Genomic DNA, 115343 nt, shown 5'->3' with positions numbered 1-115343 from the left:
CACCGCCGCCGACCTGCCCGGCTGCGCCATCGCCGACGACTTTACCCACCTGCTCGGCGACGAGTACGAGGCTCGCTTTGCCACGGCGCTCAACTATATCGAGACGGGCAGTTGCGGCGACGTGCCCGCCAGCGGCTACACCTACTCGCAGGTGGGCGCGCGCCTGTCGGCGGCCAACGGCAGTGTGCCCAAGGCGCCCTGGCGGAGTAACCGGATCATGGTGAGGTGAACATGCGGCCAACAGTCTTGATGCAACTGCTCGCTCTGCTGTCGGCCGTGACGGCCTGTGGCTCGCAGCCGGCGATGGGGGAGCCACAGCCGGCGCTGCTCACTGAAAGCGGACCCGAGGTGCGCGAGGAGTTGCGGCGCGTGGTCTCCGCGGCCATGTACGGGGTCGAGGTCACTCTGGCCGAGGATGCGCTCACCCGGGAGAGCCTGCTGGTCGTCGAGCGGCAGCGACAGCAGCCGCGGCTCAGCGGCCGCGAGATGGTGCCACCGACGAAATTTCAGCTGGTTGTCGGTGGCGGTGCCTGCTGGTTGATGCGGCTGGCGGACGGAGAGCGCTGGGAATTGCGCAAGGCGAGCTGCCGGCCGGAAGTGGCGGATCAGTAGCGGCGCGCTGGAGGACAGGGATTTTCCACGCGGGGGCGGCGGAGCCGCGCCACTGTCCCTTTAACGCAGCAGGTTGGAAAGCCTGGGGTCGGGCTTCTGTGCCACGCGGTAAATCAGCGCTATCTTGCCGATCTCCTGCACCAGTTCGGCACCGGACTTCTCGCACAGCTCACCGATCATTTGGTGGCGCAGTTCGCGGTCGGCCACCATCAGCTTGACCTTGATCAGCTCGTGATCCTCCAGCGCCCGGTTCAGCTCCTCCATCACCCCTTCGGTCAGGCCCTTGCCGGCAACGGTCACCACCGGCTTGAGATTGTGGCCCAGGGTGCGCAGGGCTTTTTTGCGGTCGGCGGTTAAAGGCATACAATACTCCATTACCACTTTGTGGAATCTATATAGTAGGAGCGGCCCATGGCCGCGATCTTGCCAATAGTTGACACAGATCGCGGCCATGGGCCGCTCCTACAGGAAATTTAGGAAGTATTGTACCCGATGGGCCGATCCAAGAGCAGCCACCGCTGGCTGCGTGAACATTTCAATGACCATTACGTCAAACAGTCCCAGAAGGAGGGCTACCGTTCCCGCGCCAGCTACAAGCTGCAGGAGCTGCAAGAGAAAGACCGGCTGATCAAGCCGGGCATGACCGTAGTCGATCTGGGCGCGGCGCCGGGCGGCTGGTCGCAGGTGGCCGCGGAACTGGTGGGTCACAAGGGCCGCGTGCTGGCTTCCGACATACTGCCGATGGACCCGCTCGCCGGCGTCGAGTTCGTGCAGGGGGACTTCACCGAGGAATCGGTGCTCAAAGAGTTGCTGGATCGCCTCGGCGAGGACAAGGCGGACCTTGTGATTTCCGATATGGCCCCCAATATGAGTGGTATCCGCGACGTGGACCAGCCCGCCTCTATGTACCTGGTGGAGCTGGCGGTGGACATGGCGCGCCAGGTGTTGAAGCCAGGCGGGGCCTTCGTCGCCAAGGTATTCCAGGGTGAGGGCTTTGACGAGCTGATCCGCGACCTGCGCGGCAGCTACAACAGCGTGGTGACCCGCAAGCCCGGTGCATCCAGGCCCCGCTCCCGCGAGGTCTACGTGGTGGCACGGGGCTATAAAGGTTAAAGAAGCGCTGAAAGAGGTTGACCGGGCCATTTCTGGCCACAGTCCCTAATATGGTATAAGCGTTACCTGCGGGGCGCGGACACCGCCGGCGCAAGGGTATGCGCGCCTATACTGGTGTGAACGCTTACTGGTGTGAACGCCTGGTGTGAACGAGTTTTGAAAGTGAGTGCGAAAGCGAGAGGGCTATCCCTTTGAACGATATGGCAAAAAACCTTGTACTGTGGCTGATCATCGCGGCGGTGCTGCTGATGGTGTTCCAGAATTTCAAGCCGCAGTCTCGGGATGAGGCTCTCAGCTACTCCGACTTCGTGCAGGATGTGCAGTCGGGCCAGGTCAAGAGCGTGGTGGTCAACGGCCTGGTGATTACCGGTGAAAAGGCCGACGGCAGCCGTTTCAAGACCATCCAGCCACAGATCATTGACGACGAGCTCACCAATGAGCTGGTGCGCAGCAACGTCCAGTTTGTCGGCCGCGAGCCGGAGTCTCCCAGCATCTGGCAGCAGCTGCTGGTGGCCAGCTTCCCGATCCTGATCATCATCGCTGTGTTCATGTTCTTTATGCGCCAGATGCAGGGCGGTGCCGGCGGTCGCTCCGGCCCCATGGCCTTCGGCAAGAGCAAGGCGCGCCTCCTGGGTGAGGACCAGATCAAGACCACCTTCGCCGATGTGGCGGGCGTGGATGAGGCCAAGGAGGAAGTACAGGAACTGGTGGAATTCCTGCGCGATCCGTCCAAGTTCCAGCGCCTCGGCGGCAATATCCCCCGCGGCGTGCTGATGTGCGGCCCGCCCGGCACCGGTAAGACGCTGCTGGCCAAGGCCATCGCCGGCGAGGCCAAGGTGCCCTTCTTCTCCATCTCCGGCTCCGATTTCGTCGAGATGTTCGTCGGCGTGGGCGCCTCCCGCGTGCGCGACATGTTCGATCAGGCCAAGAAGCAGGCGCCGTGCATCATCTTTATCGACGAGATCGACGCCGTCGGCCGCCACCGCGGCGCCGGCGTCGGCGGCGGTCACGACGAGCGCGAGCAGACCCTGAACCAGCTGCTGGTGGAGATGGACGGTTTCGAGGGCAATGAGGGCGTGATCGTCATCGCCGCCACCAACCGCCCCGACGTGCTCGACCACGCGCTGCTGCGCCCCGGTCGCTTCGACCGCCAGGTGTTCGTGGGTCTGCCGGATATCCGCGGCCGCGAGCAGATTCTCAAGGTGCATATGCGCAAAGTACCGCTGGACGAGCGGGTCTCCGCGCAGACCATTGCCCGCGGCACCCCGGGCTTCTCCGGCGCCGACCTGGCCAACCTGGTCAATGAGGCCGCCCTGTTTGCCGCCCGCGCCAACAAGCGCACGGTGACCATGGAGGATTTCGAGCGCGCCCGCGACAAGATCATGATGGGCGCCGAGCGCAAGTCCATGGTCATGAACGAAAAGGAAAAGGTGAACACCGCCTACCACGAGGCCGGCCACGCGATCGTCGGCCGGCTGGTGCCGGAGCACGATCCGGTGCACAAGGTCACCATCATTCCCCGCGGCCGCGCATTGGGTGTCACCCAGTTCCTGCCGGAGGAGGACAAGTACAGCCTGTCCAAGCGCGCCATCGAGTCGCAGCTGTGCTCCCTGTTCGGCGGCCGCATCGCCGAGGAGATGACCCTCGGCTTCGAGGGCGTGACCACCGGTGCCTCCAACGATATCGAGCGGGCTACCCAGCTGGCCCGCAACATGGTGACCAAGTGGGGTCTGTCGGAAAAGCTCGGCCCGCTGCACTACGGCGAGGACGACAGCGGCCAGCCCGGGCAGGGCAACCCGGTGTCCGGCAATACCTCCAACGAGATCGATACGGAAGTGCGCCGCATCATCGACAGCTGCTATGTGCGCGCGCGCCAGCTGCTGGAGGAGAACCGCGATGTTCTGGAGGCGATGAAAGACGCGCTGATGGAATACGAAACGCTGGACGCGGAACAGGTCGATGATCTGATGGCGCGCCGCAAGGTGCGCCCACCGCGGGACTGGCACGACAGCAACTTCGACTCCGGTGGCGGCAAGCCCAGCGGCGAGGCGGGCACCGACGAAGCGGAGAAGCCCATCGGCGGGCCGGTAAGCGGTCACTAATCAATAAAAGATGAATGCGGAATGCTGAATGCGGAATGGGGTGATCCCCTCCGCGTTCAGCGTTCCGTTTTTTGTATCGGCTTATGAAACTTATCTGCGGCAAGCGCACACTCGACCTGTCCCGCCCAGTCGTCATGGGCATCCTCAACACCACGCCGGACTCCTTCTCCGACGGCGGCAGCTACTACGCCGGCGGCGCGCTGGATCTGGATCTGGCGCTCAGGCGCGCGGAGCAGATGCTGCGCGAGGGGGCGGAGATCATCGATGTCGGCGGCGAGTCCACCCGTCCGGGTGCCTCACCGGTGTCGGAGCAGCAGGAACTGGACCGGGTTCTGCCGGTGGTGGAGGCCATCAGTGCGAATCTCGACGCGATCGTTTCCGTCGACACCAGCACGCCTGCGGTGATCAGCGAGTCCGCAGCCGCCGGTGCCGGTATGATCAACGACGTGCGCGCGCTGGAGCGCCCGGGCGCGCTGGCCGCCGCCGCGGGCACCGATCTGCCCGTCTGCCTGATGCATATGCAGGGTCAGCCCGGCAGCATGCAGCGGGCCCCGCACTACGACGACGTGGTGGCGGAAGTGGGCGCTTACCTGCTGGCGCGTATGCGGGCCTGCGAAGATGCGGGCATTGCGCGCGAGCGGATCATCTTCGATCCGGGATTCGGCTTCGGCAAGAACGATGACCACCACCTGGCGCTGATGAGAAACCTGGCCCGCTTTAGCAAACTGGGGAATGGGGCGCCGGCAGATATACCGCTGCTGGTCGGCGTTTCCCGCAAGTCGATGATCGGCCGGTTGCTGGACCGCGAGGTCCACGAGCGCCTCCCGGGCAGCCTGGCCCTGGCTATGCTGGCCGCCCAGCGCGGCGCGAAGATACTACGCGTACACGATGTCGCCGCGACCGTGGACGTGCTCAAGCTGCAGCAGCTGGTAGACGCCCCGGCAAAATGAACGATAGGGTGCGCCGTGCGCACTACCGAGGCTTGCGGTGCGCGCGGCGCACCCTGCGAAGCCCCCTTTAGGCGCCTGCTTGCAGGCGAATGGAACTGGCAGAGAAGTAGAAGATATGGCGAGACAGTATTTCGGCACTGACGGCATCCGCGGTCGCGTGGGTGAGGGGGTAATCACTCCGGACTTTATGCTGCGGCTCGGCTACGCCGCCGGCAAGGTGCTCGGCGAGATGGCCGGCGGCAAGCGCTCCGGGCGCCGCAGCATCCTGATCGGCAAGGATACCCGGGTGTCCGGCTATATGTTCGAGGCGGCCCTGGAAGCGGGCCTGATCAACGCCGGCGTCGACGTCGGCCTGCTCGGACCGATGCCGACTCCGGCCATCGCCTATCTGACACGCACCTTCCACGCCCAGGCGGGCATAGTGATCAGTGCCTCGCACAATCCCTACCAGGATAACGGCATCAAGTTTTTCAGCGCCGGGGGCAGCAAGCTGCCGGACCAGGTGGAGCTGGAGATAGAGGCGGCGCTGGCGCTGCCGATGACCACCTCGTCCAACCTGGGCAAGGCCTGGCGTATCGACGACGCCGCGGCGCGCTATATCGAGTTCTGCAAGGCCTCCACGCCCTGGGGCTTCTCCCTCGAGGGGCTGAAGATAGTGCTGGATTGCGCCAACGGCGCCACCTATCACATAGCGCCCAAGGTGTTCCGCGAGCTGGGCGCCGAGGTCACCGCCATCGGCGTCAGCCCGGACGGCCTCAATATCAATCTGGAGTGCGGTTCCACCAAGCCCCAGCAGCTGCAAAAGGCGGTGCTGGAGCAGCAGGCCGACCTGGGCATCGCCTTTGACGGCGATGGCGACCGGGTGCTGTTCGTCGACCGGCACGGCGAGCTGGTCGACGGCGACCAGCTGTTGTTCATGATCGCCATGCACCGCCAGCAGTTTCTCGGTGGCTGCAACGGCGTCGTGGGCACCCTGATGAGCAACTTCGGTTTCGAGCTGGCCCTGCGCGAGCGCAAGATCCCGTTCGAGCGCGCCAATGTCGGCGACCGCTATGTGCTGGAGAAGATGCATGCCAACGGCTGGACCCTGGGCGGCGAGTCCTCCGGCCATATTATCTGCGCCGACGCCACCACCACCGGCGACGGCATAGTGTCTGCACTGCAGGTTCTGCGCGCGGTGTGCGACTTCGGCGAGCCCTTGCACCAGTTGAAGGCGCGCATGAAAATGCTGCCCCAGCACATGATCAATGTGCGCCTGGCGCACCGCGAGGGAGTACTGGACCACGCGGAGGTGAAGGCTGCCGTCAGCGAGGCGGAGGCCCAGCTGGCGGACAGCGGCCGGGTGCTGCTGCGCCCGTCTGGTACCGAGCCATTGATTCGGGTCATGGTCGAAGGCCGCGACGGCGTCCAGGTGGAACAGCTGGCGAAGCAGATATCGATGGTCGTGGAGAGAGTCGGAAACAGCTGATCTGCGCGGCCCTTACAGCGACCGCCTGCCCGCCAACTGACGGTGCATGGGAGTGCAGATTTCTGGTTGTATGTTGGCGGCATTATCGCTAAGATTTGCGCCCCTTGAAGGAGCACACATGCGCACACCGCTGGTAGCAGCCAACTGGAAAATGAACGGCAGCCGCGAGTTTGCCGAGCAGTTTTTCGCAGCGCTCGATCTCGAGGGCTTGAGTTGCGCGGTGGTGATCTGCCCCCCTTACCCCTATCTGCCGCTGGTTGCGGAGAAGGCGGGGGAGGGCTTCTCGATCGGGGCGCAGAATCTCAGTGATGAGACTTCCGGGGCCTTTACCGGCGAGGTGTCCGCGGCGATGCTGCTGGACTGGGGCGTGCGCTACGCGATTGTGGGTCACTCGGAGCGCCGCAGCCTGTACGGCGAGAGCAGTGAGCTGGTAGCGCGCAAGTTTCACGCCGCCCAGGCCGCCGGGCTGGTTCCGATCCTGTGTGTCGGGGAGAGCCTGCAGGAGCGCGAGGAAGAGCGCACTCTGGAGGTGATCGCCAGCCAGTTGCAGGCGGTCACAGAAGCTGCCGGGGAGAGCGCCGGGGGCGATGTCTGGAGTCGCGCGGTGATAGCCTACGAGCCGGTTTGGGCCATTGGCACCGGCAAGACGGCGACACCGGAGCAGGCACAAGAGGTGCACAGATTTATCCGCGAGCGCCTGGGGAATGCCGGTGCGGCGGTGCAGATTTTGTACGGTGGCAGCGTAAAGGCGGGAAATGCCGAGGCGCTGTTTGCCCAGGCGGACATTGACGGCGCCCTGGTGGGTGGTGCGTCGCTGGACGCGGAAGAATTCAGTAAAATATGCCGCGCAGCCGGTTAGTGTGCCGGTCGCCGAATCAGAAAATACGAAATAACGGGTTCTCCGAACCCCGATAGAGAGTTTCCTGAAAATGGAAAAGTTGGTTTTAATCTTTCATGTCCTGACTGCGCTCAGCATCATCGGCCTGATCCTGCTGCAGCAGGGCAAGGGCGCGGAAGCAGGTGCCTCATTTGGTGCCGGTGCCTCCCAGACCGTATTCGGCAGCCAGGGCAGCGGTAACTTCTTTTCGCGCTTGACAGCGATCATGGCAACCGTATTCTTCGTGACCAGCCTCGGACTGGCACTGTTGTCAAAGCAGGGCGCCGAAGCGGATATCGATGCGGATCTGCCGCAGGTGCCCGCCGCCGTCGAACAGCCGGGTCCGAGCGAACTGCCGGAAATCGAAAGCGACGTCCCTAGCGAAATACCGCAGCTGGACGCGCAGCCCGAAGCCGGTGAAGTCCCGGAAGCCCCGCAGGCGGATGCTCCCGCAGCGGAAACAGAGACAGAGACAGAAGCACCCGCTGACGACAGCGGAGAAGAAGAACAGCAGTAACGGTTTGTAGAAGTTTTTGCCCAGGTGGTGGAATTGGTAGACACGCTATCTTGAGGGGGTAGTGAGCATAGCTCGTGCGGGTTCAAGTCCCGCCCTGGGCACCACATCAAAGTTCGGGGAAGTCCGGACTCATCCAGAAAGCCCCGCTAGTCGGGGCTTTCTGCTGTCTGGAGGGTGCAAAGCCGTCCGCCCTCGTTCGTTGTCATCCGGTGCTATCTGGTGCTACATTTGGTGCTACTCAGTTCAATTTAAAACTTGGTAGCACCACGTGCCTCTCACAGACACTCAAATCAAGCAGGCAAAGCCAGGCGACAAGGACCAGTGGCTCACCGATGGCCAGGGCCTACGCCTGCTGATCAAGCCCAACGGCGCCAAGTACTGGCGGCTCAAATACCGGTACCTCGGTAAGCAGAAGACGCTGGCGGTGGGGGTGTATCCCTCGGTCAGCCTCAAGCAGGCCCGGCAGAAAGTGGCCGAGGCAAAGCAGCTGCTGGAGGAGGGCAAGGATCCCTCACAGCAAAAGCGGGTGGAGAAGCACCAGGCGCGCGCCAATGTGGAGCGCAGCTTTGCCGCGGTTGCGGAGGAATGGTGGAACCACCAGAAGGGCACTTGGACAGAGGATCACGCCGGACGGGTGTGGACGAGGCTCCGAGACAACACCTTCCAGCGCATAGGGCAGCGCCCTATTGCCGATCTCCACCCCCAAGACGTGATAGCCATAGTCCGCGATATCGAAGGGCGGGAAGCGATGGACGTAGCGCAGCGGGTACTGCAGGACATTCGCCGTGTTTGTCGCTACGCGGTGCAGGTCGGCAAGCTCACCCATAACCCAGCCATTGAGCTGAGTGACATCCTCAAGGGGCGCAAAACCAGTCACAGGGCCTCGCTTCCGCGCGAAGAGCTGCCCGCCTTCCTGCGGGAATTGGACCTGTACCAGGAGCGGGGCCGCCAGCTCACCAAGCTGGCTATTCAGCTTTTGATACTCACCTTTGTCCGCCCTGGGGAGCTGCGCGGTGCTCGCTGGGATGAGTTCGATTTAGAGGCCGCTGCCTGGCGGATCCCGGGTGAGCGGATGAAGATGGGCACCGATCACATAGTGCCGCTGTCCCGGCAGGCGCTGACGGTCCTCGAGCATATCCGTGCTATCAGCGGCCAGTATGAGCTGCTGTTCCCCTCTGAGCGGGAGCGAGCGCGCCCTATGTCCGACAACACTATGCGCCGGGCCATTTTCAAAATGGGCTGGGACGGTACGCAGGAGGCCAAGAGCAAGGCGAATCCGCACGGCTTCCGCGCCACCGCCTCCTCCATCCTGAATGAAACAGGCTTTAACCCCGATGCCATTGAGCGGCAGCTCTCCCACATGGAGCGCAACGGGGTGCGCGCCGCCTATACCCATCATGCCCGCTATCTCGATGAGCGCACGCAGATGATGCAGTGGTGGGCGGACTATCTCGATGAGATGCGCGGTACCGGCAAGGTCATTCCAATATTCGCGCAGCAGCGCTGATCTGGTGGGATCACCCCCACTGGTAAAGGTTACCCAGGCCTAGCCCGACGGGGCGAAAGGAGCGGCTACCCACCGCTCTTGGCTTGGGTTCTATTTTGGGTTCCGTAGGGGTGCGGATTATGCGGTCATCTTTGCAGAAGGCTGGGGATTGGTTCGATCTTGAGAACTATAAGCGGCTGAACAAATGCCCTGACTTTACATTGCTCAAGTTCCTGCTTGAGCGCGCGGAGCTGTATTGGAACCTGAGTGCATTCGTTGCGGAGAATTCAGAGGACAGCGCCTTCCTCAAAGTGGAAATGGAATATATCTGCGAGAAAGAGCCGGCATATCGAAAAATAAAAGCTTTTGATGTAAATGACTATTTGGCATGTGGTCACGGCACAGATGAAGCAATGGACGCGTTCGGCTGGACGCCGGGGTGGCTTAAAGACCAGGGTTATAGCTGCTCTGCAGTAAGACCGCTGAGTGTCAGTGGTGTCATTTGCTTAGCTGAGGATGTGGCTGACGGTACTCCCGAAGGGTACTCCGAAGAGGAGTTTGTGGAGGCCGTGGCTGAGGCTAGGGAGCGCTATCGTCATGATGAGTTCCAATCTCCCGAACTGGAGTCGATCTCCATCGATCAATATTTACGTGAGGCTTACGAATATCACTCTGGGCTAGCTGCTTTGAATATTGATCTGACAGCAAGGGACGATCAGATCATTTCAGAATTGAAAGAATTGCTGCCCAGGCTAAGAAAACTATTACAGGTCGATCCTGAGCGCTCCCGTAATCCAACTCATAAAGAGCAGCTGTTTTTGGGGCCATCACCTCAGAAGCGCGATACTCGCCGGATCGATCTGACCAAGGTGAGGGACTATCGCGTGCCAGCGCTGATAGATTTGTATATCTGGTCGGCCGTAGAAGAGGTGAACCTATCTAGTGCCGATTACTTGAGGCTTGTATTCCCTGGCGATACAGGGTCAGACGCGCGAGTGAGTGAGGAAAATATCAAAAAGACGTACTTACCCTATGCTTTCCGCTGCATGGATTTCAAATTGCTCGCCGCCCTTGACCGGTCATTGGAAAGGGACCGGAAGTCAGGCGGGAAAAATAGCAATTCTTAAATTTCCGAACTTTGGAGCGGCCTAAAGTTCCGGTAATACCTCTTTTCGGTTGATTCAATCCCCACACCGCCACAGTAGTTCACCGTGGTGCACAGATGGAGATTGAATATGACCCTTCCAAACACTCACCCCCATGGCCGGGATGCTGCACCTGGTCTCCTCGATGACCCTATCCTTCGTCTGCCCGAAGTCGAGCGGCAAACCGGCCTCAAGAAAACTTACATCTACGCCCTGGTGAAAAAGGGCGAATTCCCGGCGCCGATCAAGTTGGGCGAGCGCGCCAGCGGCTGGCTCTCGTCTGAAGTCCGCCAGTGGGTGCAGGACCGCATTGCCGCTTCCCGCAATGGAGGCAAGCAATGACCCTGCGCACCTATTCCCCATACACGCCGCAGCAGGTAGCGGAGTTCGCTCGGAGCTACCGCAAGGCGGAATTCCTAGAGCTGCAACAGGAGGTACTGGCCTCGGCTTCGGCCATTCGCCCTGAGGATCGCGCCCGCTTTCTGACCGCCCTGGTGGATACCTTTGACCTGGGTTGCTCTGGGCCTGGCTGTGAATTGCTGCTCTTCCTGTGGCCTACCGGAGAAGCCGCATTCCTGGCGGTGGAGACTGACTCCCTGAGACCAGACGTTGAGCGGCAGCACGGCCTGGCTCACCGGTTCCTTTCTTGTCCGTGCACTACGGTGCTGGGGCTCCCTGATGCTGAAGTGGTGAAGCTCTACCGCCTCAGGGCCGGTGTCTCTCTCGGTGGGTGGCTTCACTGGGATGGCTGGCAGCTGAAGTACCAGCAATACGACGAGGCTCAAGCGCTGCACCTGTATGACGGGAGGTGCGCCGATGCTCTCTAGTGTGCGCGCCCTCTGCCTGCCGTACTGCCTTGATCTGCAGCCGTGCGGCCGATATGCGGTAGTGAACCGGAACTACAAGCCGCTGGGTTTCTCTTGCGGGGGATATGTCCACTACGGCGAATTTCCGGTGCTCCTGAATATCCGGGTAACGCAGCGGACGGCGAGCAAGCTCTCTGTTGCCGAGTGTTGCGACCCTCGCCGGATTTACCTCTATGACGATGGTTGCATTCCCACCGCTAACTCAAAGACCTGGCTCAGATATCAGGCCCGTCTGCTGCACCTGGCGAAACTCCGCCACTACAGCGACGACGAGCACCACGAGCGGGCAGAAGCCGAGATCGTGCGGGCCGGTAACCTCAAAGAGGTGAAGCGATTTGAAAGTATGCAGGCGATGGTCCGAGAGCATCTCGCCAAGCGGGGGCTGGCGTGAGCGGTCCCCTCACCCTCACGAGGGCCGCGAAGGCGCTGGGAGTGCCACGGAAGGAGTTGATTGCGTGGATGCTCCGGGAGCGCTGGTTGGTGCGGGAGATGCAGGGTTACGGCAAAAGCAAAGGGCCTCTCAGCCCGACGCTGGCGGCACTGGCAAACGATTACTTGATCGAGCGTTACCACGCGGTGATCGGATCCAGTAGTTACCGTCCCGGCTTCTACCAGAAGACGCATACCGGTGCCCTGGTTACCGAGCAGGGGTTGGCCAGGCTGGCGGCGGAATTCGGTCCGGCTAAAGCGGTGTAGATGAGGTTGCTCCGGCTTCCGGGAAGCTACCCCTCTCAAATAGAGGTGTTACAGGTGTGCAGGTGTAACAGCTCGGCTGTAGGCCCCGTGGTTGCTGGGTTTGCGCTGTAACACTTTGCTGTAACCCCTTAAGTGTTACAGCGAAAAGGTGTTACAGCAGCGAGGGCCCCGCAACTCTGCCGGAAGCCTTGCGGGGCGGGGGTTCAGAACAATTTAAGGAATTTTTTATGGCGCGTTTCGATATCAAGCGGGTTGCCGATCTAGCCCTAGACCGGGTTGAGGATGTGTTGGCCCACTGGGCGCCGGATGGCAGTTACCAGGGGGCGGAATATGTGGCCCTTAATCCGGCCCGCTCCGACAGTAGCAAGGGCTCATTTTCCGTGAACCGGAATACCGGTGCGTGGGCCGATTTCGCGGCAGACGAGAAAGGCGGTGATCTGGTGTCGCTGGTGGCGTATCTCGAGGGCGTGAATAACGGCGAGGCGGCGCAGCGCCTGGCGGCGTTTCTGGGGCTCTCCGAAAGTGAGGCTATGCCAGCGCATCAGAAGCCAGCGCGCAAGCCGGGGAAGGCCGCCCGGGGCGGCTGGGAAGTGGTTTTGCCCGTGCCCGCGGAGGCGGAAAAGGCCTGCCCTGCTCGCCACCCCCACAATGGCGCGCCCTCGGCGGTATGGGAATACCGGGACCAGGCCGGGGCGCTGCTAATGAAAGTGCTGCGCTTCGATGTGCAAAAGGCCGGGAAGCGGGCGAAGGATTACCGCCCGCTCACCTACTGCCGGGACAGCAACGGCAAGCATTCATGGCGGTGGAAGCAGCCGGAAAAGGACCGGCCGCTCTACGGGCTGGATCGTCTCGGCGCGCGCATTGATGCGCCGGTATTGCTGAGCGAGGGGGAGAAGGCGGCGGACGCTGCTGCAGCGCTGTTGCCGGACTATGTATGCATGAGCTGGCCGGGCGGTAGCAAGGCGCTGGGCAAGGCGGATTTCAAGCCGCTGCGCGGGCGTCAGGTGGCGCTTTGGCCGGATAACGATGAGGCGGGCACCGGCTGTATGCAAAAGCTGGCCGCCATGCTGCACGGTCTTGGCTGTGCGGTGTCTCTGGTGCGCCTGCAGGCGCTGGGTGATAGCTGGCCGGTAAAAGGCGATGCGGCAGATGCAGAGGCCCACGGGCTGACGGCGGAGCGCCTGGCGGCGCTGCTGGTAGCGGGTGAGTTGCTGGAGCCCTACGCGCCGGGAGCCGCTGAGAGCAGCAACGGCAGCGGTCAGCAGTGCGCTGCTGGGGGTGAACCTGGCGAACAGAACCGGTTTATCGTCAATGACCGGGGCGTGTTCTTCCCGGTGCAGGGCGGCGATGGGGAGCCCTCGCTCATGCGGATCTGTGATCGCCTCGATGTGCTGGCGCTCACTCGGGATCCGCAGGGCCGCAACTGGGGCACACTGGTTCGCTTCGTGGATCCGGACGGGATTGTGAAAGAGTGGAACATTCCCAGCGAGTACCTGGCCACGGAGGGCGGCGCTGAAGTGTTGAAGCAGCTATTCAGCATGGGGCTCCGCGCGGAGGCCGGGCAGCAGCCGCGGCGGCGGCTGATTCAGTACCTGCAAACGGCAAAGACGCGAGACCGCTATGTGCTGGTCAATAAACTTGGCTGGCATGGGCGGGCCTATCTCCTGCCGAATGGGACGCTGGGCACCCCCACTGAGCCGCTGTACTTCTACTCGGCGAGTCCGGACCTCAACAAGATCAAGATTCGCGGCGAGCTGGAGCAGTGGCGGGAGAATGTGGCGGCCTGCTGCGCCCACAATACGCGGCTGCTATTTGCGGTGTCGGCGGCCTTCGCCGGTCCGCTGCTGCATCTAATCGGCATGGAGACTACCGGCTTCCATTTCTTCGGGGACAGCTCACAGGGGAAAACCACGCTGCTCAAGGTGGCCGCTTCCGTCTACGGCGGGCCGGATTTTGTGCGCACCTGGCGCAGTACGGACAACGCGCTCGAGAGTATCGCCGCGGCGCACTCGGACGGCCTGTTGATCCTCGATGAGATCAGCCAGTGTGATCCGCGTATCGTCGGTGATATCGCCTACATGCTTGGCAACGGTGCCGGCAAGGCGCGCGCGAATGACCGGGGCGGTGTGCGCGGCAATGCGTTTGAGTGGCGCTTGGTGTTCCTGTCCACCGGGGAGCGGACATTAGATCAGCAGATGGCGGAGGCCGGGAAAAAGGCGAAGGCGGGGCAGGAGGTGCGCTTACTGGCGGTGCCCTCGGATGCGGGCAGCGGTATCGGCATTTTCAATGAGCTGCATACCTATGCTGGGGGTGCTGCCTTGTCCCGTCACCTGGTGGAGCAGGCCTCCAGTTACCACGGTGCACCGCTCAATGCGTTTATTGAAAAGCTGTGCGCGAGCAATCAGGAGAAGCTGGCGGGGCGGATCCGGCTTGAGCTGGTGAACTTCGCTGTGGATCTCACCGACGACGCCAGCGGGCAGGTTCGGCGGGCGGCTGAGAAATTCGCCCTGGTGGGCTTTGCCGGAGAGATGGCCTCAAAGGCCGGGATTACCGGCTGGCCTAAGGGCATGGCTATGAACGCGGCGCGCGCTTGCTTCAAGGCGTGGGTGTCGGCCCGGGGCGGTGTTGGCAATCTCGAGGACCAGCAGACCCTGACCGCGCTGCGGCTGTTCTTCGACCTGTACGGGGAGTCGCAATTCACGCGCTGGGATCGGGAGGACGCTACCGCAGATGACCACACTGTCCGCACGCTGAAGCGCTGCGGCTACCGCAAGACACTGCAGGACAGTAACGCCCTCGAGGGCTCGCCATGCTCGGAGACCATTTACTACGTCTATCCAGCGGCGTTTAAGGCGGAGATATGCAAGGGCCTCAACGATCGCAAGGCAAAGCAGCTGCTGGCGGACTGCGGCGCGCTGGAGCGCGATAACAACGGGAAATTCTCGATTCCGACGCGCCTGCCGAATAGTGGGCGCAATCCGGAGCGGGTATTGATTATCCGTCCCCACATGATCCCGGTTGACGGCGACGGGGAGCAGCTGGAGGAGAAGCAGGTGGCGTAGGGGGCCCTGGTTCAGGGCTCCCCTGCAGTGGGTGCGTAGCTGTCTCCAATCTTGAGCCAGCGGTAAGGCGGTTGATTGGCTATCCCGCCGAAACGACGGGTTAGGAAGTGCTCGCGGTGGATTGTGACGCGCCGGGAGCGGCGAAGGGGTCGGCATTTCACCGACCCTTAAAAGGATCGGCGGCGGGCTCAAAGTTTGAGTTCGCTTCGTTTGTCAGTCTCAAAACCGACAAATTATCGGTTTTAAAAAAATGCGGCTCCATCAGCCTTGGAGAGTGGACTGGCAGAGCCGCAAGGAAATCAATTCCTAATTTTGCCGGGTTGACCGGTGCCCGCTGCTTTAGATCTGGCGGCCGTGCTCGGCGGCGTAGATAACTCCGGCTAGGGCTGCGTTCACCTCCTCCCCGATCAATTCGATTAGCGCCTGTTTGGCCTCCTGGTCGGGGCACATAGCCACCCATTCCAGGCCTGCGTTTAGGCTTTTGACTCGGTGCAACTGCTTCATGTAAGGGCTGGTTAAAGTGGGCTGTTCGTGATCGTGGTTAGTCATAGGCTGGGACCTCGGTTAGTGAAGGCGGTAATAGGGGGAAGTCTTGATAAAGGGGCGGTCGAAGGCACCGCGCAGCACCGCCAGTGCGGCCTCTGCCTGCTGGCGGTCGGTGAATACTTCGTCAATCAGCGAGAGATTGACTGCGCGGGTGTTGAAACCGGTTTTCTCGTCAATGCAGATAAAAAAGAGGGTCTTGGCGTCTCCGGTGCCTGTGTTCAGCGCCTTGGCTTTGGCCTTGGCCCATGCCTGGCGCATGGCCTCGGCGATGAACGAGTGAGCGGAGAAGCCGAAGCGGCGGGAGGCCTGCCGGGCGATTCTCCACGCGTCCCACAGGATGGCGCGATGGTCGTAAGTCCGGGTGGCTCTTTGCGCTATCTGTTTCATTTTCCCTCTCCGCTTTATTTCCTTACCGATTGACCGTAATATTATTACGGTTGAGCGTAACTATCAATAAAATTTTACGCCAGAGAGTAAAAAAATTACGGTTTGCTTATGAACGGAATGCAGTGCCGCATGGCGCGGGCCGGCCTCAATTGGTCTGGCAAGGATCTGTCCGACAGGACAGGAGTGAGGCCGGCGACAATTAGCGCCTTTGAAAAGGGCGGAGCCGCCTTAACCACTACGGTGGAGAAATTGAGAGAGGCCTTCTTGGCTACTGGCCGCGTGCGGTTCGAGGGTGAGACCGGCGTATTTGTGACCCCTGCTTAGAAATTGACCATCTGTTGCTATTGATAGACAGGTATTGAGACCATGCGTACAATCCGGGGCCGTTTCAGAGGGGGCATAGTGATTCATCGAGTATTCGCGTGGCTTAGCGCCATCCTCTGGATCGTCGTTATTGGCGCCGGTGTTTACCTCTTTTTCGGGGATTTCTTAAACTCCTACCCTGTGGAAGTGGTCTATAAGGAAGTCTGCGACGAAAATGCGGAGCTATGCTCCAAGCGTCCCGATGTGATAAACATAGCGGTCCAGCTAGGGCGCCTAGATTTTATCGGCATGGCCCTAACGGTCCTCGGGGTCGGAGTTGGCCTGTCGGCGGTATTTAGTTTCCTTTACATCAAGGAAAAGTCGGTCATCGAAGCGAGAGAGGCCGCAAAGGTAGCCGCCGAATCGGAAATGGCTTCCCTGTCTGACCAGGCAAAAGAGAAAATCGATGCCGCGATTGAGAATCTCGCGGCGCAAGCTTGGGAAAAGGTAGAGGAACACTTGGAGGCCCATAAGGAATTAATGGGTTTAACTGGGGAGGTAACTGGTGATATCGGTGACGACATCGCCAGTAGCGTTGAGGATAGTGGCAATGGCAATTAGTCAAAATCAGTTGGCCGTTATCAACGATTACAGATCGCGCCTGCCTGTTGATGTTGTGGGCATGATCGAAGCGTTGGGCGTCGATTATGAAGGCTCTTTCGACCTGGATTCAGATATCTCCGGCGAAATTGAGCGCCTGAACGAAAGCAAGTTCGTTATTCGGGTGAATGCGACCCATGCTGATACGCGGCAGCGCTTCACCGCAGCGCACGAGCTCGGCCATTACATGCTGCACCGTTCGCTAATCGGTGAAGGCCTGGACGACAATAAGGCGTATCGCAGCCAGGCGGTGGGTAAGTTTCACAACACTAATATCACTGCTCGACACGAGACTGAGGCGAATCAGTTTGCTGCGGCGGTGCTGATGCCTACCGGGCTGGTCGTTTTAGAGCACGCAAAAAACTCGGATATCGGGCACTTGGCTAGTCGCTTTGGGGTATCTCATGAGGCGATGCGGATTCGTACTAAGTCGCTGAATTTGTAATTCTGTATACGGCTCTGCTTCGGCAGCCGTCTCTGAGACTATGTCTAGGTACGTCCGGCATAGCCAGCCCAGCAAAGGCGATAGCAAGCCTGTTGGCGCTGCGAGTAGGGCCCCTTTGGGGGCCTTTGCTTTTTCTGGGGGTGATGTTCTTTGCCCTGTTCCGTCACTTTGCTGTTCTATTCCCTCTCCCCTGTCGATTGTTGCGCCTTATATGTGTTCGCGGAATCTGGTAAAAATCGATAGAAAGGAAATTTCTGGACTGGTTGAATAATGAACAAAAATATAAATGTGCAATTCAAGGATGTTACAGGGAAGCAATTTAAGTTTGAGGGACTTAGGGAGCTGCGTGAGTTTCTTTCTGGTGAAGTCAGTTATTGGCGTGAGCAACATGACGAAATAGCTAAGAGCCAGAAGCAGTTTCACGGCCATGTGACTTTCTATTCCACACTAGAGAGCGCGGTACGCTCGATAGATGGCTGGTTGAAGAAAGCCGAAGAGTCGGAGCAAGAGGATCTCCAGGGGGAGATGGCTGAGTTACAGCGACAGCTCTTGCGGTATACCGCTAATAGCTTCTTGTGGAGTGGCCATCCATTAACGGCCCAGTATGTGGAAATTCATAAACAGCATAATCATGCTGTAGCGAGCAAGTTCCTGGATTACGTCGTTAAGGGTGTACCGTCCAGCCTGGAAAGCAAGGATGGCTTTCTCGGTGCGATGTACGGCTATGAGTTTGTCCACCAGGACTCTGATTTGGTCAAGCGGCGAAATGCTGAACGGATATCTCTAGGCCACCTCCGCAACCAGATGGAGGAGGCAACCACAAAGCTGATCGGAGAGGCTGAGAATTTCAAGTCTGAGTTTAAGGAGTGGGACGAAAGCGCAAGGGACGATTGGACCGAGTGGACAGGTGAGGCGCAGGGCCAGCATAGCGGAGCTCAAGACGAGCGACGTGACGAGTTTATGCGGTTCATGGATGGCTGCAATACACGGATCGACGGGCTTGAAAAGACATACGAGGAGAAGCTCCGGCTAGCCGGGCCTGCAGAGTATTGGAGAAAGGCAGGGAACAGGTACGGGATTCAGGGCGGTCTATGGATGCTTGCGCTTATCGCATCTGTGGTGCTGGGACTCGTTTATTTTTCCAGTTACTTCAATAGCTGGTTGGCCGGGAAACAGATCGGAATCCAGTTGAACACCCTGCAGGGAGTGCTGATGTTCGGAACGGTGGTTGCTGTATATGCGTTCCTGGTGAAGACTCTCTCAAGATTGACCTTCAGTGCATTTCACCTAATGAGAGATGCACAGGAGCGGGAGCAGCTTACTTATCTCTACCTGGCATTGGTGAATGATAAGAAAATCGATGAAGCATCTCGGGATCTGGTGTTGCAATCTCTTTTCAGTCGGAGTGAGAGCGGTTTGCTTGCCGGTGAGTCCGGGCCGACTATGCCAACGGTGGGTGACATGATCAGATCGGTGTCGGCTGGTAAGTGACCCTTGAGCTGAGCGTATAGCGCTAATAAGGCCCCCTAGGGGCCTTTGCTTTTTCTGGGGGTGACAATCTGCGCCGCTCGGGATCTTCTGGCCGTTCTGCTTCTCGTCAGCTCTTTCCCTCATCCTGTCGGACCTCAACCCTCTCGCGCTGCCCGGCATATCACCAGGCAGAATGACGCAGGGATCGTGCGATATGGAAAAGCCATACCGTATCGAATGCACCCGTCAATTCCGCCAATGGGCCGATCCCGACAGCGTTGTCATGTATAGCTATGCGCCGTTTGGGGTATCTCTAGTGGCGGCTTCTTTCTGCTCTCTGCAGCTCACTCGCGTGGGAAAAGGCACTGCAGCCAGTAGGCTAGGGGTGAGATTTCAAATCGCACCCTTTATGCGGGTCTGAAATCCAGAAGGTGGCGGCCTGCGGTTGCCTGTCCCGTCTGCCATGGCGAGGGGGCGTGTTTGAAACGCGACCCTTAGGGCTCAACATTTCTGGATTTGAACCGGTCTTAGATGGCGCTACCAAGGGAGTCGCGAATCACGACTCCCTTTTATCCTGCCGCCGTCTCGGCTTGCAGCCCGGGAATCCGCCGGCCTGCTCGTGATTGCTGGGCCATGCTGCTGTTACACCTTTTCGCTGTAACACTTAAGGAGTTACACCAACGTGTAACAGCGCAAACCCAGTAACCACGGGGCCTGTAGCCAAGCTGTAACACCTGTACACTTGTAACACCTCTATTTGAGAGGGGGTAGGTATTGGCCGTCCCCTCACCCCTTTGGTTGGGGTGGAGACTGCGGGGCAGGTATGACCTCCACTGTGGCAGAGGTGGGGGTGGTATGCCCTCGGCAGGATATAGGGAGAGGCATTGCTTTATTTGGTCATGGGCTACATGTGCATCGAAAGGGTCGGCAGATTGTGCCGACCCTTGATGAGAGTGGGTGTCTCTATTTCCTCTGCTGAAGGGTGGGCCGTTTGTGCTCGCTCTTCTGGTGTGGCGTTGCTATTTCCCACGTAGGGTACGCAGATTGTGCGTACCCTCGGTGGCTGGGGTGTGAGCTCTATGCATACCCATGAAGGGTACTCATATTGTGAGTACCCTGGCGCCGTGGTGCGAGTCCTTGCCAAGGTTTCGCCTGTGCGGGTAATTCGGACCGCGTTTGCGCTGCAGCTGGGAAGGCATCATGAGTTAGTTAGTCATCTGGTGAGCTGATGACGAGCAGGTTTAACTCTAAGCCTGGCTGGGGGTTGAGCATGCGTGCTCCGGCTGACTGCGTAAGTCAGACTTACGGGTTGAACGGGTCCTCCTGAGGGGGTGGTGCACACGGGTAATTCGGACCCCGGTTTCTTAACAGATATATGATTTTTCCTAGGGGGGTTATACCCCGGGCTCAGCCAGGACCAGCAGGGAGGGGCGGATCTGATACCTGGTAGCGCTATGCAGATACACCGCCGCCCCCGGTTCATTTTTATGCGTAGCGAATTGAATACAAAAAGCCCTCCGGGCTGCTGGCACGGGATGGTTATAAAGTAGTCAGTTGATCAGGGGCGGGCGCGCCGATTTAGTGGGGGTTGGACAGCTCACGTTAGAAACGCGAGTTGTCAGCACGCGCGGCGACTGAATTTTTAAGGGTGGGATTACCTAGCGGGGAGGGGGCTGATTCCTGAGGCCTCATGGCGCAGCACCGCCGCACTGGTGAAAATCTCACAATGGCCAAATTCAAGTAGGGGGGGTGGCAGCGCCGGCGCTTTCCTATCGGTTGAATATCGGTATACTCGCGACCCTCAAGCGGGAGGCTGCAAAGCAAAGTGGTGCTATTTTTGGTGCTACATTTTGCTGATAGTGTTTTGCGGGCCTTGGAATTGCTGGCTTTCCGGCAGGTTTTCAAGTCCCGCCCTGGCACCATTTTTCAGGCACTCGTGAAAGCGGGTGCCTTTTTTTATGCCCGCGTTTCGCATCGACCTGCCATAGGAATTGGGTAGCCCGGCGTTCCCCCGGCACCGGCCGCTCGGCGGCAATGATTTCCTGCTGGCTTTCACTGGCCCTCTGTTGGGGTCACCAAATCATTTCACAGTGGGCATGCAGCAGTACCTCACAATTCCGGTGTTGCTTCAGTGCGAAATGCGCACGCGTTCACTTTTTCGGGGCGCAGCGGATGCCATTGAGCGCGGTACTGTGCGGCTGATTTCTTTCACGCATTAAAAACCTTACTGGCTTTTTCTCTTCGACCGGTCGCACCGGGATGCGTGAGATTTGACTTGTCTCACATTTGGCCATGCCCCGATTGCAATACAATCCCGCTGTCTAATAGCCCCTCGTTTACAGGCATTTCCTTGCGGCCGGTCCGGGTCGTGGCGTCGCTGGCGTTCATTGTTAGAGGTAGGGTCAGAGGTAAATAGCATGGTCAGAATTCTACAAATAACAATCCTGCTGCTGCTGGCGACCGCCGGGTACGCACAGAGTGTAAGTCGGGATGAAATCCGCGGACTGGATGAGCAGATCCAGGATGTCAAAAAAGACGTGATCAATCTGACCGGCGAGCTCGCGCAGCTGGAGGAAAAATTACTCTTTCCATCCAATACGCAGGTGTCTTTTTTTGTTTCGCTCGCCGATAAGCAGCCTTTTGATCTAGAGGCGGTCGAGCTCAAGCTTAACAACGAGATCGTCGCCCACCACTTGTACACCTTTCGCGAGATAGAGGCCCTGCAAAAGGGCGGTGTGCAGCGAATTTACACCGGTAATGTGCAGACCGGCAGTCATCCTCTCGAGGTCACCTTTATCGGCAAGTCGACGTCCGGCAAAGCGTATCGGGCCAATGCCAGCTACAAGGTTGAAAAGGCCGTCGGTCCCAAGTTTGTCGAAATAAAAATTGCCGGAACCGAGTCCGCGATTAACTTCAAGGACTGGTAACAATGTATTCCCGTCTGGTACCCGCACTGCGCGGCGCTGCTCCCGCAACGCTGCGGACGGTCGGCGCCGCACTGTCGGCGCTGCCCCTGGCGCTGTGCACAAATTTCGCTGTTGCCAAGGCTGCGCAGGAGAAGCTCGAGGACCTGTTCTTCGGCGCCGCCATGTTCGAGGCCTACCAGGAAAATTACTTCGATGCGATCGTTGGTCTGGACACCGAGCTGAATCAGTATCGCAGTCTGGATGAGCCGGGACTGGATCCTTTCACTGCACACCTGGGGCAGGCGGAGTTTTCCGTGGGTGACCTGGAGCTCTCTTACCGCATGCACCGGGAGGCGGGGCGCGCTATCGAAGCGGTACTGAAAGGCAATGTGTCGCAGTCAGTGCGCAATGAGGCGGCCTATCGCCTGGCAAAAATTCATTACCACAAGCAACAGCCGCGCAATGCTTTGCATGCCCTGGAAATGATTGAAGGGCGTGTGCCCGAGCGCGTGCGCGCCGATGAACAATTCCTGCGCGCGCGGGTTTATATGGAGCTTGGCCGTTTCGAGGAAGCGGTAGCGCTGCTGCGTGACCTGAAGGGTGACGAGTCACTGGACGGCTTCGTGGAGTACAACCTGGGTATCGCCCAGCTCAAAGCCGGCCAGGAAGAGCGCGGTGTGCTGGAGCTGACGGCGCTGGGCAAAAGACGCAGCTCCGATGCGGCCAAACAGGCGCTGTATGACAAGACCAACCTGCTGCTCGGCTCCTACCTGATGGAAGCTGAGCAGCTGGAGCTGGCCAGACCCTATTTCGATCGGGTCAATCTCGAGGGTCCCTTCTCCAATCGCGCTCTGCTCGGCGCCGGCTGGGTGGAGGCGAAGGCCGGGCGCTACGATCGCGCACTGGTGCCCTGGAAGCTGCTGCAGCAGCGCAAGGGCACCAATGAGTCTGTACAGGAAGCCATGCTGGCGGTGCCCTACGCCTACGGCAAGCTGGACGTGCACAGCACCGCCGCAATCAACTACGGCCGCGCGCTGGATTCCTTTGGCAACGAAGTTGACACCCTGACCGCGTCCATCAAAAGCATCCGCGAGGGGAAATTCCTCGAGGCGTTGCGGCGCAAGGAGGCTACGCAGGTGAAAAACTGGGTCGTGGCCCTGCGCAACCTTCCCGATGCGCCCGAGACCCACTACCTGCTCGATTTGATGGCATCCAACGACTACCAGGAATTCCTGCGCAACTACCGCGACCTCAACGACCTGTTCGAGCGCAATGAAGAGTGGCTGGCAAGTCTGACGGCCTACGAAGATATCATCGAGCTGCGCCGCGCCTACTACGAACCACTGCTGCCGGGTCTGGATAAGAAATTCCGCGAACTGGACGCGCGAATCAAGCTCCGTATCGAGCAGCGGGACAAGTTCGCAGGCCGCATCGAGCAGATGCTGGTCACCCGCCGCCCCGAATACCTTGCCAGGGCGGAGGAGCAGCACGCACGGCTGCAACTGCGACGGCTCCGCAAAGTGATGTCTCAGCACCCGGGCGGGTTTACCGATGCAACCCTGCAGCGGGTAGCGCGCCTGGAGGGCGTGCTCAACTGGCGTCTGTCCACGGAATACGATCAGCGACTGACCGAGGCCTACAAGCATCTGCAGGAACTGAACATAGAAATCGAGCAGCTGCAAACCGTGTATCACTCATATGTGCGCAGCCGCCAGGCCGCCACCCATAGCTACACCGGCTACCACGACACCATTCGCCGACTGCGAGCGCAGATCGAGCAAAAGCAGGATCGCCTGGACACGCTGATGGCGCGCCAGGGCAGTATGCTGGAAACCCTGGCGATCGACGAGTTGGATCGCCGTCGCGCGCAGCTGGAGAGCTATCAGATCAAGGCCCGTTTTGCCCTCGCCGACAGTTATGACCGGGCCAACGAGCTGCAGGAGCAGCGCGCCGACCAGATGAAGGTCGAACAGCACCGCGCCAATCAACCCGAACCCCTGCCCCAGGATAATCCACCGGAACTGGATGCGCCGTCGAGCGAAGGAGGTGAGGAGTGAAGCCCTTCGCCGAGCGCACACTGGTGAGTGCCATCGTTATGCGTCGTTGCGCCACTGCCGCCTCCATGGCGTTGCTGCTCAATGCCTGCGCCGTCAACGGCGGCAAGACCATTGGCAGCCTGCAGAGTGTCGATATCGAGATCAAAGAGGAGCATATCGACGGCAGTCTGGAAAAGGCCCTGGCCAGTTACCAGAAGTATTTGCAGGAAACACCGGAATCCAGCCTCACCCCTGAGGCGATGCGGCGTATCGCCGACCTGAAAATCAAACAGGCACACCGCGCTGAGGACGCCGCGATTGACAGCGCGGTCGGCGCTGCCGCGACTAGCGGTGCGGTGGTCGCCATTGATGCCGATGCGGCCGCGCCGTCGACGCGGCTGGACGCGCCGACGCGTGCAAGCGCGCCCATTGCCGCCAGCCAGCCATCGGCAGCGGACCCTGGCGATAATGGCGCACAGGAATCCGACCGCGATTTCGAAGCGCGTGCCAGTGCGAGCATAGCAATCGAGACTGATAATACGCCGCTGCAGGTGCCCGGCGGTGATCCCGATGCGATGCTGTCCGCCAATGCGCGTGAGGCCATCAAGCTGTATCGGGATCTCCTGGCCAAATACCCGCTGTACGACCGCAATGATCAGGTGATGTACCAGCTTTCCCGCGCTTACGAGGAAACCGGGCAGATTGAAGCGGCCGTGGATGTGTTGCGGGACATGGTGGCGAAATTCCCCAATTCTCGCCATATCGATGAGTCCTGGTTCCGCCTGGGTGAGTACTACTTTACCCGCAAGAAATACCTGGATGCCGAGGAGGCCTACGGCAGGGTTATCGGCATCGGTGTGGCGTCCAGCTTTTATGAGCTGGCGCTGTACAAGCGCGGTTGGTCGCTGTTCAAGCAGGACATGTACGAGATGGCCCTGGACGACTACATCGCCATGCTCGACTACAAGGTCTCCCGCGGCTATGACTTCGAACAGCAGAGCAACGAAGTCGAGCGCAAGCATGTCGAGGATACCTTCCGTGTCATCAGCCTGAGCTTCTCCTACCTGGGCGGCGCCGAGTCGATCGTTGATTACTTTTCCCGCAAGGGTGAACGCCAGTACGAATCCCTGGTGTACAGCCACCTCGGCGAGTACTACCTCGACAAGCGTCGCTACCAGGATGCGGCCAAGTCCTATAACGCTTTCGTTGAGCGGAATCCGCTACACAAGGTATCGGCGGACTTTTCCATTCGCGTTATCGAGATCTACAAGAAGGGTGGCTTCCCCAAACTCGTACTGGACGCGAAGAAAGAGTTCGCAACCACCTACGCACTCAATGCGCAGTACTGGACCGTATTCGAAATCAACGAATACGGCGAAGTGGTTGAGTTCCTGCAGAGCAACCTGATCGACCTGGCGAGCCACTACCACGCCGCTTACCAGAACAAGAAGCTGAAGGACAATAAGGCAGAGCACTACCGGGAGGCGATTCACTGGTATCGCAGTTACCTGCAGTCCTTCAGCGACAAGCCCCGCGCGCCGGAGATCAACTACCAGCTCGCCGGCCTGATGCTGGAGAACCGCGATTATCATGGCGCCGCGCTGGAGTATGAGCGCACCGCTTACCAGTACCCCGTGCACAAGGATTCCAGCGAAGCGGGCTACGCCGCGGTCTACGCCTATCGGGAACACCTGGACAACAATCTGAAAAATGCCGCGGCGTCCCAGCGCGCGCCGCTGCTGCGGGAAATTATCCGCTCGTCCCTCAAGTTTGCCGACAGCTTCCCGCAACATGCCAAAGCGCCGCAGGTTATGGTGGGCGCGGTAGAGGAGCTATACGGCCTGAAAGACTATCCGCAGACGGTACACAACGGCAGGCTGTTGCTGGAGAAGTTCCCTGCGGCAGAGCAGGAAATTCGCCGCTCCGCCTGGATATTGGTGGCCCATGCGTCTTTCGATACCGAGGCCTTTGTCGATGCCGAAGCGGCCTACGGCCAGGCGCTCAGTCTGACCGCCGCGGATGCCAAGGACCGGGCCGGTCTGGTGGACAACCTGGCAGCGTCGATCTATCAGCAGGGCGATCTGGCGCGCAAACAGGAAGATCACGCGACCGCGGCCAGTCACTTCCTGCGCATTCGCAATGTGGCTCCGGGTGCGACCCTGCTGGCCACCGCCGAATACGATGCGGCGGCCTCCCTAATTGTCTTGCAAGACTGGACACAGGCGGCAACCGTGCTGAACGGCTTCCGCCGCAATTTCCCGCAGCACAAACTGGCCAAAGACGTCACCAAGAAACTGGCGGTGGTGTACCAAGAGAGCGGCGAACTGCTGCTGGCCGCGGCGGAGTTCGAGCGCATTGAACGCGAATCGGAAGATGACGATGTGCGTCGCGAAGCGCTCACCCAGGCTGCAGATCTCTACAGCGCGGCCAAGGACAGCGAAAAAGCACTGACCGTGTTGCGCCGCTACGTGAAGCTCTTCCCCAGTCCGATGGAGCCCGCGTTGGAAACGCGTCAGAAGATTGCCGACCTGTACAGGGCCGCCGGTGAGCAGCAGCGCTATCTGGATGAGCTGCGCGAAATGGTGCGTATCGAGCTGCGCGGCGGACAGCAGCGCAACGACCGCACGCGCTACCTGGCAGGCAATGCGGCGCTGCTCCTCGCCGAGCCCAGCTTCGATGCATTTGCCGAAGTTCAACTGGTCGAACCGATCAAGCGGAATCTGGACAAGAAGCGCCTGCGTATGAAAGCCGCCATCAGCGCCTACTCGGATCTGATCGATTACCAGGTGGCCGACGTCACCGCCGCCGCCACCTATTACCTGGCAGAAATCTACCTGCATTTCAGCCGGGCACTGAAAGACTCTGAGCGGCCCAGCAACCTCAGTGCGCTGGAACTCGAGGAGTACGAACTGGCGCTCGAGGAGCAGATCTATCCGTTCGAAGAAAGGTCGATTTCGGTGCACGAGAAGAATGTCGAGTTACTGGGTATGGGTATCTACAACGCCTGGATCGAGAAGAGCATCGGCAAGCTCGCCAGTCTGGTGCCGGCGCGCTATGCGAGAGCCGAGGACGCCGGCGAATACCTGCCGAGCATAGTGCCGATGGCGCCGGTTCCCGAGCAGGCGAGTGCCGATGACGCCCTGTCCGGTGGCGAGGGGTAAGGAACAGCTATGAATCTGATGGCGATGCAAAAAGTGATGCAAAGGCTGGTGGTGCTGTCACTGGCGCTGCTGCTGGCCTCCTGCGCCAGTACACCTACGAGCGGCCGCCGGGTATCCGACTATTCATCGGTGCGCGTGTCGGGAAGTATCAATCGCGATTTTGAGCGGTCGCTGGAATACCTGCGCGACGAGAATTTCCCGGCGGCCATCGAGCTGCTGCTGGCGGTGGTGGAACGGGAGAAGCGCCTGCCGGCACCCTATATCAATCTCGGTATCGCCTACTACAAGAGCGGTAACGAGAAGAATGCCGAAGAGGCGTTCCTGCACGCACTGCAACTGGATCCCCAGCACCCGGCCGCCACTAATGAACTGGCAGTCCTGTACCGCAAACAGGGCCGTTTTGCCGAGGCCCGAAAAATTTATGTCAATTCGCTGGCCAAGAACCCGGATTATCTGCCCCTGGTCAAAAATCTGGGCATATTGTGTGATCTCTATCTGCAAGATCTTCAATGCGCTCTGGCACAATTCAACCAGTACCTGAGCCTGGAGCCGGGAGACAAAGAGGTCTCCATCTGGCTGGCGGACCTGCAGCGGAGGACGGGCAAGTGAAACCGATGAAGTTCAAGGCCATATTGTGGGCTGTCTTCGCGCTGGGAGTCTCGAGCGTGTCCGCGCAAGCCCAGACCGAAAACGCCAACGGCAAAAAGGTGGACACGAAGGTCAAGGAACTGTCCGGGATCTCGATTATCGGCAACAAGGAAGCGCCCAAATCGCTGTATATCGTTCCCTGGAAGAGTTCCGAGGTGGGTGTGGAAAGCGATCTGGTTTCCAGTCTGATGGATGACAAGCTGAAGCCCCTGGATAAAGAGGTCTTCGCGCGCGAACTGGAATTTTACGAGCTGAGCCTGTCCGGCGATTGAGGCCGGGTCCCCTGCAAGACATAGGTAACAGCGCGAACGGGCGCGACGATCGCCTCGCCGCGCAGCATTAAAAACATCGTGGTGTGCCGCGCACACCAAACCAACGATTCAACAAAATATACTGCGGTACATTTAAAGAGGGTTTGTAATGGACTTTTTCAACAGCGTAATCGCGTTCTTCCAGACCGGTGGTACCTTCATGTACCCCATTCTCCTGGTCGCCGCGCTGGGTAGCGCGGTGGCGATAGAGCGCTATATCCGCCTGCTCTACGAGCGCCACACCAACCGCGCCATGTGGGACAAACTGCAGCCGGTGCTGGCGTCCGGCGATTTCGACCGCGCGCGCAATCTGGTCAAGCAGGACAACACCAGCGTGAGCAAGGTGCTGTCGATGGGCCTTGCCCGCCAGGGTACGGTGCGCCGTCGCGAGGATATCGAGATCGCGATGGAAGAGAGCATGATGGAGATCATCCCGCAGCTCGAGAAACGCACGCCCTATGTGGCGCTCTTCTCGAATATCGCCACGCTGCTCGGTCTGCTCGGTACCATCATGGGCCTGATCGAGGCCTTTACCGCGGTAGCCAACGCCAACCCGGCGGAAAAGGCCGACCTGCTCTCCGCCAGTATTTCCGTGGCGATGAACACTACCGCCTTCGGTCTGATGACCGGTATTCCTCTGCTGGTGGTGCACGCACTGCTGAACTCCCTGACCGGCGAAATCATCGACAGCCTGGAAATGGTGTCCGTCAAGGCGCTGAACCTGATTTCCACTTCCACACGCCGCCGCCACGAGATTGATACTCCCGCAGCCGACACTGCCAAGCCTGCTGCACCCGCCGGTGGTGCGCAGAACCAGGCAGACGCCGTGAAGAACACTGCCGCAACCGCTGACAGCGATGAGACTGAAGACGCAGTCGAAGAACAGCAAGTGGAAAAAGTGTAATGAGAAGTCGGCGCCACGGGAGAAACAAAGAAGCTCCGGAGCTGGATATCACCGCCTTCTTGAATCTGATGGTGGTGCTGGTGCCTTTCCTGCTGGTATCGGCCGTGTTTTCGCGGGTAACCATTCTGGAGCTGAACATGCCGAGCGGAGCCGGCGGCGGTGCGCCGGATGATCCCAAGGTAACCGTTGAAGTGGTGGTGCGCAAAGACACCCTCGAAGTCAGCGACGGGGAGAAGGTGATAGCGCGTTTTCCCAATTTGAATATTGCGCCGGAAGGTGAAGCCGCCACTGCAGAGACGACCGCCGGTGAGTCGGCTGCGACCGACGCGAGTGTTGCGGTGCTGCCTACAGAAAAAGTCTACGATCTGAAAAAATTGAGCCAGTTTTTGTTGCAGGTGAAAGCGAGCTATCCCGAAAAGACCGATTCCATCCTGCTGATGGAGCCGGACATCGCCTATGAGCACCTGGTCGGTGTCATGGATGCGGTGCGCGGTGCGGAAGTGCGCCCCGAAGGCAGTGACCCGGAGGATCCGGAAGCGGTGGAGCGGGTGGAGCTGTTCCCGGATATATCCATAGGAGATGCGCCGTGAAACATGAAAGCCGACGCATGAAGCGCATGGCACGCAGCCACAAGCGCAAGAAAACCTCCGGCATGAACCTGACCTCGCTGATGGATGTATTCACTATTCTGGTGTTCTTCCTGCTGACCAACACCTCCAGCAACGAGGCGCTGGAGCCGCCGAAGGTTATCACGCTGCCGGACTCGGTGGTGGAGGCCAAGCCGCGGGAAACCGTGACCCTGATGGTAACGGGTGAGGAAATTCTGGTTGAGGCCAAGCCGGTGATCGCCACTGAAGCCGTGATCAATAGCGAGGAAACCATAATTCAGGCCATCAAGGAGGCCATGATCCTCGAAATGGACAAGGCCATCACTGTGGCTCGCGGCGCGCAGCAGGAGGCTGCCACCGAAGGTGAAGAGCTGCCCGAGCAGGAGCCGCCGGAAGTCAACATTCTCGCTGACAGAACGATTCCGTTCAGTTTGCTTAAAAAAGTGATGTCCAGCTGTACTGATGCGGGATACACCAAAGTCTCTCTGGCGGTTATTCAGAAAGCATCGCAAGGTTAATGGAAGTCTGTGAGTAAATTTCTTCAACAACAGCAGGCGGTCAGCGGCGAACTGGAAACGGTGCGCCGGCGTATTCGCCTGCTCGAAGACGAGCAGCAGCTGATCGACGAGAAATTGAGCGAGCTGCGCAGGGATGAATCCAAACATCAGCTGCTCGACGAGATCTCGGAGCGCCTTGGCAAGCTGGAAGATGTCGGTGCCGGTCAATTGTTCTGGGCCGACGATTATCGTGAAGATGCCTCCAAGGCGGTCATTCGCCGCATCCAGCACACCGTCAGTGTATACAACGCCAACCTGGGTCTGCTGCAGGAGCGCCGCCGCCGCGTGCTCGACAAGATCGAGAGTTGCAACGATGAAATCTTCGAGTTGGACGAACGCGCAGAACAGCTGCGCCGCGAGCAAGAGGAGTCGCAGTTCGAATTCGAAGTGACGCGCGAGTTCGAGCAGACGGACTTCCGTCCTATGGTCATGCCCTGGCACACCCAGGGCGAGGACGAGCGCCGCTTCCGTCGCTGCGTGCTGGTGTCATTACTGGCGGCATTGCTGCTCGGCTATCTGGTGCCACTGTGGGAGATTCCCAAGCCGGACAAGGATGAGGTGGTGGAGATTCCCGAGCGCCTGGCCAAGCTGGTGATCGAGAAGAAAACCAAGCCCAAGCCGCCGCCGGAGCCGGAGAAGCCCAAATCGAAACAGGACGAGAAGAAGCCCGAACCTAAGCAACAGGTGGCCAAGGAAGAGCCGAAGCCGTCCAAGGCCGAGAAGAAGGAGGCGCGCAAGAAGGCCGAGCGCGCGGGCGTGCTGGCATTCAAGGACAATTTCCAGGACCTTATCGAGGACGATCTGGACAACCGCCTTGGCCAGCAGACCCAGCTCAGCACCGCCGGCAAGAAGGAGAACCGCAGTCAGCGCTCGCTGATCACCGCCGCGGCGACGGCCGGCAGTGGTGGAATCAACACAGCCAGTCTCAGCCGCAATGTCGGCGGCAGCGGCACGGCACTGGGCGGCGTGGCCTTCTCGCGGGTCGAGAGCTCGATCGGCACCGAGGGTGACTTCGCCGGTGAGGACAGGCCGCTCAGCGATGGTGCCGGGCCGTCCCGTACCGACGAAGAGATCCAGATCGTCTTCGACCGCTACAAGGCCACGCTGTATCGCATCTACAACCGCGAGCTGCGCAACAACCCGGCCCTGCAGGGCAAGATGGTCCTGAAGATCACCATCGAACCGGACGGCGCTGTGTCCCTGGCGAAGGTCGAGTCCAGCGATATGGATTCGCCGGCACTGAACGCCAAGATCGTGGCGCGGGTGAAGCGGTTTAACTTTGGCCCGAAAGCCGGCGTGCCGACCATCACCATCCTCTACCCGATCGACTTCCTGCCGGCGGGCTAGTCTGGCAACAGATAACCCCCCTCTCCCGTCTGCGGGAGAGGGGCGTAGGCTCACTTCCGGGGTCAGCGATCTGACTCCGGAGCAGCTTCTGTCCACAACTTAATAATCCACATCAAGTTTCCCTGAGAACCACTTGGCAAACCTTAAAAAAGTTCCCTGCCAAGGCGCTAATTTTGACCTGCTTCACGGCCTCCACCTTCTCTTCTAAATAAAGTTCGCCCACCGGGGGGTGTCTGCCCCGAACTAGCGCCTGTGGGCCTGCAGGCAAGAGTTTCAATCGAAAACGGCGGCTGATAAGAGACGATGATGTCGGATGTAACTGGACGGATATCTTGGAAGAAAGCGCTTGTTGGCCTGGTCCTCGGCTGCGGTGGATTCCTGTTGCCACAGAGCCCGGCGATGGCCCAAAGCAATTGCCCTTCCAGTCCCGACAATCCGGCAGGATTCGATATTCTGGATCACCGCAGCTCCAGCAGCTGGTGCACTCTGTGCGGCGACGGACAAGTCACGCTTGAAATCGATGTGCCTTCGATCCACAGTGGTGGGCAGGGCACTCAGTATATCCAGAATATCGTTGTCAGTGAGGACCTGGGCTCCTCAGACCTGGAATACATCGGGGGCTCCACCACTGTCAGCGCCGGTAACGTGCTCGGCGAGCCGACCATCAGCGGCAGCACCATCACCTGGGATCAGAATGATCTTTCTGCGCTGGCCTCGCGCAGTGAAGGCTCGGTGATGACCATCACCTTTAGGGTGCGCAGCCGTTCCGACCGGGAGGAGGATCTGGTTGGCGCAAACCGCAATGTAACGGCGACTGCCTCTTTCGATTACTGCTCCTTCCCCCGCACCACCGACAGCGACACCCTGAATCTCGATCTCCGCGAGCCAAACCCGGTGGTTACCAAGACCGGCCGCAATATCGATGCCGTACAGACCAATTACACCGATACCGTGTATGGCAATATTCACGACGATGTGGTGTGGCGGATCAACATCGCCAACAACGGTCTGGCTGCCCTGCAGGACGTGCGCTTCGATGACCTGATGTCCGATCCCAATGTGGATATCAGCCATGTCTGCGCCAGCGAGGGTGGAGCGCTGACCATTGCCAACAGCAATGGCTCGGGGGGCGCGGGCAGCTGTACTGCGGCGACAAACACACTGTCGAACTGGGAGGTCACTTCGCCTTTCGGGCAGGGCGGCTCGGATGCCAATGGGGCGGAGATCGATGTAAACGCTAACGGCAGTATCAATATTTACCTGGTGGGCAAGGTCAACACTTCCTGTTCGAACGGCACCAATACCGTCAGCGATTTCCAGTGGGGATGTGAGATCGACGGCAGTACTGGTGTCGGTGGCATCAGCTCGACGTCCGGTGGCTCGACACCCGGTGACACGGCTTATATGAATACGGTGGCGAACGGCGATCTGAACATTACCCGTCGTATCACCGGCCTTTACGACGTGGCTGATCTGAATGGCACCAACATCAATAATGCCCAGCCCCTGGGTGCGCGCGGATATGTAACACTCTTTATCAACAACCGCACCGGCGGCTCGGTCAAGAACATCGATTTCACCAACGACCTGCCGGCGGAATATGTGGTCGACCCGACCTATACCCCGGAAATCATCCGCACCCGGCGCGGACAGGACGGCCACAATGCGGCCTACGGGGCGACTTACAATGGCCTGGTGAATCGTGTCGTCTGGGACAATGAGAATGCTGATCCGCTGCTGAATATCGCACCGCATTTCCGCCTCGAGAGTTCGACCCCCGGGGAGACTGCGGACCAGGTCAATATGCTGCGCCACGGCGATGAAATCACCGTGCGCTTCCGCATCATCACCATCGAGCCGGATTTCTTCGACAAGGTTGCGAATCTCGATGTGGAGGTAGAAAGCGCGCTGGACGGTACGGACCCGGACAGTAATTTTCAGCTCAGCGATCAAAACGTATTGACGGTAAATTCGGAAGATTTCTGTTCCGGTACCCGTGCTACGCAGATTGAGAGGGACGATGTCACGCCCGACCCGGAAGATCTCGACGTGACCACCGTCTACCCGCTGTATATCGTCCGCGATGATGGTGAAACCACATTGACAGTCGATATCACCAACAACGGCGGCCACACCGCCGATGACTACTTTGTCTACATCACCTTCGGCGAAGGCATGGTGGTGAACAGTAACGATCGCGGCTGCGCTGTGGTCAGCGGCGCGATCGAACACCCGCTGTGGAACGAGCCCGCCTATCTTCCCCCCGACTCCACCGTGTACCGCTGCACCAGCGCCGATCTTGGGGCAATCGCGCCCGGCGTCACGGAGCGGGTGAACTTCCAGGTGGCAAAAAATCACGGCGCGGCCAAGGACGACCTGACTTTCCGCGCCGACGTGGTGGGGGAGATTACCCTGAGCGACGGATCCCGCCTCGACTTCCCGGCTCCGGTCTGTATCCCCGGCGACTGCAATCCGAGCGGCGTGGGAACAACGCCACCCCAGCAGCTGGCCAACAACTACACCCTCGACGCTTTCCGGGCCAAGGTGCTCGGTTTTAACCTGAAGAAAAAACTGAGCGGGCAGTGTACGGAACTGAATGAAGCCGGCTTCAGCGAGCCGGATGTCATTATCGGGGAGGAGTGCAAGGTCGAGATCCAGGCCGGTGGCTGGTTCGGCTTCGAGACACCGGGCTACACACTGATCGAGGTCAACAATATTTCCTTCGGTGACGATTTGCCGGACGGCCAGGGCTATATCGATGACAATCCTCTGAACTGCGGCGATGTCACATTGCCGGACCCGCTGTCGCGTTGTAAGGAGATTACCGGCCTAACCAAGGGCGGTGGTCTGGGCACATCACTCAGTGAGGTGGATCCTCTGTGGGTGCTTGCTGCGCCGATTAATATCCGCGACTACTGGTTCCTGACCGACCTTACTACCCGTATCCTGAATGACACGGCGGATTCCGTTGGCTCTCCCAATACACACGGTGCCATCAGCACCGACTATGGGCGCGCAGCCTTTACCGCGATTTTTGAGTTGGAAGACGGCACGCAGATCCCGGTCTCCGTGGATAATGCAGCCGGCGTACCGGCGAATATTCCCGGCTATCCGCCGGTTTCCGACTGGCAGGTGGACCTGCGCATCACTGAGCCAGAGCTCACTATTGTCAAAGAGGTCTGTAACGAAAGCCTGTATGGCTGCGATCCGGATGCGGCGCAGAATACTGACGGCTGGACTGATCTGACGGAAGAGGGGCACCGCGACCAGACCTACTTGTTCCGAATTATCGTCCGTAACAATACTGGCCGTGCGCCCGCCTACGATGTCGTTGTCACCGACACGCTCGATGTCTCCGGGCAGATGTGTGTGCGCCCTTTCGATACCGACGGGCTGGACAATGATGCAGACGCAGCTGGCGACGAGGGCGGTGTGCTGGAAGGTCTTGTCGGCACAGCCCCCGGTCTGAACGATTACAGTGAGGCTGCGCACTGTAGCGAAGGTGGCACGCCGGCAGTCATCACCTTCTCCTACGAGCATTCCGACGCGCTGAAGCGCGTAGACGCTGATCAGTCTGTTACCGCCGTCTACCGAGTCAAACCGCACCAGTCTGTCGCACCGCAACAGCTTTTTACCAATACCGTAGAAGTGACCGCATACGACAGCCTCGAAGGGCCGTCCGGCAACCAGAGCGGTCCGGCAATTGCCAACGTCAATGATCCGCGTTTCCTGTCCGCGGACACCCCGCGCATCGGTGGTGCCCGCATCTACACTGGTCCGAGTGACCAGGCGCAGATGCGGATCATTGAAGTTCAGGCAAAGCCGAAAGAAGCTCTGGCCCTCTCTAACGGCAGCGCTAGCGGTACCAACAGCGATACCGTCGTCGTCGGTGAGGAAATTCGCTACCAGCTGACCGCGCAGATCCCCGCTGCCAAACTGCGCGATTTCGTGATCCGCGATGAGCTCCCGGCGGGTATGCGCTGTATCGAAGGACAGGTGGTGAACCTGAATGCGGCACCTTACGATACGGCGGGCTTCGCACCGGGCGGCATCTTCACGCCGACCTGTACCAATACCGGCAGCAATGACTATATCGAATGGAATTTCGGTGACCAGGAGTTGACCACCGTTGCCGGCAGCCTGTTCGATTTTCCGGTGGAGTTTATCGCCCGCATCGAGAACAGCGCCACTACCAATGATGGCGATGTGATCGGAAACGGCGGTAGCTATACCACCGCCCAGGTAAGTTACGTGGATGAAGCCGGCAACACCGTAGTGGTGCCATTCGAATCTCACGAAGTAACCGTGCTTGAGCCGGTGATTCAGCTGACCAAATCCATCTCTGCGCCGAACAGCGATGCGGACGATGTTCTCACCGTGACCGTTACCGCGGAGAATACCGGTACTGCCAATGCCTACAATCTGCAGGTACTGGACGATCTCAGCGGTAAAAAATTGGCCTTCCTGCAGGCTTCCGGCGTTGCGGGGACAGATCCGCCCAATATTATTGACACCACGACAGTCGGCGCCAATGCGCCTATCTTCAGCTGGAATCGCGGCAATGCCGACTACACCATAGCGCCCGGTGAAACCAAGTCCTTCACCTTCGAGGTGCAGGTGGAGCGGGGCGTGGAGCCCCAGGAAATTCTCGACAATACCATCCAGGCCCGCTGGCAGTCTTTACCGGGGCGCGATGTGGCGCTCAATAGCGGTAACAGTATCGGCGTCGATGGCACCGCAGACGGCATGCGTATCGGCGTTCTGCCCAATACCGGCGACCCGATCAACGACTACGAAGCCAGCGCTTCGGCGCAGACGTTGGTACCTGCGCTGCAATTCAATAAATCCGACTTGGATCCGTCGGTAATTCCCGTCGTCGGCGCACACAAGCAGTTCCAGCTGGAAATTCTGCTGCCGGAGGGCTTCAGCGAAAACGTAGTGGTATCAGACAACTTGGCCGCCGGCGCTGCCAGCTATGCGCTGACGCACAACAGCGCTTACGAAATCACCTATGAATTTATCGGTATCGAGAGCATCAACGGCAGTGCTCAGCCGCCGGCAGAATCCGACTTTATCAGTTTTCCCGGTGAGGGCACCGGGGCTACAGGCATTATCAGCTGGAATATCGGCAAGGTTGATACGGCGAGCGATACGGCAGACAACCCGGTCAATCCGCGCATTCGCATCAGATACTTTGCCCGGGTCAATAATGTCTCCGCGGTGCAGGATGGCGTGTCACTGCGCAATGGTGCCGCGCTGACCTACGACCACGGTGAAGACGACAGCCCGCAGAGTCTGAATGCTCCTCCCATCAGCGCGGTTTCCGTGGTGGAGCCTGAGCTGGAGATATTCAAGAGCGTCACCAATATCTCCGACCCGGGCCAGCCGGCGCTGGGCGGGCATGTCCTGGAATACACCGTCACCGTGCGCCACACCGGTGCGTCCACGGCGGATGCTTTCGATCTGAACCTGCGCGACGAATTGCCCACCGAGCTGCAGTTCAACAGCGCTTTTGCGCCCACCGCGCGGATCGACACCGTCGATGTCACCGGCTTTGTGCCCGCGCCTGCCGGTTCACCGCTTGGCCCGCTGGTCTGGGGTAAGAACAACGGCGACAACAGCCTCGATTTGCCGCGGGGCAGCGAGCTGGTGCTGGTTTACCGCGTGGAAGTGCGCGGTGCATTCGGCAACCCGATCAGCAACCGAATACGGGTGGACTGGACTTCGCTGGACGATATCGACACCGGCTTCGAGCGCCACGGCGACGGCTGTCCGGCGGTCGCCGCACCCAATGATTACTGCTCCGATTTCGCCGAGGCGGTGATCGTTACCGACGACAATACCGCGATCGAGAAAGAGGTGTATGCCGATAGCGATGGGGATACGCCGGTCGGCACCCTGCGCGTTGGCGATACGGTTACCTACACGCTGAGTCTAACTTTGCAGGCGGGTACCACCCCGGCGCTTGCAGTCGTGGACACCCTGCCGCCGGGCATGGTGTTCGACTCGATTGTCAGCATCAATGGCGATACCGGCGCGCCTTACCAGCAGGGCAACGGATTTAACTACGCGGATATTCCGGCGTCTGCAGTACCCGCTCAGGGACAGGAAGGTGCGGTCACCTGGACGCTTGGTGCTATCGAGCGCGATTTCAGTAACAGCGCTCCGCTGATCATTCGCTATGCCGCCCGCGTTGCCGAGGACAAGGCCATCGCGCAGCTGCCGACCACCCAGCAGCTGACAAATACCGCGGTACTGAATTACGGCACTGACAGCGTTCAAGATGATGCGCTGATCGAATTGCACCAACCGCTGATCGATTCCCTGGAAAAGACCGAGCGCGGCGGCAAAGCCAATCCCTACACGGTACTGGACCTGCTGAATGACTCCATGCAGTTCCGCCTGCATGCCTGTAACAGTGGCGATGCGCCGGCCTATAACCTGAGCCTGACCGACGACCTGGCACCGCAGATGGACCAGAGTTCCATCGCCAATCTGACGGTGGCCATCGATGGCGTGCCGCTGGTGGCCGACAGCGATTACACCTATACGCCGCCCGCCGCGCCTGGCGAGAATATGGTGTTCACTTTCAACGCGCCTCTGGACGCGGGTCAGTGTCTGGATATCGATTATGACATCGGTTTCCTGGCCGACGTCGGCAGTGCGGAAACCTGGATCAATACCTTTACCGTGAATGAATACTGGTCGCTGCCGGACAGCAGTGGTCAGCGCTACGCACCGGTTCTATTGCCGTTGCCCTTCCAGATGCAGACCACGGCGGCCAGTGCCGGGCCTCTGCTGAAGGAACTGATTGCGCCCGCCGACGGCACCGCCTCCGTCGGTGAGGAAGTCCGCTACCGGATTACTGTACCGTCGAGCCCCGTTACCAGTTCTTCTCTGGCCGGCGTTGTCGTCACCGACACTCTGGACGGCCTCGGCGACAGTGTATTGTTCGAGAGCGCCACCCTGGACGGTGTCGCGATCACGCCGGCAATCGGTGCCAATACGCTCACATTTGATTTGGGTGTCGTCACTGCCGGCACTTCCGCAGTGATCGAAATCGTTGCGCGCGTCGCCGATGTGCCCTCTGCGAGCAGCGGTACCGTGATTGGCAACAGTGCCGATTACACCTACCTGGAGGGTGGCAGCCCCGTTGCGGGCGGCGGTAACTCCGTCGACTTCACCATAGTCGAGCCACAACTGGTGATGGACAAGGAAGGACCGGCCGGCGGCACTGTGCAGTCCGGCCTGCCCGGCCACTTTACCCTGGATATTCACAATACCGGTACCGGCGAAGCCTGGGATATCACCATTGCCGATCTGCTGCCGAACACCGCGCAGGGCGGCATGTGTGAAACCCAGCCGCAACTGACCAGCGCGGAAATCGTGGACGGCGGCGGTACGGTCCAGCAGGTACTGAGCGAGGGTACGGATTTCACCGTCACCTTCGATCTGGCCGGCTGTACTTTCTCTGTCGCTACCAATAGCGCCAACGCAGTGATCCCGCCCGATCATCACCTGGTGATCGGCTACGATGCCTGGCTGGATACGGACACAGAGGACGGTGCGGGTCTGTCGAATATCGCCGGGGCAACCCTGTGGCACAGCCTCGCGGTGGGTAGCTCCGACCAGGTCCGCGCCTATACACGCGCGCTGAGCGACGGCACGCCCGCGGTCGTCGACCACGAAGACAGCTTCACCATCACCGCCCAGGTGCCCGCTTTCGAGTTCCACAAAGCCGTCGTGAATGTCACCACCGGCCAGGACCCGGGCAGCGACGCCTCCCCGGGAGACCGCCTGCGCTACAGCATCACAGTGCGGAATCTCAGCGACCTGGACGTCAGCGATATCGAGGTCAGTGACGAGCTGGACGCCCTGAACGCATCGCCCCTCTTTGTGCCCGGATCACTCGCCCTGGTCAATCTGCCTGCCGGCAGCGACAGTAGCGCGACGGACACCAGTGGCGGGGCCAATGGCAGCGGACACTTGCAAGTGGGCAACTTGAGTCTGGATGCCATGGGCGGTGCCGCGGACTATTTTGTCATCGAGTTTGAGGTCACCCTCGCACCGGTGATTGACAGCGGCACGCTGGTATTGAATCAGGCACAATTGCAGCCGCCGGGTATGTCGCTAGTGGTCAGCGACGATCCCAATGTCAATGGTGCCGATGATCCGCAGGTGGCGGGCGATGAGGATCCCACGCAAACGCTGGTTTACTCCAGACCGCAACTGGTCGTCGAAAAAGCCTCCGCGGATATCACCGGCGATGCAGACTTATTGATGGCCGGCGACACCCTGCGCTACACGATCCGCGTGGAAAACACCGGCAATGAAAATATTGTCGATGCGCTGCTGCGCGACCAGGTGCCCGCCAATACCACTTACATAGCCGGCTCCACCACCCTGAATAGCACCGCGGTTGACGATGTGAACGGCAGCTCGCCGCTGGCGGCCGGACTGCCGATCAACTCTCCTGAAGAAGCGCAAGGCTTTGTCGGTGCGACGGCGGCCGGCGCCGAACCGGTAATCGTTACTTTCGATGTGACCATCAACGACGTCAACGACGGCACCATCATTTCCAACCAGGGCTACGTGAACGGTAACGGTGCCGGCAGTGGTGCCTTCGATGAAGTGCCCTCCGACGATCCGGCCACCGATGCGCCCAACGACCCGACCATCGACATCGTCGGCGACGTGCCGCTGCTGATCGCGCACAAGACCGTGGAAATCGCCGTGGACAATCTGTCCCCGGGCATCGTCGATCCGGGCGATGTGCTGCGCTACACCATCGCCGTTACCAATATGGGCGGCGTGGATGCGACGCGCGTGGCGCTGACCGACCAGCTGCCGGCGAGCACCACCTATGTTGCCGGCAGTACGACGCTAAACGGTATTGCGGTGGCGGATAACGGCGGCGGCACGTCCAGGCTCGACGCCGGGCTGCCGATCTCCTCCGACGACCTGACCCCGCCGCTGCCCGGTGCGGACGAGGGCGTGATCAGTTCCGCGCGGACGGCGACGGTGACTTTCGATGTGACGGTCAACGCCGGGACACCCACGGGTACCGTGATCAGCAACCAGGGCAGTGTTGCCAGCGTGGAACTGCCGTTCACGCTGACCGACGCCGACGGCAATCCGTCCAACGGCGCCCAGCCGACAGACATTGTGGTCGGCGATGCGCAGCAGCTGTCGATCATCAAGGAAGTGGCGGTTGTCGGCGGCGGAGCGGCCGAGGCCGGCGCCACCCTCGAGTATCTGGTGACGATTACCAATATCAGTGCGGTACCCGCCACCCATGTAACCATTACCGACGATCTGTTGGTTGCCGGTGAGGGTGTGCTCACTTACGTCGCAGACTCGGCGCTGCTGAACGGCCAGGCCGGGGGCATCAGCGTCAATGGCTCTGTGATCACGGCAGATTTCGCCGCGGTTTACGGCGAGCTGCAACCGGATGACAGCGCCACGCTGCGCTTCCAGGCCAAGCTGTCCGACAACCTGGAGGTCGGCTACCGTGTGCTGAACACCGCGGAAGTGCAGTGGAATGATCCCGCGTCCACCAACCAGGCCAGCGTGGCCATCGACGTGGGCGGTACCCCGGGTATCGCCAACCTGAGCGGTTATCTCTGGCACGATACGAACTTCAACGCGCAGCTGGATGCCGACGAGCGCCTGCTGCTGAACTGGACCGTGGAGCTGTACTTCAACAACGCGCTGCTGGAAACCCTGCAGAGTGACGAAAACGGCTACTTCCAGTTCGACGGCCTGGTGCCCAACTATATGGGCGGTGCCAGCTACGAGTTGAAATACACCGCACCCGACGCAGTGGAAAGCACTGCGTCGCTCGGCAACACCAGCTCCGACTTTACCAATGGTCCGCAGACCATCAGCGAGATCTATGTCGGTTCTGGTGCCAACCCGCAGAGCCTGAACCTGCCGATCACGCCAAACGGTGTCATCTACGATTCGGTGCTGCGCCAGCCGATCAGCGGCGCCGCGGTGTCCATGCTGCGCGCCAGCACCGAGCAGGCGTTGCCCGACCGCTGCTTCGACGATCCGAAGCAACAGAATCAGGTCACCCAGGCCGGCGGTTACTACAAGTTCGATATCAATTTCTCCGATGCCGCCTGTCCGGCCAATCAGGATTACCTGATTCGGGTACAGATGCCGGGCGACAACTATGTCGCCGGCGAGTCGGCCATCATTCCGCCGCAGACCAATCTGGAGACCGCGGGCTTTGATGTCGGCGCCTGTCTCGGCAGCAATGCGGACATGGTGCCGGGCACGCCGGAGCACTGTGAAGTGCAGCTGTCGGTACTGCCGCCGGCCCTCGATATCGATGCGCGCGATACGGCTACCGACTACTACCTGCGCCTGACGCTGGATGACAACCGCATTCCGGGTGAGAGCCAGCTGTTCAACAACCACATCGCGCTGGATCCGCAGCTGGACGGCGCCCTGTCGATCACCAAGACCGCGGCGCTGCTCAATGTGACCCGCTCGCAGCTGGTGCCCTACACCATCACCTTCGGCAACACGCTGCCGGTGCCGCTGACCGATCTGCAGCTGGTGGATTTCTTCCCCGCCGGTTTCAAATATGTCGCCGGCTCCGCGCGCCTCGACGGCGAGGCGATAGAGCCGCAAGTGGACGGGCTGCAGCTGCTGTGGCCTGACCTGCGTGTCGAAGCGGACCAGACCCGCGAGGTGAAACTCTTGTTAGTCGTCGGCTCCGGTGTCGGCGAAGGCAAGTACGTCAACCGCGCGCGCATGTTCAACCAGCTGTCCGGCCAGGTTGCCTCCGGCGAGGCGTCGGCGACGGTGCGCGTGGTGCCCGATCCGACTTTCGACTGTACCGATGTGATCGGCAAGGTGTATGACGACAAGAACATGAACGGTTATCAGGATGCCGGTGAGGGCGGCGTGCCCGGTGCGCGCGTGGTTACCGCAACGGGTCTCAACGCCACCACCGATGCGCACGGCCGTTTCCATATCACCTGCGCGGTGGTGCCGAACCAGGATCGCGGTTCGAATTTTGTGCTGAAGCTCGACGACCGCAGCCTGCCGAGCGGTTACCGTCTGACCACGGAAAACCCGCGGGTACTGCGCGCGACCCGAGGCAAGATGCTCAAGTTCAACTTCGGCACCAGCCTGCACCGCGTCGTGCGCCTGGATATGGCCGAGGCGGTGTTCGAGCCGCAGACCACCGAGCTGCGCCCGCAGTGGCACTCGCGCACCGAACTGCTGCTGGAAAAACTGCAGGAAGCACCGTCGGTACTGCGCCTGGCTTACCTGGCGGAAAACGAGGATCCCGACCTGGTAGAAGAGCGCCTGCAGACCATCAAGGCGCAGATTGCCGATGACTGGGCGCGCAACTACGGCGACTATGAACTGACCATTGAAACAGAAGTCTTCTGGCGGCGCGGCGCGCCTCCGAGCAAAGGAGGATTGGAGTGATGTCCTCTTGTGAATGCGGAATGATGAATGCGGAATGCGGAATGAAAGAAGAGGTATCTACCTGTGCTGACAGCTGCTTGCAGGCGAACCGCGATCGAGTAGAGGGCAAGCAGGCTCCTGCTGGAATGGTGGCGCGGTTCACTCCGCATTCCGCGTTCCGCATTCCGCATTTAACTGCGCTCGCCCTGCTGCTCGCGCTCCCAGTCCATGCAAAGGACGCTGAAGAATCCGCACAACCTGACACATCCTGGTGGCAGGTGTGGCAGAAGATCCCCGGCCTGTCGCCGGAAGTTGAAGCGCCTTCAGCCAACAAAGCGCCGGAAGTCGAGTACGAAGAAAAGCCGATCGGCAACAATACCGAGACGATGCTGCTCGGCCAGCCGCGTCGCCAGTGGGTGCAGGACGCGACCAGTTTTGTCGAGCCGCCGGAGCCGGTAGTCGAGGACGATTTTATCGAGCCGCTGCTGTTCCGGTCGGTGGACGACGAAGTCGACACGGGTTCGATCGACGCGCTGAAGGAGAAACTCGCCGAGCTGGGCGAAAAGCCCAACCTGAAGCTGAAATTTATCGGCCACACCGACAGCGATCCGCTGAGTGAGGAGCAGCTGGCAGAGTTTGCCGACAAAGAGGAGTTCACCCGCACCCGCGCCCAGCAGGTGGCGGAGTTCTTCCAGCTGGCACTGGAGCTGCCGGAGGAAATAGTCTCGTTCGAGGGGCGCGGCGATGCCGAGCCGGTCGCGGACAATATCACCACTGCCGGGCGCGAGCTGAACCGCCGCGTGCAGGTGCAGGTCAGCTACGACGCGCTGGATGCCGAAGCCATGGCGGAGCGCGCCCGCGCCGAGGCGCTGGCACTGAACCGGGTCAAGGTGTGCCGCCAGGAAACCGTCTGCCGTCTGCACTATACGGCCGGCGGCGAGCAGCGCGCACGCCTGAAAAATCTGGTCACGCCGCTGCGGCTCGCAGCCGGGCAGGTGGATCTGCCCGAGGCCTTCGTGCGCCGCATCCGCGAGGTGCGCGCGAATCTGGCCGACAAGAACAATCTGGTGATTCACTTCGTCGGCCACACCGATGCGCTGCCGCTGCCGGAGGGGCCGGCCGAGCTGTACGGCGACCTTATGGCGCTGTCCCGCGCCGAGGCCAGAAGAGTGGCACTGGCGGTGCGCGATACACTGGGGCTGCCGGAATATATGGTGACCAGCAGCGGCAAGGGCGCGACCCAGCCGCTGGCCGCCAACGACACGCCCAAGGGGCGTGCGCTGAACCGCCGCGTGGAAGTGGAATTCTGGTACGACGACCCGCTGGAAACCGCCGGCGATGGCGTGCAGGCCTGTCCGGAAGCGGCCGGTGCGGAAACCATTACCATCGCCCACGAATCCCCGACGGGCCCGATTCCGCCCATCCGCTTCGATAACGGTGATCCGCTGATCTCCCAGGCGCAGCTGATGCAGATGCGCAATGCCATGGCGGAAGTTGCCGGCAAGGCCAATGTGCGTCTGAGCTTTATCGGCTACAGCGACAACGAGCGCATGGAGCGCCGCGAGGCGATGGTCTACGGCGACGACGTGGGCCTGTCCAGTGCGCGCGCACGTCGCGCCATGGAGCAGGCGCAGCGGGAACTGCAGCTCGGCGACGAGCAGGTGGCGTTCGAGGGCCGCGGTTACGTGCAGTCCGACGATGTGGTGGCCACCGGTTTTATCCAGCTGGACGGCGCCCGCGTCGAAGTGCAGGTGCTCTACGACGAGCTGGCGGTGCTCGCGGACAAAGACCGGCTGGAAATCGAGCGTATCGAGCGCGAGGCGCTGGCCCACAACCCCTATGCGCTGAACCTGATGCGCATCACCGTGGACGGCAGCCCGGAGTACGACCCCTACAAGAACTCCGCCGACCTGCAGCGCTGTACCGACGTGGCCCTGGACAGCGCCAATATCCAGTTCCGCTTCGACAACAAGAAAATGCAGCCGCGCCTGAACGTCACCGCCTGGCCGAGCACCATCCGCTACGCGGACGATCCGGACACGGACATTGCGGACAGTCGTGTGCAGTTCAAGAGCTACAGCAACTACCCGTCATTCATTGAGCGCGCCGAAGTGCGTCTGTTCGAGGAGGAGCAGTCCCTGCGCGACGCGCCGCTGGCCGTGGTTGCGCTGGATGAGAACGGCGCGGGCGAGTGGCAGGCGGAGTTCGCCGAATTCCAGGCGCCGCTGAAGAAACTGCAGTATCTGTTGCGCGTCTACGACGACAAGGGCCGCTACGACGAGACGCGTGCGCAGTCCCTGTGGCTGGCGGACAGCGTCGATGCGCCCACCGAATCCGGCGATGCCGATACCGAGCTGTTGGTGGGTTACGGCGAGAACCGCCTGGCGCGCAGAGGCATAGCGCTGGACGGCAATACGGTGCTGGTGAACGGCGGCCAGATTCCGCAGGATCACACCGTGTGGCTGGCCGGCAACCCGGTGCCGGTGAACGAACAGGGCCAGTTTGTCGCCGAGCAGATCTTCGACCGCGGCATGCACACGGTGGAAGTGGCGGTGCTGGACCCCGAGGGCAACGGCGAGCTGTTTCTGCGCGACCTGCAGTTTGCCGGCAACGACTGGTTTACCGTCGGCATCGCCGACCTGACCATCGGTTACGACAAGACCAACGGCCCGGCGGCGCTGGTCACCGGCGACGAGACCCATTACGACAATTCCGCCAGCTACGACGGCCGCCTGGCGTTCTACACCAGCGGCGGTTTCGGCGACGGCTGGCGCCTGTCCGCCAGCGCGGATACCGAAGAGGGACCGGTAGACGAGATCTTCTCCAACTTCCTGGAAAAATCCCCCGACGCGCTCTTCCGCCGCCTGGACAGCGATCTCTACTACCCGACTTTCGGCGACGACTCCACCGTGGTCGAGGACGCTCCGACGTCCGGCAAGTTCTACGTGAAAATGTCCAAGTACGACGACTACGGCCTGTGGGGCAATTTCAAGGCGGCTTACACCGATAACGAACTGGCCCATATCGACCGCGCCCTCTACGGCGCCAATGGTCATTTCGAGAGTGACGCCATGACCAGCTTCGGCGAGAAGCGCTTCCAGGTTGACGCCTTCGGTGCCGAGCCCGGCACCATCGCCGGGCGCGACGAATACCGGGGTACCGGCGGCTCGCTGTATTTCCTGCGCCACCAGGATCTGCTGAGCGGTTCCGAGCGCCTGCGCGTCGAGGTGCGGGACAAGGATTCCGGCCTGGTATTGGGGGTGAAGAACCTGACCCCGGTGATCGATTACGATATCGACTACATCCAGGGTCGCGTGTTGCTGAACAAACCCCTGTCGGCACTCGCCAACGACAACCTGCTGATCCAGGACGGCTCCTACAACGGCAATCCGCAGTTCCTGGTGGCGCGTTACGAGTACACGCCGGGCTTCGAGGAGATGGACACGCTCGCCGTCGGCGGCCGCGCCCATTACTGGCTCGGCGACTACGTCAAACTCGGTATCAGCGGCACACAGCAGGACGAGGAGGACAACGAGACGTCCCTGCAGGGCGTCGACCTGACCCTGCGCAAGAGCGCCGGCAGCTGGCTCAAAATTGAAGTGGCGGACAGTCAGGGCGGCAACCTGGACAGCGTCAATTCCTACGACGGCGGCTTCACCTTTAACCAGCAGCAACAGCCGCTGGATCCGGACGCCGTGGCGGGCGCTGCAAAAATTGAAGGCAGCCTGCAGCTCGGCGATTTTGTCGAAGGCGCGCGCGGTTCCGGTACCTTCTACCACCAGCAGCGCGAGGCCGGCTTCTCCGCGCCGGGCCAGTTTGTCACCGGTGAAACCACCCAGTCCGGCGCCAGCGTCAATGTACCGGTCGGCGAGCGCTTCGACGTCGGCCTGAAGGCGGACAGCAAGGAGCAGGAGTACGGCCTGCAGACCAGCGCCCTGGACCTGATGGTGGGTTACCGCCTCAACGACAACTGGCGCCTCTCCACCGGTGCCCGCGCCGACAGCCGCGAGGATTTCTCGCCGGTGGTGCCGGCGACCCAGACCCAGGGCGATAGAACCGATATGGCGCTCGAGGCCGCCTACGACTCCGGTGAAAACTGGAGTGCCTTCGGCTTCGTGCAGGGCACCGTGGAGGTCACCGGCACCCGCGAGGAAAACAACCGCGCCGGTTTCGGCGGCGCCTACCGGGTCAGTGAACGGCTGACCCTGGACAGCGAACTGTCCGGCGGCGATACCGGCACCGCCGCGCGGCTGGGCACCGATTATCTGGTCACCGACAGAACCAACCTCTACCTGAACTACACCCTCGACAACGAGCGCACCGATACGGGATTGCGCGCACGCAAGGGCAATATGAGCAGTGGCTTCCGCAGCCGCTACTCCGACAGTCTCAGCATCTACGGCGAGGAGCAGTACAGCCACGGCGACGTCTCCACCGGCCTGACCCACGCGCTGGGCATGGACCTGGCGCCAAACGACAGCTGGAGTTACGGCACCAGCGTCGAGGCGGGCACTTTGGAGGATCCGCGCACCGGCGCACAGACGGATCGCCGCGCGGTAGGCTTCAACATGGGCTTCAGCGATGGCGACATCCGCCTCGCATCCGCGGTGGAATACCGCACCGATGCGATGGAGACACCGGTGGATGAGGACACGGTGACCGAGTCCGAGCGCAACACCTGGCTGCTGAAAAACACCCTCAGCTACCAGATGAATCCGGACTGGCGCTTAGTCGGGAAATTGAATTACTCCGACAGCCAGAGCTCCCAGGGCGAGTTCTACGACGGCAAGTTCACCGAGGCGGTGATGGGCTACGCCTACCGCCCGGTGCACAGCGATCGCCTGAACACGCTGTTGAAGTACACCTACTTCTACAATGTGCCGACCCGGGACCAGGTGACGGTACAGAATACCTCGGCGGAATTTATCCAGAAGAGCCACATCTTCTCCGTCGACACCAGCTATGACATCAGCCGCCGCTGGACCCTCGGGGCCAAGTACGCCTACCGCCTCGGCCAGCTGAGCCTGGATCGCCAGGACCCGGAATTTTTCGACAGCCGCGCCAGCCTGTACGTACTGCGCGCCGACTGGCACTTCGTCAACCGCTGGGACCTGCTGATCGAGGGCCGCATGCTCGACCTGCCGGATGCCCAGGACCGCAGAAGCGGCGCCCTGATTGGCCTCTACCGGCATATGGGCAAGCACCTGAAGGTGGGGGTGGGGTACAACTTCACCGATTTCTCGGATGACCTGACGCAGCTGGATTACGACAGCCAGGGTGTGTTCCTGAATGTGATCGGCAAACTGTAAGATGCCTGCGGACCGCCGCCCGTGGGGCGGGCGGTCCGGCAAAGGGCCATAGCCGCCGGAAGATCGGCGGTCCGGCGGCTCAGGGCACGATCAGCACATCGGTGTTGGATTTGGCGAGGATCCGCTCCGCGGTATTGCCCAGCAGCAAACCGGCGGCGCCCTTGCGCACACCGCGCCCGACCAGCATCAGGCGCGCCTTGTTGCGGTCGACAACGCGATTGACCTCGCGCGCCGGCTTGCCGGAAACCTGGTGCAACTCACGGCAGTTGGCGCCACTGTCACGGATCACCACCTCCAGGTACGCGCGCAGGGCGCGCTGCTGTTCTGCGGCGGTGTCCTGCCTGGGTGTCAGCCCCAGCTCCTCGAAAACGCCGGGGCCGGGCAGGCAGGCGACCGCTTCCAGTTTAGCGCCCAGCAGCTGCGCCAGCCGATCGCCGGCGGTCAGCACCCGCAGGTTGAGTTCCTTGTGCAACGGGCTGTCCACGGAAGGATCCAGTGCCGCCACGAGGCGCTCGCGCTTTACCCATGGCGTGGCGACCGCGAGCCAGAGTGGCACCGGTGAACGCTCGATCAGCTGCCAGTCGATGGAACCGAAACCGCCGCGGCCAAACTGCTTTTGCGCGGTTTTGATGACCAGATCGAACGAGTCCTGTGCCAGCTTCTCGAGCGTCCAGTTGGCGATACTGTAGTGCCATACGGCCTCGGTTACCGTGTCCGCGGGCAGCGGGTGCTGGGCGCCGAGTTCCATCAGCCAGCGCTCGCGCCCGCTGACCATCGTCTTCACCAGGTCTTCCGGGGTGTCGTGCACACCGGGCAGGTTCACCTGTGACTCGTAGGCAAAACTTACCAGGTGCAGCTGCGCGCCCGTGGCCCCGGCCAGCTCCACCGCGCGCTGCAGGGCAATTTGTTCATGCTTGGGTTTATCGAGAATCACGAGAATTTTTTTCACGGGTTTATCCCTTTATGCGCCGGTTTTTATTGATGCTAATGCTAGTTGCGCGCGCGGTCTTGATCCAGATCAGTAATCCGGCGTGATTCTTTGCGGAGGCATCAACGAGATCGGGCGGCGGCTGGAAGGAGAGGGGTGCTTTGGGGGCCGTCGACAGTGGTTCGGGTAGGCGCAGTATTGGACCTCAGCACGAAGGTACTGCGGCCGCGCCGGCAGGCTCTGCGCGCCGCGCTTTCTTTGCCAGCTGCCGTTTCTTCCACCACAGGTAGCTGCCGGTAGCGAGCAGCAGCGCCGGTATCAGCCCCGCGATCAGTACTAACCAGCGTCCGACGACACCCAGCGCGTCACCGTTGTGCAGGGGAAACTGCCAGCGCAGGATTTTGTTGCCAAGCGGAAGTTCGGTGACGTTTTGCGTGAGGAGGATTTCCCCGGAATACTGATCCAGGCGTACAAAGCTGGCGCCGTAGTTGGTCCAGGCCTCGCCTGCAGCGCGAAAGGTGATGCCGTAGCTGTCGGTGTTGTCCGCGGGCAGATAGATACGTTTCAGCTCGCCTCCGGGGAACGCCGTCCGCGCTATGGCCACCGCCTGATCGGGAGAGATTCTCTGCCCCTGGTCGGCGAGCGAGCCCGGCAGGGGCGCCAGTGGCTCGGTGGCAAAGAAGGTGTCCACGACTGCGCGCACTTGCTGGGGGAATACCAGGGTGACGCCGGAAAAACTGCTCAGCAGCAGCAGCGGCAAACAATAAATCCCGAATACCCTGTGCACGTCAAAATAAAATCGAAAGCGGTTGCCGCTGCGGGAAATCGTCAAGGCGCGCCGCCAGCGCCTTCTGCCGCTTCTGCTTCTTTTCGGCCACCAGAGCAAGGCTCCGGTAATGCAGAACAGCATCAGCAGCAGGCCCATAAAGCCCACCAGGGTTTTGCCGGTGTTTCCCGCCAGCAGGGTGTAGTGCAGGCGGTAGATCCAGGTCATGGTGTAGTCGGCTGTGCCCCAGCCGCGCACTGCCAGCACTTCCGCATCGGTCGGGGAAACGCTGACTTCAATCGGGCCGGGGGCACCCTCGGGTTTGGGGAAGCGCACGACAAATGGACTGCCGGGCTGGCGCGGTGTCATCAGACGGGTGGGTTCCGGCTGTCCCGGAACCGCTGCCTGCGCCGCGGCAAAGATTTCCGTGTATGTGGCTGGGCGTGCGGAAGGTTTGAAGGTGACGGTTTCCGGTGCGAGCTTCTCATCCAGCGCGTGGTCGAACACCAGCAGGCTGCCGGTGATGCCGATCAGCGCAAGCAGCAGGCCCAGCGTAAGGCCCGCGTACTTGTGCAGGATGAAAAGACTGCTTCGCACGGATCAGAAAACCTTCGAGTAGGACAGGTTCACGTTGCGGCCCAGCCCCTTGAAGTTGCGGATATCGTTGCCCGCGGTCTGGGAGTAGTAAGTGAAGTAGTCTTCATCGGTCAGGTTCTGGATGCCCAGTGCAAATTCGCCGCCGAGGGCCTGCAGCTGCGCGCTGGCGTCGATGATGGTGTAGCCATCGAACTCTTTAGTCACTTCGCCGGCACTGTTCTCGAAGTCGCGGTCCTGCAGCCAGTTGGCCTGCAGACGGGTGCTGAAGGTATCGGTCCAGTTGCGGGCCCAGCTCAGGTTGACGCGGTTCGGCGCGATATTGCGGCCGTCCAGGTCGGTATCCACCCTGCCGTCATCGTTGGAGTCATAGCGGCCTTCGGTGTACGCGTAGCGCGCTTCCAGCGTGTCGGTGCTGGTCGCAAACCACTGACCGCGCAGTTCGATCCCATCGATTTCGGTCTGTTCGCGGCTCACGCTGTAGATGCCGTCGCTGCCCAGTGCCAGGCGCTGGCCGAATTCGGAGTCGGAGGTGTAGTAGGCCAGTTGCGCGGCAAATTTGTCCGCGCTGAAATCCAGGCCCAGCTCCCGGTTCTCGGTCAGGATCGGCTGCAGGTCGAGGAAGCTTTCCACATCCTGGTCCGGCTGGTTGATGCCGCGCAGTACCCGGCCCACGTCGGGCATCGAGAAGCCTTCGGAGTAGTTGGCATAGACCCGCCAGGCGCCACTGATCGCAAAGGTGGCGCCGATATTGCCGAGCGTTTCACTGAACTCCGGGTTGCCGCCTTTGACGAACTGGCCGCCGTTATAGGAGTAGAGGGTGGTGAAATCGTCCACTTTCAGTTCGGAGATTTCATGGCGCACGCCGGCGGTGAGGGTCAGGCGGTCGATCCCGCTAAACTCGGCCTGCGCGTAGGGCGCGATGTTCTTGTACTGGGTTGGGGGTACCCATGCGCGGTTGGTGAGAATCAGCTGCTGCCAGGTTTCATCCTGCAGCAGGTCCACACCGTAGGCGAGGCTCAGCGGCGCGTCGGCGATCCGGTCCTTGATCAGGGTCAGTTTCAGGCCGCGCTTTTCCGAATTGTTCTGTGACTGGTCGAACACCTCGTCACCGTAGGCCGGATCCTGGAAGGTACCACTCGGCGTACCGCCATAGGTGCCGGCGAAATCCTGGGAAAACACCTGCGCGCGCAGCTTCTGACCGAGGATCTCCTCATTGGTGTACTGCAGGTTGATGGTGGTCACTTCATTGGAGGGGGACTTGCCCGGTACCTCCGCTTCGATGGCGGTGGTGGGAATGCCCGCGTCGATATCGCCGTCGACACTCAGCCAGTTGTTGTTGCCCTCGATCAGGTAGTGGTTGACGGTCAACTGTACGCGCTGGTCGTCCCAGCTGTAGCCGGTCTTGACGAAGGCGTTGATGGAATCGCTGTCCATGGTGTCGCCCTGGGTGTTGTCGAAGCCGACAATTTCCCCGTTGGCGTCGTAGCTGATACCGCTGCTGCGGTAGCTGACACTGGCGAGCACATCCACCGCATCCAATTTGCCAGAAATGCTGTAGCTGCCGTTGTAACCCAGGGTGTCGCCCGGCTCGTCGGGCTGCAGTGCCGACTCGACACGCACGCTCTGCCGGAATTCGTCGCTGGGGGTGCGGGTCACCAGGTTGATGATGCCGCCGGACGCGCCCATGCCGTGAATGGCGTTGGCGCCGTGGATCACTTCCACGCGCTCCAGCATCAGCGGGTCGATGGTGTGGCCGTCGCGGCCGCCGTCGCGCAGCGGGTTGGACTGCGGGATACCGTCGATCAGGTACAGCGGTTTGCGGCCGCGCAGGCTCTCGCCGGAGCTGGTCATCTTCTGGCGGCTGGGAGAGAAACTCGGGATCAGGTTGCCGAGGATGGTGGACAGATCGCTGGTGGCGGCCATCTGCTGGGCGAGCTCTGCCTCGTCGATCAGGGTCACAGTGTTGGGAATGCTGGAGAGCGGCTTCTCTGTGCGACTGGCGGTGACGACTATTTCCTCTTCAATCTGCCGGTCGTTCGCCAGAGCGGTACTGGCGGCGAGCGAAACGGCCAGCGCCAGAGTGGTTTTTGTGCAGCGCATGCTGGAACTCCTGAAACTGTGATTGCGGGCAGGGCGGGAACCCTTTGGGGGCTCGAGGCAGATCGGCTCGAACGGGCGGCGATACTAATTGAAATGAGAATTTGTATCAATTGCATTCGCTGTATTTTGGTGGCGGGGGCGACAATTTATTTCGGTGAGTTTTTCTTCACGCTATCTATAATGTTCAGCGAGACGCCTCTGGGCATTCGCGGGCCGAGTGTTTTGGCGGGACCGGGGCTGTCTTTGGCCGAGGTGAAAATAAATGCCAAATGTGGCTTGACTCACCGGGGCAGCGCCCCTAGAATGCGCAGCCTCTTGAGCGGTTGGGGAAACCCGCCGCAGGGAAGCGAAGACAACCAGGCTTCGTTTCTCAGAGTTGATGCGGGGTGGAGCAGCCTGGTAGCTCGTCGGGCTCATAACCCGAAGGTCGTAGGTTCAAATCCTGCCCCCGCTACCAAATTTTGCGTCCGCGCATACTGGCTGTGCGGATGTGCGGTCAAAGCCCCGTCAGGGGCTTTTTCGTATCTGCAGGAAATGTGCAGGTACATTTCGAAGTGGGCCGCGGGCCCATTTTTTGTTTTACGGGGTGCATTCCTTGCGCCTCTCTCCCTTCGGGGCGGCATGTGGCCTGTGCAGAGCGGCCATCCCGCCGACTAGTGTGGTGACGTAAATGGCGAGCAAACGCGAACTGCTGGAAGAGCTTCTGGCACCGGTAGTGGCATCGCTGGGCTGTGAGCTGTGGGGTGTCGAATACCAGACCCACGGTCGCAACGCGCTGCTGCGCATCTACATCGACTCCGAAGACGGCATTACGGTGGAAGACTGCGAGAAAGTCAGTCGCCAGGCGAGTGCCGTGCTGGATGTGGAAGACCCCATCAGTAGCAATTACACCCTGGAGGTTTCCTCGCCGGGGATGGATCGCCCTCTGTACAAGCTGGACCAGTACCAGCGCTTCGTCGGCGCCCAGATCGAGGTGCGCCTGCGCATGCCGCTGGATGGCCAGCGCAAGTGGCGCGGGCTGCTGGCCGGTGTCGAGGGCGATGAAGTGGTGCTGCGCGTAGACAGCGAAAACGAATACCTGTTGCCGATCGACAGCATCGAGAAGGCAAACGTAATTCCCCAATTTACCAAGTAACTTGTATTGAGAGCCTGAAGTCAGGCGATTTAGAGGCACAGCTGCATGAACAAAGAGATCTTGCTGGTAGCCGAGGCGGTATCCAACGAGAAGGGCGTTGACCAGGAAATTATCTTCCAGGCCATCGAGGCGGCACTGGCAACTGCCACCAAGAAGCGCTATGACGAGGATTCCACCATCGAAGTCATCATCAACCGCAAGACCGGTGACTACGACACCTTCCGCAGCTGGGAAGTTGTGGATGACGATACCCTGGCGGAACTGGGTACCCAGTTCACGCTGGAAGAGGCGCACGAAAAAGATCCCGAGCTGAAGTCCGGTGACGTCTACCGCGAACAGGTGGAGAACGTCGAGTTCGGCCGTATCGCCGCGCAGACTGCGAAGCAGGTCATCGTGCAGAAGGTGCGCGAGGCCGAGCGCGCCAAGGTGGTTGACGAGTACCGCGACCGCGTCGGCGACCTGGTCAGCGGCTCCGTGAAGAAGGTGACCCGCGACTTTATCGCCGTGGACCTGGGCGGCAATGCCGAAGCGCGCCTGCCCCGCGACCAGTTGGTGGGTCGTGAGATTTTCCGCCTCGGCGACCGCGTGCGCGCCATCCTGAAGGAAATCCAGCCGGAGGCGCGCGGCCCGCAGCTGATGCTGAGCCGCTCCTGCCCGGAAATGATCATCGAGCTGTTCCGCATCGAGGTGCCGGAAATCGCCGAGCAGGTCATCGAGATCAGGGGTGCCGCTCGCGATCCGGGCCTGCGCGCCAAGATCGCCGTGACCACCAACGATGGCCGCATCGATCCGGTCGGCGCCTGTGTCGGCATGCGCGGTGCGCGCGTGCAGGCGGTTTCCAACGAACTGTCTGGCGAGCGCGTGGATATCGTGCTGTGGGACGACAATCCGGCCCAGTTTGTCATCAATGCCATGGCGCCGGCGGATATCGAATCCATCGTGGTAGACGAGGATGCCGGTTCCATGGACGTGGCGGTGGCCGAGGAGAACCTGGCCATGGCCATCGGCCGCAGCGGCCAGAACGTCCGCCTGGCGTCCGAGCTGACCCAGTGGCAGATCAACGTGATGAGCGTTGATGATTGGCAGAACAAGCAGGAGGCTGAATCCAGCGGCATCATGGAGACTTTCATGGAGCGCCTGGATATCGACGAAGACGTCGCCTCGGTGCTGGTGGACGAGGGCTTCACCACCCTGGAAGAAGTGGCCTATGTCCCCATCGAAGAGATGCTCTCCATCGAGGGCTTCGACGAGGAGATTGCCGAGGAGCTGCGCGCCCGCGCCAAAGACGCCCTGCTGACCCAGGCACTGGCCTCGGAAGAACAGCTGGATGCCTCCGAGCCGCAGGAAGATCTGTTGAATATGGATGGCATGGACCGTCATCTGGCCTACTTGCTGGCCAGTCGCGGCATTGCCACCATGGAAGACCTGGCGGAGCAGGCGGTGGACGATCTGCTCGATATCGAAGGTCTCGACCAGGAACGCGCCGCCGCGCTGATTATGAAGGCGCGCGAGCCCTGGTTTGCCGACGACAGCGGCGAAGAAGCATAAGTATTCGCGCAATACAGAAAGAAGCGCAAAACACAATTATGAAACCCCTCCGACCAAGTGACTTTAGGAGAGAGAATGGCCGAAGTAACAGTTAGCGAACTCGCCAAATCGGTTGGTGCCACCGAGGATCGTCTGCTCAAGCAGATGAAGGAAGCGGGTTTGCCCCACACAACTGCGGATGCGGTGGTGTCGGACGAGGAAAAACAGGTCCTGCTCAACTTCCTGAAAAGCAGTCACGGGGAGCAGGAATCTGCACCGCGCAAAATCACCCTGAAGCGCAAGACCACCACCACGCTGAAGACCGGTTCTGGCACCGGCCGCAAGACCGTGAACGTGGAGGTGCGCAAGAAGCGTACCTATGTGAAGCGCCCACAGGCAGAGCTTGAGGCGGAGGAGACCAGAGAGGTGGCGGCCAAGGCGGAGCTGGACAAGGCTCTGGCCGAGCAGGCCGCGCTGGAGCAGGCCCGCGCCGAACAGGCCGAGGCCGAGCGCGCCCGCGCCGAAGCCGAGGCCCGGGCTGCGCGCGAGGCGGCCGCAGTCGAAGCTGCCGTTGAGAAACCCGCCGCAGCGGAAGCTGCCGCCGAGCCCGAGGCGCCGGCAGAAAAAACAGCGGCCCCGGTTCGCACCAGCTATGTGGACGACATAGAGGCGATGCGCATCGCCGCCATGGAGCGACGCAAGCAGCAGACCGAGCAGGAAGAGCGCGAGCTGGAAGAGAAGAAGGCCCGTCTGGAGGCTGATCGCCAGCGCGCGGAAGAGGAGCGGAAAGAAAAGGCCAAGGCCGAAGCGGTCAAGCCGGCGCTGCGCCGCAAGCTGGAAACAACAACAGTGGAAGTGGAGCGCGACGAGGACGAGCCGCGCAAACGCCGCGGTCGTCGCGGCGCCAAGTCCGGCCCGAAGAAAACCAGCAGGACTACGCTGTATGAGCAGGCGCTGGAAGCGTTCGAAGACGACGAAGCGGAGAAGCGCAGCACCCGCTCGCTGTCCCGTCCGACGCTGAAAATCAAACCAACCCACGGCTTCAAGAGGCCGACAGGAAAGCAGGTGTACGAAGTACAGTTGGGTGAAACCATCACCGTTGGCGAACTGGCCAAACAGATGAACATCAAGGCCGGTGAGCTGATCAAGCGCCTGATGAAAATGGGCGAGATGGCCACCATCAATCAGAGCCTGGACCGCGACACTGCTGTGTTGATCATTGAGGAAATGGGGCACAAGGCGGTCTTCCGCTCCGAGAGCGAACTGGAAGAGAGCCTGGTGGCCGAAGCCCAGGCAGTCGAGGGCGAAGAAGTTTCCCGCGCGCCGGTGGTCACAGTGATGGGCCATGTCGACCACGGCAAGACCTCGCTGCTGGACTATATCCGCAAGACCAAGGTTGCCTCTGGCGAAGCCGGCGGCATCACCCAGCATATCGGTGCCTACCGGGTGAAGACCAGCCAGGGTGAGGTCGCCTTCCTGGATACTCCGGGGCACGCCGCCTTTACCGCCATGCGCGCGCGCGGCGCCCAGGCCACCGACGTGGTGATTCTTGTGGTGGCCGCGGACGACGGCGTCATGCCGCAGACCGAAGAGGCCATCAATCACGCCCGCGCTGCCGGCGTGCCGCTGGTTGTCGCCATCAACAAGTGCGACAAGGAAGCGGCCGATCCGGACCGGGTCAAGAACGAGCTGGCAGCGAAGGACGTGATTCCGGAAGATTGGGGTGGCGACACGCAGTTCATCAATGTGTCCGCGCACACCGGTCAGGGTATCGACGAATTGCTGGAGGCGGTTTCCCTGCAGGCGGAAATGCTCGAACTGAAGGCCAAAGTCGGCGTGCCGGCCACCGGCGTGGTGATCGAATCCCGTCTGGAGAAAGGCCGCGGCGTGGTCGCCACACTGCTGGTGCAGAACGGCGAGCTGAATCGCGGCGATATCGTACTGGCCGGTCAGAGTTACGGCCGCGTGCGCGCCATGACCAACGAACTGGGTCAGCAGGTCAAAGAGGCCGGCCCGTCCACACCGGTGGAACTGCTGGGTCTGGATACCACACCCAACGCCGGTGACGAGTTCATGGTCGTCGCAGACGAGCGCAAGGCCCGCGAAGTGGCCGAGCAGCGCGCCGACAAAGAGCGCATCGAGCGCCAGCAGCGCCAGCAGGCTGCCAAGCTGGAAAACATGTTTGCGGATATGGAAGCCGGTGAGCGGAAAGTGCTGCCGGTGGTCATCAAGGCCGACGTGCGCGGCTCCCTGGAGGCTATCCTGGGTGCACTGGCCGATATCGGCAACGAGGAAGTGTCCGTGAACGTGGTGTCCAGTGGTGTGGGCGGTATCGCCGAGAACGACATCAACCTGGCCCTGACCTCCGGCGCCATCGTGATCGGCTTCAACACCCGTGCCGACGTCGCCGCGCGCAAGCTGGCGGAACAGGAAGGGGTGGAGATCCGCTACTACAGCGTGATCTATAACCTGCTGGACGAAGTGAAGCAGGCCCTGTCGGGCATGCTGGAACCGGAAGTGCGCGAGGATATCGTTGGTATCGCCGAAGTGCGCGATGTATTCCGCTCGCCCAAGTTTGGCGCCATCGCCGGCTGTATGGTCACCGAGGGCACCGTGTACCGCAACAAGCCGATACGCGTACTGCGCGACAACGTGGTGATCTACCAGGGCGAACTGGAGTCTCTGCGCCGCTTCAAGGACGACGTGCAGGAAGTGCGCAACGGCATGGAGTGTGGTATTGGCGTTAAGGACTACAACGACGTCAAGCCCGGCGACCAGATCGAGGTCTACGATATCGTTAAGGTTGCCCGCGAACTGTAAGTTCGCGGCGAAATTAACCAGCTCGTCACCCCGGCGCAGGCCGGGGTCCAGTTTCCCCGCCGGGGACTGCTGGATTCCGGTACCGGCTCAAGCCCAGCACAGGCTCTGCGCCGGAATGGCGCCGGATTGATGAGTAGCGAAGCCAGTCCCATAGGTAACCAATGGCAAGAGAATTCTATCGCGCCGACCGCGTCGCCGACGCCATGCGCCGCGAGCTGGCGCAACTGATCCAAAAGGAAGTGCGCGACCCGCGTCTGGGCATGGTCAATGTCAACGATGTGGAGGTGAGCCGCGACCTGACTGTGGCCAAGGTGTATGTCACCTTCGTCGGCGAGGACGACCGCGCTGTGATCAACACCTCCATGGAGGTGCTGAACAAGGCCGCCGGTTTCCTGCGCACGCAGCTGGCGCGCGCCATTCAAATACGCACGATTCCGCGTCTGCAGTTCCGCTACGACGAGACATCCGTGCGCGGTCAGGAACTGTCCGCGCTGATCGACAAGGCGGTGAAAGCGGATCGCGAGCACCATGCCGACGACAGCAGCGATGCAGGCGAAGACAAATCCGCAGGCGCGGATTTGGACGCCGACGGCGCCCGTAGGGCGACCACCAAGGACGGTGGGAGTCAGTGATTCATGGGCCGCAGACCTAAATGGGGCCGGCCGGTTCACGGTGTGCTGTTGCTGAACAAGCCCGCCGGCATCACCGCCAACGACGCCCTGCAGAAAGCCAAACGCCTGTTTTTCGCCAACCGCGCCGGCCACACCGGTGCGCTGGATCCGCTCGCCACCGGCGTGCTGCCGATCTGTTTCGGCGAGGCGACCAAGTTTTCCCAGTACTTGCTGGATGCGGACAAGCGCTACCGCAGCACCTTCTGCTTCGGCATGACTACCGCCAGCGGTGACGCCGACGGCGACGTGCTTGAGACCCGCGACGCCTCCGGCCTGACCGAGAAGGCGGTGCTAAAGGCCATGGAGCAGTTCCGCGGTCGCATCAAGCAGGTGCCGTCCATGTACTCGGCGCTCAAGCACAAGGGCCAGCCGCTGTACAAGCTGGCGCGCCAGGGCGTGGAAGTGGAGCGCGAGGCGCGCGAAGTCGAGATCTTCGAATTCGAGCTGCTGAGCTTCACGCCGGGCGCCCTCACGCCGGATAAACAGCCGCGCGTCGAAGTGGAGGTGCACTGTTCAAAGGGCACCTATATCCGCAGCCTGGCGGAGGACCTGGGGCAGGCCCTGGGCGTGGGCGCCTATGTGGAGCAGCTGCACCGCAGCGCCGCCGGGCCCTTCGAGGAGACGGACGCCATCACGCTGGAAGAGCTGGCCGCTGAGCGCGGCGAGGATCGGGCGGAACTGCTCGATCACCACCTGCTGCCGGTGGATTCTCCCGCCGCCTCGCTGCCCAAACTGATACTGCCGGATGACTCCGGTTACTATGTGCGTCAGGGGCAGCCGGTAATGGATCTGCAGGTCTACCGTATAGGGGAAGAAGGTGATATGGTGCGCCTCTTCCTGGAAAGTGGCGATTTTCTGGGCGTAGGAGAGATTACCGATGACGGGCGGGTCGCCCCGCGGCGTCTGGTAAGCAACCTGTAGGAGGCCTCCTGGGAACGCCGAGCTCCAGCTCGGCAACGGGCCGCAGGCCCGCAATTCGCGGCCACCTGCGGATGGCCGCCCCGCCGCTCCTACAGAAAAAACGGCGCAAGCGCCGTAAACCGTTAGCTGGTCTGTAAATATGCACGGGCCAGCCGAATCTTCAAAGCATATTACGACGAGGTAATTCGTTATGGCACTGACTGCAACTGAAAAAGCAGCCATCCTGAAAGAGCACGGCCAATCCGAAGGCGATACCGGTTCCCCGGAAGTCCAGGTTGCCCTGCTGACCGCCAACATCAACAAACTGCAGGGTCACTTCTCTGCGCACAAGCAGGATCACCACTCCCGCCGTGGCCTGATCCGCATGGTAAACCAGCGCCGCAAGCTGCTGGACTACCTGAAGCGCAAGGATCTGAACCGCTACGCACAGCTGATCGCCAAGCTCGGCCTGCGTCGCTAAGACCCTGGAATGCCCGCCACTGGCGGGCATTCTTCTTTTTACCTCCCGGGGGGTGAATTCCCGGGAGCGCCGAGTTCCAGCTCGGCATGCGGGCCGCAGGCCCGCTAATATTTTTGCTTTGGAGGTTTGCCCTGTAACTGTATTGCCGAGCTGGAGCTCGGCGTTCCCAGGGGCGCCGCAAGGCAAAAACTGCAGGGGTTGCTGGAATGGGCCAGTAACCGTAAGGAAATAGGAAAAAAACTAGTGAATCCAGTAAGCAAAACTTTCCAGTACGGACAACACCAGGTCACCATCGAGACTGGCCGCGTAGCGCGTCAGGCCACCGGTGCAGCCCTGGTTACCATGGGTGAAACCGTCGTTCTGTGTACCGTTGTCGGCGCCAAAGACGTGAAAGCCGGCCAGGACTTCTTCCCGCTGTCCGTACACTACCAGGAAAAGGCCTATGCGGCCGGTAAGATTCCCGGAGGCTTTTTCAAACGCGAAGGCCGTCCGTCCGAGAAAGAGACACTGACCTCCCGTCTGATTGACCGGCCGATCCGCCCGCTGTTCCCGAACGGCTTCATGAATGAAGTGCAGGTGATGATCACCGTGCTGTCCGCCGAGAAAGACATGGATCCGGATATCGCCGCGATGATCGGCACCTCCGCAGCCTTGTCTGTGTCCGGTATCCCGTTTGGCGGCCCCATCGGCGCCGCGCGCGTGGGCTATACGCCACAGGATGGCTACCTGCTGAACCCGGGCTACGCCGCGCTCAAAGGCTCCGAACTGGACATGGTGGTCGCGGGCACCAAAGACGCAGTGCTGATGGTTGAATCCGAAGCGGCCGAGCTGCCGGAAGACATCATGCTGGGTGCGGTGCTGTTCGCCCACCAGGAAATGCAGGCCGTGGTCAAGGTCTGTGAAGAGCTGAAAGCCGAAGCCGGCAAGCCCACTTGGGACTGGCAGCCGGCGCAAGTGAACGAAGAGCTGAAAGGCGCCCTCGAGAACCAGTTCGGTGAGCAGGTAAAAGAGGCCTACAAGATCACCAACAAGCAACAGCGCGTTACCCGCCTGGGCGAACTGCGCAGCGCCGCGGTGGAAGCTCTGGCCAGTGAGGAAGTTTCCGAAGACCTGGTGAAGGCTTACTTCGGCAAGCTGGAGAAGAAAATCGTGCGCGGCGCGGTGGTGCGCGGCGAGGCCCGTATCGACGGTCGCGACACCAAGACCGTGCGCCCGATCAGTGTCGAAGTCGGCGTATTGCCGCGAACCCACGGCTCTGCGCTGTTTACCCGCGGCGAAACTCAGGCGCTGGTGGTTGCCACCCTGGGCGCAACCCGCGATGCGGCGATCATCGATGCCCTGGAAGGTGAGCGCAAAGACTACTTCATGCTGCACTACAACTTCCCGCCCTATTCTGTGGGTGAGGCGGGTCGTGTGGGTGCCACCGGCCGCCGTGAAATCGGTCACGGCCGTCTGGCCCGTCGCGGTATCGCCGCGGTACTGCCGGATCCGGACAGCTTCCCCTACACCATTCGCGTGGTTTCCGAGATCACCGAATCCAACGGTTCCAGCTCCATGGCCTCCGTCTGTGGCTCCAGCCTGGCGCTGATGGATGCCGGTGTGCCGCTGAAGGCGCCGGTGGCCGGTATCGCCATGGGCCTGGTGAAGGAAGAGGACGGCTACGCGGTCCTGACCGATATCCTCGGTGACGAGGACCACCTCGGCGACATGGACTTCAAGGTGGCCGGTACCGCCTCCGGCGTGACCGCGCTGCAGATGGACATCAAGATCGAGGGCATCACCGAAGAGATCATGGAAACCGCTCTGGAGCAGGCCCTGCAGGCGCGTCTGCATATCCTGGCGGAAATGAACAAGGTGATCGGCAAATCCCGCGAGACCGTCAATGAAAAGGCGCCGCGCTACGCCACCCTGAAGATCCATCCGGACAAGATCCGCGACGTGATCGGCAAGGGCGGCGCGACCATCCGTTCAATCACCGAGGAAACCGGTGCGTCCATCGATATCGAGGACGACGGCACCGTCAAGGTGTTCGGCGAGGATGGCGAGAGCCTGGAAGCGGCGGTTACCCGCATCGAGGAGATCACCGCAGAAGCCGAGATCGGCGCCATCTACGAGGGCACCGTGGTGCGCATCGTCGACTTCGGTGCATTCGTGAACTTCCTGCCGGGCAAGGACGGTCTGGTGCATATTTCCCAGATCGCCGAAGAGCGCGTCAATGCGGTGACCGACTACCTGAGCGAAGGCCAGAAGGTGTTCGTGAAGGTGCTGGACGTCGACCAGCGCGGCCGTATCAAGCTCTCCATCAAGGAGGCCAAGGCCGACCAGGCGGAAGAAGCCGAAGAGGCGAAGCAGGCTTCCGACGAAGGCTGATTCTCCTGAGCGAAAAAAACCCGGCAGCCGCCGGGTTTTTTTATGCTCGCTGGTCTGAGATCAGTATTCCACCGACCACCGACCACGGATCACTCGCCACCCACCGCCGCTGCCCGTTAGAATTCCCTTTAAAGAACAAAGGGGAAATACCTTGCACAACTTCTGGCTCGCAGAAATCCTGCTCGCCCTGGCCGCAATGCTGGTGGCCAATCAATACTGCTATATCGCCCGCCAGCGCTGCCAGTCGCCGGCCCTGCTGGTCGTCGCCGGTCTGCTCTGCCTCGCCCTGGCCGCCGCAGCTGGCGCCTATCGGTACGGCATTGATCCCGGAGTTACCGAATTGCACCGCGCACTGTCGCGACTGTCGGGCACGCTCTCGTTTTTGCTGATTGGCCTCGGTATGCTGTGGGCGCGCCTGGGCCTGCCGTTGGGGCGGGAAAGTCGCACGCCGGCTTATGTCGCCATCGTACTCGTGATTGCTTCGGCGCTGGGTGCGGCGGAATCCGCAGTCCTGACACCACAGGCCGTGAGTAGCCTGTACTCCACGATCGGGCTCTTACTCTGGTTGCTGGTGGCGTTGCTGGAGCTGGGCTCGGCGCGCACATTGACCCGCTCACCGGCACTGCTGCTGGCTGCGGGCGCTGCGCTGGTGATAGTGGCGGGGCTCGTTGTCGGCACCAGTGCGACCCGTGTACTGGGGCTGGCCAGGATGAACTGGTTCCACCTGTTACTCGCCGCGGGCGCCCTGTCGCTGCTGTGCGCCCGACCACTATTCGCCGGAGGAGGGCGCGTCGATGACTGATGTTTCTACTGAGCTGGAGGGCGGCTGTCACTGCGGTACAGTGCGTTTCCGGGCCACTTTCCGACACCAAGCCGGCCAGCCCCTGGTGGCGCACGCCTGCAACTGCTCCATGTGCCAGATGGTCGGCTTTCAGCACCTGATTGTCCCCGCCGCGGATTTTGAACTGCTGCAGGGAGAGGGGGACCTCAGCTGCTACACCTTCAACACCGGCGTGGCAAAACACTATTTCTGCAGCCACTGCGGAGTGAAATCCTTTTATGTCCCCCGCTCCAATCCCGATGGCTACAGCATTAATCTGCGTTGCCTCGATACGGTACCGCCAGGGGTGATCGTCGAGCCATTCGATGGTCAGCACTGGGAGGAAAATGCCGCTGAACTGGCGCACCTCAGCAAAGCGAAAAACAGCGATTGAATAACAGGGAATTTACTGAACCGTGAGTGAGCAGATCCGAACCGATTTCCTCAGTTGCACCGACAGCGGTGCCGTCTACGGCAAGCCCGGGCTGGATCTGCTACTGGTGCAGACGCCGCTGTGTCGTGCGGTCATCGCCCGACAGGGCGCCCAGCTGCTCGAGTTCCAGGCGGCGGATCGGGAGCCGCTGCTCTGGCTCAGCCCCGAGGCGCAGTTTGAAGCCGGCAAAGCAGTGCGCGGCGGCATTCCCCTGTGCCTGCCCTGGTTCGGTATCCACCGCCGCGACCCCGCCAAACCCAAGCACGGTCTGGTGCGCACCCAGGCCTGGCAGCTTGCCGGAGCGAAGGAGTTGGAGCATGGTGACGTGGAGCTGGTGTTTACGTTCCGACACGCTGGCAGCGAGCTTTTCGCCGCACCATTTTTCTGCGAATTCAGGATGCGGCTGGGCCGCGAACTGCAGTTGCATTTGCGACTGGAAAATCTCTCAGAAGAGACTGCCGAATACAGCTGGGCCTGGCACACCTATTTCCCGGTGGCCAGCGTGCGAGAAATCGAAGTGCACGGGCTGGAACATACCGATTACCTGGATAATACGCGCGAACTGGCGCGATTCCGCCAGGAAGGTCCGCTGACTTTCCCCGGAGAGGTGGATCGCGTTTTTGAAAACGCGCCTGCCCATCAGCGGATTCTGACTTCTGCGCCGATCGATTGCTACAGCGACAACTGCCGCACTGTGATCACCTGGAATCCGGGCGCCGAGCTGGCGGCGACATTGGCCGATGTGGGCGAGCACTACGGTGAATTTGTCTGCGTGGAACACGGCAATGCGTTCGCCGGCAGCTGGCAGCTGGCGCCCGCTGCGCAGGCCGAGGCGGCGCTGATTTTGCAGCGTTAGGCAAACCTGGAGGCACGCATGGACAGCATCGGCGAAGCAACGGGACAGGCGATCGTGGAGCGCGGCCTGATTCACGCCTATCTGCTCGATCGCCAAGGCGGAGGCAGAGATCTGGCCTGGAGCGAAGTTCGGGACTGGCAACCGCAGCAGGGCCTGCTGTGGCTGCATTTCGACTATACGGACGCCGGGGTCCAGCAGTGGCTGCGCAGTGGCAGTGGTCTCGAACCGCTGGTGGTCGATGCGCTGCTCACCGAGGAAACCCGCCCGCGCACCACGGCGATCGGGGACGGTCTGCTGATTGCCCTGCGCGGCGTCAATCTCAATCCGGAATCCCAGCCCGAGGACATGGTCTCCATCCGCTTGTGGGTGGAAGAGAACCGTGTGATCAGTACCCGCAAGCGCCGCCTGCTGTCGGTGAGCGACCTGCTGGAGCGGCTGCGCGCGGGGCGCGGGCCGGTTAGTTCCGCGGGGGTGGTGACGTCGCTGACCGATCTGCTGGTCTGGCGCATGAGCGATACCGTGGAGTCCTTCGAGGACAAGATCGACGAACTCGAAGACTGCGTGCTCGAGGCCAGCAGCGCGACGCTGCGCGCGGATCTGGCGCAGCTGCGCAAGCAGACGATCACGCTGCGCCGCTACCTGGCGCCGGAACGCGAAGCGCTGTCGCGCATGCTGGTGGAGAAGGTGACTTGGTTCGATGAAGGGAGCCGTATCCAGCTGCGCGAAGTGAGCGACCGCCTGCTGCGCCATATCGAGGACATAGACGCGGTGCGCGAGCGCGCCGCGGTCACTCAGGAGGAGCTGCTGAGCCGCAATTCGGAACAGCTCAACAGTCGCATGTACGTACTGTCCGTGGTTGCGGCGATCTTCCTGCCGCTGGGCTTTCTCACCGGTCTGCTCGGTATCAATGTGGGCGGAATTCCGGGCGCGGAATCGCCCTGGGCTTTTGCCGCCTTCTGCGGCCTGCTGTTGCTGGCGGTGGCATTGCAGCTGGTTATTTTCCGCTGGAAAAAATGGTTCTGAGGACAAGGAAATGTCGGACAAATTTCACTTGGCACAGGTCAATATCGCGGCGGCCAAAGGGGCGATGGACAGTCCCGTCATGAAAGGCTTTGTGGATCAGCTCGAGCGGATCAATGCGCTGGCGGATCGCAGCCCGGGTTTCGTCTGGCGGCTGCAGACGGAAGCGGGCGATGCGACTTCTCTGCAGGTGTTCGACGACGAACGCGTTATCGTCAATATGTCGGTCTGGCGTTCATTGGCGGCGTTGAAAAGTTATGTCTACGCTGGCGAGCACCTGGCAGTGCTGAAGGACAAAAAGCGCTGGTTTGAAAAGATGCCGGGGCCGGTACTGGCGCTGTGGTGGATTCCCGCGGGCACTATACCGGCTGTCGAAGATGCCAGGCGCGCGCTGCAGACGCTGGCGAGCCGTGGGCCTACACCCGATGCCTTTACCTTTGCCCGGGCTTTCCCGGCGCCGCAGGAACAACCCGCCTGACAGTGGGCAGGCTGCGCAATCTTCCACCCTCCCCGGCATTTTTCGCTGTGCTATATCTAGTGTCCCGCCCCGTAAATAAGCTTACGGTTGAAGCGTCCCTGGCGGCCCCTGGCTGCGTTGCGACTCCTCGCCATAGCCCTGCTATGACTCGTCGCCGCGCCTTGCCAGGAACCGCCAGGAACACTTCCCTTTGCCACCTCATTTATGGGGCGGGACATTAGGATCTGCGACACCGACCGGCGGCACGAGGGAATTTGCGACAAGTGAAAGCAATCATCGAGGCCACCCGCCATATCATGGCCGCCGCGACGCTGGTGCTGCTGATCGTGGCATTCTTCGCCATGATCTGGGGCGGCATCAAGGCTTTCCACGCGATCGAGCTGATCCTCAGCAGCCGGGGGGAGAGCCACGATATCGAGGTCTATCTGATCCGCGTGGTGGATGCCTTCCTGATCGCGATAGTGCTCTACCTGTTTGCGGTGAGCATTTACCAGCTCTTTATCGGCGGCCTGTCGCTGCCGGTCGCCAAAGACCTGGGAGAAATGAAGGGGCAGCTCGGCGGCGTCATCATTCTGGTAATGGCGATCCAGTTCCTGGAATACGTCCTGGGCGATTACCCGGCGCTGGAACAACTCTACGAGGGTATTTCTATCGCCTTTGTGGCGGGCGTACTGCTGCTGCTGAATTATGTGGTCAACCGCAACAAATAGTCCTGCCTGTGCGCCGGGCTTCGGTGTCGGGTTCCGGGCCGCAATAGCGCCCCCGATCAGTCAAACACGGTGACTGTCTGGCGGGTGAAGGCGACCAGCCTGCCTTCGGCGTCCCACAGGCGCGCCTGTATTACCCCGTAGCCATCCGCCGCCTGCTCCACGTCGGCCAGATACTGCCACCAGTGCGCGCCGGTCAGATCCGGCAGCGGCTCGATAAACTCCACCGTCCAGGTCAGCGAGCTCGCGGGTGCCGGGGCCTTCAGCATCGGCAGTATCGCCGGCGGCCAGGCGTCGATCAGCGCCAGCAGATGGCCGATGGTTACCGGTTGGTCGCTGCCGTCCTTGAAGCGCACCCAGCCGCCGAGGTGATTGTCGCGGCTGCCGCTGAAAGGCAGCTGTCCGCGGGCAATGCGGTAATCAAATTTCTGGGTGAACTCCGGCACTACGCCGGGAATATAGGGCAGGGCTTCACTTTCCTCCGGCCCCTTGAATTCGGGCGCAGGCGCGGTCTCCACTCGAATACTCGAGTTGCGCCCCTTGCCGAAACTGGCGAGACCGGCGAGCAGCACGGATCCACCCTGGCGAATATGCCCCTCTACCTGGGTTACCGAGCGGCCGGCGCGCAAGGTGGTGGACGAAATATCGACGGCTTCGGCCCCCACCGGGCCGACGAAGGAGATGGTCAGGGAGCGCAGGCTCGCATCGGCCGCTACATGCGCGGCCATCTTTTCGTAAAGCATGGCGGCCACCAGCCCGCCGAAGGTTGCGCGCCCCTGGGTCCAGCCAGCGGGTATCTCATTGACGCCCTGGCCCTCGCGCCATTTCGCCAGCAGTTGATCGAAAGTCATGGCCATCAAAAGAAAGTGTGGCTGTCTTCGGGGAAGGTGCCGTTCTTGACGTCTTCGGCATACTTGCGCAATGCGCCGGGAATACTGCCGGCTTCCTGCAGGAAATTCTTCGAGAACTTGGGCGGCTGCTCGGTGAGTCCCAGAATATCGTTGATCACCAGTACCTGGGCATCGGTGTCGCGCCCGGCACCGATACCGATCGTCGGCATGGAAACCGTGTCGGTGATGCGCTTGGCGAGGGAGGCGGGCACGCATTCGAGCACCAGCAGGTCCGCGCCCGCTTCGTCCAGTTGTGCGGCGTCGTCGAGAATTTCACCGGCCCGCTCTTCGTCGCGCCCCTGCACGCGGTAACCGCCCAGCTTGTGCACCGATTGCGGCGTCAGGCCCAGGTGGGCGCACACCGGGATGCCGCGGTCGGTGAGCATTTTCACCGTTTCCGCCAGCCAGGCACCGCCCTCGATCTTCACCATATGCGCACCCGCCTGCATGATGCGGGTGGCGTTGACGAGCGCCTGCTCCGGCGTGGCGTAGGTCATAAACGGCATATCGCCCAGGATCAGCGATTTTTTGTTGCCGCGGGCGACCGCTTCCACGTGGTAGATCATCTGCTCCATGGTCACCGGAATGGTGCTGTCATAGCCCAGGACGGTCATGCCGAGGGAGTCGCCCACCAGTACGGCCTCGACGCCGGTTTTCTGCGCCATCGCCGCCATCGGCGCATCATAGAGCGCGACGGTAATGAATTTTTCACCGTCCGCTTTCATTTTGCGCAGGGTCTGTACCGTTACCGGCTTTTCCAGTTCAGTGGGAGCATACATAACAATCAATTCCCCGGATTGTAGTAGTGGCGGCCGCTGGTGATGGTGAGCATATACTCCACCAGCTGGCGATAGTCCTGCGGGCGGTCGACGATATCGATGTCCTCGCTGTTGACGATCAACAGCGGCGCCTCGTCGTAGTAGTGGAAAAAGTTGGTGTAGGCCTCGTTCAGCGTCGCCAGGTACTCGTTGCTGATCGAGCGCTCGGCGGCGATGCCGCGGGTGCGTATGCGCTCCTGCAGTACATTCAGCGGTGCCTGCAGATAGACGACGAGATCCGGCTTGGGGGCCTGCAGGGTCAGGTGCCGGTACACCTGCTGGTACAGCGCCAGCTCGTCGGGGTCGAGGGTGACCTCGGCAAACAGCTGGTCCTTCTCGATCAGGAAGTCGGACACCCGCACGGGCTTGAACAGGTCGTCCTGGCGCAGCGCCTGGATCTGTTGGGAGCGCTGCAGCAGGAAGTGCAATTGCGTGGGCAGTGCCGCGCTCTTGGGGTCCTGGTAAAAGCGCTCGAGGAAGGGGTTGTCTTCCGGCAGCTCCAGCAGCGTGTCGTAATTGAAAGTGGCTGCGAGTTTTTTTGCCAGCGTGGTTTTGCCCACGCCGATATTGCCTTCGACGGCGATAAACCGCGGCAGTGTCCTGGCGGACAGGTCCAGTTCGTGCGGGTGGATTTCGCCGGTATCGTTTGCCACTGAACTTGCTCCCTTTTTTGTTGCCACCGCCCCTTCCGGGGCTGCCGGGGGCATGCGGAATCGCCCCCCTGGCTTGTTCTGGCTACTTTAACTTGGTGTCAGATTTTATCCAGGCGATTGTGCGGGCACTGTTGCAGCAATGCCTGAATCGATTCCCCCGAAGGCAGCTGCAACTGCGGTTCCAGTTCGGCCAGCGGCTGCAGCACAAAATTGCGCTCCGCCATGCGCGGATGCGGAACCTGCAGGCGCGGTTCGTCCAGCTGTTCGCGGCCGAACAGCAGTATATCCAAATCGAGCGTGCGGGCACCCCAGCGAACGCTGCGTTCACGCCCGTGGGCCGCCTCGATGGATTGCAGGTGATCGAGCAGTTCCAGCGGCGCAAGGTCTGTTTCCAGCTCGGCCACCGCATTGATGTAATCCGGTTGCTCCCCCGGCCCCACAGGCGCACTGCGATAGAAGCTGGAGCAGCGCAGCAGGCCGGTGTGGGGGAGGTCGGCCATGGCCGCCAGTGCACTGCGCAACTGCTCCTGCGGCTCGGCCAGATTGCTGCCGAGGCCGATAAATACGCGCTGCATCTACTCGGCGGCCTTGGGGCGCCGCCGGCGGCGCCCGCTGCGCGAGCCGCGCCGGTTGCCGCCGCCGTTGTCGTTGCCGCGCTGCAGGTTGCGCACCATCTGCTGGCGCTGCTCGTCATCGGCCTGTTGGAACTCGGTCCACCACTGGCCGAGGCCGGCGGCAATCTCGCCACACTCCTCGCGCAGCAGCAGGAAATCGTAGGCGGCGCGGAAGCGCGGGTGTTCGCTCAGGCGCTGTGCGCGGCTGCCGCTCCGCTGTGGCAGGCGCAGCTGCAGATCCCAGATCTCGCGCATGGGGATGGTGAATCGCTTGGGGATCGCGGTGTGTGCCAGCTGCGAGCTGGTGACCTTCTGTGCCGCCTGGGCCAGAGCTGGCAGTGGCGGTGTGCCCCGGGCGAGCAGTTTCTGCTGTTCCGCGTTTACTGCCGGCCACAAAAGTGCCGCATACAGGAACGCCGGTGTAACACGCAATTCCTGGCGGATGCGCTCGTCGGTGTTGCGCAGCGCCCGCCGCGTCAGCTCCAGTGCCGCCGGATTGTCCAGCTGGGCCGCGTTGTCCGGGAAAAGGTGGTGCCACAGCTGGTATTGGCACAGCAGCTCGAAAGTGCGCTCGCCGTGCCCGCCCATCAGCAGCTTCAGTACCTCGTCGAAGAGGCGCGCCGGGGCAATATTGCGCAGCAGCGGCGCCAGCTCCGGCAGCGGCGAGGCGGTCTTGTCCTCGATATCGAAGCCCAGCTTGGCGGCGAAGCGCACGGCGCGCAGCATCCGCACCGGGTCTTCTTTATAGCGGGTGGCCGGATCACCGATCATGCGAATCAGGCGCTGCTCTATGTCGCGCACGCCGCCGGTGTAATCGTGGATCGCAAAGCCGTCGGTGGTGTAGTAGAGAGCATTGACGGTGAAGTCGCGGCGAATGGCGTCGCTTTCCAGGTCGCCGTAGACATTGTCGCGCAGCAGCATGCCGTGTTCGGACTGCTGCGCCTCGTGTTCCTCGCCGTCGCTGTGGTGACCGCGAAATGTGGTGACCTCGATGACTTCGCGGCCGATGCGGGCGTGCAGTATGCGAAAGCGGCGGCCGACGATGCGCGAGCCGCGGAACAAGTGTTTCGCCTCTTCCGGTGTGGCGTTGGTGGCCACATCGAAGTCCTTGGGATGGCCGCCGAGTAACAGGTCGCGCACGCCCCCACCGACGATATAGGCCTCGAAACCCGCCTCCTGCAGGCGCTTCATCACCGTCAGGGCGGCGCGGCTGATATCCCGGCGGGAAAGGTTGTGGTCGTTGCGGGCGATGACCCTGGGGCCTGGGTTGGCCGGCTTGCGCCAGCGTTTGAAACTGCTGATCAGGGTATTGAGCATACGGCTGTCTGTCTTGGCTGCTGCCAACGGGTTTTTGGCTCGAATGGTCCCGTCGCAATCTCACATGCAAATTGGTGCTGACAGGGCCTGTTGCGAGGCGCATTCTACCACAGGCGCAGCCGTGCGCCCGCAATCTGGCAGGAATGCGATTTGATCAGGGAAAAAGAAAGGAAAGATGGGAATTATTCTTATTAGGTATGAAGGCAGCGGCTTCCTTGCGCTATCAATTTGCTGTCTAGCAAACACCCTCTCCCAGGTACAATCAGTCAGTTTGTAACGCGCTTGTCGTTCTTTTTGTTGTCTTCTGCTTTATTTTTATTATTTATTGTTATTTTTGTGCTTATTGTTATTTTTCTTTCGGTTTTGGTCCCTGTTTGCTTTTATTGTCGACCGCCCCGTTATTTTTATTGTGTTTCGCCCGCTTATTGTTAGTGGTTATTAGGGCTTAAACAGTCATTTATTTTTATTCTTGGCTGTTCTTATTGTTTGTACTAGATACAAAGCATTTAGTGTGCCAACTTTAAAAAATTCTTTAAAATCAATAAGTTAAAAAATTTACAAAAATTTTCACGCCGCCGGGGAGGGATTTTGCGTTACGGATGTCGCGGTGGTTGTTACTGGCGGTGAGACCGGGGTAACACTTTCAGTTGTTACCAATGAGGGGGGGCGTGAGGCGCGCGGGTACAAAGTGCGGCTCTGCGCGGTACCGCCAGGGCCACAGGCACCGTGAATGGGGTGCAGTGAATGCCCGCAGCGGCCGCACCGCGCACTCGAGGGAGCGGCCGGGGCACGACAGAGGGGCTGGGAGGTGGGTCAGGGATTGCCGGCTCGGGGATGGCTGCGGCGCTGGGCGGCCCAGACTATGGAATTGGCAGGGCGCCTGGGCGGGTGGTCCTGCGGGTCGCAAGCGGAGCTGGAGCTCCGCATTCCCGGGATCAAGTTTCCGCGTCGGCGGTGCGGCGGGCCTTCTTGCGCGGAATGCCCAGTTTCTGGCGGCGCTCCCACAGGCATTTGCGGCTCACACCCAGCTTCTTGGCCAGCTCCGTCTCGCTCATGGTGTCCTGGTGTTCGATCACGAAGCGGGCGAAATAGTCCTCCAGGGACAGGTCCTCGCGCGGATCCGTATGGAGGCTGCGCGGGCGCCGCTCCGGGTCCGCTTCCTCTATCGGCACCAGGTCCAGGTCGATATCCAGGGTGCTGTGGTCAATTTCCTTGCTGTTGTCGTCGGTGAGAATGACCGCGCGCTGGATCGCGTTCTCCAGTTCGCGCACATTGCCCGGCCAGGTGTAGGTGGTCACCGCCTGCACGGCCTCCGGCGACAGCTTGAGCGTCGGGCGCTCCACTTTGGCGCAGAATTTCTCCAGCAGGTGCTCGGCGATCGCCAGCACGTCCTTGCCGCGCTCGCGCAGCGGTGCCAGGGTCATCTGTACCACATTGATGCGGTAGTAGAGGTCTTCGCGAAATTTGCGCTCCGCGGCCAGCTGGCGCAGGTTGCGGTGCGTCGCCGCCACCAGGCGCACATCCACCTTGCGGGACTCCACGGCGCCGATGGGGCGCACCTCGCCCTCCTGCAGCACACGCAGCAGGCGCGCCTGGGCTTCCAGCGGCAGCTCGCCGATTTCGTCGAGGAACAGGGTGCCGCCGTCGGCGGCCGCAACCAGGCCCTCGCGAGCGGTCTGGGCGCCGGTGAAGGCGCCCTTCTCGTGGCCGAACAGTTCCGCCTCGATCAGGGTTTCCGGAATGGCCGCACAGTTGACTGAGATCAGCGGTTTGCCGGCGCGGCGGCTCTCCTCGTGTATCGCGCGCGCCACCAGCTCCTTACCGGTACCGGTTTCGCCGTGTACCAGTACGGTGGCATCGGTCGGCGCCACCTTGTGGATGCGGCTGTAGAGATCGCGCATCACCGGGCTGTCGCCGATCATGCCGGCGATGGCGCGGCGAGGCTCCTTGCTCGCCGGGGCCTGGGCGCGGCTCTGCTCGGCCTTGCCGATCACGCGGCGCACCGTGGCGATCATTTCGTCGTGGTCGAAGGGCTTGGCGATATAGTCGGCGGCGCCCATGCGCATGGAGTCGACGGCCGACCTCAGGCTGGCGTAACTGGTCATGATCAGCACCGGCACATCGCCGGCCAGCTTGAGCAGGTCTGTGCCCGGGGCGCCGGGCAGGCGCAGGTCAGAAATGACCAGATCGACATCGCTGAAGCGGTACTTGGTGGTCGCTTCGCGCACTGAGCCCGCTTCACTGACCTTGTAGCGGTGCCGCTCCAGCAGTTTCCGCAGCGCCGTTCGAATAATGGCTTCATCTTCGACGATCAGGATGTGGCTCATGTGTTACGCCTGGTTACAAAATGTTCATTGGACGCCTAGTTTTACCTGCGCGGCGTTTCGATGCAACTCAATAGGGCTCGGTTGGGCAAAGTTTGCACGGATTTTGCGCAAATTTTGCCCTTGGAGACAATTATCTTGCCTGCGGCAGCTGCACGATGAATTTTGCTCCGCGACCGGTTTCGGGGTTGGCGGGGCTGACCAGCTCCAGCTGGCCGTCGTGCTCCTCGACGATGCTGTACACCATCGCCAGGCCGAGGCCGGTACCTTCGCCCGGCTCCTTGGTGGTAAAGAAGGGCTCGAGAATGCGCTCGCGGTGCGCCGGCGGAATACCGGGGCCGTCGTCGGTGACCGCGACGCAGGCGCAGCCGCCCTCGATGTAGCCGTCGATCTGGATATGGCCGCCGTCCGGGCTGGCATCGCGGGCATTGCTGAGCAGGTTGATGAACACCTGGATCAGGCGCTGGTTGTCGCCCGGGGCGATCAGGTTCTCCGGCACTGCGTTGTCGAAGGTCACCTCGGTCTTGTCCCGCTGCAGGGACAGCAGCTGTACCGCCTCCTGCACGCAGGCGTAGAGGTCCACCGGCGCCCGCTCGCCGCCGCTTTCCGGACTGCCGCTGTGGGAGAAATTGACCAGTGAGTGCACTATGCGGCTGATACGCTGGGTCTGGCTGAGAATCTGGTCGGCGGTGTCGCGCACTTCCGGGCTGTCGGACTCGAAGTGCAGGTTCTGGGCCAGGCAGGCGATACCGGTCACCGGATTGCCAACTTCGTGGGCGACGCCGGCTGCGAGGCGGCCTACGGACGCCAGCCGCTCGCTGTGCATCAGCTCCTGCTCGAGAATCTGTGTCTCGGTGACATCTTCCAGCAGCAGCATCTGCCCGTCGCCGCGCTGGCTGCGCGCGCGGCCGCTGCGGCTGCTCTTCTGACGTGTCTTGTGCAGGTTCAGCCAGTGGCTGTTGTCGCTGATGCTGATCTGCTGCTTGAAGCGGCTGGCGTCGGCGGAGCCGGCGAACTCGGCCAGCAGGGTGCGCCAGGGCTCGGGCAGGTATTCCAGCTTGGAGCCGATCACCTCGCCGGCGGCGATGCCGGTCAGGTCCTGCATCGCGTAGTTCCACAGCAGTATCTCGCCATCGCGGCCGAGGGAGCAGGCCGCCAGCGGCAGCTCCTCCAGCATCTGCCGGTGATAGAGGCGCAGGTTGTTCAGTTCCGCCGCCAGGCCGGTGAGCTGGTTCTTGTAGCGGCTGAGCCGCGTCTCGATCAGGTGAATGTCCTTGTTGGCCGGCTGGTCGCTGTCCTTGAACGGGAAGTGGCGATCGATAATCTGCCCGGCGAGGACGCGCCCCAGCAGACCGGACAGGTTGGCCTCCAGCTTGTTGCGCAACTGGCGCAGGGCGTAGGGGCGGCGCTCGTCGTCGGGGAGGTTCAGCTGGCGCAGGGCGCGGTTGACCTCCTGGTTCGCGGTGACCGCGCCGAGGCTCTCCGCCAGGCGCAGGCGGAAATCCGCGGCCGATTCCACGTCCAGCTCCAGGCGCAGGGCCTGGCTGAGCGTATCGTCGCTGCACAGGTCCGCGGCGTACTGTTCCAGGCTGCTGCTGCGGGTAAGGACCGACAGGCCGATAAACAGCAGCGCGTTCACGCCCAGCGACAGCGTGGTGACCTGGGTCCAGATGGTCATGCCCAGGGGAACCTGGATCTCGCTGCCGGGCAGTGTGACGCCACTGAGGCCGAATACCGACGGCAACAGCAGGCCGCCCGCCCACACCAGCATGCCCGCCAGCAGGCCGCCGATAAAACCGCGGCGGTTGCCGCGCGGCCAGTGGATCACGGCGAAGATGCCGGGCAGAAACTGCAGCGACGCGATAAATGCCAGCAGGGCCAGGTCGGACAAAGACAGGCGATTGTTCAACAGTAGGTAAAACGCAAAACCCGCCAGGAACAGCGCTGCTACCAATGCGCGGCGCAGCCACACCAGCTGGCGGTACATATTGTCTTCCGAGTGCCAGCGGGTGCCGGGCAGCAGCCAGTGGTTCATCACCATGGTGGACAGCGCCAGGGTGATCATGACCAGCGCACCGGTGGCGGCGGACAGGCCGCCGATAAATGCCAGCACCGTCAATATTGGCGAACCACTGGCCCGCGGCACGGCCAGGGAGAAATACTGCACCGGCTCCGTCACATCCAGCGCGAAACCGGCCCACATGATCGGGAAGATCGGCAGCGCCATCAGCAGCAGGAACAGCGGGAAGCCCCAGCTGGCGATGCGCAGCGTCTGCGCCGCGGGGCGCTCGGCCACACTCAGGTAAAAAATATGCGGCATGGCTACCGCGGTGGCGATAAATACCAGCAGCAGCGTGTGGGACGAGCCCTGCTTGATCGGCGTGTACAGCAGCTGCTGCATATCGCTGTTCTCCGCCAGCCACTCATCCAGACCGGCAAAACCGCCGAAGACGCCGTAAACCGCATAGGCGCCGACCGCGAGCAGGGCGACCAATTTGACCACCGACTCCAGTGCCATGGCGCTGGCGAGCCCCGCACGGCGCTCGCGGGTGGCGCCGTACATGCTGGTAAATACCGCCAGCAGCACACAGTAGAAAAACGCGATCAGGTTCTTGCTGGTAACGCCGCTGTCCGGCAGCGCCAGCGCGGCAACACTGTCCCGCGACAGCAGTGCGAGCGTTTCGGACACCGCCTGTATCTGCAGCGCGATCAGCGGCAGCAGTGCCAGCAGCATAAACAGGGTGGCGAGGGTGCCGGCCTCACGACTGTGATAGCGGAACACAAACAGGTCCGCCGGCGAGGTCAGCTGGTAGCGCTGTGCCAGCCGCGCCAGCGGCTCCAAGGCGACAGGCGCAAACAGGAACATGGCGCCGGTACCCAGGTAGTAGGCGAGCACGCCGTAGCCATACTGCCAGGCCAGGTCGACGATGCCGTAGAAAGTCCAGGCGGACAGCGAGACCCCCAGGGACAGCACATAGATCAGCGGGTGGCGCACCCAGCGCGACGGCAGCCAGTCCTTGGACGTGGCGAAGGCGACGAAAAACAGCGTGGCGATGTAAGCCACGCCGATCAGTGCGATGTGGGCAATCTCAAAGCTCATCGGACTTGCGCCTCATCTGCACGAATACCGCCAGCAGGATCAGGACGAACCAGAGAATAAAGGGCCGGTACCAGGCGCCAGCGGGATTGATCATCCAGGTGAAGATGGTCGGTGAAAATACGTAGCCCACCAGGACCAGCAGGATTAACAGGGTGCGGTTGCTCATAGATTGCTTAATGGAGCCCGGTATAAGGCGATTATCGGTAAATTTGCAGCGGCGACCGATGGTCGCGGTCGGGCTTTCAAAACGCGGCGGACTCTGATCGCGACCGTCAGCCGCCCCTGCCGCTCCAGGCGCCTGTGGCGCTAGCGTGTGGCCCGAGCTAGCGAGCTAGATAGTCCCGTTGCGACACCCGCGATTGGGGCAAAAATGTTAAATGCCGTGTCCCTTCAGTGCAATCAGTGCAATTGCCGGTCGCGCATATCCACCTGGTGGCGCTGCCAGCGCGCCGCGGCCCACTTGAGAATAGGCTCTGGCCGTTCCCCGGCCAGTTCCACCGGCGTGTGAAAACCGAGAAACTCGAGTGCCGTGCAGAGGTTTTCCGCGGCACGGCGGTCGTCTATGGCCGGGGCGTGATTCTGCTTGCTCAGTTTCTGATGGCCACCGGGTCCCAAAACCAGCGGCAGATGGCCGAACTGCGGCGGTGTCGCGCCGAGCAGCCGGAACAGGCGCCGCTGGGCGCCGGTGGTGTCCAGCAGGTCGGCGCCGCGGACAACATGGCTCACCCTCTGATCGATATCATCCACCACCACTGCCAGCTGGTAGGCGTAGAGGCCGTCGCGGCGCTTGAGAATGGTGTCCTCGCCGATGCGCTGGCACTGGGCGCCGCGCCAGATATCGTGAAAATGCTCCTCGCCGCCGGCGCATACCAGCCGCAAGGCGCAGGGGGACTGCGGATCCAGTGCACTGGGCCCCAGCGCCTCGACCTGCGTGCGGCAGGTGGCATTGTCGTGGCCGCCATGGAGACGTATCTGGCTGCGCGAACAGCGGCAGGGGTAGATCAGCTGCCGCGCCGCCAGCTCGGCGAGCGTGCCCTCGTACAGGGCGTGGCGGCGGCTCTGCCATTCCAACGGACCGTGCCAGTGCAGAGCGTGGGCTTCGAGCGACTTGAGAATGCGGTCGGCGGCGCCGGGCTCTTCCCGCGGCGGGTCCAGGTCCTCCATGCGCACCAGCCAGTGCCCACCGTGGGCGACGGCGTCCAGATAGCTGCCCAACGCGCAAACCAGGGAGCCGAAATGTAGCGGTCCGGTGGGTGAGGGCGCGAAGCGGCCGATATAAGCGTGGGGAGTGTTCAAGGGCGCTGAAGGTGGGGCTTTGAATGGGCTTTAGGGGCGGTCCTGCTGCCGGTGGGCACATTGCCCCTTTGTGAGAGTGAGTCGTGTGAGAGTGAGTCGCGAGAAACCGTCCCTGATGCATCGCCCGGCCTTCCCTGGCCGGGCGTGAGCCCGCGCAGCGAGCAGTGCTCGCTCAACGCGCGGGCTCACCCGGAAATCTGCTTTTCCTTGATCTCCGCCAGGGTTTTGCAATCCACACACAGGGTGGCAGTGGGGCGCGCTTCCAGGCGGCGAATTCCGATCTCCACACCACAGGCCTCACAGTAGCCGTAGTCGTCCTGGTCGATCAATTCCAGGGTGGCGTCGATTTTCTTGATCAGTTTGCGCTCGCGGTCGCGGGTGCGCAGCTCGAGACTGAACTCCTCTTCCTGGCTGGCGCGGTCGGCCGGGTCCGGGAAGTTGGCTGCCTCGTCTTTCATGTGGGAAACGGTGCGGTCCACTTCCGCCATCAGCTCGGCCTTCCAGGCCAGCAGCAAGTTGCGGAAGTGCTCCTGCTGCTTCTCATTCATGTACTCTTCGCCCTTCTTCTCTTTGTAGGGCTCAAAGCCGTGCAGAGATTCGGTGCTCGCAGCAGTTTTGGGCATAGTCGTTGCCTCTCTTTCTATACGGGCCCCCGTTAATGGGGGCAATACCACCAAATTCAATCTAGCCTAGTCCGGAATCGTTCGGGTTAGTGCATTTTTTACCCGAACTATCGGGGCACGATGGCAGGCTAATCCTTCTTCCGGCGCCCCCAACCCTAAAACATCGAGGGACCTGGCGACCGAGAGCGAGGAAGCTATCAAATCTCCGCGGTTAGCGCCACAAATTGTTGCCCGTGGACTTGTACACAGCATCCCTAGTATTTTGTGGCGTCAAAATTGTCACATTTGGTCGTCACGTGAAGCTCCATCCACCCCTGCAGCAGGCAACCCTGCTGCGCCGCTACAAGCGTTTCCTCGCCGATATCGAAACCCCGGCCGGCGAAGTTTTCACCATCCACTGCCCCAATACCGGCTCGATGAAAAACTGCTGGGCGGAGAACACGCCCTGCTGGTATTCGGACTCCGGCAACCCCAAACGCAAGTACCGTCACACGCTCGAAGTCACCACCACCCCGGAGGGCGCTCTCGCGGGGGTCAATACCGGCCGCGCCAATGCCCTGGTGGAGGAGGCGATCGCCAGCGGTGTGGTCGCCGAACTCCAGGGCTATGAAACCCTGCGCCGCGAAGTGCGCTACGGCAGCGAGAACAGCCGCATCGACCTGTTGCTGTCGGGTTCCGCCGGCGACTGCTATGTGGAGGTCAAGAACGTAACGCTGGCGGAGGGCGATCGCGGCTACTTTCCCGATGCGGTCAGCAGCCGGGGGGCCAAGCATCTGCGGGAGCTGCAGCAGCTGGCGCAGACCGGCGTGCGCGCGGTGCTGTTTTACTGCGTGCAGCACACGGGCATCGAGACAGTGCAGGCGGCGCGAGATATAGATCCGGCCTATGCGGCGGCGCTGGACGCGGCGACCGCCGCGGGTGTGGAAGTGCTCGCTTACCGCGCGGAAATCAGTACAGAAGAGATCGCGCTACGCAAACCGATTCCCTTCCGTTGAAAGTAAGAGATGTGATGTGTCACCAAATGAAGATGTAATTTCTGTCACGGTTTCGCATAATCAAGATGAAACTTCTGCCTTAGGGTGCGAACAATGTTTGAGCAAAATAAAAAAACGGCGCTTTTCCTTTCACTGTTACTGACCGCCTGTGGCGGAGGGGGGGGAAGTGACTCCTCGTCTTCTGAACCCCCGGTTAATGACCCTCCCCCTAGCGGCTCCTCCCAGACGGAAGAGCCGGTATCCTACGTTGCATCCGGTAAGGCGATAGATGGTTATATTGTCGGCGCTACCGCTTGGCTCGATATCAATGGCAACGGCGTGCTGGACGATGACGAACCTAGTGCGCTAACCGAAGCTGGGGGTGACTATTCACTGGAATTGACCGAGGCCCAGAACAGCTGCCTCCCATACTCGACACTTTATGTCGATGTTCCGGAGGGGGCGATTGATGAATCCGAAGGCGAAGTTCAGGCCGCCTACCAGCTGGCTTTCCCGCCATCACTGGATGCGGAAAAAACTGAAAACATCATGGTAACTCCACTGACGACAGCGGTGTGGAATAGCGTAGTGGTCGCCCTTACCGATGCCGGTTACTCACTGTCCTGTGATGCACTGGTGAGCAATGAGACATTGCGCAACCGGATTACGGATGCGGTAGAGGGTGGTGTCCAGGGGGTTGTGCAGCATTACAACATCCCCGCGGAAAAGATTTATCAGGATTACATCGCCGATGCGGATAGCGGGATTCAGGAGAAGGCTAAGGCCATAGTGGCGGGCCTGCAGGCCTCGCTGGCGGAAACGCTCACAGCCCGACAGGAGTATCCGGAGGCGGACTTTATTCTGGTGCAATACTACATGGGCTCGCACCTGGATGGTGGCTGGGAGCACCTCCCTGAGCAGTGGTACCGCGATCAGAAAATTTGGCAGGGCAATACAAACTCCCACCGCGTTGCGCGGGTATCCGCTGATTTCAGTGAAGAGGGGGCGCTAATCATGTCTTCTAAAGGCATCACTGAAATTGGCGAAAACTACCGCTGGAATGATGGCAGCGTATGGGAGAGCCGCAATGGTGATGGAATATACGTGTGCGAACGCTCGAAAGGTATCGAGTGGAGCGGGTTCACTGTTGGGACTCTTTACGACATGAGTAGCGCTACAGATGAGAAGAGCTGTCGCGAAGGCGCGCTTGTTGTGATCAAAAACCAGTACAACTTCGTCAGCTATTCCGGTGATAGTGTCGAATTTACGAGCCAGTTTTCTTTTGATGGCATTGAACTGAACCCGCTTTCTGGGGCGATCGATGATGCCAAGCTCGCCGCTTTCGAGAGCGCGATCTTGGATTTGCCCTACCGCTGGGAAGACTCGGGCACAGGAGGCGCTGCCTGGGTAGCGCGCAATCGCAGCGAGTCGTTTGATGATGGGGAAACGGCGATGGTCCGCACAACTAGGGTGGAATATGTCGATGGCAGCACAGCCTGGACCAGAATCACAAACTTCCGTGATGGAACTCATAGCAATGAGTGTTCCGATGACGGGGAGCTCTGGCAAAACTGCAGTGGCTAATTAGCCACCTGGCAGAGCCTTGCTCCATTTTACCGATGGTTTGGCGCTGGCCTGGTGGTCGGCGTCACCATTGATTCCTGGTTGGCTAATCTGCCAGCAGTACGTACAGCCCTTCCTGAGTATGCTCAACCGGCACCGGCGTCAGCGCATCGCCGGCACAGGGCCCGGCAATGCATTCGCCGGTTTCGATCAGAAACAGGGCGCCGTGGGAGGCGCACTGGATCAGGGCGCCGTCGGGGTCGAGAAACTGGTCTTCCTGCCAGTCCAGGTTGATGCCGCGGTGCGGGCAGCTGTTCTTATAGGCGTAGATCTCGCCGTCCTTCATCACCGCAAACACATTGTCGGTTCCGGCCGCGGTGTCGCCGAGGGAAAAGCCCTTGGACTGTCCCTCGCTCAGCTCATCGTAACGGCAAAGAAAATATTTCTGCATAACATCGCTTTAATTTGGCCCCCCTTCCCGCTCGCGGGAGAGGGGGTGGAGGAGAGGGTATTATTGCGGAGCCGCGAGTGTAATCGATGTGTGGCGCTTTTTCCCGTCGCGCATAAAGCCCAGGCTGACTTCATCACCGGCGCGGCGGTTTTCCAGCACGTTCAGCAGGTCGTCGTAGCTGCGCACCGGCTGGCGGTCCACTTCCACGATCACGTCGCCCAGTTGCCAGCCACCGCGCTCGGTGCGGTAGACGCCGCGCAGGCCCGCCTCCGCTGCGGGCATACCCGGCGCGGTGCGCAGCACGGCGACACCCTCGAAACCGTATTGGCTGGCCCACTGGTCCGGTGCCGATTCGATACCCAGCACCGGGCGCACCAGGCGGCCGTGGGCAATCAGCTCCGGTACTATCTTTTTCACGGTATCCACGGGGATCGCGAAGCCGATGCCGACGCTGGCGCCGCTGGGGCTGTAGATTGCGGTATTCACGCCGATCAGGCGGCCGCTGCTGTCCAGCAGGGGGCCGCCGGAATTACCGGGGTTGATGGCCGCATCCGTCTGGATCACATTGCGGATAGTGCGGTTGTTGGCGGCCTGGATCTCGCGCCCCAGCGCGCTGACCACGCCGGTGGTGAGGGTGGTGTCGAGGCCGAAAGGGTTGCCGATAGCGAGCACCTTGCGGCCCACGGCCAGGTTGTTCGAGGTGCCGGCTATCAGTGGCTTCAGCAGTTCCGGCGGTGCGTCGATCTTCAAAACCGCCAGGTCCTTTTCCGGTGCCGAGCCCACCAGTTCTGCGGGCCATTCGCTGCGGTCCTGCAGGGTGATGGTGACCTTGCGCGCGCCCTCGATGACGTGGAAGTTGGTCACCACATGGCCCTGGTCGTCCCAGATAAAGCCGCTGCCGGCGCCCTTGGGCACCGCGTGCAGGCGCAGGGTCCAGCGGTCGCGCACCAGGGTTTCGTTGGTGACGTAGACCACCGACGGGCTGGCAAAATTGAACACCTGCATGGTGTTCTGTTCGTCGTCGGTGGAAAAAACCGGTACTGGGGATGTTGCCGTGGCGAGACCGGAGAGCAGTAGCAGTGGCGCGGCCAGCAGCAAGGTTTTGAGCTTGTTCATGGTCGGCTTTGTGCAGTTTTGTGGATTTGCTGTGGGAATGTTAACCCGCCGGTGTGTCGGTTAACCATCGGTGGGTTGGATACCCCGGCGCCTTCTTGCATCCGCGCCGGGGGCGAGTGTCCTCTGTAACCGCTGGGGACGCTCAATATCGCTGAGGGCTCTCTTGTCGCTGAGGGCTCTCTTGTCGCTGAGGGCTCTCTTTACCGCTGAGGGCTCTCTTTCATCGCTGAGGGCTCTGCAGCGCCAGAATGCGGTTTTCGAGCGGCGGGTGGCTGGCCAGCAGCGCGCCCATATTGCCGTAGATGCCGAAAGCCTTCATGTTGCTCGGCAGCGGCTGCTCGCGGCCCGCCTCGGATTCCGCCTTGATCCGCTGCAGGGCGGCGATCATCGACTGCGGGCTGGCGAGGCTGGCACCGGCGGCGTCGGCACGGAATTCGCGCCGGCGGCTGAACCAGGCCACCACCATCATCGCGAAGACGCCGAAGACGATGTCCATGATGATGGACGTCACATAGTAGCCGATACCCAGTCCCTGCTCGTTCCGCAACAGTACCCGGTCCACGAAGAAGCCGACCAGCCGCGCAAAGAACATCACGAAGGTGTTCACCACCCCCTGGATCAGCGCCAGGGTCACCATATCGCCGTTGGCGACGTGGCCTATCTCGTGGCCGATCACCGCCCGCGCCTCGTCGCGATTGAAGCGTTCCAGCAGGCCGGCACTGACAGCCACCAAGGCGCTGTTGCGGTTCCAGCCCGTGGCGAAGGCATTGGCCTGGGGCATGGGGAATATACCCACGTCCGGCATGCCGATGCCGGCCTTTTGCGACAGCTCGCGCACCGTTTCCACCAGCCACTGCTCGTCGGCGTTGCGCGGTTGGTCGATCACCTGGGTGCGGGTGCTCATGCGGGCGATGGTCTTGGACATCAGCAGCGAGATCAGCGCACCGCCGAAGCCGAAGATGGCGCACATTGTCAGCAGGGCGCCGAGATTCAGGTTGACGCCCTGGGCGTCGAGAATGCCCTGAATACCCAGCAGGTTGAATATAATGCCGACCAGGACCAGAACGGCCAGGTTGGTCAAAAGAAAGAGACCAATGCGCAACATCGGTGTTCTCCAAAGTAAGTTGTCTCAGGAGGAAGTCTAGATAGGGGCGCAGGCGCCGGTTTCAAGGTCGGCGGCACGCCCGTATTGCGCTATTACTCCGGATTCTGCGCCGACAGCAGGCGGTCGGCCTCGCTCGCCAGGCGCGCCTTCAGGTCCGGGTCCAGGTCGTTCCAGTGCACGTCCAGCAGCGCGCCCTGCAGCGCATAGAGCATCACTCTGGAGGCGTTGATACCGCGGTTGCGAATGCTGATAAATGCGTCCACCGGACCGACCCGGCGCAGGTCCTCGCAAGAGCGTATGCCGATGGAATGGAGAATATTGACAGAGGCGAGGCCCAGGTTTTTCAGTTTTAACAGCTCTGAGTGACTCGGGTGCATGGGGTTATCCCTAACTTAGGTTGAACTTCCATGAATACGCGGCCAGATCCCTCGGCCGCGCGATTGAACATAGCATATAACGATAAAACGCCAAACCTTCATTAGCAATCGTGCTAAGAAAGATAGGGCGAGTCGAAATTGAGATCGGATGGATTCCGCTTGACGGCCGGCCAGACCTCCCTTTTTTGGTACAGTAGCAACAGAAAGTTTTTTCACTTTAGTCCGCTTTACATAATTCGCCTGTCAATAGGAGCACAATGTTAGCTGCACCGCTCAAACGCATGCTTTTCGGCCTCGGCGACGAGCATGTCATTCTCGATCCACGATCCGGGCAGCTGTTGCACCCGGAGGCGCTGCTCGCCTTCGAGCGCCTGTGCGCCGATGCGAGGGGGTCCGGCTTCGATCCGAAAGTGGTCTCCGGCTTTCGCAGTTTCGAACGTCAGCGCACCATCTGGAACGACAAGGTCGCGGGGCTGCGCCCGGTGCTGGACAGCTGCGGTGTGGAACTGGATGTGACGCAGCTGTCGCCTGTGCAGACCGCATTCGCTATATTGCGCTGGTCGGCCCTGCCGGGGGCGTCCCGGCATCACTGGGGCACCGATTTCGACGTGGTGGACGCCGCGGCCATGCCCGACGACTACCGCCCGCGGCTGACACCGCAGGAAGTGGCCGACGACGGCATTTTCGGCCCCTTCCACTGCTGGCTGGACCAGCGTATTGCCGCCGGCCAGAGTTATGGTCTCTTCCGCCCCTACGCCGAGGACCGCGGCGGCGTGGCGCCGGAGCGCTGGCACCTCAGTTACGCACCCCGGGCTCTGGAGCTGCAACAACTGCTGACCCCGGAGCGACTCTGTGAACAGCTGCAGAGCTGCGAGCTGGAACTGTGCGACACTGTGTGCGAACAGATCGACGAAATTTATACGCGTTTTGTGTGGGTGCCGGATCACTGCTACCCGGCGGCGCAATGAGCGAGGAGCGGATCATCGAAGGCGAGATGGAGCAGCGCGATATCTGGGAAGCCATGCGCGCGGAGGCGACTGCGGCGGCGGCCGGGGAGCCGGTGCTGGCGAGCTATTTTCACAACACGGTGCTGCGGCACAAATCCCTCGACGATGCGCTGTCCTACCAGCTGGCCTCGGTGCTGGATCACAATGCGCTGACCGCCACCGCCCTGCAGGAGGTGATCGCTTCGGCGCTGAAGGCCGATGCGTCCATCTCCCGCTGCATGCGCGCAGATATCTGCGCCTGGTATGACCGCGATCCGGCCTGTGACCAGTTCCTGACCCCCTTCCTCTACTTCAAGGGGTTTCACGCGCTGCAATCCCACCGCGTCGCCCACTGGCTCTGGCAGCAGGGCAGACATACCCTGGCGCTCTATTTCCAGAGCCGGGTATCGGAGCAGTTCGCGGTGGATATCCACCCGGCGGCCAGGTTCGGCTGCGGTATCATGATCGACCACGCCACCGGCCTGGTGGTCGGCGAAACCACGGTGGTGGAGGACGACGTCTCCATGCTGCACTCGGTGACGCTCGGCGGCAGCGGCAGCGGTGCCGGCGATCGGCATCCGAAAATCGGCCGCGGCGTCATGATCGGAGCCGGCGCGAAAGTGCTCGGCCCGGTCAGGATCGGCGAGGGGGTAAAAATTGCCGCGGGCAGCCTGGTGTTGAGCGATGTGCCGGCGCACACCACCGTGGCCGGGGTACCGGCCCGCCAGGTCGGCGGCACAACCGTCGCGGCGCCGGCCTACACCATGGACCAGACACTGGACTCAGACGAACAACAATAAGGGGCCATTGGCATGTCTCAACCCACCTCTCAATCTACCTTCAGCCTGATTTTTCGCGGCGACCTGGTGCCGGGATATACCGCCGCGGACGTGAAAGCGAACATGGCCCGCCTGTTCAAGGCCGGCCCGGAAGCGCTCGACAAACTGTTCAGCGGCCGCCCGCTGGCGATCAAGAAGGGCCTGAACCTGGCGCAGGCGGAGCAGCTGCAGGCGACGCTGGCGAAGATAGGTGCGCAGACAGCGCTCAAAGCCGAAGGTGAAGCGGAGGCGCCGCCAGCCCCGGCGCCGCAGGCGGAGGAGGCCCCGGCGCCGGCGGCACCGGCACAGTCCCAGCCCGATTGGAGCCTGGCGCCGATGGAGGGCAACCTGGTCAAGGAGCACGAGCGGGAACGGAAGGCGACGGTGTCGGTGTCTGTCGATCACCTGAGCCTGAAGCCGGCCGAGGGCAATCTGATCGAGGAGGGTGAGCGTGCGCACAAACAACCGGTTGCCGTGGACGTTCCCGACTGGCAGATCGATTAGATTTCAGGAAAGAATCGAAAACACCCTGTAGGAGCGGCCCATGGCCGCGATCGATGTACGAGTTATCGGGCAAGCCCGATCGCGGCCATGGGCGGATGGCTCCCCGCCGCTCCTACAGCAGGTATAAAAAAACCGGCGCGAGGCCGGTTTTTTTATATGGCTGGAAGGGCTCAGCCTTCCTCTTTCAGATAGCGCTCGCGGGAGGCCAGCACTTCCTTGCGCGCCGCTTCCGCGTCGGCCCAGCCGTCCACCTTCACCCACTTGCCGGGCTCCAGCGCCTTGTAGTTCTCGAAGTAGTGCTCGATCTGCTTGATCAGCAGCTCCGGCAGATCACCGATTTCCTGTACGTGATCGTACAGCTTGGTCAGCTTGGTGTGGGGTACCGCCAGCAGCTTGGCGTCCACGCCGGACTCATCGGTCATGTTCAGCACGCCGATCACACGGGAGCGGATCACGGAGCCGATCATTACCGGGTAGGGGGCCACAACCAGCACGTCCAGGGGGTCGCCGTCTTCAGACAGGGTCTGGGGCACATAGCCGTAGTTGGCCGGGTAGAACATCGGGGTAGCTACGAAGCGATCCACGAATACGGCGTCCGCGTCCTTGTCCACTTCGTACTTGATCGGGTCGTGGTTGGCCGGGATCTCGATGATTACGTTGATATCGTTGGGCAGGTCCTTACCTGCGGGGATCTTGTCGAAGCTCATTGCTTGTCCTGATTCTTTCTATGGTGATCGGGGGTGATCGAAAATTTGGGAGCGCGGATTATAAACCCTGGACCGCGGCGCTGAAAGCGGCGCCCTTAGATCTGTTGGTTAGCGCCTCCTAACCTATGGCGGGTCTATCCTGTTACTCAGCCACAACAACTATACCCATAACAACCGGGAGGCTGGCCCCATGCTGAAGCCAAGGGATATCAAGACTGCTGAGGAGGCCCGCGCCATCGTCGAGGAGCGCAACCTCAGCCACGTCAAGGTGGGCCTGTTCGACAACGACGGCGTCATGCGCGGCAAGTACATGAGCCGCGACAAGTTCCTCTCCTCGCTCGACCACGGCTTTTCCTTCTGTGACGTGGTGCTGGGCTGGGACGTCAAGGACCAGCTCTACGACAACGCCCGCTACACCGGCTGGCACACCGGCTATCCGGACGCGCCGGTGCGCATACTGCCGCACAGCTGCCGCGAAGTGCCTTTCGAAGAGGATATGCTGCTGTTCCTGGCCGAGTTCGACGGCCAGGCGCAGGCGGTATGCCCGCGCGCGACACTGCGCCGGGTGATTGAGCGCTGCCAGGCTCTCGGGTTCGAGCCGCTGGCGGCGCTGGAATACGAATTCTTCCTGTTCGACGAGACCCCCGACTCGGCCCGCGCGAAGGGCTTCCGCAACCTGAAGCCCTTCACGCCGGACTGGTTCGGCTATTCGATGCTGCGCAACTCGGTGCACGCGGAGCTGTACCGGGACATCCTGGAGCTGGCGGAGCGCATGGACTTTCCCCTGGAGGGCCTGCACACCGAAACCGGTCCCGGCGTGCTGGAGGCGGCGATCGCTGTCGACCGCGCAGAGGCCGCCGGGGACAAGGCGGCGCTGTTCAAGACCTTTTTGAAAGTGCTGGCCCAGCGCCGCGGCCTGATGGCGACCTTTATGGCCAAGTGGTCCGGCAGCTATCCGGGCCAGAGCGGCCATATCCACCTGTCCCTGCGCGATGCAGATAGCGGCAAATCCGCATTCTACGATTCCAGTCATTCGCAGGGCATGAGCGATGTGCAGCGCCACTTCCTCGCCGGCCAGCAGCGGCTGATGCCGGAATTTCTGGCGATGCTGGCGCCGACGGTCAACAGCTACCGCCGCCTGGTGCCCGGCTTCTGGGCGCCCACCGATGCCACCTGGGGCGTGGAGAACCGCACCGCCGCGCTGCGCGTGATTCCCGGCAGCGACAAATCCCAGCGCACCGAATACCGCCTCGGCGCCGCCGACGCCAACCCCTACCTAGCCCTGGCCGCGGCCCTGGGCTCCGGTCTCTACGGCGTGATGCAGCAGTGGGAGCCGAGCGAGGCGGTGGCGGGCAACGCCTACGCGCTGCAGCAGCCGCAGGCGCTGGCGCTGCCGCGCACCCTGTGGGAATCGGCGCAGCGGCTGAAGGCCTCGGAGGCGGCGCGGGAGCTGTTCGGCAGTGACTTTGTCGAGCACTTCGCCGCCAGCCGCGAGTGGGAGGAGCGCGAGTACCGCCGGCACGTGAGTGACTGGGAGCTGGACCGCTATTTCGAAATCATTTGACCGGGGGCGGCGGAGCTGTCTTTAAGCGCTGAAGGCTCTCTATAAGCGCTGAAGGCTCTCTATAAGCGCTGAAGGCTCTCTATAAGCGCTGAAGGCTCTCATAAGCGCTGAAGGCTCCAGCTCCTCCCTGGGAACGCCGAGCTCCAGCTCGGCACCGGGCCGCAGGCCCGCTAATAAAACTGCCACGGTAACGCGCTTATGAACAAACTCCAATGTATCTCCCCAGTCGACAATTCGGTCTACGTCGAGCGCGCCCTGGCGAGCGAAAACGAAATCGATTCCGCGCTGGACGCCGCGGCCGGCGCCCAGCGCGCCTGGCGCTGTACGCCGCTCGCGGAGCGGTCGGCAATCGTGCGCCGGGCGACAGAGCTTTTTACCGGTCGCAGAGAAAAGCTGGCGGAGGAACTCTGCTGGATGATGGGCCGGCCGATCCGCTATGCCGGCGGCGAAATTCTCGGCTTTGCCGAGCGCGCCAACACCATGGCGGAGATCGCCGGGGCGGCGCTGGCCGATATCCGGCTGCCGGATAAAACCGGCTTCACCCGATTTATCCGCCGCGAGCCGCTGGGCATTTCCCTGGTCATTGCGCCGTGGAATTATCCCTACCTGACCGCGGTCAACGCCGCGGTACCGGCGCTGCTGGCTGGCAACGCGGTGCTGCTGAAGCACTCGGCGCAGACGCCGCTGTGCGCCGAGCGCATGGTGGAGGCCTTCGCCGAGGCCGGTCTGCCCCAGGGCGTGTTTCAGTTTCTGCATCTGGACCACGGTGCAACCGAGCGGCTGATTCGCGCGGCCGAAATCAATCACATCGCCTTCACCGGCTCGGTGGCGGGCGGCGCCATGGTCGAGCGCGCCGCGGCCGGTCGCTTTATCCACGTCGGCCTGGAGCTGGGGGGCAAGGACCCCGCCTATGTGCGCGCCGATGCGGATCTGGAACACGCGGTAGCGACCGTCGTCGACGGGGCCTACTTCAATTCCGGTCAGTCCTGCTGCGCCATCGAGCGTGTCTATGTGCACGAGCGGCTGTTCGACGAATTCGTCGCGCGCGCCGTCGAGCTGGTGCGGCAGTACAGGCTCGGCCGCCCTGACGATCCGGCGACGACACTGGGGCCGCTGGTGCGCGCCGAGGCCGCCGACTTCGTGCGCGCACAGGTAGACGAAGCAGTGGCCGCCGGTGCCACTGCGCATATCGATGCGAGCGAATTCCCGATGGACAGGCGCGGCACCCAGTACCTGGCGCCGCAACTGCTGACCAATGTGCACGGCGGCATGCGCGTGATGCGCGAGGAAAGTTTCGGCCCGGTGGTGGGGGTGCAGAATGTGCGTGACGACGGCGAGGCGCTGGAGCTGATGAACGACAGTGAATTCGGCCTCACCGCGGCCATCTTCAGCCGCGACGAACAGGCGGCGCTGGCGCTGGGCGACAGACTCGAAACCGGCACGGTGTTCCTCAACCGCTGCGACTACCTGGATCCGGCGCTGGCCTGGACTGGCGTCAAGAATTCCGGGCGCGGCTGCTCGCTCTCCGGCGTCGGTTTCGAGCATCTCACCCGGCCCAAGTCCTTTCATTTCAAGGTTCAGCCATGAACACGAAAACAGTCATGAATGCAAAACAACTGCGGATGAACTGGAATTACCCCACCGCGATGCGCGTCGGCCCGGGTCGTATCGCCGAGCTCGCCGGTGCCTGCCGCGAGCTCAATATGCGCAAGCCGCTGCTGGTCACCGATCCCGGCCTGGCGGAGCTGCCGATGGTAGAGCGGGCCGCGCAGATTTGCAGAGATGCGGGCCTGGAGGTCGAAGTTTTCTCGCAGGTGAAGGGCAACCCGAACGGCAAGAATGTCGCCGATGGGGTAGAAGTTCTGCGCAAGGGCGGGCACGACGGTGTTATCGCCATCGGTGGCGGCTCGGCGCTGGATGCGGGCAAGGCCATAGCGCTGATGGCCGGGCAGAAGCGGCCGATCTGGGACTTTGAGGATATCGGCGACAACTATCTGCGCGTCGATGTCGATGGCATGGTACCGGTGGTGGCGGTGCCCACTACTGCCGGCACCGGCTCGGAAGTCGGGCGCTCCTCGGTCATTACCGACGAGGGCGCCCGCATCAAACGTATTATTTTCCACCCCCGCATGCTGCCTTCGATTGTGATTCTCGACCCGGAGCTGACCCTGGAGCTGCCGGCAAAGCTCACCGCCGCCACCGGCATGGATGCGCTGTCACACAACCTGGAGGCCTACTGCTCGCCGGTGTTTCACCCGATGGCCGAGGGCATTGCGCTGGAGGGCATGCGGCTGGTGAAAGAGTACCTGCCCCGCGCGGTGGCCGACGGCACTGATCTTGAGGCGCGCCAGCAGATGCTGGTGGCCTCCTGCATGGGCGCGACCGCCTTCCAGCGCGGTCTCGGCGCCATGCACGCGCTGGCGCACCCGCTCGGCGCACTCTACGATGCGCACCACGGCCTGCTGAACGCAGTGCTGATGCCCTATGTGCTGCAGGCGAATAGCGACGCGATTCAGCCGCAGATGGACAGGCTCGCGCGCTACCTGGATCTGTCCGGCGGCGGCTTCAGTGCGGTGCTCGATTGGGTGCTGACCCTGCGCGCGGAAATCGGCATTCCACACAGCCTCGCGGATATCGGCATAGACGACGCGCGCATCGAACAGGTCGGGCGCATGGCCGAAGCGGACCCATCCGCATCCACCAATCCGCTACCGTTCAATGCGCAGCAATACAGCCGGCTGTTTGAACAAGCGCTGCGCGGTGCGGTCTGATCCGTAAACTCCCCTCTCCCGCCGGCGGGAGAGGGGCCGGGGGAGAGGGTAAGGAGATAAAAACATGAACCGCCTGTTCGCACTGATACTGATTCTGATAACCGGCCAAGTTTTGGCCCAGGAGCCGCAATCACAAAACATCCGCACCGCAATCTTCGCCGGCGGCTGCTTCTGGTGTATGGAACCGCCGTTCGACCAGCTCGACGGCGTGCTGGAAACCACCTCCGGCTACAGCGGCGGCCACGTGAAGAATCCCACCTACGACCAGGTCTCCGCCGGCGGCACCGGCCACGCGGAAGTGGTGCAGGTAAAGTACGACGCGGACAAGGTCAGCTACGCGCAACTGCTGGATGTATTCTGGCGCAACGTGGACCCGCTGGATGCCGGCGGCCAGTTCTGCGACCGCGGCGATCAGTACCGCAGCGCGATCTTCTACGGTTCCCCGGAGGAGAAAAGACTGGCGGAGGCCAGCAAGCAGCAGGTTGCGGCAAAACTCGGCAAACCCATAGTCACCGAAGTCCAGCCCGCCGCCACCTTCTACCCCGCCGAGCAGTACCACCAGAACTACTATCAGCGCAATCCGGTTCGCTACAAGTACTACCGCTACCGTTGCGGGCGCGACCAGCGGTTGGAGGAAGTCTGGGGCAGCGCCCCCGCCCACTGATCAAGGGCCTGGCGCAGCCGGTCGCTCAGTCGCCAAAATCGTAGCGACAACTTCCGCAGGCGAGTCCAGTTCAGGCTCGCCTTTTTTGTGCCCGGCGAATTGGCTGGCGGCATGAGTAGATCAAAAACTGTGCTGAATGATGCCGTGTAATGCGGTGTAATAAGGCGCCCACCGTTACTGGAGTGACTCTGCCGAATATCTGTGGCTATATATGGACACTGGTGTTCAGATATAGACACAAATTCCTATATATAGACACGTGTCTATATATAGGCATGTCGTTTAATAAACTGTTATGCTCTTGGTGCAGCCAATAATATGTCAAGGAGGAATAATGAAACGCTCACAGATTGATGGAGTTTTCATTCGAGCACATGGCCATGATCCAAGGTTAGTTGTTAAAAGAAAAATCACCCCATTCCAAGATCAATATGATATTTACCGCCCATGGTCGAAAATTGATATCGTCAAAAAATTGGTAAATCTGTTAGATGAAGAGTTTGATTTCTTTTTGAATAGATTTGAAGAGGTTGACTCTGAAGAGCACAAAAATAGCAGCCATAGAATAAGGCGATACATAAGTAGAAATAAACAAGATTTGTTTCCAAATAAAGATGAAGAGTTCCAGGAATCACATTGCTTCGAGTACAAAAACTACTGGGTCGGAACCAATATTGGAGCTAAAGAAATTTCCCTTTACGTGAGGGAGATGTGCTTAGCGTGTAATATTTCATTTGGTTCAATTACCGAATTGTCTATTTAGGAAAATAAACACAACTTTTTAGGAGTGATTTATGAGTGTCGAAGATAAAAAACGATTCGATTTGCCATGGGTAGTTGTGATAATCGTAATATTGGCCGCATTTGTTGCTTTCCACCAAGTACAGCATGGTTCGACTTTGCCATTTTGGAAATTAAATTTAGAGCAGCTTGGTCTTGTAATGGCTGCTGGAGTGGGATTCGGGATAATACCGATCATAGTTGGATTGATCGCATTCTTTATATTCAGAAAATCAGGTAGTCCAAAAATCGCCTTTTTACTTGCTTTTTTAATCACATTTGGCTGGTTTTTAAGCAATGTCATAAAGATTGAAAGACATATGCAGCAAATGGAGAGCTCAGAAAATACGAAGCTCGAAAATAGGCCGCAGTAGCTACCGGACGAGCATAACCAGGCAATGCAGCCGACGGCCAACTTTGCGCACTTTATGCGCGGTCGCTACGCTCCCATTGTCGCGCAAAAAATGCGCAAAGCTGGCCGCGGCTGATTGCGGCGTTAGCACACCAGTATGTTAGAACTCATAAAAGAATATGACCGAGTAACGGAAATTCTAAATAAAAATATCAAAGGGTTAAAAGCTCATCCAAAGATATTGGATAAGGAGGAGCATAAGTATCTATACCCAGCATATGAAAAGGCTATGTATATCGCCATATCATTGTCAGATCTAAATATAGGGTTAAAGTACTTAGATTTTTCAGAAGCTCTAAGTAATGGGTATGAAGCTAACCACTTTGCAAGAAATGTTGCGCTTATTTCATACGAATTAATTAATCATCAGCAAAAAATTACTGGTCAAGAGGTTGCAGCTTTAATTTCAGAGAAATTGGGAAGCGAAGGGCTAACCGAAGTAAAGCTTTACTCCAAAGAATTGAAAAGCGTAAAAAAAGAGAATCATGTAAAGCTCAATTACATACGCAACAATTTGATGGGTCACCGTACAGAAAATGGAATGGAAATGGCAAAGGGCATGCTTAATATCAACCATAAAGAGATATACCAAATTGGCAAGCAGGTTTTTGGAGTTTACCTAAAAATATTTTGTGCGTATTCAGAGGTTCTTGGTAAGCTTTGAGCTTAACCCGTGCTAACAAGGCGCTGCAAGGCGACGGCTTACTTTGTGCACTTTATTGCGCGGTCGCTTCGCTCCCATTTTCGCGCAATCAAGCGCACAAAGTTAGCCGCCCCTGAGCGCGGCGTTCAGGCTGTAGAAAAACTCGGGCGATTTTTGAATGGGTGAATTTTTCGTGCGGAGAGTGCCCTAAAATGCTTTTCGTCACCCCAAATAGAGCCAGAATTCACGTAGGCACGCGATTTTCTGGGTGAAATACAATCAGAAGGAAGGGGCCGGAGTTTTTCTACAGCCTCGTTAGGCATCATTGGAGAAATTAATGAGCGTTATAAGAGCTGCAAGATTATCAGATGCCAAAAATTTAGCTGAATTGGCTGAAGTCACTTTTCGCGACACATTTTCTGAGCAGAACACTCCAGAGAATATGGATGCTCATTGTCAGTCAAGTTATGCAGAAGAAATCCAGGCTCGAGAAATTTCCAATCCAGAATATGCCACAATCGTTGCAGAAACTGATGATAAGTTAGTGGCATACGCACAGTTAAGGTGGGGTAATCCGCCAGGCTGTGTTTCAGCTAATTATCCAGGTGAAATTCAAAGATTATATGTAGATAAGGATTTTCATGGTAAAGGCCTGGCTCATGAATTAATGTCAGAGTGTCTAAATATTCTTAACGAACGTCATGCTGATATTGCCTGGCTGGGAGTGTGGGAGAATAATCCAAGAGCTATTGCATTCTATAAAAAATTTAATTTTCAAGAAGTTGGTGATCACATATTTTCACTTGGTAGTGATCCACAAAGAGATATTATTTTGGTGCGTCCAGTTTAGAGCTTCGCATCAAATGCCTACCAAGCGGTTGTGGTAGCCGCGAAATGCGCGGCAGGGACGGCTTATCTACGCTTCAGTCGCTGATCTGTAATCAACTTCGTGGATACTCGAAGAGCACGGCGAGAAAGAATGTCCGAGGCGCAGCATCAGCTGCGCCCGGTCGCCGTCTACTTGATTTCCCCGCGCTGCAGGCAAACCTGATCGCCGTAGTAGTTGTCCGCGTAGTTGCACTCGCGGGAATCTGACTGCCGGGTTGGTTGAGTGCCGATAGTTTTGCGCACGATCGCCATTACAGTTTTCATCGCCTTCTCCCACTTTTCAGGTTCGGCCAGAGTAGCGGGCGACGGCTTTCCAATAAAATGGATTATTTCACTTCCCTTGATAGCTTCGGTCTATCTCCGCGCAGGGAATGCGTTTCCGGCTATCTGAGCAGCTGTTTCATGCCGGCGCGGCTGAGGTTTTGCCGATGCCGCGCCAGGCAGTCGAGACTCGCTAGTCGGCGCCGGCCTGCTCGATCAGCAGGCGGTAGAAATTGGTCGCATTCGCCATATTCTCGATACTGATCCGCTCGTTGGTGCCGTGAAATCCGCTGGTGTCTTCCCTCGTCACCACCATCGGATTGAAGCGGTAGCTGTTGTCGGCGATGGTTTCGTAGCGGCGGCTGTCGGTGCCGGCGATGGTGAGGCCGGGGGCGACGATCGTGGGGCCGTAGGTTTTCTGTGCGGCTTCGGCAATGGCCTTGAAACCCGCGGCGTCCGCGCTGGAAACCCGCGAGGCGGGCTGGCCGCGGCGGAGTTTTACTTCCACCCGGTCGTCATTGATCGCGCTTTTCAGATGCTGGGCTATGTCTTCGATATGGTCCCGCGGGTGCACGCGCAGGTTGATAGTGGCCACGGCCTCGATCGGCAGTACGTTTTCCTTCACGCTGGCGGAGAGCATGGTCGGGGCGACGGTGGTGTGCAGCATGGCGGCGGTGCCCGGCTGGGCTTCCAGCGCGGAATCGATCAGGCCGCCGAATAGCCAGCGGTTGGCAAACAGCAGCCGCTGGCCGAATGGCATATGGGGCGCGATGGCGTCGAACATTTCGCCGCTGAGCCCCTCCAGCCCGCTCGGCAGCGGCGCGCCGTGAATGTTCACCAGTGCCTGCGCGAGTATGTCCACCGCGGTGTCCCGCGGCGGCATGGACGAGTGTCCGCCCTGGCCGCGGGCCACCAGGTCCACGGTCATATAACCCTTCTCGGCCACGTTGATGCTCGCCACCGGCCCGTCGATGCCGGGGATGAATCCATGCAGCAGGAATGAACCCTCGTCCAGGCTCCAGGCCGGTTTCACGCCGTCCTGCTGGAGCTTTTCCACTATGGCCGCGGTGCCTTCCTCGCCGCCGGTCTCCTCGTCGTGGGTCAGGGCGATGTACACGGTGCGCTCCGGTTGGAAATTCTGCGCGAGCAGTTGCGTGGCCGTTTCCATCAGCGCGATGGCCGCGCTCTTGTCGTCCAGCGCGCCGCGGCCCCAGATATGCGTGTCGTCCACCACGCCGTCGTAGGGCGGCTGCTGCCACTCGTCTTCGGTGCCGGGAATTACCGGCACCACGTCGTAATGCGCGGACAGCAGTATCGGCGGCAGGTCGGCATTCTTGCCCGGCCAGGTAAACAGCAGGCTGTATTGGCGCTGCGGATTCCTGCCGAGCCGCGCGGGCGGCAGCGCCCGATGCAATTCCGGGTAGGTGGCGGCGAGCCAGGCGATGAACTGTTCGTACTGCGCCTGCGTCTGCGGTTCCTCCAGCTGCGAGGAAATGGTGCGGAAACGGATCGCTTCGGACAGGTGCCGGGCGATCTGTGCGCGATCCAGCTCGACGGATGCGCGCTCGACGGCGGCGAGCGGCGGCGCGCTGTAGCTTGCGGTGCGCAGCAACACGAGCGCCGTCAGCACACACAGGATCAGTGCTGTTCCGATCAGTATTTTTTTCATAATTCTTTCCGTTTTTTTGCGTTTCAGCGCGCGAAGATCGCGGCCCGCGGCGGTGTTTGCCAGCCGCGGCGGACCGCTGGCGACCACTTCGCTAGAAGCGGTAACCCAGGTCGATACCGTAGGTGCGCGGCGTGCCCGCGAAGTGGGTCAGGGTACCGAAGAAGTCGCGCGAGGTCTGCGTCAGGTAATCCTCGTCGGTGAGGTTGCGCACCCAGAGTGCGGCGGTCCAGCTCTCGCCGTCGCTTTGCAGGCCCAGGCGCGCGTTCACCAGCCCTACGCCATCCACCCAGCCGTACTGCACGCTTTCGCCGGTGAGCAGGGTGCGGGATTGCTCGTTGTCGGCGGAATTGTAGTAGTCGTCGCGGTAGGAGTAGTCGAGCCGCGCGAGCAGCTCGGCGCCGAGGGACGGCAGCGGGTGATAGTACTGCACGCCCAAATTCACCGAGTAATCCGACACGCCGGGCAGTTTGTTGCCGGACACATCGCTGCCGCCGGCGCCGCCGCCCGGGTACTCGGCAAATTCCGCATCCAGCAGGCCGAAGGCGGCGTTCAGGGTCAGATTGTCCGTGGGCCTGTAGGTGAATTCCGCCTCCAGGCCCCGGGTTTCCACCTCTGCGGCATTGCGGATACTGATGGCGGTGCGCCCGCCGCCCAGGTCGACGAACTGGTTGACCTGGTAATCGCTGTAGTCCGCGCGGAACACCGCGAGGCTGAAGCCGAGGCGGCGCTGCCACAGGGTGCCTTTGAGGCCGGCTTCGTAGGCATCGACGGTCTCCTTGTCGAATTCGATTCCCGCGGCCAGGTCGTTGTCGCTGACGAAGTCGAGATTGAAGCCGCCGCTCTTGTAGCCGCCGCTGTATTTGACGTAGCCGTTGACGTCGGGACTGAAGGCGTAACTGAGGTTCGCGGTGGGCGAGAAGTGGTTGTCACTGCGCTCGTCCTGCACGCTGCCGATGGCGGTGCCGAATGCGCCGGAACCGCGCCCGTCGATGCGCCAGTCGACCTGCTTGTCCTCGCGGGAATAGCGGAAGCCGAAGCCGAGTTTCCAGCGCTCGCTCAATGCGTAGCTGCCGTTCACGAAGGTCGCGTAGCTGCCGGTGTCGACGGTGCCGTCGGTGGTGGTGGGCAGGGCGGGGTCGGTGCCGAACAGCTGCGCGGCGAGGGCGGAGCTGGACAGCTGGCGCAGGCTGTCGCCCTGCTGCTGGTACAGGTAGAGGCCCGCCACATATATGAACGCGTCCGCATCCGGTGAGATCAGCTGCAGTTCCTGACTCAGCTGGGTGTAGCTGTCCTGATAGGCGAGGCGCACCAGATCCCAGGCGGCATAGTCGGTGTCGTTGCCGTAGAAAATCTCGGTATCGCGCGCGGCGCTGATGGATTTGACGGCGTAGCCGCTGGCCAGGTCCCAGTCCATCGTCAGCGCACTGCCGCGAATGCTGCGCTCCTCGAGCGGATCGATCGTCATGCTGACTTGGTTCGCCCCCGGCGAGGCGGTCTCCGGCACCACGCCGAAACTGTCGGTGACGGCGTCGCCGGTGTAGGACAGGCGCTCCGAATCCATGCCGTCCAGCGACAGGCTGGCGGTGAAGTCGCCGTCGGCGTCGTACAGGAGTTGCGCGCGGTAGGCGTCGCCGTCCAATTCATTGATGTCGTTGCCGGTCACCAGGTTTTTACCAGGCCGTCGCGCTGCTGGCTGCTGAGCGCCAGCTTGGCAAACAGGTTCTGCGACAGTGGCAGGTTCACTGAGGCGGATACCTGGCGGGAATCGTAGTTGCCGTATTCGACGTCGAGCCGGCCCCCGAGGGTGTCGCCGGGCGTTTTGGAGATCAGGTTGATCGCCCCGGCCACGGTGTTCTTGCCGAACAGCGTGCCCTGCGGGCCGCGCAGCACCTCGATGCGCTCCAGGTCCAGCAGCTCCTGATTCAGCGCCGGGGACTGGCCCAGATAGACGCCGTCCAGGTAGACGCCGACGCGAGTGTCGAAACCGATATTGCGGCTGTTGGCGCCGACCCCGCGAATGCTCACGCTCGAGGTGAAGTCGGTGCCGGAGCTGATGCTCAGGTTGGGCACGAACTCGGCCATCTCCTTGAGCTGGCGCACGCCGGTCTGCTCGAGGCTTTCCGCTCCGAGGCTGGTCAGGGAGATGGGGACGTCGGTCAGGCGCTCGCTGCGCTTCTGCGCGGTGACGGTGATCTCTTCCAGTTCTGCGGCGGTGACCCAGGGTGCAATCTGCGCGGCCACGGCGGCGGCCAGCGCGTGGGGCAGGAATCGGGGAGCCTTCATGGGCGTTCTCCTATCGGGATTATTATTTTCGGGAGCCGCTGCGATTCGATCGAAGCGGGCGGCTCCCCGGTTTTCTACAACTCGGGATTTTCTGCGGCGCGTGTTTTGAGCGCGCCGGCGCCGCTAAGGTGTGGCGCCGCAGCGGTTATAACCCCGCGACAGAAACCGCTCTTCCGGGTTTGCAAATCCGCACAAATCCGTCGCGGGCCGGGTTGTGGATTTGCAAATTCGCAATAAAAAAACTTTACTGATCAGGGGCTTGGAGCATTGAGCGGGGCGGGCCGAAATGCGCTGTCACGCCGCAAAATTGCAGTAACGAAAGAGGCCGGAGGCCGGCCGGCGACAAAAGCGCGAGAGAATTGTGCAGAATTCGGCTATCGCCGGGCGCGCGGACTGGGTTAAGTTGCGGCGGCAAAATGGTGAATACTCCCCGAGGAATCGATATGCGCGCTTATTCCCTGCTCGACCTGTCCCCGATCACCGACAATGGCGACGCCCGGCGCGCGCTGTTGAACTCGCGCGACCTGGCGCAGCATGCGGAGAAGCTGGGATACAAACGCTTCTGGATGGCCGAGCACCACAATATGCCGGGGGTGGCCAGTGCGGCCACCGCGGTTGCGCTGGGCTTTATCGCCGAGGGCACCAGCAGCATCCGTATCGCCTCCGGCGGGGTGATGCTGCCGAATCACGCGCCGCTGGTAATTGCCGAGCAGTTCGGCACCCTGGCTTCGCTGTATCCCGGGCGGGTGGACCTGGGGCTCGGGCGGGCGCCGGGAACCGACACCGCCACCATGCTGGCGCTGCGCCGCGACCCGCGCCACGCCGCCGACCAGTTTCCCGAGGACGTGCAGGAACTGCTGCACTATTTCGACGCGGAGAAGCCGGGGCAGCGCGTGCGGGCGGTGCCCGGTGTAGGGCTCGGGGTACCGGTCTGGCTGCTGGGCTCCAGCCTGTACAGCGCGCAACTGGCTGCCGCAATGGGGCTGCCGTTCGCCTTTGCCTCGCACTTCGCACCGCAGATGCTGGATCACGCACTGAGCATCTACCGCGACCAGTTCAAGCCATCCCGCTATCTCGACCGGCCCTACGCGGCCGCGGGCATCAATGTGTTCGCCGCGGACAGCGACGAGGAGGGGCGCTACCTGATGACGTCGCTGGAACAGCAGTTCATCGGGCTGCGCCGCGGCACACCGGGACCGCTCAGGCCGCCGGTGGAAGATATGGACGCAATCGCGTCCCTGTCCGAACGGCAGCAGGTGCAGCAGGCGCTGGCGGAAACCGCGGTCGGTTCCAGGGCCACGGTGGCCACGTGGATCGGCCGCTTTCTGGAGCGGACCCGGGTCGACGAACTGATCGTGACCGGGGCCATGTACGATCACGCTGCGCGGCTCAAATCTTTCCGCATTGCCGCCGAAGTCCTGCGCGAGCGGGTGGCGAGTTAACCGTTCACTAACTGTGCCTGGCGCTCGCGGTACTGTCGCGGCGTCTGCTGCAGGCGCTGTTTGAAATGACTGAAAAAGGTGGAGTTGGAGTTGAAGCCGGCCTGCAGGCCGATATCGGTGACGGACAGGTGCGCCAACGCCGGGTCCACCAGCAGCCGCGCGGCCTCTTCGATCCGGTGCTGGTTGATGAACTCGTAAAACGACTGGCGGGCGAAGCCATTGATGGTCTCGGACAGGTGGTGTACCGGCACCTTCAGCAGGCGGGCCAGGTCGGCGATTTTCAGTCCCGCTTCCAGGTGGGGCTGTTTATTGGCCATAGTGCACTGCAGCGCCCGCCAGATGGCTGCGGCGCCCTCGTCGGTGAGACTGCTGGTCTGATACTTGCGGTCCGCGGTGTCGGTGATGACCTCTTCCCCGGCTGATCTTTCGCCGGAGGCGTCGCCGAGCTGGATTCTGTTCTGTTGCAGGCCAAACCAGCCGAACAGCAGGCTCAGAATCAGCGGGCCCATCGCCTGTACCACTCCCGGAGTCACTTCGCGCGGCGGGGCGAAAAAACCCAGCAGCTCGACGGCGATGCCGGCGGCTGCGGACAGCAGGAAGGCATAGTCCAGAGCCTTGAGCCAGCGCAGGTTCACCTCCTCAATCGCCGAGTAGTTCTCCTTTACCTGCCGTAGATGGGGACGCAAAAGCCGCAGCACGTTGAGAGAGTAACCAATCACCGACAGGTAAGTTGACAGCCGGTGCACAAAGCGGCTGCGGTACATCAGTTCGCAATCGCTTGTGCCGGGGCAGGGCACGTTTAGCAGGCTGTCGGCGGACAACGGAAGTTGCATCAGCCATAGCAGGGTGGAGCCCAGGGCCGGGGGTCAGGTGCCAGGCGTGCCGCGCGCGCCAGCGGAAACTGGGCTGGGTGAGGATGCGCGTATAGAAATACAGAAGCGGTCCGGGCAGCAGCTGCAGCGAGAAGATCAGGTGGTATTCCCAGCGCAGGGATGTGAATTCGATTTGGGGTACCAAGGCGATGGAGACGGCGCTGCTGGCCGCCAGCATCAGGCCCAGGCAGCGGTTGGCCCTGCGGTTGCCCCAGGGAGCCATGTACAGCAGCAGAGCCAGGATCAGGCAGGTGGTGGCCCCGAACAGAATGACCAAGCTGGTGAGATGAAATGTGATTAGCATCGGAACCGCCGCAGTTGAGGGCGGAGATGTTAATTCAAAGTCCCCGGCTGCAAAACCGTGGGCCAGTTGGCCCCGGAATCAGAAAGCCCCCGCCGTTGGGCGGCGGCTTTGCGGGAATGTGGCCTCGGCTTTAACCCTTGAAACCGTCTTTCAGTTTCTTTTCCACCAGTTGCTTCTTCAGCTGCGCGTACTGGGGCACGCCATTTTTATAGGGAGGGTAATCCTCGCCCTGGATCAGCGGCAGCAGGTAGTCGCGGCCGGCCTGGGTGATGCCGAAGCCGTCTTCACTGATGTACTCGCGCGGCATCATTTTTTCCACGTTGGCCACTTCCGACAGCGGCGCCTCGCCGACGGACCAGCCGTACTCGGGGCCGGCGTCGCGCACGATGATCGGCATGATCGAATTTTTGCCGGCCACGGCCATTTCCACCGCGGCGCGGCCGACGGCGTAGGCCTGGGCCACGTCGGTGGCGGAGGCGATATGGCGTGCAGCGCGCTGCAGGTAGTCCGCCAGGGCCCAGTGGTATTTCAGGCCCAGCTCGCTCTTGATCAGGTTGGCCAGGGTCGGCGCCACGCCGCCCAGCTGCTTATGGCCGAAGGCGTCGGTGGTGCCGGCGTCGGCGAGGAAGGTGCCGTCCGCGTACTGGGCGCCCTCGGAGGCGACGATCACGCAGTAGCCCTTCTCGTCGACGGTCTGCTGCACCTTGGCCAGGAACTTCTCTCTGTCGAAGGCCACTTCCGGGAACAGGATGATATGGGGCGCGTCGCCGTCCTGCTCCTGCGCCAGCGCGCCGGCGGCGGCGATCCAGCCGGCGTGGCGGCCCATCACCTCGAGGATGAAGACCTTGGTGGAAGTGGCGCACATGGAGGCCACGTCCATCGCCGCCTCCTTGGTGGATACGGCCACGTACTTGGCCACGGAACCGAAGCCGGGGCAGTTGTCGGTCAGCGGCAGGTCGTTGTCGACGGTCTTGGGAATATGGATGGCCTGGATCGGGTAGCCCATCTTTTCGGACAGCTGGGAGACCTTCAGGCAGGTGTCGGCGGAGTCGCCGCCGCCGTTATAGAAGAAGTAGCCGATATCGTGGGCCTTGAAGACCTCGATCAGGCGCTCGTACTCGGCCTGGTTCTCCTCCAGGCTCTTCAGCTTGTAGCGGCAGGAGCCGAAGGCGCCGGACGGCGTGTGGCGCAGGGCGGCGACGGCCTCCACACTCTCCTGGCTCACGTCGATCAGTTCCTCGCGCAGCGCGCCGAGGATACCGTTCAGCCCCGCGTAGACATTGCCTATATGGTCCTGGTATTCGCGCGCGGCTTCGATCACACCGCAGGCGGAAGCATTGATCACGGCGGTTACGCCGCCAGATTGCGCATAAAAGGCGTTCTTTTTCGACATGGTCATCCTGTTCACTTTTCGGTTCTCGGGGGCGTCCTGCCCCCTTAAACCGTCGCGCCCCAACCGCTGGCGCAAGTCGCGGACTTGCTGGCAGTTGGGGCGCTCGCATTGGCCGCCGGCCAATGGCGGTAAGTCCTACTACCGCTCGGGGGTTGAGGCTGGCAATTGTGGGGGCGGAGTCTAATGGAACGGCGATAAAATTGCATCGAAACTGGGGTATTTGACAATCACTGCCGGGATTCGCCGTGTTAAGCTTGCGCGGCAACCAGCAGGAGTACAATTTTCCGCCATGCATATCCATATCCTAGGTATCTGCGGCACCTTCATGGGCAGTCTGGCACAGCTGGCCGTGGCCGAGGGTCACAAGGTGACCGGCAGCGACGCCAACGTCTACCCGCCCATGAGCACCCAGCTGCAGCAGGCGGGCATTCAGCTGACCGAGGGTTACGACCCGGCGCAGCTGGAGCCGGCGCCGGACCTGGTGATCATCGGCAACGCCCTGTCCCGCGGCAACCCGGCGGTGGAGGCGGTGCTGGAAAAGGGGTTGCCCTATACCTCCGGCGCCCAGTGGCTGTGTGACCACTTCCTCGGCGGGCGCTGGGTGCTGGCAGTCGCCGGCACCCACGGCAAGACCACCACTTCGAGCATGCTGGCCTGGATCCTGGAAAAGGCGGACATGCAGCCGGGCTTCCTGATCGGCGGCGTGCCGAGCAATTTCGGCGTGTCGGCGCGCCTGGGCGAGAGTCCTTTCTTTGTGGTGGAGGCGGATGAATACGACACCGCCTTCTTCGACAAGCGCTCCAAGTTCGTGCACTACCGCCCGCGCACGCTGATTATCAATAACCTGGAGTTCGATCACGCGGACATCTTCGCCGATCTTGCGGCCATTCAGCGCCAGTTCCATCACCTGGTGCGCACCGTGCCCGGCAACGGCCTGATAGTGGCGTCCGCCGATGACACGGTAGAGGAGGTGCTGCAGCAGGGCTGCTGGAGCGAGGTGCAGCGTTTCGTCACCGAGGCGGAGAAAGGCGTGCGCCTGGGTGACTGGTGCGCGGTGGATATCGCCGCGGACGGCAGCAGTTTCGCGGTCAAATTCCGCGACGCCGAGGTGGCCCGGGTGGCCTGGAACCTGACCGGCCTGCACAATGTGCGCAACGGCCTCGCGGCCATGGCCGCGGCGCGCCACGTGGGGGTGGATCCGCAGCTGGGCGCCCAGGCGCTGGGCAGCTTCGAGGGCGTCAAACGGCGCATGGAGTGCCTCGCCGAGGTGGCCGGCATCCGCGTCTACGACGATTTCGCCCACCACCCCACCGCCATCGAGTACACCCTGAACGGGCTGCGCGCCAAGGTGGGCGACGACAAGATCATCGCCCTGATTGAACCGCGCTCCAACACCATGCGGATGGGTTGCCATCAGCACAAGCTGGCCCAGTCCTGTTCCGGCGCCGACCTGGTGCTCTGGTACCAGCCGGAGGGCATGAACTGGTCCCTGGGTGAAGTGGTGCATCACTCCACCGTGCCGGCGAAGATTTTCGACAATATCGAGGCCGGCGTAGAATCCGCGGTCAATCTGGCCGAGCCGGGCACGCATATCATCGTAATGAGCAACGGCGGCTTCGGCGGTATCCACCAGCGCCTGATCGGCGCGCTCGAGCAGAAGCACGGACGAAACCAACCGTAGGGTGCGCCGCGCGCTCCCCTTCGAATCCGATTGGAATCACAACCGGTGCGCACGGCGCACCCTACGCGGAAACAGCCTTGGGCCAAACACCTTTCAACAAGACCGTCACCCTGGCGATGACCGGTGCTTCCGGCGCCCAGTACGGTCTGCGCCTGCTGCAGTGTTTGCTCGCGGCCGAGGTGCGGGTGTGGCTGCTGCTGTCCGACGCCGCGCAAGTCGTGATCGACACCGAGACCGAGTGCCAGCTGCCGGACGGCGATGAGGCGGAGCTGCAGCGCTTCCTCGGCGACCGCTTCGGCGCCCGCGAGGGCCAGCTGCAGTTGTTCGGCAGGCGGGACTGGTTTGCGCCGGTGGCCTCGGGTACCGGCGCGGCCTCCAGTATGGTGATCTGCCCGGCCAGCGGCGGCACCCTGTCGGCCATTGCCTGCGGGGCCTCCAACAACCTGATCGAGCGCGCGGCGGACGTGGCCCTGAAAGAGCGCCGCCAGCTGATCCTGGTGCCGCGGGAGGCGCCCTATTCGGAGATTCACCTGGAAAATATGCTGAAGCTGACCCGCATGGGCGCGGTGATACTGCCGGCCAGCCCCGGCTTCTATCAAAAGCCGCGTTCGATAGAGGACCTGGTGGACTTCGTTGTCGCGCGGCTGCTGGACCAGCTGGGTGTGAAGCAGGAGCTGCTGCCCCAATGGGGCGAATAGCGGCGAGCGGCAATATAGAGAACGAGAAACCTGTGAAACCGAGTATCACCATTCACTACTGCGTGCAGTGCAACTGGATGCTGCGCGCCACCTGGATGGCCCAGGAGCTGCTGTACACCTTCGCCGACGACCTGGAACAGGTGGCGCTGAAGCCCGGCAGCGGCGGAATATTTGAGATTCTTGTGGGCGATGAGCTGATCTGGGAGCGCAAACGCGACGGCGGTTTTCCCGGGCCCAAGGAACTTAAACGGCGGGTGCGGGATCTGTTGTTCCCCGAGCGCGATCTGGGGCATATCGACGCGCCGTGAGAATTTTCTAATCAATCGGATTTGGAGCGAACACCGTATTCGCTCCCGCCCGCTCTGGGCGAACAAAGTATTTGCCACTCGGTGGCCAACGTTATTGCGAATGTAAGCGGAATTATATGCTGTCAGCTTTCAAGACCTGCTACGAAAACCTGGTAATCCGGCGGCCGAGGACGGTGCTGCTCATTGTCGCGCTGCTGACACTGGCGGCGGCGCTGGGGCTGCCGCGCTTCAAGCTGGATGCGTCCGCGGATTCACTCACGCTGGAAGCCGACCGGTCCCTCGACTATTTCCGCGAGATTTCCGAGCGCTACGCCAGCGGCGACTTCCTGGTCGTCACCTACCGCTACCGCAACGGCGACCTGTTCGACGATGCGTCTCTCGATACCTTGCGCCGCCTGCGCGATACCCTGGCGCAGGTGGAGGGCGTGACCAGCGTGCAGAGCATCCTCGATGTGCCGCTGCTCTACAGTCCCAAGCTGTCGATTACCGATATCAGCGACGAGATCCGCACCCTGTCCACGCCCGGTACCGACAAGAACCTGGCCCGGCAGGAGTTCCTGTCCAGCCCCATCTACCGCGAGCTGATCCTGAGCCCGGACGGCCAGACCACGGCGCTGCTGGTGAACCTGCAGCTGGACAGCCGCGGTATCGAACTGGTGCGCGAGCGCGACGCCCTGCGCCGCAAGCGCAACAGCGAGGGCCTGAGCGACGCGGAAGCGGCGCACCTGGAAGAGGTCAGCCAGGTCTACCTGCAGCACCGCACCGCGCAGGAACATCGGTCGCGCGCGCGGGTGGAGCAAGTGCGGGAAATTCTCGCCGGCTACAAGGGCGAGGCGGAACTGTTCCTCGGCGGTGTATCGATGATCACTGCCGACATGATCTCCTTTATCCAGAGCGACCTGGTGGTGTTCGGTGCGGGCATCCTGCTGTTTATCATCGCCACGCTGCTGATCATCTTCCGCCAGGTGCGCTGGGTGCTGCTGCCACTGGCCACCTGTGTGACCACCGCGGTGATGATGCTGGGCCTGCTCAGCTGGATGGACTGGCGCCTGACGGTGATCTCCGCCAATTTCGTCGCACTGCTGCTGATCATCACCCTGGCGATCACCATCCATCTGGCGGTGCGCTACCGGGAATACATTGCGCAGAACCCGGACTGGAATCGCGAACAGCTGGCCCTGGCCGCGGTGCGCTTTATGGCCAAGCCGTGCCTGTATACGGCGCTGACGACCATCGTCGCCTTCGTATCACTGGTGGTGAGCGGCATCCGCCCGGTCATCGATTTCGGCTGGATGATGACCATGGGTGTGACCCTGGCCCTGGTGCTGTCCTTCCTGATGATTCCGGCACTGCTGATGATTCTGCCGAAGCGCACCGGTGGCGTGAGCCTGGACAATTCCCACGCGTTCACACTGCTGTTCTCCCGCTTTGCCGAGCGGCGCCGCGGCGTCGTGCTGGGCGTATCCCTGCTGGCGGCCGTGGCTAGCGCGGTGGGAATCTCGCAATTGAAAGTGGAAAACCGCTTTATCGATTACTTTGACGATTCCACCGAGATCTACCAGGGCATGCTGGTGATCGACCGCCGCCTCGGCGGCACGGTGACCCTGGATATCATCCTCGACAAACCCGCGGAAGAGGAAACGGCTCCGGAAGGGGAGGAGGATCCCTTTGCGGTGACCGGCGAAGAGGAAGCGTTCGCCGAGGAAGATCCGTTCGGATCCGAGGATCCGTTCGGCGCTGCCGGCGAAAGCGCCGAGCAGAGTTACTGGTTCACCGTGGCCGGCCTGGCAAAGATCGAGCGGCTGCACGACTTCCTGGAACAGCAGCCGGAGATCGGCAAGGTGCAGTCCCTGGCCACCCTGTACAAGGTGGCGCGGGATCTGAACGGTGGCCCGCTGAATGATTTCGAGCTGGCGGTGGCGCGCACCAGTCTGCCGGCGGAAATCAGAGACGTGCTGGTGGACCCCTACTTGTCGGTCGAGCACAACCAGGCGCGCATTACGCTGCGGGCGATGGAGACGGACCCGAACCTGCGTCGCGACGAGCTGATCCAGCGCATCTACGACTATGCCCACGACGAGATGGGTATTGCGCCGGAAAACATTCACCAGACCGGCCTGCTGGTGCTCTACAACAACATGCTGCAGAGCCTGTTCAAGTCGCAGATCCTGACCCTGGGGGCGGTGTTCGTCGGCATCCTGCTGATGTTCCTGGTGCTGTTCAGGTCCTTTTCGCTGGCGCTCATCGCCCTTATACCGAACATGCTCGCCGCCTGCGTGGTGCTGGGCGGTATGGGCCTGGCCGGTATTCCGCTGGACATGATGACGATTACCATCGCCGCGATTACCGTCGGCATCGGCGTGGACCACGCGATCCACTACCTGTACCGCTTCCGCGATGAATTTGCGAAGGACGGCGACTACCTGGCGACCATGCACCGCAGCCATGCGACCATCGGCCGGGCCATGTTCTACACGGCCATCACCATCATCGCCGGCTTCTCGATCCTGGCGCTGTCCAAGTTCGTGCCGTCCATCTACTTCGGCCTGCTCACCGCGCTGGCCATGACCGCGGCGCTGCTCGGTTCGCTGACACTGCTGCCGCTGCTGTTGCTGCTGTTCAAGCCGCTGCCGGCTCCGGAGGCGCCGGGAAAGCCGTTGCCGGTGGGGGAAGGGCTGGTTAGCTCCTGAGCCGTAGGCCGCAAGCAATAAAAAAGCCGGGAAATTCCCGGCTTTTTTATTGCTTGCGGCGGCTGAAACGGGATCAGTCGGAGCGGCTGGTGATTTCCAGCAGGTGATAGCCGAACTGGGTCTTGATCGGGCCGTGCACCTTGTTCAGTTCGCCGGAAAACACCACCTTGTCGAATTCAGGCACCATCTGGCCCTGCCTGAACTCCCCCAGGTCACCGCCGGAGCGGCCGGACGGGCACTTGGAGTGCTCCTGGGCGAGGACACCGAAGTCTGCGCCACTGTCCAGTTGTTTTTTCAGATCCAGGCACTTCTCTTCGCTTTCGACCAGTATGTGGCGCGCTGTGGCTTTGGGCATGGGGATTCTCCATAAACTGAATTTACGCGAGGAGCTTAGTGCGCGCGGGCGCTAGCCGCCACTCACTGCCGCCCGGAAAGCGCGGCAAAGGTGTTGCACTGATTGACGTCGCCGGTGGTAAAGCCGCGGTTGAACCAATAGGCGCGCTGCTCGGCGCTGCCGTGAGTGAAGGAGTCGGGGGACACCGCCCGCCCGGCGCGGCTCTGCAGGCGGTCGTCGCCCACCGCGGCGGCGGCGGACAGCCCTTCCTCCAGATCGCCGGGTTCCAGCATCTGCCGGTCGCGGTGGGCATAGAAGGCCCAGACGCCGGCGAAACAGTCCGCCTGCAGTTCCAGCATGACCGACAGGCGGTTGGCGGTGGCCTGGTCGGACTGCATGCGCGCCTGCTGTACTTTCTGCGAGGTGCCGAGCAGGTTCTGCACATGGTGCCCCACCTCGTGCGCGATCACATAGGCGAAGGCGAAATCACCCGGTGCGCCGAGTTGCCTGAGGTCGCCGAGGAAGCTGAGGTCCAGGTACACCTTGTTGTCCATCGGGCAGTAGAAGGGGCCTACAGCGGCGGTGTTGAGGCCGCAGGCGGAGCGCACCATATCGTCGTAGAGCACCAGCTTGGGCGGTACGTACTGGGAGCCGGCGGTCTGGAACAGCTTGCCCCAGGTGTCCTCGGTGTCCGCCAGCACCACCGAGACGAAGTCGGCGACTTCATCGCCGGGAGCCTTCTGTGCGCCCGGCTGCCCCTGTTGCTCCGGCCCCAGCGCCGGGGGTTGTGTCTCCCGCGGGGCGCCCTGGAACAGGCGGTCGCCGCCGAAGAAATAGAATGCCGCGAGGGCCGCCAGAATCAGCCACCCTGTCTTGCTGCGCAGCAGCAGTGGCGCCAGCGCCAGCAGGTTGCCGAGCCCGCCCATACCGCCGCCCATGCCGGGAGATGGCTCTCCGCGGCGATCCTCAATATTGCTGCTCCTGCGACCCTTGCGCCAACGCATCGGGAGATCTCCGAGGCTGTGTTTCTAATGAGTCTAGACCAACTGGCATAAAATTCTTTTTTGTCAGCGCTCGGAGCCTGCGTGGCAGATGGTATCTTTAAGAAACCCCTGAACGACTGCTATCGAGGGCATGCTTTGCCACAGATTCCCCTGTTTCCGTTGCGGGTGCCGCTGTATCCCGGCGTGACCCTGCCACTGCGCATCTTCGAGCAGCGCTATCTGCATCTTGTCAGTGAAACCCTGAAAGCGGACGCCGGCTTCGGCGTGGTGCTGATCCGTTCGGGGGGCGAGGTGGGGCGCGCCTCGGTGTGGCCACTTGGGGTCTACGTGAAGATTGTCGACTGGAGCCAGGGGGAAGAGGGTCTGCTGCACGTGCTGGTCAGCGGACAGCGCCGCTTCCGCATTGTCAGTACCAGCCGCGCCGAGGACGACCTGCTGCTCGGCGAAGTCGAGTGGCTGCCGGAGGAGCAGCCGCAACCGATTCCCGCCGACTGCGACGGCCTGCTGGCGGTACTGGATGAGCTGAAGGCGCACGCCGCGATGCTGTCGCTCAAGTTTGAACCGGTGGAATCCGCCGGTGCGCTGTCCTGGCAGCTGGCGCAGTTGCTGCCGCTGGATGACAAGGTGCGCGTGGAGCTGCTCGCCATCGAGGATCCGCTGGTACGTCTCGCCGACATTGCCGCCAACCTGGACCGGTGGGCCAGGGAGTAAGCGTCCGTCGCAGTGAATTTGGCGTATACTGCGCGGCCGATCGAATGTCGCATGGAGAGCTGCAGTGAATAGTCCCGCCGCCGAAACCGCCGATCAGCAGTCGACCCGAGCCCGGCTCGAGGAGATGGGGCGCGCCGCGCGCGCCGCGGCGCGACTGATGGCCCGTGCCGACACCGCCACCAAGAACCGCGCCCTCAGGGCAGTGGCCGCGGCGCTGGACCGACAGCGCGTCCTGGTGGCCGAGGCCAATGCGCGGGATATGCAGGCCGGGCGCGACGGCGGCCTGGACGCCGCACTGCTCGACCGCCTGGAACTGACCGACGCGCGTATAGACGCGATGATCGAAGGACTGCACCAGATTGCCGAGTTGGCGGATCCGGTGGGTGAAATAAAAGACCTGAAATACCGCCCCAGCGGGATTCAGGTGGGCCGCATGCGCGTGCCCCTGGGGGTAGTGGGGATCATCTATGAATCCCGTCCCAACGTGACCATCGACGCCGCCAGCCTGTGCCTGAAGTCCGGCAATGCGACCATCCTGCGCGGCGGCAGCGAGGCGCTGCACTCCAACGGCGCCATCGCCGCCTGCATCGCCGCCGGCCTGAAAGACGCGGGCCTGCCGGAGACCGCGGTGCAGGTGGTGGACACCGCCGACCGCGAAGCTGTGGGCGCCCTGATCAGCATGCCGCAGTACGTCGATGTCATCGTCCCCCGCGGCGGCACCGGCCTGATTGAGCGTGTCAGCCGCGAGGCGCGGGTGCCGGTGATCAAGCACCTGCACGGCGTCTGCCACGTCTACATCGACGACCGCGCCGATGCGGACAAGGCGTTCGCCATCGCGCTGAACGCCAAGACCCACCGCTACGGGGTCTGCAACGCGATGGAGAGCCTGCTGGTCGCCGAGGATATGGCGGCGGAAATACTGCCGCGCCTGGCGGCGGCCTACCGGGAGAAGGGGGTCGAACTGCGCGGCTGCGAGCGGACCCGGGCGATACTGCCTGAGTGCAATGCGGCCAGCGAAGGCGACTGGAGCGAGGAGTACCTGGCGCCGGTACTGTCGATCCGCGTAGTGGCGGATATGGACGCCGCCATGGACCATATTGCGCAGTACGGCTCCGGTCACACCGAGTCCATCGTCACCGAGGACTACGGCCGCGCGCGGCGCTTCCTCGCCGAAGTGGATTCCAGTTCGGTGATGGTGAACGCCTCCACCCGCTTCGCGGACGGCTTCGAGTACGGCCTCGGCGCGGAGATCGGTATCAGCACCGACAAGATCCACGCCCGCGGCCCGGTGGGCCTGGAAGGGCTCACTTCGCAGAAGTGGATAGTGCTGGGCGACGGGCACGTTCGCCAATAAAAGGCGCCAGCAAACGGTGCCAGCAGTAGGTGAAAGGAGCCACTGGTTTGAGGGTTACCGGGAAGCGCCGGGAGGGAGAGGCCTTTCCGGGACCGTCGGAGGCATGGATGCCGACGCCGAGCGTACAGGGATGTATTCACAGCGTGTCCCGGAAAGGCCTCTCCCTCCCGGTGCGGGGCCTGGTTGAGGCCAGGGAATCTCCGTGATGAACAAAGAATTGCACACCATCGCGCTGTTCGGCGGCACCTTCGACCCGGTGCATTTCGGCCACCTGCGCATGGCGCTGGAGCTGCGCCAGGCGCTGGGCTTCGACGAGATGCGGCTGGTGCCCAGTCACCAGCCGCACCACCGGCAGACGCCGGGCGTATCCGCGGAGCACCGGCGTCAGATGCTGGCGCTGGCGCTGGAGGGCTGCAACGAGCTGCAGCTGGACGAGCGCGAGCTCGACCGGCCGGGCCCCACCTTTACGGTGGACACGCTGGAAGCGCTGCGCGGTGAACTGGGGGATGAAGTCTCCATCAGCTTCTGCATGGGCCTGGATTCGCTGCTGACCCTGCCCAGCTGGCACCGCTGGGAGCGGCTGTTGCAACTGGCCCACCTGGTGGTGGTGACCCGCCCGGGCTGGAAGCTGCCGCAGCGGGATTCCGGCGGCGCGCACGGGGAAGTGGCGGACATACTGGCGCGGCACGGCGGCAAGAAGGCGGATATACACGCCGAGTCCCGCGGGCGCCTGGTGGTGCGGGAGCAGACACTGCTGCCGATCTCCGCCACCCATATCCGCCACCTGATCGGCAGCGGCCAGTCCCCGCGCTTTCTGCTGCCGGCGGCGGTGCTGCAATATATTGAAGACAACCAACTGTATCGACAAGTCGCGGCGGGCGACGAATCGAGTGACGACTAGTTAAAAGGTGTTATGACGAATATCAAAGATATCGCCCTCGCGGCACTGGAGGATCTCAAGGGCAAGGACATCGTGTCCCTGGACGTCTCCGAACTCTCCGACGTGATGGACAACCTGGTGATCTGCACCGGCACTTCCAGCCGTCAGGTCAAATCCCTGGCCGACAATGTGGTGGAAGAGGGCAAGAAGGCCGGTGTGCGACCTATCGGCGTGGAGGGCATGGGGCAGGGCGACTGGGTGCTGGTGGACTACGGCGATCTCGTCGTACACGTGATGCTGGCGGAGGTGCGCAGTTTCTACGACCTGGAGAAGCTCTGGTCCATGACGCCGAACACCCGCGACGGCGGTGACGGCAGCGATCCGCACCGGGACTGAGTGGCCGGTGACTGGTGGTGAGTGTTCAGAAATTTACCCGTCACTGACCACCAGCCACTGACCACAGTTTTTCAGCTGCTATGAAGATCCGAATTATCGCCGCCGGCGGCAAGATGCCGGCCTGGGTCCAGGAAGGCTACGCCGAGTACGCCAAACGGCTGCCGCGGGAGCTGGCGCTGGAGATGGTGGAAATCCCCCTCGGCCAGCGCGGCCAGAAGAGTTCGCCGGCGCTGGTCGACAGGGCGCGCCAGAAAGAGGGCGAGGCGATACTGGCGGCCCTCGGGCCGCGGGACCACGTGGTTGCGCTGGATGTGAAGGGCAAGCCCTGGAGCACCGAGCAGTTGTCGCAACAGCTGCAGGGTTGGCAGATGCAGGGCGAGAGCGTCAGCCTGCTGATCGGTGGACCGGACGGTCTGTCTGCCGACTGTCTGGCGCGCGCCCGGCAGCGCTGGTCCCTGTCGCCGCTGACCCTGCCGCATCCGCTGGTGCGGGTGGTGCTGGCGGAACAGATATACCGCGCCTGGACGCTGCTGGCCGGGCACCCGTACCATAAATAATGCGGAATGCGGAATGCGGAATGCGGAATGCGGAATGCGGAATGCGGAATGCGGAATGCGGCCGCCAGCCGTAGGAGCGGCCGGCGGCCGCGATCATTGTCCGGGGCGCCACTGAGGTGAATTCGCGCCTATCGGCGGCAACTTCATCACAAAACCAGCTCGCGTATTCCGCATTCCGCATTCATCATTCCGCATTAAACCTGTACACTCCGTAGTCAATTATTTGCGCGCCAGTCCCACAACCGCCCCATGCCCTACGACCTGCACCTAAAAGACCCCCACACCGAGCAGCGGCTGTTTCGCAACCGCATGCTGGTGGCGCTCGCCGGGGTCGCGCTGCTGCTGGGGGTGCTGGTGGCGCGCTTCTACAACCTGCAGGTGGTCAATTACGACGACTACCGCACCCAGTCCGATGAAAACCGTATCCAGGTGCGCCCGGTCGCGCCGACGCGCGGCCTGATCTACGACCGCAGCGGCACTCTGCTGGCGGACAACCGCCCGAGCTACAACCTGTCGATCGTGCGCGAGCGGGTCCGGGACCTGGACGCCACGCTCGAGCTGATCGGCCATCTGGTGCGCCTCGACGACGGTGATGTGGAGAAGTTTCACCAGCGCATGGAGCGCCGGCGCCCCTTCGAGCCGATACCGCTGCGCTTCCGCCTCACCGAGGAGGAGATCGCCCGCATCAGTGTGAACGAATTCCGCCTGCCCGGTGTATCGGTCGAGGCGGAACTGGTGCGTTACTACCCGCTCACCGATCTCTTTGCCCACAGCGTCGGCTATGTGGGCCGCATCAGTGAACGCGAGCTGACCGCCTTCACCGAGGAAGACGTGCGCCGCTACCGCGGTACCGCGAGCATCGGCAAGGTCGGGCTGGAACGCTCCTACGAAGATCTGCTGCTGGGCGAGGTCGGCTACGAGAATGTCGAGACCAACGCCCGCGGCCGCGTGCTGCGCGTGCTCGAGCGCCACGATCCCAAGCCCGGTGCGGAACTGACCCTGCATCTGGACGCGCGCCTGCAGCGGGCCGCCGATGCGGCCCTGGGTGACCGGCGCGGCGCCGTGGTGGCCATAGACGTGAAGACCGGCGGCGTGCTCGCCTTTGTCAGCAAACCGTCCTTCGATCCGAATCTGTTCGTGACCGGGATCAGCTTCGGCGATTACCGCGCACTGAGCGACTCCCTCGATGTGCCGCTGTTCAACCGCGCCCTGCAGGGGCAGTACCCGCCCGGCTCGACCCTGAAACCGATGATGGGCCTGGGCGGCCTCGCCGACGGCGTCATCGACGCAGAGACCAAGATCCAGGACCCGGGTTTCTACCGCCTGCCCAACGATACGCGCCAGTACCGGGACTGGAAACGCTGGGGCCACGGCAAACATGTGGACCTGATCCAGGCGCTGGCGGAGAGCTGCGACGTCTACTTCTACGACATGGCGGCGCGCTGGAATATCGACGGCATGCACGATATCGCCACCCGATTCGGCCTCGGGGCCAAGACCGGCATCGACCTGCCAGTGGAGCGCCCCGGCCTGTTCCCGTCCCGCGACTGGAAACGCGGCGCCAGGGGCATGCCCTGGTTTCCCGGGGACAGTCTGAACGCGGTACTGGGGCAGGGCTTCGTACTGGCGACGCCGCTGCAGCTGGCGGTGATGACCGCCACCATCGCCAATCGCGGCACCCACTACCGACCGCAAGTGGTGAAGTCGGTGGACGGCGTGGAACAGCCGCCGGACGTATTGCATCACGTGGAGGCCAGGCCCGAGCACTGGGACCTGGTGTCCGAGGGCATGGAGGCGGTGGTCTACCGCACTAACGGCACCGGTAAGAAGGCCGGCGCCGGACTGGATTTCCGCGTCGCGGGTAAATCGGGTACCGCCCAGGTAGTTGGTATCGCCCAGGGTGAGCAGTACGATTCGGAGGCGCTGAAGGAGCGCCACCGCGACCACGCGCTGTTCGTCGCCTTCGCGCCGGTGGACGATCCGCAGATCGCGGTGGCGGTGCTGGTTGAGAACGGCG

General features: G+C 61.5%; 95 protein-coding genes and 2 tRNA genes (2 of these 97 only partly in view). 69 read left to right on the top strand and 28 right to left on the bottom strand.

Going from position 1 to position 115343, the window contains the following annotated elements; translation table 11 throughout:
- Both RRF64_RS08030 and RRF64_RS08025 read left to right on the top strand, forming a co-directional pair.
- Positions 1 to 229, top strand: the end of a protein-coding gene (locus tag RRF64_RS08030; protein WP_323845314.1) for a S41 family peptidase. It extends 1391 nt beyond the left edge of the window; only the last 229 of its 1620 coding nucleotides appear in the window; its start codon lies beyond the left edge, outside the window; the stop codon is at positions 227 to 229.
- A gap of 20 nt (positions 230 to 249) precedes the next feature.
- Positions 250 to 612 carry a hypothetical protein gene (locus RRF64_RS08025; RefSeq protein WP_323845313.1) on the top strand — a complete coding sequence of 121 codons (363 nt, stop codon included), beginning with the start codon at positions 250 to 252 and terminating at the stop codon, positions 610 to 612.
- A 60-nt stretch (positions 613 to 672) separates the two neighbouring features.
- Here the strand turns inward: RRF64_RS08025 and RRF64_RS08020 are convergent, their stop codons facing one another.
- Positions 673 to 975: a YhbY family RNA-binding protein gene (locus RRF64_RS08020; RefSeq protein WP_323845312.1), complete on the bottom strand. Its 303-nt coding sequence runs from the start codon at positions 973 to 975 to the stop codon at positions 673 to 675.
- Between the two features lie 129 nt (positions 976 to 1104).
- Here RRF64_RS08020 and rlmE point away from each other — a divergent pair, with 129 nt between their 5' ends.
- The 14 genes from rlmE to RRF64_RS07950 all read left to right on the top strand — a co-directional run bounded on the left by rlmE (position 1105) and on the right by RRF64_RS07950 (position 14894).
- On the top strand, positions 1105 to 1725 hold the full coding sequence (gene rlmE / locus RRF64_RS08015; protein ID WP_323845311.1) for a 23S rRNA (uridine(2552)-2'-O)-methyltransferase RlmE: 621 nt from the start codon (positions 1105 to 1107) through the stop codon (positions 1723 to 1725).
- Between the two features lie 200 nt (positions 1726 to 1925).
- Positions 1926 to 3827 carry an ATP-dependent zinc metalloprotease FtsH gene (ftsH, locus tag RRF64_RS08010; RefSeq protein ID WP_323845310.1) on the top strand — a complete coding sequence of 634 codons (1902 nt, stop codon included), beginning with the start codon at positions 1926 to 1928 and terminating at the stop codon, positions 3825 to 3827.
- 83 nt (positions 3828 to 3910) lie between these two features.
- Entirely contained in the window at positions 3911 to 4777 is an 867-nt protein-coding gene (gene folP / locus RRF64_RS08005; protein ID WP_323845309.1) for a dihydropteroate synthase, read from the top strand.
- Positions 4778 to 4892: 115 nt separating this feature from the next.
- On the top strand, positions 4893 to 6245 hold the full coding sequence (gene glmM, locus RRF64_RS08000; RefSeq protein ID WP_323845308.1) for a phosphoglucosamine mutase: 1353 nt from the start codon (positions 4893 to 4895) through the stop codon (positions 6243 to 6245).
- Positions 6246 to 6363: 118 nt separating this feature from the next.
- Positions 6364 to 7104: a triose-phosphate isomerase gene (gene tpiA, locus RRF64_RS07995; RefSeq protein ID WP_323845307.1), complete on the top strand. Its 741-nt coding sequence runs from the start codon at positions 6364 to 6366 to the stop codon at positions 7102 to 7104.
- A 70-nt stretch (positions 7105 to 7174) separates the two neighbouring features.
- Positions 7175 to 7639 (top strand): preprotein translocase subunit SecG, encoded by a 465-nt coding sequence (gene secG / locus RRF64_RS07990; RefSeq protein WP_323845306.1) that lies wholly within the window; start codon positions 7175 to 7177, stop codon positions 7637 to 7639.
- Between the two features lie 18 nt (positions 7640 to 7657).
- Positions 7658 to 7743 (top strand) — tRNA-Leu (locus RRF64_RS07985).
- 164 nt (positions 7744 to 7907) lie between these two features.
- The gene (locus RRF64_RS07980; protein ID WP_323845305.1) at positions 7908 to 9146 is read left to right on the top strand and encodes a tyrosine-type recombinase/integrase; all 1239 of its coding nucleotides are present in this window, start codon (positions 7908 to 7910) and stop codon (positions 9144 to 9146) included.
- A gap of 119 nt (positions 9147 to 9265) precedes the next feature.
- The gene (locus RRF64_RS07975) at positions 9266 to 10252 is read left to right on the top strand and encodes a DUF6387 family protein (protein WP_323845304.1); all 987 of its coding nucleotides are present in this window, start codon (positions 9266 to 9268) and stop codon (positions 10250 to 10252) included.
- 108 nt (positions 10253 to 10360) lie between these two features.
- Complete coding sequence (locus RRF64_RS07970) at positions 10361 to 10612, top strand: helix-turn-helix transcriptional regulator (protein WP_323845303.1); 252 nt, start codon at positions 10361 to 10363, stop codon at positions 10610 to 10612.
- Complete coding sequence (locus RRF64_RS07965) at positions 10609 to 11097, top strand: hypothetical protein (RefSeq protein WP_323845302.1); 489 nt, start codon at positions 10609 to 10611, stop codon at positions 11095 to 11097. Before RRF64_RS07970 ends, RRF64_RS07965 begins: the two co-directional genes overlap by 4 nt.
- Before the next feature lie 61 nt (positions 11098 to 11158).
- Complete coding sequence (locus tag RRF64_RS07960; RefSeq protein WP_323845301.1) at positions 11159 to 11527, top strand: hypothetical protein; 369 nt, start codon at positions 11159 to 11161, stop codon at positions 11525 to 11527.
- A 68-nt stretch (positions 11528 to 11595) separates the two neighbouring features.
- Positions 11596 to 11832: a hypothetical protein gene (locus tag RRF64_RS07955; protein ID WP_323845300.1), complete on the top strand. Its 237-nt coding sequence runs from the start codon at positions 11596 to 11598 to the stop codon at positions 11830 to 11832.
- A gap of 227 nt (positions 11833 to 12059) precedes the next feature.
- Positions 12060 to 14894: a DUF927 domain-containing protein gene (locus RRF64_RS07950; protein WP_323845299.1), complete on the top strand. Its 2835-nt coding sequence runs from the start codon at positions 12060 to 12062 to the stop codon at positions 14892 to 14894.
- 564 nt (positions 14895 to 15458) lie between these two features.
- Here RRF64_RS07950 and RRF64_RS07945 read toward each other — a convergent pair.
- Positions 15459 to 15827, bottom strand: coding sequence for a hypothetical protein (locus RRF64_RS07945; protein ID WP_323845298.1), 369 nt, complete (start codon positions 15825 to 15827; stop codon positions 15459 to 15461).
- Between the two features lie 108 nt (positions 15828 to 15935).
- Here RRF64_RS07945 and RRF64_RS18790 point away from each other — a divergent pair, with 108 nt between their 5' ends.
- The 15 genes from RRF64_RS18790 (at position 15936) to RRF64_RS07875 (ending at position 47922) form a co-directional block, all read left to right on the top strand.
- Entirely contained in the window at positions 15936 to 16151 is a 216-nt protein-coding gene (locus tag RRF64_RS18790; RefSeq protein ID WP_422732612.1) for a helix-turn-helix domain-containing protein, read from the top strand.
- A gap of 78 nt (positions 16152 to 16229) precedes the next feature.
- Positions 16230 to 16751, top strand: a complete 522-nt coding sequence (locus RRF64_RS07940) for a hypothetical protein (RefSeq protein ID WP_323845297.1) — start codon at positions 16230 to 16232, stop codon at positions 16749 to 16751.
- A complete protein-coding gene (locus RRF64_RS07935; protein WP_323845296.1) occupies positions 16741 to 17235 on the top strand; it encodes an ImmA/IrrE family metallo-endopeptidase in 495 nt (164 codons plus the stop codon). Before RRF64_RS07940 ends, RRF64_RS07935 begins: the two co-directional genes overlap by 11 nt.
- A 270-nt stretch (positions 17236 to 17505) precedes the next feature.
- Entirely contained in the window at positions 17506 to 18726 is a 1221-nt protein-coding gene (locus RRF64_RS07930) for a DUF6161 domain-containing protein (protein ID WP_323845295.1), read from the top strand.
- Between the two features lie 2396 nt (positions 18727 to 21122).
- Positions 21123 to 21632, top strand: a complete 510-nt coding sequence (locus RRF64_RS07925; RefSeq protein WP_323845294.1) for a hypothetical protein — start codon at positions 21123 to 21125, stop codon at positions 21630 to 21632.
- Between the two features lie 2 nt (positions 21633 to 21634).
- Complete coding sequence (locus RRF64_RS07920; protein ID WP_323845293.1) at positions 21635 to 23668, top strand: tetratricopeptide repeat protein; 2034 nt, start codon at positions 21635 to 21637, stop codon at positions 23666 to 23668.
- Positions 23665 to 26808: a tetratricopeptide repeat protein gene (locus RRF64_RS07915; RefSeq protein WP_323845292.1), complete on the top strand. Its 3144-nt coding sequence runs from the start codon at positions 23665 to 23667 to the stop codon at positions 26806 to 26808. The genes RRF64_RS07920 and RRF64_RS07915 overlap by 4 nt, the downstream gene beginning before the upstream one ends.
- A 9-nt stretch (positions 26809 to 26817) precedes the next feature.
- On the top strand, positions 26818 to 27417 hold the full coding sequence (locus RRF64_RS07910) for a tetratricopeptide repeat protein (protein WP_323845291.1): 600 nt from the start codon (positions 26818 to 26820) through the stop codon (positions 27415 to 27417).
- A gap of 5 nt (positions 27418 to 27422) precedes the next feature.
- Positions 27423 to 27728 carry a hypothetical protein gene (locus tag RRF64_RS07905; RefSeq protein WP_323845606.1) on the top strand — a complete coding sequence of 102 codons (306 nt, stop codon included), beginning with the start codon at positions 27423 to 27425 and terminating at the stop codon, positions 27726 to 27728.
- A 148-nt stretch (positions 27729 to 27876) separates the two neighbouring features.
- Positions 27877 to 28671: a MotA/TolQ/ExbB proton channel family protein gene (locus tag RRF64_RS07900; RefSeq protein ID WP_323845290.1), complete on the top strand. Its 795-nt coding sequence runs from the start codon at positions 27877 to 27879 to the stop codon at positions 28669 to 28671.
- Positions 28671 to 29261: an ExbD/TolR family protein gene (locus RRF64_RS07895; RefSeq protein WP_323845289.1), complete on the top strand. Its 591-nt coding sequence runs from the start codon at positions 28671 to 28673 to the stop codon at positions 29259 to 29261. The genes RRF64_RS07900 and RRF64_RS07895 overlap by 1 nt, the downstream gene beginning before the upstream one ends.
- Positions 29258 to 29797 (top strand): ExbD/TolR family protein, encoded by a 540-nt coding sequence (locus tag RRF64_RS07890; protein WP_323845288.1) that lies wholly within the window; start codon positions 29258 to 29260, stop codon positions 29795 to 29797. The genes RRF64_RS07895 and RRF64_RS07890 overlap by 4 nt, the downstream gene beginning before the upstream one ends.
- A gap of 9 nt (positions 29798 to 29806) precedes the next feature.
- Complete coding sequence (locus RRF64_RS07885) at positions 29807 to 31183, top strand: AgmX/PglI C-terminal domain-containing protein (protein ID WP_323845287.1); 1377 nt, start codon at positions 29807 to 29809, stop codon at positions 31181 to 31183.
- Positions 31184 to 31582: 399 nt separating this feature from the next.
- Positions 31583 to 42634 (top strand): hypothetical protein, encoded by an 11052-nt coding sequence (locus RRF64_RS07880; RefSeq protein ID WP_323845286.1) that lies wholly within the window; start codon positions 31583 to 31585, stop codon positions 42632 to 42634.
- A 41-nt stretch (positions 42635 to 42675) separates the two neighbouring features.
- A complete protein-coding gene (locus tag RRF64_RS07875) occupies positions 42676 to 47922 on the top strand; it encodes an OmpA family protein (protein ID WP_323845285.1) in 5247 nt (1748 codons plus the stop codon).
- Positions 47923 to 48001: 79 nt separating this feature from the next.
- Here the strand turns inward: RRF64_RS07875 and RRF64_RS07870 are convergent, their stop codons facing one another.
- The 3 genes from RRF64_RS07870 to RRF64_RS07860 all read right to left on the bottom strand — a co-directional run bounded on the left by RRF64_RS07870 (position 48002) and on the right by RRF64_RS07860 (position 52313).
- Entirely contained in the window at positions 48002 to 48871 is an 870-nt protein-coding gene (locus tag RRF64_RS07870) for a universal stress protein (RefSeq protein WP_323845284.1), read from the bottom strand.
- A 184-nt stretch (positions 48872 to 49055) separates the two neighbouring features.
- On the bottom strand, positions 49056 to 50213 hold the full coding sequence (locus RRF64_RS07865; protein WP_323845283.1) for a PepSY-associated TM helix domain-containing protein: 1158 nt from the start codon (positions 50211 to 50213) through the stop codon (positions 49056 to 49058).
- A 3-nt stretch (positions 50214 to 50216) separates the two neighbouring features.
- Positions 50217 to 52313, bottom strand: a complete 2097-nt coding sequence (locus RRF64_RS07860) for a TonB-dependent receptor (RefSeq protein ID WP_323845282.1) — start codon at positions 52311 to 52313, stop codon at positions 50217 to 50219.
- 380 nt (positions 52314 to 52693) lie between these two features.
- On the opposite strand from RRF64_RS07860, the gene RRF64_RS07855 reads away from it, so the two are divergent.
- From RRF64_RS07855 to RRF64_RS07790, 14 genes are all read left to right on the top strand, one after another.
- Positions 52694 to 52770: transfer RNA gene (locus tag RRF64_RS07855), tRNA-Met, on the top strand.
- A 213-nt stretch (positions 52771 to 52983) separates the two neighbouring features.
- A complete protein-coding gene (gene rimP, locus RRF64_RS07850; protein WP_323845281.1) occupies positions 52984 to 53448 on the top strand; it encodes a ribosome maturation factor RimP in 465 nt (154 codons plus the stop codon).
- 45 nt (positions 53449 to 53493) lie between these two features.
- A complete protein-coding gene (gene nusA, locus RRF64_RS07845; RefSeq protein ID WP_323845280.1) occupies positions 53494 to 54996 on the top strand; it encodes a transcription termination factor NusA in 1503 nt (500 codons plus the stop codon).
- 75 nt (positions 54997 to 55071) lie between these two features.
- Positions 55072 to 57795 (top strand): translation initiation factor IF-2, encoded by a 2724-nt coding sequence (gene infB, locus RRF64_RS07840; RefSeq protein ID WP_323845279.1) that lies wholly within the window; start codon positions 55072 to 55074, stop codon positions 57793 to 57795.
- 161 nt (positions 57796 to 57956) lie between these two features.
- A complete protein-coding gene (gene rbfA, locus RRF64_RS07835) occupies positions 57957 to 58427 on the top strand; it encodes a 30S ribosome-binding factor RbfA (RefSeq protein ID WP_323845278.1) in 471 nt (156 codons plus the stop codon).
- A 3-nt stretch (positions 58428 to 58430) separates the two neighbouring features.
- Complete coding sequence (truB, locus tag RRF64_RS07830) at positions 58431 to 59387, top strand: tRNA pseudouridine(55) synthase TruB (protein WP_323845277.1); 957 nt, start codon at positions 58431 to 58433, stop codon at positions 59385 to 59387.
- A 190-nt stretch (positions 59388 to 59577) separates the two neighbouring features.
- The gene (rpsO, locus tag RRF64_RS07825) at positions 59578 to 59847 is read left to right on the top strand and encodes a 30S ribosomal protein S15 (RefSeq protein WP_193161507.1); all 270 of its coding nucleotides are present in this window, start codon (positions 59578 to 59580) and stop codon (positions 59845 to 59847) included.
- Positions 59848 to 60090: 243 nt separating this feature from the next.
- On the top strand, positions 60091 to 62217 hold the full coding sequence (gene pnp, locus RRF64_RS07820) for a polyribonucleotide nucleotidyltransferase (protein WP_323845276.1): 2127 nt from the start codon (positions 60091 to 60093) through the stop codon (positions 62215 to 62217).
- A 151-nt stretch (positions 62218 to 62368) separates the two neighbouring features.
- Positions 62369 to 63019, top strand: coding sequence for a hypothetical protein (locus RRF64_RS07815; protein ID WP_323845275.1), 651 nt, complete (start codon positions 62369 to 62371; stop codon positions 63017 to 63019).
- Positions 63012 to 63431 carry a GFA family protein gene (locus RRF64_RS07810; RefSeq protein WP_323845274.1) on the top strand — a complete coding sequence of 140 codons (420 nt, stop codon included), beginning with the start codon at positions 63012 to 63014 and terminating at the stop codon, positions 63429 to 63431. Before RRF64_RS07815 ends, RRF64_RS07810 begins: the two co-directional genes overlap by 8 nt.
- 22 nt (positions 63432 to 63453) lie before the next feature.
- Positions 63454 to 64326, top strand: a complete 873-nt coding sequence (locus tag RRF64_RS07805; protein WP_323845273.1) for a D-hexose-6-phosphate mutarotase — start codon at positions 63454 to 63456, stop codon at positions 64324 to 64326.
- An 18-nt stretch (positions 64327 to 64344) separates the two neighbouring features.
- Complete coding sequence (gene zntB / locus RRF64_RS07800; RefSeq protein WP_323845272.1) at positions 64345 to 65349, top strand: zinc transporter ZntB; 1005 nt, start codon at positions 64345 to 64347, stop codon at positions 65347 to 65349.
- A gap of 10 nt (positions 65350 to 65359) precedes the next feature.
- Positions 65360 to 65824 (top strand): DUF3291 domain-containing protein, encoded by a 465-nt coding sequence (locus RRF64_RS07795; RefSeq protein ID WP_323845271.1) that lies wholly within the window; start codon positions 65360 to 65362, stop codon positions 65822 to 65824.
- Positions 65825 to 66087: 263 nt separating this feature from the next.
- Positions 66088 to 66534 (top strand): YqhA family protein, encoded by a 447-nt coding sequence (locus RRF64_RS07790; protein WP_323845269.1) that lies wholly within the window; start codon positions 66088 to 66090, stop codon positions 66532 to 66534.
- Between the two features lie 56 nt (positions 66535 to 66590).
- Here RRF64_RS07790 and RRF64_RS07785 read toward each other — a convergent pair whose 3' ends face one another.
- From RRF64_RS07785 to dksA, 10 genes are all read right to left on the bottom strand, one after another.
- Entirely contained in the window at positions 66591 to 67382 is a 792-nt protein-coding gene (locus tag RRF64_RS07785) for an acyl-CoA thioesterase (RefSeq protein WP_323845268.1), read from the bottom strand.
- A gap of 5 nt (positions 67383 to 67387) precedes the next feature.
- Positions 67388 to 68200: a 3-methyl-2-oxobutanoate hydroxymethyltransferase gene (panB, locus tag RRF64_RS07780; protein WP_323845267.1), complete on the bottom strand. Its 813-nt coding sequence runs from the start codon at positions 68198 to 68200 to the stop codon at positions 67388 to 67390.
- A gap of 5 nt (positions 68201 to 68205) precedes the next feature.
- Complete coding sequence (locus RRF64_RS07775) at positions 68206 to 68892, bottom strand: deoxynucleoside kinase (RefSeq protein WP_323845266.1); 687 nt, start codon at positions 68890 to 68892, stop codon at positions 68206 to 68208.
- Positions 68893 to 68990: 98 nt separating this feature from the next.
- Entirely contained in the window at positions 68991 to 69467 is a 477-nt protein-coding gene (gene folK / locus RRF64_RS07770) for a 2-amino-4-hydroxy-6-hydroxymethyldihydropteridine diphosphokinase (protein ID WP_323845265.1), read from the bottom strand.
- Positions 69468 to 70823, bottom strand: a complete 1356-nt coding sequence (pcnB, locus tag RRF64_RS07765) for a polynucleotide adenylyltransferase PcnB (RefSeq protein WP_323845264.1) — start codon at positions 70821 to 70823, stop codon at positions 69468 to 69470. It lies immediately after the preceding gene.
- A gap of 935 nt (positions 70824 to 71758) precedes the next feature.
- A complete protein-coding gene (locus RRF64_RS07760) occupies positions 71759 to 73150 on the bottom strand; it encodes a sigma-54-dependent transcriptional regulator (protein ID WP_323845263.1) in 1392 nt (463 codons plus the stop codon).
- A 130-nt stretch (positions 73151 to 73280) separates the two neighbouring features.
- Positions 73281 to 76247 carry an ATP-binding protein gene (locus RRF64_RS07755; RefSeq protein WP_323845262.1) on the bottom strand — a complete coding sequence of 989 codons (2967 nt, stop codon included), beginning with the start codon at positions 76245 to 76247 and terminating at the stop codon, positions 73281 to 73283.
- On the bottom strand, positions 76237 to 76413 hold the full coding sequence (locus RRF64_RS07750) for a hypothetical protein (protein ID WP_323845261.1): 177 nt from the start codon (positions 76411 to 76413) through the stop codon (positions 76237 to 76239). The genes RRF64_RS07755 and RRF64_RS07750 overlap by 11 nt, the downstream gene beginning before the upstream one ends.
- 233 nt (positions 76414 to 76646) lie before the next feature.
- On the bottom strand, positions 76647 to 77543 hold the full coding sequence (gene gluQRS / locus RRF64_RS07745; protein WP_323845260.1) for a tRNA glutamyl-Q(34) synthetase GluQRS: 897 nt from the start codon (positions 77541 to 77543) through the stop codon (positions 76647 to 76649).
- A 185-nt stretch (positions 77544 to 77728) separates the two neighbouring features.
- Positions 77729 to 78166, bottom strand: a complete 438-nt coding sequence (gene dksA, locus RRF64_RS07740) for an RNA polymerase-binding protein DksA (RefSeq protein ID WP_323845259.1) — start codon at positions 78164 to 78166, stop codon at positions 77729 to 77731.
- Between the two features lie 296 nt (positions 78167 to 78462).
- Between dksA and sfsA the strand changes: the two genes are divergently transcribed.
- A complete protein-coding gene (gene sfsA, locus RRF64_RS07735) occupies positions 78463 to 79161 on the top strand; it encodes a DNA/RNA nuclease SfsA (protein WP_323845258.1) in 699 nt (232 codons plus the stop codon).
- A gap of 93 nt (positions 79162 to 79254) precedes the next feature.
- On the top strand, positions 79255 to 80724 hold the full coding sequence (locus tag RRF64_RS07730) for a hypothetical protein (protein WP_323845257.1): 1470 nt from the start codon (positions 79255 to 79257) through the stop codon (positions 80722 to 80724).
- Positions 80725 to 80809: 85 nt separating this feature from the next.
- On the opposite strand, the gene RRF64_RS07725 is transcribed toward RRF64_RS07730, so the two are convergent.
- The 4 genes from RRF64_RS07725 to RRF64_RS07710 all read right to left on the bottom strand — a co-directional run bounded on the left by RRF64_RS07725 (position 80810) and on the right by RRF64_RS07710 (position 83752).
- Complete coding sequence (locus tag RRF64_RS07725) at positions 80810 to 81154, bottom strand: Rieske (2Fe-2S) protein (protein WP_323845256.1); 345 nt, start codon at positions 81152 to 81154, stop codon at positions 80810 to 80812.
- Positions 81155 to 81214: 60 nt separating this feature from the next.
- Positions 81215 to 82270, bottom strand: a complete 1056-nt coding sequence (locus RRF64_RS07720; protein WP_323845255.1) for a S1C family serine protease — start codon at positions 82268 to 82270, stop codon at positions 81215 to 81217.
- Positions 82271 to 82490: 220 nt separating this feature from the next.
- Complete coding sequence (gene htpX / locus RRF64_RS07715; protein WP_323845254.1) at positions 82491 to 83375, bottom strand: protease HtpX; 885 nt, start codon at positions 83373 to 83375, stop codon at positions 82491 to 82493.
- A gap of 92 nt (positions 83376 to 83467) precedes the next feature.
- Positions 83468 to 83752: a TfoX/Sxy family protein gene (locus tag RRF64_RS07710; protein WP_323845253.1), complete on the bottom strand. Its 285-nt coding sequence runs from the start codon at positions 83750 to 83752 to the stop codon at positions 83468 to 83470.
- Between the two features lie 257 nt (positions 83753 to 84009).
- Here RRF64_RS07710 and RRF64_RS07705 point away from each other — a divergent pair, with 257 nt between their 5' ends.
- Genes RRF64_RS07705 through RRF64_RS07695 form a run of 3 tightly spaced genes read left to right on the top strand, consistent with a single transcriptional unit; the run spans position 84010 to position 86060 of the window.
- The gene (locus RRF64_RS07705; RefSeq protein ID WP_323845252.1) at positions 84010 to 84720 is read left to right on the top strand and encodes a M15 family metallopeptidase; all 711 of its coding nucleotides are present in this window, start codon (positions 84010 to 84012) and stop codon (positions 84718 to 84720) included.
- On the top strand, positions 84717 to 85538 hold the full coding sequence (gene cysE, locus RRF64_RS07700; RefSeq protein ID WP_323845251.1) for a serine O-acetyltransferase: 822 nt from the start codon (positions 84717 to 84719) through the stop codon (positions 85536 to 85538). The genes RRF64_RS07705 and cysE overlap by 4 nt, the downstream gene beginning before the upstream one ends.
- Positions 85539 to 85550: 12 nt before the next feature.
- Positions 85551 to 86060, top strand: a complete 510-nt coding sequence (locus RRF64_RS07695; protein WP_323845250.1) for a hypothetical protein — start codon at positions 85551 to 85553, stop codon at positions 86058 to 86060.
- A 170-nt stretch (positions 86061 to 86230) separates the two neighbouring features.
- Here the strand turns inward: RRF64_RS07695 and ppa are convergent, their stop codons facing one another.
- Entirely contained in the window at positions 86231 to 86767 is a 537-nt protein-coding gene (gene ppa / locus RRF64_RS07690) for an inorganic diphosphatase (RefSeq protein ID WP_323845249.1), read from the bottom strand.
- Between the two features lie 190 nt (positions 86768 to 86957).
- Here ppa and RRF64_RS07685 point away from each other — a divergent pair, with 190 nt between their 5' ends.
- The 8 genes from RRF64_RS07685 (at position 86958) to RRF64_RS07650 (ending at position 94451) form a co-directional block, all read left to right on the top strand.
- Positions 86958 to 88331 carry a glutamine synthetase family protein gene (locus RRF64_RS07685; RefSeq protein ID WP_323845248.1) on the top strand — a complete coding sequence of 458 codons (1374 nt, stop codon included), beginning with the start codon at positions 86958 to 86960 and terminating at the stop codon, positions 88329 to 88331.
- A gap of 198 nt (positions 88332 to 88529) precedes the next feature.
- Positions 88530 to 89918 carry an aldehyde dehydrogenase family protein gene (locus RRF64_RS07680; RefSeq protein ID WP_323845247.1) on the top strand — a complete coding sequence of 463 codons (1389 nt, stop codon included), beginning with the start codon at positions 88530 to 88532 and terminating at the stop codon, positions 89916 to 89918.
- 14 nt (positions 89919 to 89932) lie between these two features.
- Positions 89933 to 91102, top strand: a complete 1170-nt coding sequence (locus RRF64_RS07675) for an iron-containing alcohol dehydrogenase (protein ID WP_323845246.1) — start codon at positions 89933 to 89935, stop codon at positions 91100 to 91102.
- A 64-nt stretch (positions 91103 to 91166) separates the two neighbouring features.
- Positions 91167 to 91766 (top strand): peptide-methionine (S)-S-oxide reductase MsrA, encoded by a 600-nt coding sequence (gene msrA / locus RRF64_RS07670; protein ID WP_323845245.1) that lies wholly within the window; start codon positions 91167 to 91169, stop codon positions 91764 to 91766.
- 334 nt (positions 91767 to 92100) lie between these two features.
- A complete protein-coding gene (locus RRF64_RS07665; RefSeq protein ID WP_323845244.1) occupies positions 92101 to 92529 on the top strand; it encodes a hypothetical protein in 429 nt (142 codons plus the stop codon).
- Positions 92530 to 92560: 31 nt separating this feature from the next.
- Complete coding sequence (locus RRF64_RS07660; protein WP_323845243.1) at positions 92561 to 92920, top strand: hypothetical protein; 360 nt, start codon at positions 92561 to 92563, stop codon at positions 92918 to 92920.
- A gap of 135 nt (positions 92921 to 93055) precedes the next feature.
- Entirely contained in the window at positions 93056 to 93622 is a 567-nt protein-coding gene (locus RRF64_RS07655) for a hypothetical protein (RefSeq protein ID WP_323845242.1), read from the top strand.
- Between the two features lie 316 nt (positions 93623 to 93938).
- On the top strand, positions 93939 to 94451 hold the full coding sequence (locus RRF64_RS07650) for a GNAT family N-acetyltransferase (RefSeq protein ID WP_323845241.1): 513 nt from the start codon (positions 93939 to 93941) through the stop codon (positions 94449 to 94451).
- Between the two features lie 167 nt (positions 94452 to 94618).
- Here the strand turns inward: RRF64_RS07650 and RRF64_RS07645 are convergent, their stop codons facing one another.
- From RRF64_RS07645 to RRF64_RS07630, 4 genes are all read right to left on the bottom strand, one after another.
- A complete protein-coding gene (locus RRF64_RS07645) occupies positions 94619 to 94753 on the bottom strand; it encodes a hypothetical protein (protein WP_323845240.1) in 135 nt (44 codons plus the stop codon).
- Positions 94754 to 94943: 190 nt separating this feature from the next.
- Complete coding sequence (locus RRF64_RS07640) at positions 94944 to 96419, bottom strand: M20 family peptidase (protein ID WP_323845239.1); 1476 nt, start codon at positions 96417 to 96419, stop codon at positions 94944 to 94946.
- A 91-nt stretch (positions 96420 to 96510) separates the two neighbouring features.
- The gene (locus RRF64_RS07635) at positions 96511 to 98082 is read right to left on the bottom strand and encodes a TonB-dependent receptor (protein WP_323845238.1); all 1572 of its coding nucleotides are present in this window, start codon (positions 98080 to 98082) and stop codon (positions 96511 to 96513) included.
- Positions 98079 to 98702 carry a TonB-dependent receptor gene (locus RRF64_RS07630; protein ID WP_323845237.1) on the bottom strand — a complete coding sequence of 208 codons (624 nt, stop codon included), beginning with the start codon at positions 98700 to 98702 and terminating at the stop codon, positions 98079 to 98081. Before RRF64_RS07630 ends, RRF64_RS07635 begins: the two co-directional genes overlap by 4 nt.
- Positions 98703 to 99145: 443 nt before the next feature.
- On the opposite strand from RRF64_RS07630, the gene RRF64_RS07625 reads away from it, so the two are divergent.
- Positions 99146 to 100144 (top strand): LLM class flavin-dependent oxidoreductase, encoded by a 999-nt coding sequence (locus RRF64_RS07625; protein ID WP_323845236.1) that lies wholly within the window; start codon positions 99146 to 99148, stop codon positions 100142 to 100144.
- Here the strand turns inward: RRF64_RS07625 and RRF64_RS07620 are convergent.
- Both RRF64_RS07620 and RRF64_RS07615 read right to left on the bottom strand, forming a co-directional pair.
- Positions 100141 to 100977, bottom strand: a complete 837-nt coding sequence (locus tag RRF64_RS07620) for a helix-turn-helix transcriptional regulator (RefSeq protein WP_323845235.1) — start codon at positions 100975 to 100977, stop codon at positions 100141 to 100143. The genes RRF64_RS07625 and RRF64_RS07620 overlap by 4 nt on opposite strands.
- Positions 100978 to 101450: 473 nt before the next feature.
- Positions 101451 to 102713, bottom strand: a complete 1263-nt coding sequence (locus RRF64_RS07615) for a 6-phosphofructokinase (protein WP_323845234.1) — start codon at positions 102711 to 102713, stop codon at positions 101451 to 101453.
- A 289-nt stretch (positions 102714 to 103002) separates the two neighbouring features.
- Between RRF64_RS07615 and mpl the strand changes: the two genes are divergently transcribed.
- The 4 genes from mpl (at position 103003) to RRF64_RS07595 (ending at position 108090) form a co-directional block, all read left to right on the top strand.
- Complete coding sequence (mpl, locus tag RRF64_RS07610; protein ID WP_323845233.1) at positions 103003 to 104394, top strand: UDP-N-acetylmuramate:L-alanyl-gamma-D-glutamyl-meso-diaminopimelate ligase; 1392 nt, start codon at positions 103003 to 103005, stop codon at positions 104392 to 104394.
- A gap of 116 nt (positions 104395 to 104510) precedes the next feature.
- Positions 104511 to 105092, top strand: a complete 582-nt coding sequence (locus tag RRF64_RS07605) for a flavin prenyltransferase UbiX (protein WP_422732623.1) — start codon at positions 104511 to 104513, stop codon at positions 105090 to 105092.
- 32 nt (positions 105093 to 105124) lie between these two features.
- A complete protein-coding gene (locus RRF64_RS07600) occupies positions 105125 to 105400 on the top strand; it encodes an Rdx family protein (RefSeq protein WP_323845231.1) in 276 nt (91 codons plus the stop codon).
- 116 nt (positions 105401 to 105516) lie between these two features.
- Positions 105517 to 108090 (top strand): efflux RND transporter permease subunit, encoded by a 2574-nt coding sequence (locus RRF64_RS07595; RefSeq protein ID WP_323845230.1) that lies wholly within the window; start codon positions 105517 to 105519, stop codon positions 108088 to 108090.
- A gap of 73 nt (positions 108091 to 108163) precedes the next feature.
- Here RRF64_RS07595 and RRF64_RS07590 read toward each other — a convergent pair whose 3' ends face one another.
- Both RRF64_RS07590 and ypfJ read right to left on the bottom strand, forming a co-directional pair.
- Positions 108164 to 108445, bottom strand: coding sequence for a peptidylprolyl isomerase (locus RRF64_RS07590; RefSeq protein WP_323845229.1), 282 nt, complete (start codon positions 108443 to 108445; stop codon positions 108164 to 108166).
- Positions 108446 to 108507: 62 nt separating this feature from the next.
- Entirely contained in the window at positions 108508 to 109428 is a 921-nt protein-coding gene (ypfJ, locus tag RRF64_RS07585) for a KPN_02809 family neutral zinc metallopeptidase (protein WP_323845228.1), read from the bottom strand.
- 81 nt (positions 109429 to 109509) lie between these two features.
- Here ypfJ and RRF64_RS07580 point away from each other — a divergent pair, with 81 nt between their 5' ends.
- From RRF64_RS07580 to mrdA, 6 genes are all read left to right on the top strand, one after another.
- Positions 109510 to 110139, top strand: a complete 630-nt coding sequence (locus RRF64_RS07580) for an LON peptidase substrate-binding domain-containing protein (protein ID WP_323845227.1) — start codon at positions 109510 to 109512, stop codon at positions 110137 to 110139.
- Positions 110140 to 110203: 64 nt separating this feature from the next.
- Positions 110204 to 111493, top strand: a complete 1290-nt coding sequence (locus RRF64_RS07575) for a glutamate-5-semialdehyde dehydrogenase (RefSeq protein WP_323845226.1) — start codon at positions 110204 to 110206, stop codon at positions 111491 to 111493.
- A gap of 205 nt (positions 111494 to 111698) precedes the next feature.
- Complete coding sequence (nadD, locus tag RRF64_RS07570; RefSeq protein ID WP_323845225.1) at positions 111699 to 112394, top strand: nicotinate-nucleotide adenylyltransferase; 696 nt, start codon at positions 111699 to 111701, stop codon at positions 112392 to 112394.
- Between the two features lie 12 nt (positions 112395 to 112406).
- On the top strand, positions 112407 to 112769 hold the full coding sequence (gene rsfS / locus RRF64_RS07565; RefSeq protein WP_323845224.1) for a ribosome silencing factor: 363 nt from the start codon (positions 112407 to 112409) through the stop codon (positions 112767 to 112769).
- 80 nt (positions 112770 to 112849) lie between these two features.
- Positions 112850 to 113326, top strand: a complete 477-nt coding sequence (gene rlmH / locus RRF64_RS07560) for a 23S rRNA (pseudouridine(1915)-N(3))-methyltransferase RlmH (RefSeq protein ID WP_323845223.1) — start codon at positions 112850 to 112852, stop codon at positions 113324 to 113326.
- Between the two features lie 249 nt (positions 113327 to 113575).
- Positions 113576 to 115343, top strand: partial view of a penicillin-binding protein 2 gene (mrdA, locus tag RRF64_RS07555; protein WP_323845221.1) — the 5' portion only. It continues 125 nt past the right edge of the window; 1768 of the gene's 1893 nt are visible here — the first part of the coding sequence; its start codon is at positions 113576 to 113578; its stop codon lies beyond the right edge, outside the window.

Source organism: Microbulbifer magnicolonia, assembly GCF_035117725.1.
Taxonomy (GTDB): Bacteria; Pseudomonadota; Gammaproteobacteria; order Pseudomonadales; family Cellvibrionaceae; genus Microbulbifer; species Microbulbifer magnicolonia.
This window is presented reverse-complemented; position numbering and strand designations above follow the sequence as displayed.

Excerpts from the sequence above, each read along its gene's own strand:
- RRF64_RS07965 (WP_323845302.1), top strand. The coding sequence starts at position 10,609 with ATGACCCTGCGCACCTATTCCCCATACACGCCGCAGCAGGTAGCGGAG.
- folK (WP_323845265.1), bottom strand. The coding sequence starts at position 69,467 with ATGCAGCGCGTATTTATCGGCCTCGGCAGCAATCTGGCCGAGCCGCAG.
- rimP (WP_323845281.1), top strand. The coding sequence starts at position 52,984 with ATGGCGAGCAAACGCGAACTGCTGGAAGAGCTTCTGGCACCGGTAGTG.
- truB (WP_323845277.1), top strand. The coding sequence starts at position 58,431 with ATGGGCCGCAGACCTAAATGGGGCCGGCCGGTTCACGGTGTGCTGTTG.
- RRF64_RS07675 (WP_323845246.1), top strand. The coding sequence starts at position 89,933 with ATGAATGCAAAACAACTGCGGATGAACTGGAATTACCCCACCGCGATG.
- RRF64_RS07955 (WP_323845300.1), top strand. The coding sequence starts at position 11,596 with ATGCTCCGGGAGCGCTGGTTGGTGCGGGAGATGCAGGGTTACGGCAAA.
- RRF64_RS07875 (WP_323845285.1), top strand. The coding sequence starts at position 42,676 with ATGAAAGAAGAGGTATCTACCTGTGCTGACAGCTGCTTGCAGGCGAAC.
- RRF64_RS07930 (WP_323845295.1), top strand. The coding sequence starts at position 17,506 with ATGAACAAAAATATAAATGTGCAATTCAAGGATGTTACAGGGAAGCAA.
- RRF64_RS07755 (WP_323845262.1), bottom strand. The coding sequence starts at position 76,247 with ATGAGCTTTGAGATTGCCCACATCGCACTGATCGGCGTGGCTTACATC.
- RRF64_RS07605 (WP_422732623.1), top strand. The coding sequence starts at position 104,511 with ATGACCGGTGCTTCCGGCGCCCAGTACGGTCTGCGCCTGCTGCAGTGT.
- RRF64_RS07750 (WP_323845261.1), bottom strand. The coding sequence starts at position 76,413 with ATGAGCAACCGCACCCTGTTAATCCTGCTGGTCCTGGTGGGCTACGTA.
- ftsH (WP_323845310.1), top strand. The coding sequence starts at position 1,926 with ATGGCAAAAAACCTTGTACTGTGGCTGATCATCGCGGCGGTGCTGCTG.
- RRF64_RS07785 (WP_323845268.1), bottom strand. The coding sequence starts at position 67,382 with ATGACTTTCGATCAACTGCTGGCGAAATGGCGCGAGGGCCAGGGCGTC.
- RRF64_RS07880 (WP_323845286.1), top strand. The coding sequence starts at position 31,583 with ATGGCCCAAAGCAATTGCCCTTCCAGTCCCGACAATCCGGCAGGATTC.
- RRF64_RS07920 (WP_323845293.1), top strand. The coding sequence starts at position 21,635 with ATGTATTCCCGTCTGGTACCCGCACTGCGCGGCGCTGCTCCCGCAACG.
- RRF64_RS07695 (WP_323845250.1), top strand. The coding sequence starts at position 85,551 with ATGTCTCAACCCACCTCTCAATCTACCTTCAGCCTGATTTTTCGCGGC.
- RRF64_RS07660 (WP_323845243.1), top strand. The coding sequence starts at position 92,561 with ATGAGTGTCGAAGATAAAAAACGATTCGATTTGCCATGGGTAGTTGTG.
- htpX (WP_323845254.1), bottom strand. The coding sequence starts at position 83,375 with ATGTTGCGCATTGGTCTCTTTCTTTTGACCAACCTGGCCGTTCTGGTC.
- RRF64_RS07760 (WP_323845263.1), bottom strand. The coding sequence starts at position 73,150 with ATGAGCCACATCCTGATCGTCGAAGATGAAGCCATTATTCGAACGGCG.
- RRF64_RS07720 (WP_323845255.1), bottom strand. The coding sequence starts at position 82,270 with ATGAACAAGCTCAAAACCTTGCTGCTGGCCGCGCCACTGCTACTGCTC.
- RRF64_RS07860 (WP_323845282.1), bottom strand. The coding sequence starts at position 52,313 with ATGCGCTGCACAAAAACCACTCTGGCGCTGGCCGTTTCGCTCGCCGCC.
- RRF64_RS07935 (WP_323845296.1), top strand. The coding sequence starts at position 16,741 with ATGGCAATTAGTCAAAATCAGTTGGCCGTTATCAACGATTACAGATCG.
- RRF64_RS07590 (WP_323845229.1), bottom strand. The coding sequence starts at position 108,445 with ATGCCCAAAGCCACAGCGCGCCACATACTGGTCGAAAGCGAAGAGAAG.
- RRF64_RS07925 (WP_323845294.1), top strand. The coding sequence starts at position 21,123 with ATGGTCAGAATTCTACAAATAACAATCCTGCTGCTGCTGGCGACCGCC.
- RRF64_RS07795 (WP_323845271.1), top strand. The coding sequence starts at position 65,360 with ATGTCGGACAAATTTCACTTGGCACAGGTCAATATCGCGGCGGCCAAA.
- RRF64_RS07975 (WP_323845304.1), top strand. The coding sequence starts at position 9,266 with ATGCGGTCATCTTTGCAGAAGGCTGGGGATTGGTTCGATCTTGAGAAC.
- RRF64_RS07595 (WP_323845230.1), top strand. The coding sequence starts at position 105,517 with ATGCTGTCAGCTTTCAAGACCTGCTACGAAAACCTGGTAATCCGGCGG.
- RRF64_RS07905 (WP_323845606.1), top strand. The coding sequence starts at position 27,423 with ATGAAGTTCAAGGCCATATTGTGGGCTGTCTTCGCGCTGGGAGTCTCG.
- RRF64_RS07650 (WP_323845241.1), top strand. The coding sequence starts at position 93,939 with ATGAGCGTTATAAGAGCTGCAAGATTATCAGATGCCAAAAATTTAGCT.
- RRF64_RS07630 (WP_323845237.1), bottom strand. The coding sequence starts at position 98,702 with ATGAAGGCTCCCCGATTCCTGCCCCACGCGCTGGCCGCCGCCGTGGCC.
- RRF64_RS07950 (WP_323845299.1), top strand. The coding sequence starts at position 12,060 with ATGGCGCGTTTCGATATCAAGCGGGTTGCCGATCTAGCCCTAGACCGG.
- rlmE (WP_323845311.1), top strand. The coding sequence starts at position 1,105 with ATGGGCCGATCCAAGAGCAGCCACCGCTGGCTGCGTGAACATTTCAAT.
- RRF64_RS07665 (WP_323845244.1), top strand. The coding sequence starts at position 92,101 with ATGAAACGCTCACAGATTGATGGAGTTTTCATTCGAGCACATGGCCAT.
- RRF64_RS07680 (WP_323845247.1), top strand. The coding sequence starts at position 88,530 with ATGAACAAACTCCAATGTATCTCCCCAGTCGACAATTCGGTCTACGTC.
- RRF64_RS07645 (WP_323845240.1), bottom strand. The coding sequence starts at position 94,753 with ATGAAAACTGTAATGGCGATCGTGCGCAAAACTATCGGCACTCAACCA.
- RRF64_RS07910 (WP_323845291.1), top strand. The coding sequence starts at position 26,818 with ATGAATCTGATGGCGATGCAAAAAGTGATGCAAAGGCTGGTGGTGCTG.
- RRF64_RS08020 (WP_323845312.1), bottom strand. The coding sequence starts at position 975 with ATGCCTTTAACCGCCGACCGCAAAAAAGCCCTGCGCACCCTGGGCCAC.
- cysE (WP_323845251.1), top strand. The coding sequence starts at position 84,717 with ATGAGCGAGGAGCGGATCATCGAAGGCGAGATGGAGCAGCGCGATATC.
- RRF64_RS07810 (WP_323845274.1), top strand. The coding sequence starts at position 63,012 with ATGACTGATGTTTCTACTGAGCTGGAGGGCGGCTGTCACTGCGGTACA.
- RRF64_RS07685 (WP_323845248.1), top strand. The coding sequence starts at position 86,958 with ATGCTGAAGCCAAGGGATATCAAGACTGCTGAGGAGGCCCGCGCCATC.
- RRF64_RS07900 (WP_323845290.1), top strand. The coding sequence starts at position 27,877 with ATGGACTTTTTCAACAGCGTAATCGCGTTCTTCCAGACCGGTGGTACC.
- ypfJ (WP_323845228.1), bottom strand. The coding sequence starts at position 109,428 with ATGCGTTGGCGCAAGGGTCGCAGGAGCAGCAATATTGAGGATCGCCGC.
- RRF64_RS07640 (WP_323845239.1), bottom strand. The coding sequence starts at position 96,419 with ATGAAAAAAATACTGATCGGAACAGCACTGATCCTGTGTGTGCTGACG.
- msrA (WP_323845245.1), top strand. The coding sequence starts at position 91,167 with ATGAACCGCCTGTTCGCACTGATACTGATTCTGATAACCGGCCAAGTT.
- RRF64_RS07655 (WP_323845242.1), top strand. The coding sequence starts at position 93,056 with ATGTTAGAACTCATAAAAGAATATGACCGAGTAACGGAAATTCTAAAT.
- RRF64_RS07730 (WP_323845257.1), top strand. The coding sequence starts at position 79,255 with ATGTTTGAGCAAAATAAAAAAACGGCGCTTTTCCTTTCACTGTTACTG.
- rbfA (WP_323845278.1), top strand. The coding sequence starts at position 57,957 with ATGGCAAGAGAATTCTATCGCGCCGACCGCGTCGCCGACGCCATGCGC.
- pcnB (WP_323845264.1), bottom strand. The coding sequence starts at position 70,823 with ATGCTCAATACCCTGATCAGCAGTTTCAAACGCTGGCGCAAGCCGGCC.
- mpl (WP_323845233.1), top strand. The coding sequence starts at position 103,003 with ATGCATATCCATATCCTAGGTATCTGCGGCACCTTCATGGGCAGTCTG.
- infB (WP_323845279.1), top strand. The coding sequence starts at position 55,072 with ATGGCCGAAGTAACAGTTAGCGAACTCGCCAAATCGGTTGGTGCCACC.
- dksA (WP_323845259.1), bottom strand. The coding sequence starts at position 78,166 with ATGCCCAAAACTGCTGCGAGCACCGAATCTCTGCACGGCTTTGAGCCC.
- RRF64_RS07945 (WP_323845298.1), bottom strand. The coding sequence starts at position 15,827 with ATGAAACAGATAGCGCAAAGAGCCACCCGGACTTACGACCATCGCGCC.
- folP (WP_323845309.1), top strand. The coding sequence starts at position 3,911 with ATGAAACTTATCTGCGGCAAGCGCACACTCGACCTGTCCCGCCCAGTC.
- panB (WP_323845267.1), bottom strand. The coding sequence starts at position 68,200 with ATGTATGCTCCCACTGAACTGGAAAAGCCGGTAACGGTACAGACCCTG.
- secG (WP_323845306.1), top strand. The coding sequence starts at position 7,175 with ATGGAAAAGTTGGTTTTAATCTTTCATGTCCTGACTGCGCTCAGCATC.
- RRF64_RS07725 (WP_323845256.1), bottom strand. The coding sequence starts at position 81,154 with ATGCAGAAATATTTTCTTTGCCGTTACGATGAGCTGAGCGAGGGACAG.
- zntB (WP_323845272.1), top strand. The coding sequence starts at position 64,345 with ATGGACAGCATCGGCGAAGCAACGGGACAGGCGATCGTGGAGCGCGGC.
- RRF64_RS07620 (WP_323845235.1), bottom strand. The coding sequence starts at position 100,977 with ATGCAACTTCCGTTGTCCGCCGACAGCCTGCTAAACGTGCCCTGCCCC.
- glmM (WP_323845308.1), top strand. The coding sequence starts at position 4,893 with ATGGCGAGACAGTATTTCGGCACTGACGGCATCCGCGGTCGCGTGGGT.
- RRF64_RS07615 (WP_323845234.1), bottom strand. The coding sequence starts at position 102,713 with ATGTCGAAAAAGAACGCCTTTTATGCGCAATCTGGCGGCGTAACCGCC.
- RRF64_RS07710 (WP_323845253.1), bottom strand. The coding sequence starts at position 83,752 with ATGCACCCGAGTCACTCAGAGCTGTTAAAACTGAAAAACCTGGGCCTC.
- RRF64_RS18790 (WP_422732612.1), top strand. The coding sequence starts at position 15,936 with ATGAACGGAATGCAGTGCCGCATGGCGCGGGCCGGCCTCAATTGGTCT.
- nadD (WP_323845225.1), top strand. The coding sequence starts at position 111,699 with ATGAACAAAGAATTGCACACCATCGCGCTGTTCGGCGGCACCTTCGAC.
- RRF64_RS07970 (WP_323845303.1), top strand. The coding sequence starts at position 10,361 with ATGACCCTTCCAAACACTCACCCCCATGGCCGGGATGCTGCACCTGGT.
- rsfS (WP_323845224.1), top strand. The coding sequence starts at position 112,407 with ATGACGAATATCAAAGATATCGCCCTCGCGGCACTGGAGGATCTCAAG.
- RRF64_RS07895 (WP_323845289.1), top strand. The coding sequence starts at position 28,671 with ATGAGAAGTCGGCGCCACGGGAGAAACAAAGAAGCTCCGGAGCTGGAT.
- tpiA (WP_323845307.1), top strand. The coding sequence starts at position 6,364 with ATGCGCACACCGCTGGTAGCAGCCAACTGGAAAATGAACGGCAGCCGC.
- RRF64_RS08025 (WP_323845313.1), top strand. The coding sequence starts at position 250 with ATGCAACTGCTCGCTCTGCTGTCGGCCGTGACGGCCTGTGGCTCGCAG.
- RRF64_RS07625 (WP_323845236.1), top strand. The coding sequence starts at position 99,146 with ATGCGCGCTTATTCCCTGCTCGACCTGTCCCCGATCACCGACAATGGC.
- nusA (WP_323845280.1), top strand. The coding sequence starts at position 53,494 with ATGAACAAAGAGATCTTGCTGGTAGCCGAGGCGGTATCCAACGAGAAG.
- rlmH (WP_323845223.1), top strand. The coding sequence starts at position 112,850 with ATGAAGATCCGAATTATCGCCGCCGGCGGCAAGATGCCGGCCTGGGTC.
- RRF64_RS07705 (WP_323845252.1), top strand. The coding sequence starts at position 84,010 with ATGTTAGCTGCACCGCTCAAACGCATGCTTTTCGGCCTCGGCGACGAG.
- ppa (WP_323845249.1), bottom strand. The coding sequence starts at position 86,767 with ATGAGCTTCGACAAGATCCCCGCAGGTAAGGACCTGCCCAACGATATC.
- rpsO (WP_193161507.1), top strand. The coding sequence starts at position 59,578 with ATGGCACTGACTGCAACTGAAAAAGCAGCCATCCTGAAAGAGCACGGC.